The sequence below is a fragment of the Aeromicrobium fastidiosum genome (assembly GCF_017876595.1).
Classification (GTDB): domain Bacteria; phylum Actinomycetota; class Actinomycetes; order Propionibacteriales; family Nocardioidaceae; genus Aeromicrobium; species Aeromicrobium fastidiosum.
Window position 1 is genome coordinate 1,853,993 of sequence record NZ_JAGIOG010000001.1, and the last position, 112,936, is coordinate 1,966,928.

The following is a 112,936-nucleotide window of genomic DNA, read 5'->3' on the forward strand; positions in this document are numbered from 1 at the left end:
TCAGCGGGCAGCGCCTGGTCGAGCCGGAGCCGCTGGTCGTCGGCGACCCGGCCGACTGGTACGCCGGCACGGCCACCGCGCTGCTCGCCGCGTTGCGCGCGGTCGACCCGGCCGAGCCGGTGCCCAACTTCTCGCGCATCGACGAGACGGCGGCGTTCTGGCCTCGCCGGCAGCTGCTCGAGACGACGGTCCACGTCGTCGACCTGCTGCAGGCGCTCGGACGCGACGAGTCGCAGTGGGCCGTCCCTGCCGAGCTCGCCGCCGACGGCATCGACGAGGTGCTGCGGATCTTCTTCCCGCGGATGACCGCAGGGGGCGCACGTCCCCACGTGCGCTCGCGCATCCGTCTGGTCGCCGCCGATCTCGACCGGTCGTGGGTCGTCGCGCCCGCCGAGGAGGAGGCGGGCTCTCCCGTGCAGCTCGACGCGACGGCCGACGCCGATGCCGTGGTCTCCGGGACGGCCTCCGACCTGTACCTCGCCCTGTGGCACCGCGTCCCGCGCGAGCGCCTGCAGTTCGACGGTGACGACGGCATCGCGCTGCTCGACGGCCCGACGACGCCCTGAACGTGCGGTGAACGTCCGGGACCGTGGATGGGTGAATTTGTTTCCGGGTGGGGGTGCCCGGTAGTATTTTCCTCTGTGCCTGAACTCATCAGGCCGATGCACGCATCCTGCCGGAATCCACGGTGGCGAGTGCATCACGACTCATGGCTCGCGCCAGCCAGAAGAAGGAAGTTTGTAGTGCCCACGATCAACCAGCTGGTCCGCAAGGGCCGTCAGCGCAAGGTCGTCAAGACGACGACCCCCGCGCTCAAGGGATCCCCTCAGCGTCGCGGTGTCTGCACCCGCGTCTACACCACCACCCCGAAGAAGCCCAACTCCGCGCTGCGCAAGGTCGCGCGCGTGAAGCTCTCGAGTGGTACCGAGGTCACTGCATACATTCCCGGCGAGGGCCACAACCTGCAGGAGCACTCGATCGTGCTCGTGCGCGGTGGCCGTGTGAAGGACCTTCCCGGCGTTCGCTACAAGATCATCCGTGGCGCCCTCGACACGCAGGCCGTCAAGGGACGCAAGCAGGCTCGCAGCCTGTACGGCGCCAAGAAGGAGAAGAAGTAATGCCTCGTAAGGGTCCCGCGCCCAAGCGCGTCGTCGAGACCGATCCGGTCTACGGCAGCCAGCTGGTCACCTCGCTGATCAACAAGGTCCTGGTCGACGGCAAGAAGCAGGTCGCCCAGCGCATCGTCTACACCGCCCTCGAGGGCACCCGTGAGAAGTCGGGCACCGATCCGGTCATCACGCTCAAGCGCGCGCTCGACAACGTCAAGCCCGCCATCGAGGTCAAGAGCCGCCGCGTCGGCGGCGCGACCTACCAGGTCCCGATCGAGGTCCGCGCGGTCCGCCAGAACACCCTGGCCCTGCGCTGGCTCGTCAGCTACGCCGGCTCGCGCCGCGAGAAGACGATGGCCGAGCGCCTCATGAACGAGCTCCTCGACGCCAGCAACGGCCTCGGCGGCGCCGTCAAGAAGCGCGAGGACACGCACAAGATGGCCGAGGCCAACAAGGCGTTCGCGCACTACCGCTGGTAAGTCAGCACCACCTCCACCTCTCGCCTGCCCCCTGACCGGGGGGCGGGCGGGGCATCCGCATCAAAGGAAGCGATCACACTCGTGGCAACCGACATCACCACCGACCTCAACCGGGTCCGCAACATCGGCATCATGGCTCACATCGATGCCGGCAAGACCACGACGACCGAGCGCATCCTGTTCTACACCGGCATCAACTACAAGATCGGTGAGGTCCACGACGGCGGCGCCACGATGGACTGGATGGAGCAGGAGCAGGAGCGCGGCATCACGATCACGTCGGCCGCGACGACCTGCTGGTGGAAGGACAACCAGATCAACATCATCGACACCCCCGGGCACGTCGACTTCACCGTCGAGGTCGAGCGCAACCTGCGCGTCCTCGACGGTGCTGTCGCCGTCTTCGACGGTGTCGCCGGCGTCGAGCCGCAGTCCGAGACGGTCTGGCGCCAGGCCGACAAGTACGGCGTCCCGCGCATGTGCTTCGTCAACAAGCTCGACCGCACGGGTGCCAGCTTCGACTACTGCGTCAAGACGATCCGCGAGCGCCTCGGCGCCACGGCCCTCGTCCTGCAGGTCCCGATCGGTGCCGAGGGCGACTTCATCGGCGTCGTCGACCTGATCGGCAACCGCGCGCTGGTCTGGCGCGGCGAGACCGCGATCGGCGAGGACTACACGATCGAGGAGATCCCCGCCGATCTCGCCGACGAGGCCGCCGCCGCCCGCACCGAGATGATCGAGACCCTGGCCGACCAGGACGACGAGTTCGCCGAGGCCTACCTCGACGGTGCCGAGATCACCCCCGAGCTGCTCAAGCCGGCCATCCGCCGCGCGACGCTGGCCGCCAAGCTCAACCCCGTGCTGTGCGGCACGGCGTTCAAGAACAAGGGCGTCCAGCCCCTGCTCGACGCCGTCATCGACTTCCTGCCCTCGCCGATCGACGTCGGAGCCATCACGGGCCTCGATCCCCGCGACGAGACCAAGACCGACACCCGCGAGCCCAACGAGAGCGAGCCGTTCGCGGCCCTCGCGTTCAAGATCGCGTCCGACCCGCACCTGGGCAAGCTGACCTACCTGCGCGTCTACTCCGGCCGCCTCGAGTCCGGCTCCACGGTCATCAACGTGACCAAGGGCCGCAAGGAGCGCATCGGCAAGATCTACCAGATGCACGCCAACAAGCGCGCCGAGATCGCATCGGTCGGCGCCGGCCAGATCGTCGCCGTCATGGGTCTGAAGGACACCACGACCGGCGAGACGCTGGCCGACCCGCAGAAGCAGATCGTCCTCGAGTCGATGACGTTCCCCGCGCCGGTCATCCAGGTGGCCATCGAGCCCAAGACCAAGAGCGACCAGGAGAAGCTGGGCACCGCGATCCAGCGCCTCGCCGAGGAGGACCCGACGTTCCAGGTCCACACCGACGAGGAGACCGGCCAGACGATCATCGCCGGCATGGGCGAGCTGCACCTCGACATCCTCGTCGACCGCATGAAGCGCGAGTTCAACGTCGAGGCCAACGTCGGCAAGCCGCAGGTCGCGTACCGCGAGACCATCAAGCGCAAGGTCGAGAACGTCAGCTACACCCACAAGAAGCAGACGGGTGGCTCGGGCCAGTTCGCCAAGGTCATCATCTCGATCGAGCCCACGGGCCCCCTCGCCGGCGGCGAGGGCGGATACGAGTTCGACAATGCCGTCTCCGGTGGCCGCGTGCCCCGCGAGTACATCCCCTCCGTCGACCAGGGTGCGCAGGACGCCATGCAGTTCGGTGTCCTCGCCGGCTACCAGATGGTCGACGTCAAGGTCACCCTGGAGGACGGCGCGTACCACGACGTCGACTCCTCGGAGCTCGCCTTCAAGCTCGCCGGTTCCATGGCGTTCAAGGAAGCGGCTCGCAAGGCCGATCCGGTGATCCTCGAGCCCGTGTTCGCGGTCGAGGTCACCACGCCCGAGGACTACATGGGCGACGTGATCGGCGACCTCAACTCCCGCCGTGGCCAGGTTCAGGCCATGGAGGAAGGAATGGGCGGCGTCAAGATCGTCAAGGCGATCGTCCCCCTTTCCGAGATGTTCGGGTATGTGGGCGACCTGAGGTCGAAGACCTCGGGCCGTGCGTCATACTCGATGCAGTTCGACTCCTACGCGGAGGTTCCCAAGAACGTCGCGGAAGAGATCATCAAAAAGGCCCGCGGCGAGTAACAGCGGACCATCTCATAAGATGGCCTGAGGTACTCGTGCCGCGAGTATCCGACGGCGTTCAACAGCAACCAATTCGAAGAAGGAGCCCCACGTGGCTAAGGCGAAGTTCGAGCGGACCAAGCCGCACATGAACATCGGCACCATCGGTCACATCGACCACGGTAAGACGACTCTTACCGCGGCGATCACCAAGGTGCTGCACGACAAGTACCCCGATCTGAACGAGGCCTCGGCCTTCGATCAGATCGACAAGGCGCCTGAAGAGAAGCAGCGCGGCATCACGATCTCGATCTCGCACGTCGAGTACCAGACCGAGAACCGCCACTACGCGCACGTCGACTGCCCGGGTCACGCCGACTATGTCAAGAACATGATCACCGGCGCGGCTCAGATGGACGGCGCGATCCTCGTGGTCGCCGCGACTGACGGCCCCATGCCCCAGACGCGTGAGCACGTGCTGCTCGCCAAGCAGGTCGGCGTGCCGGCCATGGTCGTCGCGCTCAACAAGTGCGACATGGTCGACGACGAGGAGATCCTGGAGCTCGTCGAGCTCGAGGTCCGTGAGCTCCTGAGCGATCAGGACTTCGACGGCGACAACGTCCCCGTCGTCAAGGTGGCGGCCGTCCCGGCCCTCGCCGGCGACGCCAAGTGGGGCGAGTCGGTCCTCGAGCTCATGCAGGCTGTCGACGACTACATCCCGATGCCCCCGCGTGAGACGGACAAGCCGTTCCTCATGCCGGTCGAGGACGTCTTCACGATCACCGGTCGTGGAACCGTCATCACGGGCCGTATCGAGCGCGGCATCGTCAAGGTGACCGACACCGTCGACATCATCGGCATCCGCGAGACCAAGCAGACCACCACGGTCACCGGTATCGAGATGTTCCGCAAGCTGCTCGACGAGGGTCAGGCCGGCGAGAACGTCGGACTGCTTCTGCGCGGTACCAAGCGCGAGGACGTCGAGCGCGGCATGGTCATCATCGCGCCCGGTTCCACGACTCCCCACACGGAGTTCGAGGGTCAGGTCTACATCCTGTCGAAGGAGGAGGGTGGCCGTCACACGCCGTTCTTCAACAACTACCGTCCGCAGTTCTACTTCCGCACGACGGACGTCACCGGCGTCGTCACGCTGCCCGAGGGCACCGAGATGGTCATGCCCGGCGACAACACCGAGATGAGCGTCGAGCTCATCCAGCCCATCGCCATGGAGGACGGACTCCGGTTCGCCATCCGTGAGGGTGGACGCACGGTCGGTGCAGGCCGCGTCACGAAGATCAACAAGTAAGGTTCTCGGACCTCACTGGCAAGGGCCCCATCCCGCTTCGGCGGGGTGGGGCCCTTCGCTGTTCCGGCACAGGTCCCGTCTACGGACGGTGCACACGCGTCCGCCCGCGTCCTCGGGCGGTGCACCGGCGTCCACGACGGCCGGCAAGCCGGACGCCGGCGCACCGGCTACGCGTCAGGGTGGACGCCGGCGCACCGCCGTCTGTCGGGAGTGGGTCCCAGTCGCGTCCTTTTGGCGGACACGCCGTGGCGGATTACGCAACACATCACTAACCTAATTCGCATGGGACATGATCACTCGCACGGCACTGGTGTGCAGCACCGTGGCCGGCTCGCGCTCGTACTCGCGCTCTCACTCACAGTTCTCGTCGTGGAGGCGGTCGTCGCAGCGCTCACCGGCAGCCTGGCGCTGCTGGCCGACGCGGGCCACATGCTCGGTGACTCCTTCGGACTCGTGATGGCCCTGGCCGCGATCACGGTGGCGCAGCGCGGGGGAGCAGCTGGATCTCGACGCAGCTTCGGCTACCAACGCACCGAGATCCTGGCAGCGGGGCTCAACGGACTCATCCTGCTGGGCCTGGCCGGGTGGATCGCGATCAGCGCGGTTCGCCGATTCGGTGACTCGCCCGAGCTCGATGGCGGGCTCGTGCTGGCCGCAGGTGCCGTTGGCCTGGCCGTCAACATCGTCGGGCTCCTGCTGTTGCGATCCGGCGCGGAGGAGAGCCTGAACGTGCGCGGTGCATACCTCGAGGTGCTGGGCGACGCGCTCGGCTCGGTCGCGGTCCTGGTGTCAGCGACCGTCATCCTGACGCTCCAGTGGTATCCGGCCGATGCAGTCGCCTCCCTCGTGATCGCCGCGATGATCGTGCCCCGGGCCGTGTCGCTGCTGAAGGACGTCGTGGAGGTGCTGCTCGAGTCGACCCCGGACCACGTCGACCTCGACGATCTGCGTGCCCACATCGTCGGCACCCCAGGCGTCAAGGAGGTCCACGACCTGCACGTCTGGACCATCACGTCCGGCATGCCGATCATGAGCGCGCACGTCGTGGTCGATGACGATGTCACCGGCATGGACGAGGCGCACGCCGTGCTCGACCGGCTGCGTGGATGCCTCGCCGAGCACTTCGACGTCGAGCACTCGACCTTCCAGATCGAGCCGGCAGGGCATCTCGACTCCGAGCACCACGTCCACCACTGAGGCGCAGGCGTCCCCGCACATGGCGACGGCCCGCCGCCTGGTGGCGACGGGCCGTGCGTGCAGCAGGTGAGTGAGTGCTCAGGACGTCGGCAGGTCCACCGAGAAGATCTTCTCGGGGATCTCCTTGTCCTGGCCGATGATCTTGGCGGCACCGCGCTTGTACTGGAACTGATAGGCGTCGGCGCGGGTGTTGATCTGGAAGGCGACCCAGCCGGTCGTCTGCTCGCCGGCGCTGGCCTCCTCCCACGGGGTGAAGCCGGCTGCCGACATGTCGTCGTCGATGATGCCGGTCGTCGTGCCGCCGAGCTCTCCGCCGGAGTAGAGAGTGAACCCGCCCTGGATGCCACCGCTGTACTTGTCACCCGCGGTGGTGTCGAGCTGGACGAGCACCCACTCGCCGCCGCCCTCGGGAATGTTGGTCTTGGAGGGCGCCTGGAAGTCGCGCACCAGCTTGGTGATCTTGATGGTGTTGCCAAACTCCTCGTCCGTGATGGTCTGGTCGACCGCGATCTCGGTCTGTGCGGCCGCCGGCGACTCGGTCGTCTCCTCCGGTGTCGGGGACGACGTGGAGGCCGTGGTGTCAGGAGCAGTGGCACCGGAGTCGCCGTCGCTGCTGTCGGAGCCGCCGCAGGCGGACAGGCTGAGCAGCAGTGCTGCTGCGGCAGAGGCGGCCGGGACACGCAAGGATGAGAGACGCATGGAGATCCTTCGTTCGCAGGGCGCACAGGGTCCTTTCCCCGTGCAGGACGTTGACAGACTCTCACCTCGGAGCCCAGCGGGCTCTGCAGGGGGCGGACGCGAGCGCGTCGCTCGTCCATGGTGAGAGCCGATTTGTGTTTACCGCAGGCCGTCTGTCAGAATAGTTCGGTTGCTCCGGCTCGATCGCTGGGGTGCTGTGCGTCCGGCCTCTCACGCCGATCACGATGCTGGCACCGAACCTGAGATCGAGCTTGTCCCGCCCCCTTTCCACGACGGGGAGGTGCGGGTCCAACCACCTAACTCGACACGTGTGTGACGCATGCCTTTTCTACGGCCGCGACACGCCCGACCTCGGGGGTCGGCGGTGGGGAGGAGCCTTTCTCCCTCGATCCGGGGCGAGACTGCGAAGCGAACGAACGTAAAGGACAAGCGAGAGCATGGCGGGACAAAAAATCCGTATCCGGCTCAAGGCCTACGACCACGAGGTCATTGACTCGTCGGCGCGCAAGATCGTCGACACGGTGACGCGCACGGGTGCCAAGGTCGCAGGACCGGTGCCGTTGCCCACCGAGAAGAACGTGTTCTGTGTGATCCGTTCGCCGCACAAGTACAAGGACAGCCGCGAGCACTTCGAGATGCGCACGCACAAGCGCCTCATCGACATCATTGACCCGACGCCGAAGACGGTCGACTCGCTCATGCGACTCGACCTGCCTGCCGGCGTCGACATCGAGATCAAGCTCTGAGGGGAGCCAGCGACCAATGAGCGACACCAGCACTGCAACCACGCGCGGCCTCCTCGGCCGCAAGCTCGGCATGACCCAGGTCTGGGATGCCGACAACAAGTTGATCCCCGTCACGGTCCTTGCTGCCGACACCAACGTCGTCACGCAGATCCGTACGCGTGAGACCGACGGCTACTCCGCCGTCCAGCTCGGCTTCGGCGAGATCGACGGCCGCAAGGTCAACAAGCCCGTCACGGGTCACTTCGACAAGGCCGGCGTCACGCCGCGTCGTCACGTCGTCGAGATCCGCACCGAGGCCATCGCCGACTACACGCTCGGCCAGGAGGTCTCCCCGGAGATCTTCGCCGCCGGAGACGTCGTCGACGTGACCGCCACCAGCAAGGGCAAGGGCTTCGCCGGCGTCATGAAGCGTCACGGCTTCCACGGCGTCGGTGCCTCCCACGGCGCCCACCGCAACCACCGCAAGCCCGGCTCGATCGGTGGCTGCGCCACCCCGGGTCGTGTCTTCAAGGGCATGCGCATGGCCGGCCAGATGGGCTCGGAGCAGGTCACCACCCAGAACCTCAAGGTCCACGCGGTCGACATCGACAAGGGCGTCATCCTGATCAAGGGCGCGGTTCCCGGCCCCAAGGGTGCTCTCGTCGTCATCCGCTCTGCAGTGAAGGGAGCCTGACACCATGGTCAACACCATCGATGCTCAGCTGCCCGTCGACATCTTCGACGTCCAGACCAACATCCCGCTGATCCACCAGGTCGTCGTCGCGCAGCTCGCGGCGGCTCGCCAGGGCACGCACAGCACCAAGTCGCGTGGCGAGGTCTCCGGCGGTGGCAAGAAGCCGTACCGCCAGAAGGGCACCGGTCGCGCCCGTCAGGGCTCGATCCGCGCACCCCAGTACAACGGTGGTGGCATCGTGCACGGCCCCAAGCCGCGCGACTACTCGCAGCGCACCAACAAGAAGATGAAGGCCGCCGCCCTGCGCGGTGCTCTCTCGGACCGCGCTCGCACGGGTCGTCTGCACGTCGTCGACAGCATCGTGGGCGGCGACAAGCCGTCGACGAAGGCTGCTCTCGCGACGCTGCTCGAGCTCACCCCACGCCCCCGCGTGCTGATCGTCGTCGATCGTGACGACACCATCACGGCGCTCAGCCTCCGCAACCACGACAGCGCGAACATCCTGACGTTCGACCAGCTCAACACGTACGACGTGCTGAAGGCCGACGACCTGGTGTTCACGCAGGCCGCGTTCGACGCCTTCGTGGCGGCGCGCTCGACCGAGGGTGCCGAGACGGTCTCGCTGAAGGCGCACGCCACGGACGTGTCGAAGAACGACAAGCCCGCCGGTGCCCCCAAGAAGGCCGCCAAGAAGGCTCCTGCCAAGAAGGCCGCTGCAGCCAAGGCCGTCGAGACCCCGTCAGCCAAGGCCGACGAGGCGCCCGCCGCCAAGGCCGACAAGCCTGCCGGCACGGCCACCCAGCCCTACGGTCCCGGCTCGAAGGCGCCCCTCAAGAGCGGCAACGCTCCCAAGGGACACGAGATCAAGGGCAACGAGGACTCGATGAAGTACCACGAGCCCGACGGCCAGTGGTACGAGTCGACCGTCGCCGAGGTCTGGTTCGACTCCGCCGAGACGGCCGAGGCCGCCGGCTTCACGAAGGCAGGTGCCTGATGAGCACGATCTACAAGGACCACCGCGACGTCCTGATCGCCCCGGTGGTCAGCGAGAAGAGCTACGGCCTCCTCGACGACAACAAGTACACGTTCGTGGTGCACCCCGACGCCAACAAGACGGAGATCAAGATCGCCGTCGAGAAGATCTTCGGCGTCAAGGTCACCGCGGTCAACACGCTCAACCGCAAGGGCAAGACCCGTCGCACCAAGTCGGGTCTTGGCAAGCGCAAGGACACGAAGCGAGCAATCGTGAGTGTCGCTGCCGGTCAGAGCATCGACATCTTCTCGACGCCGAGCGCCTGAGGACTGAGGACACATGGCCATTCGCAAGTACAAGCCGACCACGCCGGGCCGACGAGGCTCCAGCGTCGCCGACTTCGCCGAGATCACCCGCACCACGCCGGAGAAGTCCCTGGTGGAGCCGCTGCCCAAGAAGGGCGGCCGCAACAACCAGGGCCGGATCACGACGCGGCACCAGGGTGGCGGACACAAGCGCGCCTACCGCATCATCGACTTCCGTCGCTACGACAAGGACGGCGTCCCCGCGAAGGTCGCTCACATCGAGTACGACCCCAACCGCACGGCACGCATCGCGCTGCTGCACTACGCGGACGGCGAGAAGCGCTACATCATCGCGCCCGAGGGTCTCAAGCAGGGCATGACCGTCGAGGCCGGCGTCGGCTCCGACATCAAGGTCGGCAACAACCTGCCGCTGCGCAACATCCCCGTCGGAACGCTGCTGCACAACATCGAGCTGCGCCCCGGTGGCGGAGCCAAGATGGGCCGTTCGGCCGGTGTGCGCGTCCAGCTCGTCGCCAAGGAAGGCGCCAAGGCGCAGCTGCGTCTGCCTTCCGGCGAGATGCGCTACGTCGACGTCCGCTGCCGCGCCACGATCGGCGAGGTCGGCAACGCCGAGCAGTCCAACATCAACTGGGGCAAGGCCGGCCGCAACCGCTGGAAGGGCAAGCGCCCGACCGTCCGTGGTGTCGCCATGAACCCGGTCGACCACCCGCACGGTGGTGGTGAGGGCAAGACGTCCGGTGGACGTCACCCCGTCTCGCCGTGGGGCAAGCCGGAGGGCCGTACGCGCAAGCGCAAGGCCAGCGACTCCCAGATCGTCCGCCGCCGCAAGTCCGGCCGCTAAAGAGGATTGGTTCACTAATGCCACGCAGTTTGAAGAAGGGCCCGTTCGTTGACGGGCACCTCGAGAAGAAGGTCGACGCGCAGAACGCGGCCGACACGCACACCGTGATCAAGACCTGGTCGCGTCGCTCGATGATCCTGCCGTCCTTCATCGGACACACGATCGCCGTGCACGACGGCCGCAAGCACGTGCCCGTGTTCATCACGGACTCGATGGTGGGTCACAAGCTGGGCGAGTTCGCCCCGACCCGCACGTTCCGTGGTCACGAGAAGGACGACCGGAAGGCGAAGAGGCGATGAGTGCAGCTACCCGTGAGAGCGTCAGCGCTCGCCGCGAGCGTCTGCTGGGCGACGAGCCCGGTGCCTTCGCCGTGTCGCGCTTCGTGCGCGTCACCGCGCAGAAGTCGCGCCGCATCGGCGACCTGATCCGTGGCGAGTCCGTCGAGAACGCGCTCAACATCCTGCAGTTCGCGCCGCAGGCCGTCGCCGAGGTGTTCTACAAGCTCGTCGACAGCGCTGCTGCGAACGCCGAGAGCACCGAGGGTCTCGACCGCTCGACGCTGATCATCACGACGGTCCACGTCGACGAGGGTCCGACCATGAAGCGTTGGCGTCCGCGCGCCAAGGGTGCGGCCAACCGCATCCTCAAGCGCAGCAGCCACCTGACGGTCGTCGTCCAGCCGGCCGACTTCGTGCAGGCCAAGGCCGAGGCGGCCAACATCAAGAACTCCAAGAAGAAGGGCGGGAACCGATAGTGGGACAGAAGATCAACCCTCACGGGTTCCGACTCGGCATCTCCACCGATCACAAGAGCCGTTGGTACGCCGACAAGCTCTACAAGAGCTACGTCGGTGAGGACGTCCAGATCCGCAGGATGCTCACCAAGGGCATGGACCGTGCCGGCATCAGCCGCGTCGAGATCGAGCGCACGCGTGACCGCGTTCGTGTCGACATCCACACGGCCCGCCCTGGCATCGTCATCGGCCGCCGTGGCGCCGAGGCCGACCGCATCCGCGGCGACCTCGAGAAGCTCACGGGCAAGCAGGTGCAGCTCAACATCCTCGAGGTCAAGAACCCCGAGATGGATGCGCAGCTGGTCGCCCAGGGCGTCGCCGAGCAGCTCTCGGGCCGCGTGCAGTTCCGTCGTGCCATGCGCAAGGCGATGCAGTCCACGATGCGCTCGGGTGCCAAGGGCATCCGGATCCAGTGCTCGGGTCGTCTCGGCGGCGCCGAGATGAGCCGCTCGGAGTTCTACCGCGAGGGCCGCGTGCCCCTGCACACGCTCCGTGCCGACGTCGACTACGGCTTCTACGAGGCCAAGACCACCTTCGGTCGCATCGGCGTCAAGGTCTGGATCTACAAGGGCGAGGTCGCCGGCACCCGTGCCGAGCGCGAGGCGGAGGCCGCCAAGCGCGCCGCCGCTCCCGGCAGCAACCGTCGTCCCGCCCGTGGCGGAGCTCCTACCGGTGGTGCCCGTCGTCCCGAGCGTCCCGCTCGCGATGACGCCGCCCCCGCGACGGACGCCGCCGCTGCACCCACCGAGGCACCCGCCGAGGCGGTCGCCGCTACTCCGGCAGGGGAGGCTTCCTGATGTTGATGCCCCGCAGGGTCAAGTACCGCAAGCAGCACCACCCCGCACGTCGCGGCGCCGCCAAGGGCGGCACCGAGCTGGCGTTCGGCGACTTCGGCATCCAGTGCATCACGCCCGCCTACGTGACCAACCGTCAGATCGAGTCCGCTCGTATCGCCATGACGCGTCACATGAAGCGTGGCGGCAAGGTCTGGATCAACATCTACCCCGACCGTCCGCTCACCAAGAAGCCTGCCGAGACCCGCATGGGTTCCGGTAAGGGTTCGCCCGAGTGGTGGGTCGCCAACGTCAAGCCCGGCCGCGTCATGTTCGAGCTGTCCGGCGTCGACGAGAAGACCGCCCGTGAGGCCACGCGCCTCGCGATCCACAAGCTGCCCATGAAGGCACGCTTCATCTCCCGAGAGACAGGTGAGCTGTGATGGCCGCAGTGACCACCGCCGCAGAACTGCGCGCCGTCAGCTCCGACGACCTGGCGCAGAAGCTGGCCGAGTCCAAGGAAGAGCTGTTCAACCTGCGTTTCCAGAACGCGACCGGACAGCTCGACAACACCGCCCGTCTGCGCGCAGTGCGCAAGGACATCGCCCGCATCTACACCGTCATGCGTGAGCGCGAGCTCGGCATCGTGGAAGAGGTTGAGGCATGAGTGACAAGAAGGCAGAAGTGACCAACGAGCGCACAGCACGCAAGACCCGCGAGGGTCTCGTCGTCAGCGACAAGATGGACAAGACCGTCGTGGTCAACGTCGAGGACCGCGTCAAGCACGCGCTCTACGGCAAGGTGCTGCGTCGCAACATCAAGCTGAAGGCTCACGACGAGTCCAACGCTGCCGGCATCGGCGACCGGGTCCTGATCATGGAGACCCGTCCGCTGTCGGCCACCAAGCGTTGGCGCATCGTCGAGATCCTCGAGAAGGCGAAGTAAGCCATGATCCAGCAGGAGTCCCGACTCAAGGTCGCCGACAACACCGGTGCTAAGGAAATCCTCTGCATCCGTGTCCTCGGTGGTTCAGGCCGTCGTTACGCGGGCATCGGCGACACGATCGTCGCCACCGTGAAGGACGCCATCCCCGGCGGAAACGTCAAGAAGGGTGATGTCGTCAAGGCTGTCGTCGTGCGCACCGTCAAGGAGCGCCGTCGTCCGGATGGCTCGTACATCAAGTTCGACGAGAACGCAGCCGTCATCCTCAAGGCGGACGGAGATCCGCGCGGAACGCGCATCTTCGGCCCCGTCGGCCGTGAGCTTCGCGACAAGAAGTTCATGCGCATCATCTCTCTCGCACCGGAGGTGCTCTGACATGGCCCGCAAAGGCACCGTCAGCATTCGCAAGGGTGACCAGGTCAAGGTCATCGCCGGCAAGGACAAGGGGGTGACCGGTTCGGTCATCGAGGTCCTCGCCGAGCACGACCGCGTCATCGTCGAAGGCGTCAACCGCGTCAAGCGCCACACCAAGCCTTCGCAGGCCGGTGGCGTGGGCTCGGGCGGCATCATCACCAGCGAGGCGCCCATCCACATCTCGAACGTCATGCTGCTCGCCGACAAGGAGCCGACGCGTGTCGGCTACCGGCGTGACGACGTCACGAAGACCCGTCCCGACGGGTCGACGTACGCCGCGCAGCGCAGCGTCCGCATCGCCAAGAAGACCGGAAAGGAGATCTGAGCATGTCTGAAGCAACCACCACTGCACCGCGCCTCAAGACGCGGTACCGCGAGGAGATCCTCCCGGCCCTGCGCGACCAGTTCGAGTACTCGAACGTCATGCAGGTCCCCGGCCTGACCAAGATCGTCGTCAACATGGGTGTCGGCGAGGCCGCGCGCGACGGCAAGCTGATCGAGGGCGCGATCCGCGATCTCACCGCGATCACCGGCCAGAAGCCGCAGGTCACCAAGGCCCGCAAGTCGATCGCCCAGTTCAAGCTGCGTGAGGGCATGCCGATCGGCACGCACGTCACGCTGCGCGGCGACCGCATGTGGGAGTTCCTCGACCGTCTGCTGACGCTCGCGCTGCCCCGCATCCGCGACTTCCGTGGCCTGAGCCCCAAGCAGTTCGATGGTCGCGGCAACTACACCTTCGGTCTGACCGAGCAGGTCATGTTCCACGAGATCGACCAGGACAAGATCGACCGCTCGCGCGGCATGGACATCACGGTCGTCACCACGGCGACCAACGACGACGAGGGGCGCGCGCTGCTCAAGCTGCTCGGCTTCCCCTACAAGGAGAACTGACATGGCGAAGACTGGTCTCAAGGTCAAGGCCGCGCGCAAGCCCAAGTTCGCGGTCCGCGGCTACACCCGCTGCCAGCGGTGCGGCCGTCCGCGCTCGGTCTACAAGAAGTTCGGCCTCTGCCGCATCTGCCTTCGCGAGATGGCACACCGTGGCGAGCTGCCGGGCATCACCAAGAGCTCCTGGTAGTCACTACCTTCATCCCCACCACGTCGTAGGTCCCTTCCTACTCAGCGCGTCAGCGCTCGAAGACGAAGACGAAACCGCGGCGAGAACGGAACACCAGCAATGACAATGACCGATCCGATCGCGGACATGCTCACGCGTGTCCGCAACGGCAACCAGGCGTACCACGACAGCGTGGCGATGCCCTACTCCAAGCTGAAGGCCGGCGTCGCCGAGATCCTGAAGCAGGAGGGCTACATCACGTCGATCGACGTGGCCGAGCCCAAGGAGGGCGAGGTCGGCAAGACGCTGACCATCACCCTCAAGTACGGCCCGCACCGCGAGCGCTCGATCGCCGGCATCCGCCGCATCAGCAAGCCGGGCCTTCGCGTGTACGCGAAGTCGACCGGTCTCCCGAAGGTGCTCGGCGGCCTCGGCGTCGCGATCATCTCGACCAGCCAGGGTCTGCTCACCGACCGCCAGGCCAACCAGAAGGGCGTAGGCGGAGAAGTCCTCGCCTACGTCTGGTGAGAGGGGTCTGACATGTCACGCATCGGCAAGATTCCCGTCACCATCCCGTCCGGCGTCGAGGTCACCATCGAGGGCCAGGACGTTCGCGTCAAGGGCCCCAAGGGCGAGCTCACGCACACCGTCGCAGAGCCCATCACGGTCGCCAAGGCCGAGGACGGCGCACTGTCCGTCGAGCGGCCCAACGACGAGCGCAAGAGCAAGGCGCTCCACGGCCTGTCGCGCACGCTGATCAGCAACATGATCATCGGCGTCAGCCAGGGCTACGAGAAGAAGCTCGAGATCGTCGGCGTCGGTTACCGCGTCGCGCTCAAGGGCCCCACCGAGCTCGAGTTCGCACTCGGCTTCAGCCACCCCGTCGTCGTCAAGGCTCCGGAGGGCATCACCTTCGCCGTCGAGAAGCCCACCGCGTTCTCGGTGATCGGCATCGACAAGCAGGCCGTCGGCGAGGTCGCTGCCAACATCCGCAAGATCCGCAAGCCCGAGCCCTACAAGGGCAAGGGCGTCCGTTACGCCGGCGAGCACGTGCGTCGCAAGGTCGGAAAGGCTGGTAAGTAGTCCATGGCTATCTCGATCAGGCACACCAAGAGCACCAAGGGTCGTACCGCGTCGCGTCTGCGCCGCCAGATCCGTGGTCGCAAGAAGATCCAGGGCTCTGCTGAGCGCCCGCGTCTCGTCGTGACGCGTTCCAGCAAGCACATGGTCGCCCAGATCGTCGACGACCTCGAGGGACACACCCTCGCCTCGGCGTCGACGATGGAAGCGGACCTCCGTTCGTCCACCGACGACAAGACCGCCAAGGCCAAGAAGGTCGGCGCACTCGTCGCCGACCGTGCCAAGGCCGCAGGCGTCGACACGGTCGTGTTCGACCGCGCCGGCAACAAGTACGCGGGACGGGTCGCGGCTGTCGCCGACGGCGCTCGCGAGGGCGGACTGGAGTTCTGATGATGTCTATTAACCAGAGGAGTGCCGCATGAGCGGGCAGCAGCGCCGCGGAGGCGGAGGCGGACGGGGCCGTGACAACGGTCGCGGAGCCGAGAAGTCGCAGTACATCGAGAAGGTCGTCACGATCAACCGTGTCGCCAAGGTCGTCAAGGGTGGTCGTCGCTTCAGCTTCACCGCCCTCGTGATCGTCGGCGACGGCGACGGTCAGGTCGGCATCGGCTACGGCAAGGCCAAGGAAGTTCCCACCGCGATCGCCAAGGGCGTCGAAGAGGCCAAGAAGTCCTTCTTCCGCGTCCCGCGCATCCAGGGCACCATCCCGCACCCGGTGCAGGGCGAGAAGGCGGCTGGCGTCGTCTTCCTGCGTCCCGCATCGCCCGGTACCGGCGTCATCGCCGGTGGCCCGGTGCGCGCCGTGCTCGAGGCTGCAGGCGTCCACGACGTCCTGAGCAAGTCGCTGGGCTCGTCCAACGCGATCAACATCGTCCACGCGACTGTGGCGGCCCTGCGCCTGCTCGAGTCGCCCGAGGACGTCGCATCGCGTCGTGGCCTGACGGTCGAGCAGGTCGCCCCGGCGGCCCTGCTGCGTGCCGGCAAGGAAGGCATCGCCGAGGCCAAGGCCAAGGCTGACGCCGGAGCGGGTGTCTGATGGCCAAGCTCCAGGTGACCCAGACCAAGTCCGGTATCGGACGCAAGCAGAACCAGCGCGACACGCTGCGCTCGCTCGGTCTCAAGAAGATCGGCGACGTGGTCGTCGTTGAGGATCGTCCCGAGCTCCGCGGCATGGCTGAGGCCATCCCGCACCTCGTGGACGTCAAGGAGGTGGACTGATCATGGCGCTCAAGCTGCATCACCTGCGCCCCGCTCCGGGAGCCAAGACCGCCAAGACCCGTGTGGGTCGCGGTGAGGGCTCCAAGGGCAAGACGGCCGGACGCGGAACCAAGGGCACCAAGGCCCGCTACCAGGTTCCTGCCGGCTTCGAGGGTGGACAGGTTCCCATCCACATGCGACTGCCGAAGCTGAAGGGGTTCAAGAACCCGTTCCGCGAGGAGTACCAGGTCGTCAACCTCGACCGCATCGGGGAGCTCTACCCCGATGGCGGCGACATCGACATCGCCTCGCTGGTGGCCAACGGAGCGGTCCGCAAGGGCCGTCCCGTCAAGGTCCTCGGCCAGGGCGACATCACGGTCAAGGTCCAGGTCACGGCGAACAAGTTCTCCGCCTCGGCCAAGAGCAAGATCGAAGCAGCCGGCGGTTCGACCACCGTCGTGTGACCCAGATGCGGCGGGACCCTCCATCGGAGGGTCCCGCCGTTCTCGGTGGCTGTTAGAGTCACACCGCGGGCGAGAGCCCGCTTTTGTCCGTTCTACCCACGCACACATGTGCACGAGGAGGATCACGGTGCTCAGCGCCTTCGTCCACGCCTTCCGGACGCCTGACCTGCGGAAGAAGATCCTCTTCGTCCTGTTCGTCATCGTCCTGTTCCGACTCGGATCGACGATGCCCGCGCCGGGCATCAACGTCGGCAACGTCCGCGACGCCGTCCAGGCCGCGTCCACGGGTGAGAACAGCAGCCTGTTCGCCCTGATCAACGTCTTCTCCGGCGGTGCGCTGCTGCAGCTCACCGTCTTCGCGCTGGGCATCATGCCCTACATCACCGCGAGCATCATCCTGCAGCTGCTCGTCGTGGTCATCCCACGGCTCGAGGCCCTCAAGAAGGAGGGCCAGGCTGGTCAGACCAAGATCACTCAGTACACCCGCTACCTGACGCTGGGTCTGGCGATCCTCCAGGCGACGGGCATCGTGGCCCTGGCCCGCAGCGGCAACCTGTTCGGTGGAGCCGAGCAGGGCCGTCCGCTGCTCTACAACCCCGACAGCATCCTGTCGTTCCTGCTGATCGTCCTGACGATGGTCGCCGGCACGGCCGTGATCATGTGGCTCGGTGAGCTGATCACCGACCGCGGCGTCGGCAACGGCATGTCGATCCTGATCTTCACGCAGGTCGTCGCCACCTTCCCGGGTGCCATGTGGCAGATCAAGCAGACCAAGGGCTGGACGACCTTCGTGGGCGTCATCATCATCGGTCTGATCATCGTCGCGGCGGTCATCTTCATCGAGCAGGCTCAGCGACGCATCCCGGTGCAGTACGCCAAGCGCATGGTCGGGCGCCGCATGTTCGGCGGCTCGTCGACGTACATCCCGCTCAAGGTCAACCAGGCCGGCATCATCCCGGTCATCTTCGCCTCGAGCCTGATGTACCTGCCGGCGCTGATGGCGCAGTTCAACTCCGGCGCGCCGTGGGCCACCTGGATCAACGACAACTTCGTCAAGGGCGACCACCCGCTCTACATGGCCACGTTCTTCCTGCTGATCGTGTTCTTCACGTACTTCTACGTGTCGATCACGTTCAACCCCGAGGAGGTCGCCGACAACATGAAGAAGTACGGCGGCTTCATCCCCGGCATCCGCGCGGGTCGCCCGACGCAGGACTACCTCGGCTACGTGCTGAGCCGCATCACGGCACCCGGTGCGCTCTACCTCGGTCTGATCGCCCTGATCCCGATGATCGCGATCGCGCTGATCGGGGCCAGCCAGAACTTCCCGTTCGGCGGCACGACCCTGCTGATCATCGTCGGCGTGGGTCTCGACACGGTCAAGCAGATCGAGAGCCAGCTGCAGCAGCGGAACTACGAAGGATTCCTCAAGTGAGACTGCTCATCATGGGTCCGCCGGGCGCGGGCAAGGGCACGCAGGCCGTGGGCCTGGCCGAGCGCATCGGCGGCGCGCACATCTCGACCGGCGACATCTTCCGTGCCAACGTGCGCGACCAGACCGAGCTGGGGCAGACGGCGCAGCGCTACATGGACGCCGGCGAGTACGTGCCCGACGAGGTCACCAATGCGATGGTCAAGGACCGCCTGGCCCAGGACGACGCCAAGGACGCCTTCATCCTCGACGGCTACCCGCGCACGGTCGACCAGGTCGCCAAGCTCGACACGATCCTCGCCGAGCTCGGCCAGCAGCTCGACGGCGTCATCGAGCTCGTGGTCGATCCCGAGGAGCTCATCCAGCGGCTGCTGAAGCGTGCCGAGACCAGCGGCCGTGCCGATGACACCGAGGACGTCATCCGGCACCGACAGGAGGTCTACACCGCCGAGACCGCTCCGCTGCTCGAGGTCTACGGATCACGGGGCCTGCTGATCGAGGTCGACGGCGTCGGCGAGGTCGACGAGGTCTCGCGCCGCATCGACGCTGCGCTGCCGTCGTAGGCGTGCGCCGCTGATGTTCGACCGCGGCATCGAGCTCAAGACCCCCGAGCAGATCACCACGATGCGCGCCGCCGGCCTGGTCGTCGGACGGACGCTCGAGCTGCTGCGCCGCGAGGTGCGGGCCGGCATGACGACGGCCGAGCTCGATGCCATGGCGCACGAGCACATCCGCTCGCAGGGTGCCACCTCCAACTTCCTGGGTTACGGGGCGCACGGTCCCGCCGGCGCGGGTGGCTTCGCGGGTGTCATCTGCACGTCGGTCAACGACGAGGTCGTCCACGGCGTTCCGGGCAGCCGGGTGCTGCGCGATGGCGACATCATCTCGATCGACTGCGGCGCGATCGTCGACGGCTGGCACGGTGACGCCGCGATCACCGTCGCGATCGGCGGCGTGCCTCCGGAGGTCTCGGCCCTGTTGGAGGTCACCGAGGACTCCATGTGGGCCGGCATTGCCGCTGCCGCGTTGGGTGGCCGGGTCGGCGACATCAGCCATGCGATCGAGACGGCGGTCGATGCCGCCGGCGACTTCGGCATCGTCGAGGGCTACACGGGACACGGGATCGGTTCGCAGATGCACCAGCCGCCCGACGTGCCCAACTACGGCAAGCCTCGTCGCGGGCCCAAGCTCGTCCAGGGCCTGGCGCTCGCGGTCGAGCCGATGGTGACGCTGGGTTCCGCTGCGACCCGCACGCTGGCCGACGACTGGACCGTCGTCACCAACGACGGGTCGTGGGCAGCCCACTTCGAGAACACCTTCACGCTCACCCCGACCGGAACCTGGGTGCTGACGGCGCTCGACGGTGGCCGTGAGCGACTTGCTGCGCTCGGCGTGCCCTATGGGGGACACTGAGGCGATGAGGCCCCTCGCCACCGTCGTCGTCGCAGGTCTGCTGCTCCTCGGAGCCTGCGGATCGGATGGTGCCGGAGCGACCGACAGTCCGGAGGGTGCTGTGCGTGAGCTGATGGCATCGCTCGAGGCAGGCAGCTGCCCGCGGGTGCAGGCGATCGTCGTGACCCCCGACGCGATCGACTGCGAGATGATCGGCACGCTGCGCGACGGCTATGCCGACGACGGCGTCGATCTCGACGACGCCGATGTCAGTGCGGGAGAGGTCGTCGACGGCAGCACGACCGTGACGGTCGATCTCGGTGCGGGGGAGGCCGACCAGACGTGGCAGGTCGAACGGGTCGGCGGCTCCTGGAAGGTGCTGTTCGACTCGGAGGCGTGATCCTGTGGGCCTGACCCGTGGTCAACGCACCGTGACGGTCTTCTGCTTGACCGACGACCCGATGCCCGACGCTCCGCTGTAGGCGAGACGGTAGGTCTGGCGACCGACCGTCTGACGCGTGAGCGAGAACTTCGCGCGTCCCTTGACGACCTTGACGGTGCGGGAGCGACCCACGCCATACGTGACGGTGATCGTCCCGCCCAGTGCGGTCTTGCGCGGGGCCGAGACCGTGACGACGAACGACAGCTTGCCGCCGCCTGCCGGAGTGGCCGCGACGGAGATCTTGGCGGTCGTGCGGGTCTTCTTGGCCGGGTTCGTCGCGACGGTCAGCGCGGAGTAGCCGGTGGCCTTGTAGGTGACGGTCGCCGAGAGGCGGTGTCCCACGTCGCTCGATGACACCTTGCGGGTGCGACCCGTGGCACCGGAGACGGCCTTGCCGTCGCGCAGCCACTGGTAGCGCACGGAGGCTCCGGCCGGTGCGACGGTGCCGGGGTCGATCGTCAGCAGCGATCCGCGACTCGAATCGCCCGTGACAGTCGGGGCGGTCGTGACCGCGATGCGGCCCGTGCGGACCGCCGAGGTCTCGGCGGAGGTGGCCGACGCGGAGGTGTAGCCCGCTCGACGAGCGACGATCCGCACCTTGATGGCGGCCGTGCGCTCGCGATGGGTCGGGACGAACGTCTGCTGGGTCGCTCCCGCCACGGGCTTGCCCCCGGCATACCACTGGTAGCTGAGGTCGGCCGTGGGCGACCAGGTGCCGGGGGAGGCGGTGAGGCGTGAGCCGACCTGCGGGGTGCCGGCGACGGACGGTGCGCTGCGGGCGGTCAAGGTGCCTGCCGCGACGGCACCGGAGGCGTTGGTCGCGACGGGCGTCGCGAGGTATCCGACGCGCACGGCGGCCACCCGCGCGGTGACCGCCTTGCCGACGTCGACCGACCGGGCGACGTAGCTCGACGCGGTGGCACCCGGGATGGCCGTGTCGCCGGAGTACCACTGGAAGGAGTGCGTGACGTCCTTGCGCGACCAGGTGCCGGTCGTCGCGGTGAGGCGAGAGCCGACCTTGGCGGTGCCGCTGAGCGTCGGACGGGTCACGACGGTCAGTGCTCCCGGGGCCACGGGCGCTGGGTTGGAGACGACGGTCACGGGCGGCACTCCCGATCGGGTGCCGGTGACCTGGACGGTCAGTGAGCGGCCGAGCACCGAGGAGGTCGGTGTGTAGGTCTTGTCGGTGGCCCCCGCGATGGCGCTGCCGTCGACCAGCCACTGGTAGGCGTAGGCCGAGGGGACGGGGTTCCAGCTGCCCACGGACGCCTTGACGGCCGTGCCGACCTTGGGCTCGCCGACGATGGCCGGCTTGGCTGCGTTGGCCGGGGGAGCCGGGCTGAAATGGATGATGCCGTCGGGCCAGCCTGAGCCCGACTTGGTGATGCGCCGCCAGTCGAAGGCCCCGCTCCAGTTGGACTCGGAGACCCAGATCTCGCTGTCGGAGACGACCTTCTCGATGTACGCGACGTGGTTGCCGCCCTTCTTGCCCCACCAGGCGACGGCGCCGACGGCCGGAGTCGAGTTGGTCACCGAGGCCATCGCGGTGCCCCAGTCGCGAGCGTTGCCGACGCCGGGAGCGGGACGCTTGTTGGGCAGCCCGTTGGTCGTGATGAGGCGGTACGCGATGTAGTTGGTGCAGTTGGTGCCCGTGTACATCTTCCAGTAGCTCGTGTTCTTGGCGCTCGCGTAGCCGGAGTGCGAGTAGCCCTTGTCGCTGCAGCTGGTGTAGCCGGTGCACAGGACGGTGTAGGCCGCCTGTGCAGGCGCGGCCGGCACCAGGAGGGCGGCGAAAAATAGCACGACGAGGGCGATCCGAGAGTGCGACACGCCGGACACTCTACGTGACGTGTGGGGCGCGTGTGACTCGATCGACAGGTTGTACCGCCTGACGGGCGTCGGGCAGCGGTCAGCGGTGCAGCTCCATGGTGCAGCACTTGACGCTGCCGCCGGACTTCATGAACTCGCTCAGATCGACCGGCACGGGGGTGTAGCCGCGGCGGCGCACGGCCTCGGCGAGCCCCGTCGCGGCAGAGGGCAGCACCACGTGGTGCCCGTCGCTCACCGCGTTGAGGCCCAGCACGAGCGCATCGTCCTCGGAGCACAGGATCGCGTCGGGGAAGAGATCGCGCAGCGTCCGCCGACTGTGCGGGCTGAAGGCACCGGGGTAGTAGGCGATGTCGGCCGGCGTCTCGCCGTTGCCGTCGTCGAGCACCGCGATGGCGACATCGAGGTGGTAGAAGCGCGGGTCGACGAGCTCGAGCGAGACGACTGGACGGTCGAGGGCGTCGGCCGCCTCGATGTGGGCGTCGAGGGACGTGCGGAACCCCGTGCCGGCCAGGATCATGGCACCGAGGGCCAGGAAGTCGCCCTCGCCCTCGTTGGTGCGAGTGGGCTCGGTGACCCGGTAGCCGTGGGTCGTCAGCCACGCCGCATACGCCCCGCCCTCGGCGGACCGCTCCGCGAACCGGAATCGAGCACCGTAGGCCCGCCCCCCGATGACGAGTCCGCCATTGGCCGCGAACACCATGTCGGGCTGGCCGGGCAGTGGGTCGATGAGGTCGACGCGGTGCCCCAGGCTCAGGTAGGTGTTGCGCAGCACCTCCCACTGCAGGCGGGCCCGCTCGACGTCGACGGGTGTGTCGAGGTCCATCCAGGGGTTGATCGCGTAGGCGATCTCGAAGTGCGACGGCGTGCACATCAGGTAGTGCCGCGGCCGTGCCGCTCGGGGGACGTCGATGCGGGGCGAGGGGCCTGTTGCTGCCCGGGTGTCGATGACGGTCAAGGTACGGCCTCCGGAAGGGCTCGGGCGGTGACTCCGCGCAATGGATCAACCATATGGCTGCGCGTGCTGACACAACGAATCGGAAACCGGCCGTACGCCCGCGGTTTTCTTGTGTACTGATCGCTTGCGCGACGGAATCTTGCAAGAATGGTCAGATGGACGATCTCGACCGCCGGCTCATCGACTGTCTGCTCGACGACGGCCGCGCGACGTACGCGGCGATCGGCGACCGCATCGGCCTGTCGTCGCCGGCGGTCAAGCGTCGGATGGACCGCCTGGTGGGCGACGGCGTGATCTCGGGGTTCACGGCCGTGCTCGACCCGCACCTCGTCGGATGGACGACCGAGGCCTACGTCGAGGTGCACTGCAAGGGCACGATCTCGCCCGACGAGCTGCGCGAGGCCTTCGGGCGGGTGCCGGAGGTGCACGCCGCGGCCACCGTCTCCGGCCAGGCCGACGCGATCCTGCACATCGTGGCCAAGGACGTCCGTGACCTCGAGCGCGCCCTCGAACGTGTGCGGGTCGAGACCGACAGCGTGGACCGCACCGAGACCGCGATCGTCCTGTCGCGGCTGATCGACCGGCACGGTCCCGGCGCGGCGGCCATCAGCATGTCCGAGGGGTGACGGTGCTGGGCGCTCGGGCCGGGGGGTCCGTCGAAAGGACGACTGGACGCCGTCGGGACCGCGACGCCACGATGGGGACTTCCGAGAAGGGCCGTGTGGTCATGGGTGGTTCAGCAGGAGCGACACGAGTGGGCGTCGCCGCGATCGACAACCACCCGATCGTCCTGAAGGGCATCGGCGCCGCCCTCGCGGAGTCGGCCCCCGGACTCGAGCTCGTGGCCGTCGCGGGCTCCGTGCGAGAGCTGCTCGCCGGACCCGGGGCGCAGGCGGCGGTCGTGCTGCTCGACCTCGGCATGCCGCGCGAGGGATCGGTCGAGGACGACATCCACGAGCTCGTCGCCCACGGCATGGTCGTGCTGATCTTCACGTCCGAGGAACGTCCCGCCCCGGTGCGCCGAGCGATCGCCGCGGGGGCGTCCGGGCTGCTGCTCAAGATCGATCCGGTCGAGGCCATCGCCGACGCCATCCGGGGAGCGCTCGACGGTGAGCAGGTGTGCTCCGGGGCCCTGGCACACGCGCTGCTGACCGATGACGAGCTGATGGTGAAGCTGTCGCCGAGACAGATCGAGATCCTGCGGTCGATCTCCGAGGGACTGCCCTACAAGGCCGTGGCGCGGACGATGCACATCTCGGAGTCCACGGTCCGCGAGCACCTCAACAGGGCGGTCGCGACCTACCGGCAGCGTGGTCTCGACCCCGGCAACTCGCACGGTCTCGTGACGATGGCGCGGGGCGAGGGCCACCTGCCCGACTGAGGCGCGGTCATCGTCCGGCGTCGGCGGTCGCTGCCTCTCGTCCGGTCGCCGACGTCGGGACATGGATGTCGAGGCGCGTCCGGTCGTCCATCGACTGCATCACGAGACCGTCGCCGAGCGCGCCGCGGATGGCCTGGGCCCGTGCGTCGCTGATCGCGGGCCGGATCGTGACGGCCAGGCGGGCACCGGAGCCCGAGACGGTGACGACGACCCAGCGGTCGCCGGCGTCGAGCACCGTCGCGAGCACGTCCCGCACCGGCCCGGGATCGCTGGGAGGGTCGTCGTCGACGCGGAACGTGACGCTCCCGCCCGCGGCACGGATCGCGGACAGCAGCTCGCGCAGCCCCGCGTCGACCACGGTGGGAACGATCAGGTCGTCGCGCACCTGTGCCGCGATCACGCGGGCGCGGTGCCGGACGTCGGCCTGCGCCGGTGAGGCAGCGCCTTCGGCAACGGTCGACAGGAAGGGGACGACGGTCTCCTCCAGGTGCGCGAGATCGCGGCTGAGCAGCTCGGCGCGCGCGGTGATCCGCACCTCCTCGACCGCGTGGGAGGAGATGATCCGCTCGGCGACCGCGACCTGCGCGGAGATGCGACGCAGGGCGATCGCCGCTGCCAGGAACGGTCCGGTCGCGACCACGGTGCCGGTGATGGGGGACAGTGCCTCGGCCGGCGAGAGGGCGGGGTCGACGAAGGCCGCGACGAAGACCGTCGCGCACACCATGACGGCAGGCACCATGACCCACCGCGCAGGGGACAGCAGGGCGACGACGACCAGGGGCGCGACCGTCATGCCCTGCACCCAGGAGTCGAACCCCAGCAGTGCCCCCGGGCCGGCGTTCCACAGCCCCAGCGCGACCAGGGCGACCAGGGCGACCGTCAGGACGCTCACACCGCGTGCCGACAGTGGCCCGGCCACGCCGCGACGGGTCAGGCACCAGGTCAGCCACAGCAGGCAGATCGCGACCGCGACGCCCCCCGCGAGGCTGCGGCCCGAGTCGACGTGCCTCACCGCGGCCCACGCCTGGCTCGCGGCGTACGTGTAGACGATCGGGGCCAGCCCGCGCCGCATGTCGGGGACGGCGGCCATGATCGAGCTCCAGGCGCTCGACCAGGGATCGACGCGGCTCGGGGATCGCGGAGCCGGGGGTGACCACCGCAGTCGCACGGTCGTGCCCCGGCCCGGGGACGTCGTGATCGTCGCGGATCCGCCGACCTGGGCCATGCGTCCGATGATCGACACGTCGATGCCGAACCCGTGCGCGTGGGGCGCCGGTGCCCCGTCGCCGTCATCGGAGATCTCGATGTCGAGGCCGCCGTCGTCGGTGGAGCGTGCCGCGACGTGTGCCCGGTCGGTGCCGGCGTGCCGGCGGACGTTGCGCAGCGACTCCATCGTCGCGCCCGCCACGGCGGTCTGCACCGGCACGGGATAGTCGTCGAGGTGGAAGGCCTCGCCGACGTCGAAGGCCACATCGACCGGCAGGTAGGCCACGAAGTGCGCAGGTCCGGTCGGCGCGGCCCATGTCCGCAGTCGGGCGAACCGGTCGACGGCGGCCCGGGCCGCGTCGCGGGCCACGGTGTCGTCGCCGGACGTCGGGGACAGGTCGATCAGCACGAGAGCTGCGATGACGTCGTCGTGCAGGACACGGCGGACCTCGTCGATGCTGTGGCGCCGCGCGTCCTCGCGGGCTCGCGACCGTCCGGCCTCCAGGTCGAGTGCCCGCAGGCGGTCGGCGTTGGCTGCTGCTGCTCGCAGCACCCTCATGAGGATGTGGATCGAGATGCCCGTCGCGCCCAGCACCGCCATCTCGTCGATGCTGACCAGCAGCAGGCCGGGACCCGTCCAGGCGTCGCGGACCACGACGTAGAGCACCGCCGTGACGGGTGCGGCCACGGCCGCGACGCGAGTGGGCGCGAACACGGCCACGCCGACCAGTGCCACGAGCGCGAAGGACAGGGCAGGACCCGCATCGGCGCCGGCGCCGTCGGCCCCCATGAGGCGGTTGCTGCCCAGTGCCAGCACGACGGCGAGGTCGACCAGGACGATGTCGACCAGGCCGGTCCACTGCATGAACAGCCGCACGACGGCGAGGAGCGTGACCGCGAGGGCGCTGATGAGCCACCACGCCGTGTCGGGCGCACGGACGATGCCGGCCAACGCTCCGATCGTGGGGCCGTTGGCCAGCACGACGATGACCCAACCGGTGTAGATCAACCGAGCCCAGCGCTCGACGCCCGTTCCCCACAGGCCGGTCGCCACGTCGGGACGGGGACGAGAGGCGCTGTGCGGCATGGTGGACCGGGCCTCCGGGTGGGATGGGGTCGAATCAGACCCGACCCTAGCGATGACGGGACGGCTGCCGTCCGCGCCGCGCGCGGTGTCGGTCGATCGGGGGACAAGCGCCCACCCGGATGGGCCGATTTGAATCGGCGCCCCCGGCAGGCGTAGAATCGGGAGTCGGCCTTTTCAGGTTCGTTTTCCCATGTCACGACACCCGCCTCGGCGGTGCGTCGGGGTGCGTTCCGGCCGAAGCAGCATCCTGACACCCCCGGCAATGCAACCAAAGAAGAGGTCATGGCGAAAAAAGAAGGCGTCATCGAGATGGAAGGTGCCGTGGTCGAGGCTCTTCCGAACGCGATGTTCCGTGTGGAGCTGGCCAACGGCCACAAGGTCCTCGCGCACATCAGCGGCAAGATGCGTCAGCACTACATCCGCATCCTCCCCGAGGACCGGGTCGTGGTCGAGCTCTCGCCGTACGACCTCTCCCGCGGTCGCATCGTCTACCGCTACAAGTAAGTCCGCAACAACCCAACATCCACGCATCGATCCCCAAGAGAGAGAATCTCGATGAAGGTCAACCCGAGCGTGAAGAAGATGTGTGACAAGTGCAAGGTGATCCGTCGCCACGGCAACGTCATGGTGATCTGCGAGAACCCGCGCCACAAGCAGCGCCAGGGCTGAACAGACACATCGGCTTCACAGCAACAGCAGCACGCAACATCTGATCGCTCCCGCCACAGCACCATCGTGGCGGGTCACCCCCGGAAGCGTAGGCCGGGGCCCGGCTCCAGGACGTCGATGTTCTGGGAGGCAGCCAGGACGCATCAGGTGACCACACCTCGCACAATGGAAGGAACTGCCTAGATGGCACGCCTCGTAGGAGTCGACCTCCCGCGCGAAAAGCGCATCGAGATCGCACTCACGTACGTCTTCGGAATCGGCCGCACCCGCGCCACCGAGACCCTCGCAGCAACCGGCATCAGCCCGGACAAGCGAGTCCACGAGCTCGACGACAACGACCTCGTAGCGCTCCGCGATCACATCGAAGCGAACTACCAGACCGAGGGCGACCTGCGTCGCACGGTCACGGCAGACATTCGCCGCAAGATGGAGATCGGCAGCTACCAGGGCCGTCGCCACCGTGCGCACCTGCCCGTCCGTGGCCAGCGCACCAAGACCAACGCGCGCACCCGCAAGGGCCCCAAGCGCACCGTCGCCGGAAAGAAGAAGTGATAGCGCATGCCTCCTAAGTCAGCTGGCAAGAAGGTCCGCCGCAAGGAAAAGAAGAACGTCGCTGCGGGCGAAGCCCACATCAAGAGCACGTTCAACAACACCCACGTCACGATCACCGACCCCACGGGCGCTGTGATCTCCTGGGCCTCCGGCGGAACCGTCGGTTTCAAGGGCTCCCGCAAGTCGACCCCGTTCGCAGCCGGCATGGCTGCCGAGTCGGCCGGTCGTCAGGCGATGGAGCACGGGATGAAGAAGGTCGACGTCTTCGTGAAGGGCCCCGGATCGGGCCGCGAGACGGCGATCCGGTCGCTGAGCGGAGTCGGCCTCGAGGTCGGCACCATCTCCGACGTGACCCCCAGCCCCCACAACGGCTGCCGTCCCCCCAAGCACCGTCGTCTCTGACGACTGCTTGCCTGAATCCACAGTTCTAGGAGTTATCAACCATGGCCCGTTACACCGGACCTCTCACCAAGAAGTCGCGCCGTCTCGGCATCGACCTCGTCGGTGGTGACGCTGCATTCGAAAAGCGTCCTTACCCTCCCGGCCAGCACGGCCGCGCGCGCGTCAAGGAGTCGGAGTACCGCAACCAGCTGCTCGAGAAGCAGAAGGCGCGCTACACCTACGGAGTGCTCGAGAAGCAGTTCCGCAAGTACTACGAGCTCGCCTCGCGTCGTCCCGGCAAGACCGGCGACAACCTGCTCCAGATCCTGGAGTCGCGTCTCGACAACGTCGTCTACCGTGCCGGGTTCGCCCGCACGCGTCGTCACGCCCGTCAGCTCGTGAACCACGGTCACTTCATCGTCAACGGCGTCAAGACCGACATCCCGTCGTTCCAGGTGAGCAAGCACGACATCATCGACGTCAAGCCCAAGTCGCTGGAAACCACGCCGTTCATCGTCGCGCGTGAGACGCACGACAAGGACACGGTTCCCGGCTGGATGGATGTCGCGCCCGATCGCGGTCGCATCCTCGTCCACGCCCAGCCGATCCGCGAGCAGATCACGGTTCCGATCCAGGAACAGCTGATCGTGGAGTTCTACTCCAAGATCTGATCCCCCCTGCGCCGGCCACCTCCACAGGTGGCCGGCGCGCGACCCGGGCCTTCAAATAGAGGTCGGTCCGGAAAGGAAAGAACACATGCTGATCGCCCAGCGCCCCGCCCTGTCCGAAGAGGTCGTCGACGAGTTCCGTTCGCGGTTCGTCATCGAGCCCCTCGAGCCCGGCTTCGGCTACACCCTCGGCAACTCGCTGCGTCGCACGCTGCTGTCGTCGATCCCGGGTGCGGCCGTCACCTCGATCAAGATCGACGGTGTCCTGCACGAGTTCTCGACCGTCCCCGGCGTGACCGAGGACGTCACCGAGATCATCCTGAACCTGAAGGGTCTGGTCGTCTCCTCCGAGAACGACGAGCCCGTCGTCATGTACCTCCGCAAGGAGGGCGCCGGTGACGTGACCGCCGCCGACATCCAGCCCCCGGCCGGTGTCGAGGTCCACAACCCCGACCTGCACATCGCGACGCTCAACGCCAAGGGCAAGATCGAGATCGAGCTCGTCGTCGAGCGTGGCCGCGGCTACGTCTCGGCCGTGCAGAACAAGTCCGGTGACGAAGAGATCGGCCGCATGCCGGTCGACTCGATCTACTCGCCGGTCCTCAAGGTGACGTACAAGGTCGAGGCCACCCGCGTCGAGCAGCGCACCGACTTCGACAAGCTCGTCATCGATGTCGAGACCAAGAAGTCGATCCTTCCCCGCGACGCCATCGCGTCGGCCGGTTCGACGCTCGTCGAGCTGTTCGGTCTGGCCCGTGAGCTCAACGTCGAGGCCGAGGGCATCGACATCGGCCCCAGCCCGGTCGACGAGCAGCTCGCTGCCGACCTGGCCCTGCCGATCGAGGACCTCAACTTCACGGTGCGCTCCTACAACTGCCTCAAGCGCGAGGGCGTCCACACCGTGGGCGAGCTCATCACGCGCTCGGAGCAGGACCTGCTCGACATCCGCAACTTCGGTTCGAAGTCGATCGACGAGGTCAAGGCCAAGCTCAACGAGATGGGTCTCGCGCTCAAGGACAGCCCGGCCGGGTTCGACCCGACCGCAGCCATCGACGCGTACGACGACGACGCCAGCTTCGCCGAGGACGAGCAGTACTGAGTACTGCTCGATCACGGCTCACCGCCCGATTGATTCTGGAGACACAACATGCCCACCCCCACCAAGGGACCCCGCCTCGGCGGTAGCCCGGCGCACCAGCGCCTGATCCTGGCCAACCTCGCGCAGAACCTGTTCGAGCACGGCAAGATCACGACCACCGAGGCCAAGGCGCGCCGTCTGCGTCCCTACGCCGAGTCGCTGATCACCAAGGCCAAGACCGACACTGTGGCCAACCGCCGCCAGGTCGTCAAGGTCATCCGCGACAAGAGCATCCTGCACACGCTGTTCACCGAGATCGGTCCCGCCATGGCGACCCGTCCCGGCGGCTACACGCGCATCACGAAGGTCGCGCCGCGCAAGGGCGACAACGCCCCCATGGCCGTCATCGAGATCGTCGAGGCCAAGTCGTTCGGTGCCCAGAACCAGACGCCGAAGAAGTCCGCCCCCGCGGCGGCTGCTCCGGCCGTGGTCGAGGACAAGCCTGCCGATGACGTCGCTCCCGGCGACGACCTCGGTACCGACGTCGACGTGGTCGAGGCGTCCGAGGACGCTCCTGCTGCCGCCGAGGCCGTCGAGAGCTCGACCGAGGGCGACGACGCCAAGTAGCACCTGTCGCATCGCGCACGCCCGTCACCATCAGGTGGCGGGCGTTCGTGCGTCCCGGGCTCTCAGGACGTGCGTCGCACCTCGAGCAGGCGGAAGCCCTTCTCGCTGCCGACCCGGGCGGTCGGCCAGCCCTGCTCGACCAGCCAGCGCTGCAGCGAGTCGGCACCGAGGTTCTTTCCGACGACGAGTCGCGCGGAGCCGTCCGGCGCGAGGCGTGGCAGCCAGCGCAGCAGCAGGTCGTGGAGCGCCTGCTTGCCGATGCGGATCGGCGGGTTCGACCAGATGTGGTCGAACACGACTCCGCCCGGCACGTCGTCCGGCAGGGCGGTTCGCACCGTGACGCCGTGCCGCTCGGCATTGACCGCGGTGAGGTCGAGGGCGCGCTGGTTGACGTCGACGGCCCACACCGTGGCACCGGCCGCGGCGACGGTGCACGCGATGGGACCCCACCCGCAGCCGAGGTCGAGGACCACCCCGGACGTCGGGGGTGGGGCAGAGGCCAGCAGCACCGCGGTGGCCTTGTCGAGACCGTCGTGCGAGAACACGCCGCCAGAGGTCGTGAAGACCGACTCGCGTCCACCGATCACGACGGTCACGTCGCGCCGGCGGTCGTCGCCAGAGGGCACGTCGTCGAAGTAGTGGCCGCTCACGACGCCAGTCTTCCAGTGGGTGTTCGCAGAAACTTCGGCGGATAGTCAACGCTGGAGGCTCCGCAGGGGTACACCCTGTGTGGTCGGCATCACGGCCGTCCCTGACAACGGAGGAATCCATGCGCCAGCGCACCCGTCATCTCATCGCCCTCGGAGCCGTCACGGCACTCACGGCAGGCACCGGCCTCGCCGCGATCGGCGCGGCCCAGGCTGCGACCGTCCCCAAGACGGCGCTCGGTCTGTCGTCCAACGGCAAGAACCTCTCGATCTTCGACCTGTCCACCGCCAAGCGCACCAAGGCGCTCGGCCAGGCCAAGGGCCTGACCGGCGACGTGCGGCTCATCGGCATCGACGAGCGTCCGGCCGACCACAAGGCGTACGGCGTCGGCGACAAGGGTGGCGTCTACGTCATCAACCGCGGCAACGGCGACGTCCGCAAGGTCTCGCAGCTGAGCGTGGCGCTCGACGGCACCCACTTCGGCGTCGACTTCAACCCCGCGGCCGACCGCCTGCGCATCATCAGCGATTCGGGCCAGAGCCTGCGCCACGACGTGACGCAGCCCGCTGCGACCACGGCCGTCGACGGCAAGCTCAACTACGACGGCGCTACGGCCACGGGCATCACGGCTGCCGGCTACACCAACAGCGACAACGACCCCCGCTCGGGCACGACGCTGTTCAACCTCGACATGACGCGCGACCAGGTCGTGCAGCAGGTCCCCGCGAACTCGGGCAACCTGCTCGTGTCGGGACCGTTCGGTCCCCGCCAGGGACCCGTGGCCGGCTTCGACATCGTCGGATCCAACCAGGGCACGCGCACGGTCGACAACACCGGCTACGCGTCGATCCGTCCCACCAGCGGTGGCCTGGCGACGCTGTACAGCGTGAATCTGCTGAGCGGGAAGTTCACCAAGGTGGCAAAGTTCGACAAGGACATCGCCGACCTCGCCATCCCGCAGCCCTGAGTCGCAGGGGGCTGCGCCCAGCCGGGTGCGGCCCCCGCACGATGAGTCGCAGGAGCAGCGTTGGTGGCACCGTGGAGGACCTCCCGGGCCGGTGACGATGTCGGCCGTCCCTCGACGCCTGACGCACTGGCCCGGGAGGGCTACGACCGCCACGGTGCCGAGCTCTACCGCTTCGCCCTCGCGCGGCTGTCAGACGATGCCGCGGCCCAGGACGTCGTGCAGGAGACGATCGTCCGGGCGTGGCGTGCCGGCGACAGGTTCGACCCGTCGGTGGCATCCTTGCGCACGTGGCTGTTCGCGATCGCCCGCAATGTCGTCACCGACCACCTGATCGCACGAGGACGCGCGACGTCGCTGTCCGCCGCCGCCGAGGCACACGGAGAGGACCACATGAGTGACCAGAGTGCCGCGGTGGCCGATGCCGACCTGATCACCCGCGCCCTCGAGCTCATCAGCGACGACCACCGCGCCGCGATCGTCGAGACCTACCTGCGCGACCGGTCGTACGAGGACGTCGCGGGCGAGCTGGGCGTGCCTGTCAGCACCCTGCGGAGCCGGGTGTTCCACGGGCTGCGGCAGCTGCGCACCGCGATGGCGACGATGGTGGTCGAGCCGTGAGCCACGAAGAGCTGCGCGAGGCGCTGGGGGCCTACGCCCTCGGTCAGCTCGACGCTGCCGAGCACGAACAGGTGCGCGAGCACCTGGCCGGGTGCGACGCCTGTGCGGCCGACCTCGCCGAGATCCAGCCTGTCGTGGCTGCGCTGCGCGGGATCGATCCCGATGCCGTGCTGCCCGCCGGCATGATGCCGCCGCCCGGACTCGACGACCGGATTCGCCGCGCTCTGCCCCCGGAGTCGATCCGTGACCGCCGATGGCCGGTGGTCGTGGGTGCCGCACTTGCCGCAGCAGCGGCCGCCGCGGTGGTCACGGCGGTGGTCGTGCGGGACACCACGCCCACACCGACCGTCATCGCGGTGCCGCAGGTGCAGGTCGCGCAGGGCGTGACGGCCACCGCGGGACTGGTCGACCACACGTGGGGCGTCGAGATCAAGCTGCAGGCGACGGGGCTCCGGGCGGGTGAGCGGTTCACGATGTGGGTCGTGGCCGACGACGGCAGCCGGCACGAGGCCGGGGAGATCCTCGGCGTCGCCGACACCCGCGTCATCTGCGACATGAGCTCCTCGGTGCTGCTCGACGAGGCCGCGAGCTTCCGCGTCGTCGATGCGGCGGGTGACGAGGTCATCGCCGCCGAGATGCCGTCGTGACGGGTCAGCAGGTGCGGAAGACGTAGCGTTTCGAGTCGCGCGGTGTGACGTCGCGGTCGCGCAGCAGGATCGACGCCCGTCCGGAGCGGGCAGCGCATGCGCGTCTGAAGGAGGCCCGCCCGTTGTCGGAGTACTCGATCTCGATGAGCCGCGTGCCGTACGTGCGCGTGTAGGCACCGCACTCGCGGTAGACCTCGCACTCCTCGGCGACGGCGAAGTCGAAGCCGAGCCCGAGGCGGCTCAGCTGCGGCGTGTTCTTCTGGGCGATCGCGGTGCCCGACGCGTGGGCCTCGCGCACGAGACGTCGTGCGAAGGCGATCGCCTGCTTCTTGGTCAGACGTCCCTTCGACCGGGTCCAGGAGTCGAGGTTGTCGGGCTCGACCGCCGCGAAGCCCTTGCGGTGGCACTGGTCGAACCAGGCACCGTTGAGCCGGCCGAGCTCCTCGCGCTTCGCGGAGGTGCGGATGTCGAGCAGCACCTCGTCGGGCCAGCCGGGGTCGCGGACGAGTTGCCCGTCGCCGTCGCGCAGCAGCAGGGTGGGGTGCTTCGCGCGCCACCACCGCAGCGTGCCGGGCTGGGTCTGGAAGGAGTTGACGTAGCAGATGGAGTAGCGGCCGGGTGCCGGCTGCTCGGACCGGTCGCGCGTCACGATCTGCACGTCCTGAGCCGGCTCATAGGCCCCGCCGAGCTGGTAATCTGCCACCCCCGCGGTGGGTGGCAGCGTCACGGGCGCGGCCGTCAGGGCCAGCACGGCCGCCCAGGACGCGAGCAGGGCGCTCATGCGTCACGCGCCGTGCGCACGGTCGCGGGCGCGACGAGGTACCAGGCCGCGTCGACGAGCTCGAACAGCTCATCGGCGTCCACCGCGTCGAGGTCGACGAGGACGTAGTCGTGGCCGTCGTAGTGAGGGGTCGTGTAGAACGCGGGGTCGGCGCCCTGCACGAGCGCCGCCTTGTCGGTCGCGGAGCAGCGCAGCGCGAATCCGCCGTCGGAGTCGGTGCGCAGCCGGCCCATGAGCTTGCCAGCGACCTTGACCGCGGGAGTTCCGTACGAGGTCGATTCGGCCACCTCGGGCAGGGTCGAGGCGAAGGTGACCACGTCGTCCCAGGTGACCGGCATGACTCGAGTGTCTCAGGTGCGGGAGGTCGCCGGGGGCTCGTCGCGCCGACGCCTGGACGCGACCGCTCGAGCGGCCAGGCCGCCGTCGTCCGGGTAGGTGACCTGCTCGAGCACCAGCCCGTGGGCCGGCATGACCGTGACTCGGGTGTCGCGGACAGCGTGGGCCAGCACCTCGGCCGACCAGGCCGGCTCGAACCGTCCCTCTCCCACCGCGACGAGGGCACCCATGAGTGCCCGCACCATGGAGTGGCAGAACGCGTCGGCGCGGACCGTCGTCTCGACCAGGTCGCCCGACCGGACGGTGCTGAGCTCGAGGAGCGTCCTGATCGTGGTGGCCCCCTCCCGCCGGCGGCAGAAGGCGGCGAAGTCGTGCTCGCCGAGCAGGTGGGCACCGGCGGCGTTCATGGCGTCGACGTCGAGTGGGCGTCGCCAGGCCACGACCGTCCCGCGGACCAAGGGATCGGGGCCGGCCGGAGCGTCGCAGATGCGGTAGACGTAGCGGCGCTCGACAGCGGCGAACCGGGCGTCGAAGCCGGGAGGGGCCACCGACAGCGACCGCAGGGCGATGTCGGACGGCAGGAGTCGTCGCAGGCGACGCTCGAGCGTGGACGGGTCGACGTCGTCGAGGTCGACGTGTGCGACCTGACCGCGGGCATGCACGCCCGCATCGGTGCGTCCCGCGCACGTGAGCTGAGGGGGCGCCTCGAGGCGCAGGACCGTGCCGATCGCCCGCTCGACCTCGCCCTGGACGGTGCGGAGGCCCGGCTGGGTGGCCCAGCCACGGAAGTCGGTCCCGTCGTAGGACAGGTCGAGTCGCAAGCGCACCCGGCCACGCTACCGGTTGCGAGCCGCCTTCCCGGATCACCGGGCCGGGCGCGGCAACCTCCAGTACCGTGAGGTTCTCACCGACCTCAGGAGTCCGCATGCGCCGCCTCGCGTCCAGGTCCGCAGCGCCCGCGATCGCGCTGGTCTTCGGCCTGCTGGTGGCTCCTGCGGCCGGCGCAGACGAGCCGGGACGGCCCACTGGGCCGTCCGTCGCGGTCCTGAGCACGGGCGAAGAGCCGGTGGCGTCCGGTCTGGTCGTCACGACGACGCGCAGCAGCGCGAGCATCGAAGCCGTGACGATGGATCTGTCCGCGGGGTCACTCGCGGTCGACGGCGTCGCGGCTGGCCCGGGACCCACACGGGTCGTCAGCTTCAACGAGCCGGTGCCCGGTGCCGTCGCCACCCGGCTGGCCGCCGAGCTGGAGTTGCGATCCGGGGTGAGCGATGCCGAACCCGACTACGTGCGCACGACGGCCGACGCGCCGCCCGTGGCGGTCAACGACCCGTTCTTCCCGGCGCAGAAGAACCTGTGGGACACGGCACTGCCGGGCGGTGGCTACAGCACGCACGCTCCCGTCTTCTGGCAGCAGACCATGGGCACGCCCGGCGTCCGCGTCGCGGTGCTCGACACAGGGCGAACGTCGCACCCGGACCTGTCGTGGTCGCCTGGGTACGACGCCGTAAACCTCGACAGTGACCCCACCGACCCCGGAGACTTCCACGGCACGCACGTGGCCGGCACCGTCGCAGCGCTGGCCGGCAACCGCAGGGGCGTGGCCGGAGTCGCACCCGGTGTCTCGCTCGTGCCGGTCAGGGTCCTGGACGCCGAAGGATCGGGCAGTGACTCCGTGATCGCCCGAGGCATCCGGTGGGCGTCCGGTTCGCCGCAGACGGGCGTGCCCACCAACGCGAATCCGGTCCAGGTCATCTCGATGTCGTTGGCGGGCCCGGGTCCGTGCACCACGACGCTGGCCAGCGCGATCAGCTCCGCCCGCAGCCGCGGTGTCGTGGTGATCGCCGCAGCTGGCAACGCCGCCAAGGACGCGGCCGGATACTCCCCGGCCAACTGCCCCGGTGTCATCACGGTCGGCGCGACAGATGACTCTGGTGCCCGGGCGTCGTTCTCGAACTTCGGCCCGACGGTCGACATCTCGGCACCGGGAGTCAGGGTGCTCTCGACGTACGCCGAGACCTCCGCCGGGGGCCAAGATCTGTACGCCCGCCTGTCGGGCACCAGCATGGCCACTCCGGCCGTCGCGGGAGCGGCCGCGCTGTTGGCGTCTGTGGGCATGTCAGGAGCCCAGATCGAGGCTGCTCTGCCGGCCATGGTGCAGCCCGCCACGAGCCCGGCGACAGCGGGAGTGCTCGACCTCGGACGCGCTCCGGGCTTGACGTCCCGTGCGGCAGCGCCGCCCGCCGCACCGCGCAAGGTATCGACCTCGGTGTCGGCCAGGACCGCCACCAGCTTCGTGCGCAAGGGCGGACGAGCGGTCGTGCGCGTCACTTTGCGAGCCCCGTCGGGCGCCAGCCGTCCGACAGGACGCATCCGGCTGTTCGACGGGTCGAGAGTCGTCCGCTCGGCCTATGTGTCGGTCGGCCGCAACGGCAGCATCACGGTCAAGACGCCGCGCCTCAAGCGCAAGGGCATCCACCGGCTGCGGGTCATCTATGACGGTGGAGGAGTGTTCCTGGGCAGCAGGTCCGTCGTCCGCTCGGTCAGGGTCAGGTAGCCCGCATACGCCGAGGGCCCCCACCGCGAACGGTGGGAGCCCTCGGCGCGTGTCACCTGGACCAGCGCTCCTCGGCCGACGGGAAGGTCAGCTGGCGGTCACCCGTGTAGATCTGCTTGGGACGGGCGATCTTCTGCTCCTTGTCGTCCACGAGCTCGATCCACTGGGCGAGCCAGCCGGACGTGCGCGGGATCGCGAACAGGACCGTGAACATCTCGGGCGGGAACTGCAGCGCCTCGTAGATCAGGCCCGAGTAGAAGTCGACGTTGGGGTAGAGCTTGCGGCTGACGAAGTAGTCGTCCTCCAGCGCGATGCGCTCCAGCTCCTGGGCGATCTCGAGCAGCGGGTTGACGCCGGTGACCTCGAAGACGTCGTCGACGGCCTTCTTGATGATCGTGGCGCGAGGGTCGAAGTTCTTGTAGACGCGGTGACCGAAGCCCATGAGCTTCTCGTCACCCTTCTTGACGCCCTCGATGAACGCGGGGATGTTCTCGGGCACCTTGATGCGCTTCAGCATCTTGAGCACGGCCTCGTTGGCGCCACCGTGCAGCGGGCCGTAGAGGGCCGCGATGCCGGCGCTGACGGCCGAGTACGGGTCGACCTGGCTCGAGCCGACGGAGCGGACCGCGTTGGTCGAGCAGTTCTGCTCGTGGTCGGCGTGCAGGATGAACAGCACCTCGAGGGCCTTGGCCAGGCGCGGGTCGGGGTTGTACTTCTGCTCGGACATCTTGAACAGCATCGACAGGAAGTTCTCGGTGTAGGTCAGCTCGTTGTCGGGGTAGACGTACGGCTTGCCCTGCGCGTGCCGGAACGACCAGGCACCCAGCGTCGGCATCTTGGCGATGAGGCGGACGACCTGGTCGTGGCGCACCTGCGGGTCGCTGATGTTGCGGGCCTCGGGGTAGAACGTCGACAGCGCGCCGACGCTCGACAGCAGCATGCCCATGGGGTGCGCGTCGTAGCGGAATCCCTGCAGCTGCGACTTGAGGTTCTCGTGCACGAACGTGTGGAACGTGATCTCGTGCACCCACTTGTCGTGCTGCTCGCGGGTCGGCAGCTCGCCGTGGATGAGCAGGTAGGCGACCTCGAGGTAGGTCGACTTCTCGGCCAGCTGCTCGATGGGATAGCCGCGGTACTCCAGGATGCCCTTGTCGCCGTCGATGTAGGTGACGGCACTGCGCGTCGAGGCGGTGTTGGTGAAGCCCGGGTCGTAGACGGCCAGGCCCGGTTCGTCCTCGGTCTTGCCGATCTTGCCGAAGTCGCTGGCGCGGACGGTGCCGTCGGTGATGGGGAGCTCGTACTCCTCACCCGTGCGGTTGTCGCGGACGGTGAGCGTGTGGTTCTCGGTCACGATGGGTCTCCTGTGACGTGAAAGACGGAGCGGCCTTGATGGTGCCGTTCACCATTCAACCTAGACGTGAGGGAAGACTCATCACGAGCGGGGTCGTCCGGAAGGGTGGCGGAGGCCACTGCGGGGGGCTCGTTTTGACCTTCTCGGTCGTGGCCGGTTAACCTAGTGTGTCGATGTGCCCAGCCATTCGCGTCCGGGCACCGACCGCCGCAGAGCTGGATGCAGATTCGCCAGCCACCACCCCCAAGAACGAGAAGGTCACGCCGTGCGCACGTTCAGCCCCAAGCCGTCTGACATCACCCGTCAGTGGCACGTCATCGACGCCCAGGACATCGTCCTCGGCCGTCTCGCCGTCCAGGCTGCGACGCTGCTGCGCGGCAAGCACAAGCCGACCTACGCGCCGCACGTCGACGGTGGCGACTTCGTCATCATCGTCAACGCCGAGAAGGTGGCCCTGTCGGGCAACAAGCGCACCGACAAGCTCGCCTACCGTCACAGCGGCTACCCGGGTGGACTCAAGTCCATCGCGTACGGCGACCTGCTCGACAAGGATGCCCGCAAGGCGATCGAGAAGTCGGTCCGCGGCATGCTCCCCAAGAACCGTCTGGGCGATCAGCTGATCACGAAGCTCAAGGTCTACTCCGGCCCCGAGCACCCGCACAGCGCCCAGAAGCCCCAGCCGTTCGAGATCACGCAGATCTCCCAGTAAGGACGAACATCGTGACCGAGACCGCTACAGAAGACTTCACGCCCAACGCCGACGGCGTCGCGTACACCTCCGAGACCGCTGGTTCCGCGGCTGTCTCCGACAAGCCGGCGACGATCGCTCCCGGTGCTGCGACGGGCCGCCGCAAGGAGGCCATCGCCCGCGTGCGCATCGTCCCCGGCACCGGCGTCTGGACCGTCAACGGCAAGCCGCTCGAGGAGTACCTCCCCAACAAGCTGCACCAGCAGATCGCCAAGGAGGCCTTCGCCGAGACCGGTCTGCAGGACCGCTTCGACGTCATCGCCCGGGTCACCGGCGGCGGCATGACGGGTCAGGCCGGCGCTCTGCGTCTCGGCGTCGCCCGCTCGCTCAACCAGATCGACGAAGAGGCCAACCGCCCGGTCCTCAAGAAGGCCGGACTCCTGACGCGCGACTCGCGCATCAAGGAGCGCAAGAAGGCTGGTCTCAAGAAGGCGCGCAAGGCACCTCAGTACAGCAAGCGCTGATCCCACGTGGGCCGCATCTTTGGCACCGATGGCGTTCGCGGAGTCGCGAATCGTGATCTGACCGCCGAGCTCGCCGTCGACCTCGCGGTCGCCGCGGCCCACGTCCTGGGAGAGGTCGGTGCGTTCGCCGACCAGCGCCCCACAGCAGTCGTGGCCCGCGATCCCCGCGCCTCAGGAGAATTCCTGGAGGCCGCGGTGGTCGCGGGTCTTGCGTCTGCCGGGGTCGACGTGCACCGGCTCGGGGTCGTGCCGACTCCCGGGGCGGCGTATCTGACGTCCCACCTCGCCGCCGACATGGGCGTCATGATCTCGGCGAGCCACAACGCGATGCCCGACAACGGCATCAAGTTCCTGGCCCGTGGCGGGCTCAAGCTCGACGACGACCTCGAGCTGCTCATCGAGCAGCGCCTCGAGGAGCCCTGGGAACGGCCCACCGGTGCTGACGTGGGGCGCATCGGTGACAGCCACGCCGGTGTCGCCGCCTACGTCAAGCACCTCGTGACGTCGACGCCGCGCAGTCTCGAGGGGCTCACGGTCGTCCTCGACTGTGCCAACGGCGCCGCTTTCGAGGTCGGTCCGCAGGTGTTCGAGCAGCTCGGCGCCACGGTCATCTCGATCCACGCCGAGCCCGATGGTCTCAACATCAACGAGAACTGCGGGTCGACGCACCTCGACGACCTGCAGAAGGCCGTCGTCGAGCACGGTGCCGACGTCGGCTTCGCCTTCGACGGCGACGCCGACCGCTGCCTCGCGGTCGACCAGACCGGCGCGATCGTCGACGGCGACCACATCCTGGCGATCCTGGCGCTCGCCGCGCACGACGCCGGGACGCTCGTCGACGACACCGTCGTGGCCACCGTCATGAGCAACCTCGGCTTCGTGCAGGCGCTCTCCGCGGCGGGTCTCACGGTCATCCAGACCGCGGTCGGCGACCGTTACGTGTTGGAGGCGATGCGGGCCGGCGGGTTCAACCTGGGCGGCGAGCAGTCGGGGCACGTCATCATGGGCGACTACGCCACGACCGGTGACGGCGTGCTCACGGCGACGCACCTGGCCGCTCGCATGCGCGAGACGGGTTCGTCGCTGTCGCAGCTGGCCTCGGTCATGACCCGGCTGCCGCAGGTGCTGGTCAACGTCCCCGACGTCGACAAGTCCCGGGCCGACACCGACCCCACGCTGCTCGGCGAGGTCGCGATCGCGACGGCGGGGCTCGGTGACAGCGGCCGGGTGCTGCTGCGGCAGTCGGGCACCGAGCCGCTCGTGCGGGTCATGGTCGAGGCTGCGACGCACGAGGAGGCCTCGTCGGTGGCCCAGCACCTCGCGGGCGTCGTCCGCACGACCCTCGGCCGCTGACCCTCCCCGCGACTGGCGCAGTTCTGCGGTTCTGGGACGGCGTGTCGCGCGAGTATGTGCCACTCGGCAGCCGGTTTGCGCCACTCGCGCTCGTCCTAGACTGAGACCGTGGCCCGGGTGGACGAGATTGACGTCGCCGATCCGTCGGCCTTTGACGAGTTCCACGACGTCTACCTGCGCTCGTCGGGCCGGCCGTTCGATGCTCCGTGGCTGCCGGCCGAGAAGCGCGTCAACCTGACCGATGATGCGTACGCCGCCAAGGTCGCGGTGATCGGTCGTGACGACGCGGGTGCGCCGGTGGCCGCCGGCTGGTGCGTCATGCCGCTGAGCGACAACACGAGGTTCGCGTTCGTCGAGGTGTTCGTGCCGCCGGAGCATCGTCGTCGAGGCCACGGCACGCGACTGCTCGACCGTCTGCTTGCGATGGCCCGCTCCCACGGCCGGACCACGGCGTTCTCGATGCCCGCCTGGGCCGTCGAGGCCGAGGGCGACGCGGGCCGGTGGTTCGCCGAGGCGCACGGGTTCGAGCTCGACATCCTCGACGCGGTCCGCGAGCTCGCGCTCCCGGCGACCCTGCCGCCCCTGCGGCTGGCACCCGGATACACGCTCGGGACGTGGCGCGGGGCGTGCCCCGACGAGCTGGTCGACGAGTACGCCGAGCTGCGTCGCATGCTGACGTCGGAGGCACCGAGTGGCGAGGCCGGGCTGGAGGACGAGCACTGGGACGCCGAGCGCGTCCGCAAGGACGAGGCCGACCTGGTACGAGTCGGTCGCACGATGCAGGTGGTCGTGGCGCGTGCGGCCGGCGGCGGGCTCGCAGGCCACACCCAGCTCGCCTTCGCGGGCGACGGTGTGGACGTCTACCAGTGGGACACGTTGGTGCGACGCGAGCACCGGGGCCACGGTCTGGGGCTGGCGCTCAAGATCCGCGCGATGCAGGCCTCGGCCGACCTGCTCGAGGGGAGGAGGCGCGTCACGACCTTCAACGCCGCGAGCAACCGGCACATGATCGCCGTCAACGAGAAGCTGGGTTTTCGGCAGACGGCGTGGACGGGCGAGTACGTCCGCGCGATCTGAGACCGCGCGAGTGGCGCAAACCGGTCGCCGAGTGGCGCATTCTCGCGGGAAACGCCGTCTCGAAAACACCGAACTGCGCCACTCGCGGAACTTGGGGGGTCAGATCTTGCGGAGGCGGACCCAGTCGACGGCGTGGTCGGAGCCCTTGCGGAGCACGAGCGAGGCGCGGCCCCGGGTCGTCGCAATGTTCTCCTTCAGGTTGGGCCAGTTGATCGAGTCCCACAGCTCGCTGGCCCGCTGCACCGCCTCGTCGTCGGTGAACGCGCTGTAGCGGTGGAAGTACGACTCCGGATCGGCGAAGGCGGTCTTGCGCAGGGCCAGGAACCGGTCGATGTACCAGCGCCGCAGGTCCTTGCCGGAGGCGTCGACGTAGATCGAGAAGTCGAAGAAGTCGCTGACCGCGAGACCGGGGGAGCCGTCGCCGCGCGGACGGGCGGGTGCGAGCACGTTGAGTCCCTCGACGATGACGATGTCGGGCTCCTTGACCGTCACCAGCTCGTCGGTGCGGTCGTACGTCAGGTGGGAGTAGACCGGTGCCGTGACGACCTCGACCCCCGACTTGACCTCCATGACGAACCGCAGCAGCGCCTTGCGGTCGTAGGACTCCGGGAAGCCCTTGCGGTCGAGGATGCCGCGACGCTCCAGCTCGGCATTGGGGAACAGGAAGCCGTCGGTCGTCACGAGCTCGACGACGGGGTGGTCGGGCGACTGCGCCAGCAGCTCGCGCAGCAGCCGGGCCGTCGTCGACTTGCCCGCCGCCACCGACCCGGCGATGCCGATGACGAACGGCGTGCGACGCGACTGCGGTGCGTGCAGGAACTCCTCGGTCGCCTCGTACAGCGCTCCGGCGAGGCGCACGCGCATGCTGATGAGCTGCGTCATCGGCAGGTAGACCTGGCGGACCTCCTCGAGGTCGAGCTCGTCGCCGATGCCCCGGACCCGCTCGACCTCGTCGGGTGCCAGAGGCTGTGGCGCGTCGCCCGCAAGCTCGGCCCACGCGGCCCGTTCGAGCTCGACATACGGGGAGTGCTCGCGCGTCATGATCTCATTCTGGCGGCTCGGCGACGGGCAGCACCACGGGGTACCGGCGGAAGGCCCTGATCGGGAGGCGTGGCGTCCTCGTCGGTCGGCACGTGGTGTCCCCAATTACGAGGACACCGCCCGGTTCTGCCTGCGCGCCACATGAGTGCTCTGCCAGCATCGTCGCGTCATGCCGGCGCGCGCATTCATCGAGAGGTAGGTCGTGTCCCCAGAACCAACAGCGTGCCTGTCCTGGACGCCGAGCGGCGGCGACGCGCTTGCGGTCCGTGCCGCGGCAGGGACCCATGTCGGCCTGGTCCGGGGTCACAACGAGGACGCCTGGTCGATCGATCCGCCGGTCTTCGTCGTCGCCGACGGCATGGGCGGACACGACGCCGGTGACGTCGCAAGTCATCTCGTGATCGAGGCGTTCCGTGAGCTCGCCGGAACCACGCACGTCGCCATGGCTGACATGGATCGCTGTGTCCGCAGCGCGAAGTCGCTCGTGGACGCCCTGTCGCCCGGCGAGCGGGGGGCACCCGGGTCCACGTTGGTCGCCGCGGGCTACACACGGCAGGACGACGTCCCCTTCTGGTTGATCGCGAACGTGGGCGACTCGCGGGCCTACTCGTGGCGAGCCGGCGTGCTGGAGCAGGTCAGCCGTGACCACTCCGTGGTCCAGGAGCTCATCGAGGCCGGCGAGATCGACGACGCAGAGGCGCGCCACCATCCGGACCGACACGTCATCACCCGTGCGATCGGCGCACTGGAGGACGCTGTCGCCGAGTTCGCGATGATTCCCCTGCTGCCGGGAGCCCGGCTGCTGCTCTGCTCGGACGGGCTCAGCAGCGAGATCGACGACGACCAGATCAGTCGGGTGCTGGCCAGCGTCCCCTCGCCGGACGACGCCGTGGAAGCGCTGATCGCTGCCGCCCTCGCCGCAGGCGGGCGGGACAACGTGACGGCTCTGCTGATCGACGCCGTGGGTGTGCAGGCGGTCGACGAGACCACGCTGACCGGTGGAACCAGGCTCGACGAGGACACGTTGAGGTCGGCGCTGTGACCGGGCTCTGCTACGCCCCGGGCACGGCGGCCGCCATCGTGGGACGAGGTGGCGTGGTGCTGACCCACGGTGGCCTGGAGACAGCGGTCGCCCTGTGGGACGTGATGTCGTCGGGGTCGTTCACCGGTGAAGAGATGCTCGAGGTCATGACGGCCGACGGCATCGCCTCGGTCCCCGACTTCTGCGCCGTCCTGCTGAGGGACGGTTCGGCGACCATCCTCACCCGAGGATCGTGCTCGATCTCGGTCACGGACCACAGCGGAACCGAGACCCTCGACGGAAGCTCCGTGTCGACCTGGATCGAGCGCACCATCGCGTGGACCGACACGACGCTCGTCGACCTGCAGGCGGGGCCCGCGACGGAGGAGGCAGCTGTGCCGATCCGCGCAGGTGTCGTCATGGCGAGTCGCGTCGTGGTCGGGACGGCGCCGATCGCGACGGAGCAGGCGGTCGAACCGGAACTGGAACCGGAACCGGAACTGGAACCGGAACCGGAACTGGAACCGGAACCGGAACCCGAACCGGAACCCGAACCCGAGCCGCGACCTGACCCCGAGCCGGAGCCGGAGCCGGAGCCGGACATGCAGCCCGCCGCGACACGGGACGACGATCCCGGTGCCACGATCGCCGAGGTCGGTGACTCGCGCTTCGACGCCATGTTCGGCGTCACCGTGCCCGGCCGGCGGCTCGAGGACGCCGCGGTGCGTGAGTCGCTCCCCGCCGGGGTCGAGCCGCAGCCGGCCTCTCCCGCCTCCGTGCTCGGCGACCACGATGGACGCACGACGACGGCCGTCGAGCGCGCCGCGCTCCTGGCGGGTCGGATCTCGCCGCCCCGGGTGTCCGCAGCGGCCGTGTCGGCACCGACGGCGCGCGCGACCATGACGTTCTCGACAGGCCGCTCGGTCGAGCTGGACCGCCCCGTCGTGGTGGGCAGGTCACCCCGCGCCCACGGTGCCAGCAGCGCCGAGATGCCGCACCTCGTGGTCATCGACAACCCGTACGTCTCCGGGACGCACCTGTCCGCCGCGATCGAGGACGGCGTTGTCGTCGTCACGGACCTGTCGACCAACGGGACGCTGCTGACCGCGCCGGGTGAGGCGAGCCGCCGGCTCGACAAGGGCCTCGGCGTCGTCGTGCCAGATGCGAGCGTCCTCAAGCTGTCGGACGACATCTCCGTGACGATCACGATCACGGCGGGGCACTGACGTGGCCGAGCGCGGCGTGCCCCCGGTCCTGGACGGATTCACGTTCGTCGACCTCATCGGGCAGGGCGGCTTCGCGGACGTGTTCCGCTACCGGCAGCTGATGCCGACCCGCCAGGTGGCGGTCAAGGTCCTGCTCGAGTCGGCACTCGAGGGGCCCTCGCAGCAGCAGTTCCATGCGGAGGCCAACGTCATGGCCCAGCTGTCCGGGCACCCGTCCATCGTGCCGATCTACCAGGTGGGGGTCAGCAAGGACGGCCGCCCCTACCTCGTCATGGAGCTGTGCCCGCCGCCCAGCCTGGCGGGCCGCTTCAGGGCGGAACGGTTCGCCGTGCCCGAGGCGCTCGAGACCATGATCAAGATCGCCGGCGCGGTGGAGACGGCGCACCGCGCGGGCATCCTGCACCGCGACATCAAGCCGCACAACATCCTGACCAGCAGCTACGGCACCCCGATGCTGACCGACTTCGGCATCGCCGGGACGGCCGCCGACGCCCACGACACGTCGTACGGCTTGTCCGTCCCGTGGTCACCGCCCGAGGCCTTCGGCGACGACATGCCGACGGACCCGCGCAGTGACGTCTACTCGTTGGCCGCGACGATGTACTCGCTCCTCGCGGGACGGTCGCCCTTCGAGGTCGACGGTGCGGCCAACGACAACGCGACGCTCATGAGCCGCATCGAGCGGCAGCCCCTGCAGCGGATCAACCGGGGGGACGTGCCGGAGGCCCTCCAGGACGTCCTCGCTCGTGCGATGTCCAAGTCGGTCGGCGAGCGCCATCCGACGGCGATGGCGTTCGCGCGGTCGTTGCAGGACGTCCAGACGAGGCTTCACCTCGGCCAGACGAGGATCGACGTGCTGGATGCGTCACCCGCGGCTGCGTCGGCCCAGGACTCCGAGCACCGCACGCAGGTCCGACCCGTGCAGATCATCGTCCCCGACGACGCGGCCGGCACGCGGGTGCGGCCGGTCGTGATCCAGACCGCGACACCCCCGCCGATCGACGAACGGACAGCGTTGCGCCAGGACGCGGCCCGGCGTGCCGAGCCGGTCCCGGACACGATGGCACGAGGCGGTCCGGCCGTCGCCGACCGGACCGACGGATCGCACTTCCTGGCACCGGCCACATCGCTGGAGGGACCGGCGGCCGAGCAGGACCGCAGTCATTCGCCGTGGGCACTGGCGGTCGGGGCAGGTCTCGCGCTGGTCGTCGCCGGTGCCGTCGGTGTGGCCGTGCTGACGGGGGGCAGCGACGACTCGCCGGGCCCGGCGGCAGCACCCCCGACGACCCGCTCCGCCCCGAGCGGTGACGACGTCATCGGGGCCGCGGTGCTGCCTCCGGTCGGACTCCGGCACACGAGCGGCCAGGACGCCGTGGTCTTCACGTGGTCGCCCGGCGGCGACGGTGGCGACGACGGCTACCTCGTCCGTACCGGCCCCGGCCCCCAGGAGCTCTCGGCGGCGGGTCCACCCGTCACTGATCTGACGGCCAGGGTCGAGACCGCGCCCGGCGACATCGCATGCATCGAGGTCGTTGCGGTGCGCGCCGGCACGGCGTCCGAGCCGCTTGCCGGCTGCGAGGTGAACCGGTGACTGCCACGCGTCCGGCACTCGTGCCGTCCCCCGTACCGACGACTGTCGAGGACCCCCTCATCTCGGCTGGACTGTCCTCCACAGGAGACGGAGGAGCGACGATGACAGGACTGGTCGTCGAGTTCTGCGGCGAGGAGCACCTCCTCGCGGCAGGGACGAGCTTCGCAGCGGGACGCGAGGCCGATCTGGTGATCGACGAGGACAACGTCTTCCTGCACCGCAAGCTCGTCGAGTTCACGCACGACCAGGGATTCTGGTGGATCACGAACGTCGGCTCCCGGCTGTCGATCACCGTGAGCGGAGGGGCCGGCACGCTGCAGTCCTGGATCGGTCCCGGTGTCCGCCTGCCCATCGTGCTGCCCGCGATCTCCGTGCTGTTCACCGCCGGCGACACGACCTACGAGATCGGGGTGAGGACCGACCTCCCGGTGTTCGAGACCGTCGCGGATCCGATGTCGTCCGCGGTGGGAGAGGCGACCCTCGGGGCGGTCGACCTGACCCCGTCCCAGTTCCGGCTCGTCCTGGGGCTGGCCGAGAACACGCTCCGACGTGCAGGCACCGGTGCCAGCGACGTGCCGTCGAACGCCACGATCGCCGCGCGCCTGGGCTGGAGCATCACGACGTTCAACCGCAAGCTCGACAACGTCTGCGACAAGTTCTCGCGTGCCGGGGTCAAGGGCTTGCGCGGCGGATCGGGCCAGCTGGCCACCCAGCGGCGGGCGCGACTCGTCGAGTACGCCGTCGCGGCGCGGCTGGTGCGGCCCGAGCACCTGCCTCTCCTTGACGACACCACAGAGGACTCCGCCTGATGAACCTGCGCTCCCACGCCACGTCGCTCACGACGGGTCTGATCCGCCTGCGGCAGGGGCGGGCCTCGCGTCGTGTCGCGTCCGGCACGGCTCTGACCCTGGTCGCCGGTGTGCTCGTCGTGCTGGCCGTCAACGCCGACGGACTGCCCATCTCGAAGGTCGATCTCAACGACGGCAGCGTGTGGGTCACCAAGGACGGCGCGGGAATCATCGGACGACTCAACTCCCAGGTCAAGGAGCTGGACCTGGGAGTGCTGACGCGGTCCGCGGGCACCGAGCTGCACCAGGAGGCGGCTGACGTCCAGGTCGTCGATCTCGGCGGTGGGGCCAACAAGCGGGTCATGGTCGTCGACGTCGCCGGAGGCACGGCGGGCAAGGCGCTCGAGCTGCCGAAGACCGTGACCGTGTCGGCCGGGCGTCGCACCGTGGCGATCGTCGACACGCAGTCGGGCCTCGGCTGGGTCAAGGCCAGCACCTCGATGAGCGGCTTCACGGTCAAGGACCCGGCGGTCGTCAAGGGACTCGGTCCCAAGAGCGTCGTGAGCGTCGGCGCTGACGGCACCGCCTACTTCCTCGACCGGGCGCACGGGGCCGTCGTCCCGGTGTCCTTGGACGCCAACGGCGCGGCTGTCAAGGGCGCGGCGATCGATCTCGATGCCGAGATCGGTGACGACGCCATGATGACGATCGTCGGAGACCGGCCCGTCGTGCTGGACCGCGGCAGCGCGACCGTCCATCGCGCCGGTGGCGGCGCACTCGAGGTCGAGGGAGGCGCGGAGGCGCAGCTGCAGCAGCCGCAGGGCACGGAGGACGGCCAACCGTCGGACTTCTTCGTCGCGACGCCCACGGCCCTGTACCGGGCAGGTCTGGACGGAGGTGACCTCGAGAAGGTCTCGACCGTGACGGTCCAGGGAGCCCCGGCAGCGCCGGTCGTCGTCGCGGGCTGCACCTACGCAGCCTGGCTCGACCCGGCGGCACCCGCGAGCTTCGAGCAGGTGTGCGGCACAAAGGCGAGCTCCCAGAAGATCCCGCAGCTCAGCGACCAGGCGGAGCTCGTCTTCCGTGTCAACCGCGACGTCGTCGTGCTCAACGACGCGGCTGGTGGCACCTCGTGGATGGTCCAGGCCGGCATGGAGATCGTCGACAACTGGGAGATGATCGACCCCCGCGAGAAGCAGGACAAGGAAGAGGTCGAGGAGCAGAAGCAGCGCGATCCCAACAAGAACGAGCCCCCCACGGCCAAGGCCGACAAGGACTTCGGGGCGCGGCCGGGCACCACGGTCGTGCTGCCCGTCACGGTCAACGACACCGACCCGGACGGTGACATCCTCACGATCTCGCCCACCCTGCAGACCGATGCCCAAGGCGTCCAGCTCAGCGTGGTCGGCAACGGCACCCAGGTCCAGGCCCGCATCGGACCGGAGGTGCGCGGCGACGTCGAGTTCACCTACGCCGTGACCGATGGTCAGCCGGACCATCCCGAGAGCGAGGCGCCGGTGACGCTCGCGGTCGTCGGCTCTGAGAAGGACTCCAAGCCCAAGAAGTTCGAGGAGCGCACCAACGAGCTCGAGGTCGCTCGCGGGTTCGAGGCGCGGACTAACGTCCTGCCGGCCTGGTTCGACCCAGACGGGGACACCGTGGTGCTGACGGCAGCCTCCAGCAAGGGTGGAGACGTGCGCTTCCGTCCGGACGGCACGATCACGTTCGTCGACGACGGTGCTGGCGGAGCGGCCAAGACGATCGACTTCACGCTGCGCGGCGGCGGCGAGTCCATCACATCGAAGGTCGACGTGACGGTCCTCGATCCCGGCAAGGCCGCACCGACCACGGTGCCCGACCGTGTCACAGGCATCGCCGGATCCACGATCCTGCTCGATCCGCTGACCAACGACTCCGATCCGCTCGGAGGGACCATGACCCTCACGAGCCTCAGCGCCCAGGCAGCCAGCAGCGGAGACGTCGAGTACGCCTTCGACGCGACCAAGGGCACCGGGACGGTCCGTGCCCCGAAGGCCGGCTCCTACTACCTCGAGTACGTCGCGACCAACACGGCCGCGTCGTCCGAACCACAGGTCATCCGCGTCGACGCCATCGCCGTCGGTCGCATCAACCACCCTCCTGTCGCGGAGAAGGACACCGCGACCCTGGTCGGTGGCGGCTCGGCACTCGTCGACGTCCTCGCGAACGACTCCGACCCCGACGGTGACGTGCTCGTCGTCCGGGGATTCGGACAGGTGCCCGACGGCATCAAGGCCTCCCTGGTCGACAAGCAGTTCGTCCGCGTCGAGTCGGTCGCCCCGCTCGAGGCGCAGCAGGAGATCACGTACCACCTCTCCGACGGCGAGAACCAGGTCGACGGCTCGATCACCGTCACGGCGAGCGAGGGAGATCGCAACCGGCCGCCCGTCGCTCTGGCCGATCAGTTCCCGGCGCGCGCGGGCACCATCATCACGGTGCCGGTGCTGGCCAACGACGTCGATCCCGACGGCGACAAGCTGAGCGTCTACGGACAGGACCTGACCGATCTGCCTGCCGACGTCCCCGTGATCGCCACCGGTTCGGCCGTCCGGATCATGGTGCCCGACGACGGACGCACCGAGATCGACTTCGGCTACACGACGCACGACCCCGACCAGGCGGGTGCCACGGCACGGGTCGTGCTGAACATCAGCCCCGACGACGCGAAGGGCAACCAGGCACCTCGCCCGGGGCCCATCGAGGACCGGGCCATCGGCGGCAAGAAGGTACGGGTGCCGATCAGTGCCTACAACTCGGACCCGGACGGTGACCCGGTCTCGTTCAGCGCGATCGCCCAGCAGCCAGAGCTCGGGCGGATCGTCCGCACCGGCGTGGACTGGGTCGAGTACGAGCCCGACGAGGACTCGGTCGGGACGGACTCGTTCATGGTCGAGGTCTCCGACCAGTACGGTGCCTCCGGCCGCGTCGAGGTCCGTGTGGGCGTGGCCCCGCGGGAGCCGGTCAACCAGCCACCGACGGCGCTCGACGACGAGGTGACGGTCCGGCCCGGTCGGACGATCCAGTACCCCGTGCGCGACAACGACACCGACCCGGACGGTGACGGCTTCAGCCTGCTCCCCGACGTCAACTCGTCCGCGGGTGGAGACGCGAAGATCGCCGGCGACTTCGTCCAGCTGACCTCGCCGTCGCTGGACGGCCAGTCCGAGCGCATCGCGACGGCCCAGTACGCGGTCACCGACCGGCTGGGCGGCCAGTCGCGTGCCACGCTCTCGGTCACGTCCAGCGATCGCGCTCCGCTCCACGCGCCCATCGCCAACGACGACACCGTCGCGCTGTCGAAGATCGCCGGCAAGAAGCCCGGCGACACGGTGGACGTCGCGGTGCTGTCGAACGACGGTGACATCGACGGGTCGAAGGCCGCGCTGACGTTCGAGCCGCTGGCCGGCGGCACCGTCCTGGGCCGCACGATGCAGGTCACGCTCTCGGACAAGGACCAGGTCGTCGCCTATCGGCTCGTCGACTCCGACGACCAGGCCTCCTTCGGCTTCGTCTACGTCGCCGGCACCGACTCGGTCGCGCCCGTGCTCGACCAGTCGAAGGTTCCGGTCAGGGTCACGGCAGGCGAGGTCAAGCAGATCTCGCTGCGCGACATCATCAACGTGAGGGACGGACACGAACCGCGCATCGCCCGTCGCGACCAGGTGCTCGTCGTCAACGGCGACGGCAAGACCGAGTCGAGCACCGACGACCAGACGCTGTCGTTCCGGTCGCTGAAGCAGTACCACGGGCCCGCGTCGATGCTCCTGGAGGTCACGGACGGCGCCGACCTGAACGACCCCGAGGGACTCGTCTCGCAGATCACCGTCCCGATCGACGTCAAGCCCCTCGGCAACGTCGCACCCGTCGTGCGATCGACCAGCGTGACCGTCGCGGGGGGCGGCGAGCCGGCAGAGATCGACCTCACGCGGCTGGCCGAGGACGCCAACGACGACGACCTGACGTTCGAGGTCAAGGACGGCACCAAGGGGGTCGCCGGGCAGGTCGACGGCGACGTCCTGAAGGTCAGCGCCACCAAGGACGCCACGGTCGGTGACACCGTCGAGCTCACGGTCCTCGTGAGCGACGGCAAGGTCGCGAATCCGTCGACCGGCACCGTGCAGGTACGTGTCGTCGACTCCACCAAGCCGCTGATGACGTTGGTCAGCCCGATCTCCCTCGAGGGGACGGCCGGCGAGCCGAGCGAGGTCGACGTCCTCGACCAGATCGTGACCGATCCCTTCCCCGACGACAAGAAGTCGCTGTCGTCCCCGACGGTGCTGTCGGGCAGGGGCACTGTCGCCGCGCGTGGCACGACCCTGGTCGTCACGCCGGCCAAGGGGTTCGACGGCGTGGTCGCGGCCGGCTTCCGGATGGACGACGGCTCAGGACTCGCCTCGCGCAGCATCTCCGGACGGGTGGAGGTCACGGTGTCCGACAAGCCCGACGCCCCGGGCCGTCCCACGGCTGATCCGTCAGGACCGGACGCCGTCCGTGTCAGCTGGTCGGCCCCGGACGACAACGGCAAGCAGATCACCGAGTACCGGGTCACCTGGAACGGCGGAACCAGGTCGTGCACCGGGACGCAGTGCGTCATCGACGGTCTCGACCCCGGCACGGAGTACGTCTTCACCGTCGCCGCCTCCAACGAGAAGGGCTGGAGCAAGGAGAGCTCGAAGTCGTCTCCCGTCACGCCGGACGACGCGCCGGATCAGATGGTGGCCCCGACGATCGATCCGACGACGACCTTCCCGGCACGCGATCGCAAGCTCGCGGTGACGTGGGTCGTGCCGCAGAACGCCGGATCGGCGATCACCGGGTACGAGGTGCAGCAGTCGCCCGGTGACGTCACGACCTTCGGTGGCGGCGTGCTGACGAGCTCATTCGGATCGCTGCAGAACGGCACGGCCTACAAGTTCCGTGCCCGGGCGGTCAACGCCAAGGGCGAGAGCCCGTGGTCGAACTGGTCGGAGACCGCGGTGCCGTTCACCAAGCCGGGACCCGTGGCTCCGTTCGAGATCACGGCCGATCCGCCGGACGGCAACGGCAGCGGCCACGTCAACGTCGCCTGGAACGCACCCGCCGACGTCGGCGGCGACCCCGACCGCATCCAGATCTACCAGGTCGAGGTGCTCGGCGACGGCGTCGTGGCGGCCTCCAAGCAGACCGCGGACCTCGCGACCGACTTCACGGTGGCCAACGGCAAGCAGTACACGGCGCGGATCAAGGCCGTCAACAAGGCCGGCGTCGCGGACGAGTGGGTCACCTCGAGCAACACCGTGACGGTGTACGACCTCGCGAAGGCGCCGACGAACCTGCAGCAGAGCGGGGAGGACGGTGACAAGTCGGGCAAGCTGTCGTTCACGACCCCCTCGGACAGCGGAGGGTTCCCGGTCACGAAGTACCTCGTGCAGACGCAGGACGGCAACAGCTTCACGGCACCGGCCAAGAGCTCAGGCGAGGGTGTCTCCGCGACGATCGACGTCACCTTCAACGGCAATCACAACGATGGTCAGTGGGTCCGGATCACGCCCGTCACCGAGCCGACGGGCCAGGGCGACAAGCAAGGTGCCAGCGCGCAGTCGGGCTCGGTGTTCAGGCCGTTCGGCGATCCCGGCGCACCCGGGTCGAACGGTTCGTCCCAGGGCTACAGGTCGACCACGATCAGCTGGACCGGTGGCACGCCCAACGGTCGCCCGATCGAGAAGACCGAGTTCAAGGGCGACGCCACGGGCGACGCGGGCGGCAATGGCGGAAGCACGACGATCGCCACGAACCAGGGTGGTGAGCAGCGATGCGTCCAGGCTCGTGCGATGGCCGGCGGCAGGTGGTCCAGCTGGAGCGGCAACCTGTGCGGGACGGCGCAGGCCAGGACTGTCAGCGTCTCGAAGGGGCCAGCCCAGAGCATCTCTGGCTGCAGCAACAACTGCTACTTCGTCGACATCAACGTGGCCGGGTTCGTCAGCAACTCCGGCCAGTCCGCCGACATCTCGATGAACGGCAACTCGAACTGGTGCGAGGGCGCAAGTGGCTGCGTCGACCCGAAGGGCTTCACCGTCAACGGCGATGGCCGCGGGCTCCTGCGCTACTACGTCAACGGAACGCCAGGGACGGTCTCGGTCAACGTCGGTGGGATCACCGGATCGATCCAGTGGTGACCGTGACGACCTGACGGCACATCGCGCCCCGCAGCACAGACCCACATCCAACGGATTCAAGGACGCTCATGACACTCACACCCGACCAGACCGCGTGGTTCTCCACGACCTTCGGCCAGCTCGTCGCCAACGTCGAGCGGGCCGTCGTGGGCAAGACCCACGTCATCCAGCTCGCGATGACGTGCCTGATCGCCGAGGGCCACATGCTGCTCGAGGACTACCCGGGCACGGGCAAGACGTCTCTCGCCCGGGCCATGGCGCAGACGCTGCACGGCAAGCAGAACCGCATCCAGTTCACGCCGGACCTGCTGCCGTCCGACGTCACCGGCGTCACGATCTTCGACCAGGCCTCGCAGAAGTTCGAGTTCCACCAGGGACCCATCTTCGCCAACATCGTCCTGGCTGACGAGATCAACCGCGCCTCTCCCAAGACACAGTCGGCGCTGCTGGAGGTCATGGAGGAGTCGCAGGTCACCGTCGACGGCGTGACCCACCTCGTCGGACGGCCGTTCATGGTCATCGCGACCCAGAACCCCATCGAGCAGGCCGGCACCTACCGCCTGCCCGAGGCGCAGCTCGACCGGTTCTTGATGAAGTCGTCGATCGGCTACCCCGACCACGCGAGCACCGTGCAGATCCTGGCGCAGGCACCCCAGGGGCGGGGCGGGCTGGTGCTCGATCCGATCATCAGCACCGAGCACGTCGCCACGATGATCGACCTCGCGGCCCAGGTGCACGTCGAGCCGGCCCTGCTGGAGTACATCTCGACGCTCGGCGAGGAGACCCGCAACGCGCACGACGTCCTGCTGGGCTGCAGCGTGCGGGCGGGGCTCGCGCTCGTGCGGGCGTCCAAGGTGTGGGCCGCCGCGTCTGGGCGCAACTACGTCCTCCCAGACGACGTCAAGTCGCTGGCCCAGCCGGTCATGGCGCACCGCATGGTGCTCGACCCGGAGGAGGAGTTCCGGGGCAACACGGCCGAGAAGGTCCTCGACCGGATCCTGGGCCAGGTCTCGACGCCGCAGGAGCGAGCGACGGCATGACGACGACAGCTGGGGTGGACCACCGCCCGGTGACCCTGCGCGTCACTGCGGCGCGTCGACGACTCGTGGGCCTGGTGCTCGACGGCGCGGCATGGGTCGAGAGCCGCACGGAGCGACCGCGCGCTGCGGTGCGTCCCGTGACCTCGGTGGTGACCACCACAGCCTGGACCGTCGGGGCGCTGGCCGTGACGGCGGCGATCTCCGCGACGCGCCTGGACTGGGTCGAGCTGCGCGTGGCGGCACTGTTCGTCCTCGCGCTGCTGGCCGTGTGTGCCGTGTTCGTCCTCGGGAGCCACCAGCTCGTCGCCCGGCTCGACCTGACCCGTGACCGCGTCGTGGTGGGGGAGCGGGCCAACGGCCGCCTGGTGCTGACGAACGAGTCGGCGCGACGGAGCCTGCCGATGACGATCGAGCTGCCGGTCGGCCCGGCCAAGGCGGCATTCGACCTGCCGTCACTGGGCAGCAAGGTCGAGCACGAGGACCTGTTCGCCATCCCGACGTCCCGGCGAGCCGTGCTGACGGTCGGACCGGTGCGCACCGTGCGGGCCGACCCGTTGGCGCTGCTGCGCCGCGAGCAGGACCTGACCGATCAGCAGCTGCTCTACGTGCACCCTCGCACCGTCCGTATCCAGGGGTCCGCGGCCGGCTTCATCCGCGACCTCGAGGGCCAGACGATCCGCAAGCTGACCGACAGCGACGTCGCGTTCCACGCGCTGCGTGCCTACGTGCCCGGCGACGACCGTCGCTACATCCACTGGAAGACGACTGCGCGCACGGGCACCATGATGGTCCGCCAGTTCGAGGAGACCCGCCGGTCCCACCTGCTGGTCGCGTTGAGCACCCGGCTCGACGACTACGCCTCCGACGAGGAGTTCGAGCTCGCGGTGTCAGCGGCCGGCTCGCTCGGCGTCCAGGCGTTCGCCGATGACCAGCAGATCTCGGCAGCGACGTCGGGCCGCCACCTGCGAGCACCTCACGCGAAGGCGTTGCTGGACGAGCTGTCAGGCGTCGACTACGAGCGCAACGCCGCGCGGCTGTCCGACGTCGCACGCCGCCTCGGGCGCGAGGTGCAGGGTGCCAGCGTGGCCGTGGTGCTGTGCGGATCGGTCGTCGATCCCGCCGAGCTGCGTCGCGTGCGGCGGTTCCTGCCGTTGGACGTCCGCACCATCGTGGTGCGTGCCGACGTCGGCGGCGAGCCCAGCATCCGGTCGATCGGCGATGTCGACATCAGCACCATCGCCGACCTCGACGATCTCGGGACGGCCATGCGAAGGCTTGCGGCATGACCGAGAAGGAGCCCCTCGGCCCCCGCCTGGTCCTGACCGACGCGGCGTTGCTCGCGGCGCTGTCGCTGGCAGCGATGTCCCCGCTCGCGGACGCCTTCGACGGCCTCCGTTGGGTCGTGGCGGCGTTCGGGGGCATCGTGATCGGCCTGGCGGGGACGCTGCTGGCACGCCGTCTGCGATGGGGCGCGGTACTCACGGCGCTCCTGCTCGCGGTCGCCTACTGCCTCGTCGGACCGGCGCTCGCTGCACCTGACCGGGCACTCGGCGGGATCATCCCGACGGCACGTGCCGAACGGGACCTGCTGACGGGGACGGTCGACGGCTGGCGCAATGCGTTGACCCTGCCCGTCCCGTTGACGGACAGCTTCCAGGTGCTCGTCGTGCCACTGGTCGTCGGTCTCCTGGGCGCGACCCTGGCAGCGACGTTCCTCTGGCGGAGCAGATGGCCGTCGGTGGCCGGGCTCGGCGTCGTCGCGATGTTCGCGGTCGCGGCGACGTTCGGCACGCGTGGTACCGAGCTGCCGGTCGTGCGCGGACTCGCACTGACGATCGTGCTGCTGGTGTGGATCCGCTGGCGTGCCCTCCGATCGGTCCGCACCTCCTGGCCGCGGCGGATCCTGCTGACCACGTCGGTCGTGGCCGTCGCCGCGATTGCCGGGTGGGGCGTCAACGCCGCCACCGCCGGCGATGCGACCCGGGAGGTGCTGCGCGACCACGTCGATCCGCCCCTGGAGCAGCTCGACTTCAAGAGCCCTTTGTCGAAGTACCGCAGCTACTACCTGACCCAGGACGACAAGGACCTGTTCCGCATCGACGGACTGCCGGACGGAGCGCGGGTCCGCCTCGCCACGATGGACGAGTTCGACGGCATCGTCTGGAACGTCTCGACGCTCGACCGATCGAGCGGCTCGAGCGCCTTCGACCGGGCCGCTCCCGCGCAGTCGTCCACCACGGTCACGATCACGATCGACGACTACGCCGGCCCGTGGGTCCCGACGATCGGTGGGGCGTCCGGGGTCTCGCTCACCAGCAACGGCGACCCGGATGCCGCCAGACAGCTCCTGCGCAACGACAGCACGGGGGCGATCGCGCAGATCGGCGGCGTCGCGGCGGGCGACGTCTACACCGTCGACTGGTCGCCGACCCCGGCTGCCGGGTCAGCACCGTCGGATGCGGCCGCCGACCGCTCCGTGGCGTTCGATCGTCCGGCACGTCAGCTGCCGCAGCTCGACAAGCTCGCCCAGACCTGGATCGCGCAGGCAGGTGCCTCGAGTGACGCGGAGATCGCGGCGGCCGTGGCACAGGGCTTCAGCACGAAAGGCTTCTACAGCGACGGAAGGCGCGACGAGGCGTTCGCGACCGCCTCCGGGCACGGTGCCAAGCGGCTTGCCGATCTGGTCGCCGACCCGTCCCGCATGATCGGCAATGACGAGCAGTACGCCTCTGCCATGGCGTTCGAGCTGCAGTCGCTCGGCATGCCGGCGCGCGTCGTCCTCGGACTCGAGGCAGACAAGGGACCCGACTTCGTGGGAGGCGACATCGCTGCGTGGGTCGAGGTCAGGTTCGTCGGCACCGGATGGGTCGCCTTCGACCCGACGCCACCTGAGGACCAGCAGCCCGCAGTCCTCCAGGAGGACCCGAACCCTGTGCCGCAGCCCAACGTCGTGCAACCCCCGATCCTGCCGAAGGAACCGGCCACGGCGGAGGGCGCTGCCCCCGAGGGAGCGGGCAAGAGCCTCTCGGGCCAGGCGTGGGAGCTGTTGCTGAAGATCCTCGGGTACGTGATCGTCGCCGGCAAGATCCTCCTGCTGCTGTCGCCGTTGTGGGCCCTCGCCCTGATCAAGCGCATCCGGCGGCTGCGTCGCCGCCGCGATCCCGACCTGCTCGTCCGGATGTCCGGAGGGTGGCGCGAGGTCGCCGACCGCGCTCGCGACCTCGGCACGACACTGCCGCGGAGCCAGACCCGCGTCGAGAGCAGCATGGTGCTGGCGGGACGGTATCCGCGAGCCGACCTGCCGCCTCTCGCGACGGTGGCGGACCGGCACGTGTTCGGCCCCGTCGATCCGAGCGCGGACGAGGTCGACGCGTACTGGGCCGACGTCCGGACGGCTCTCAAGCGCATGCGCAAGGACGCGCCGTGGTGGCGCCGGCCACTGGCCTGGCTCTCCCCGGCCTCGATCCCGTGGAGGTCGGTGGGCCGGTCCAGCGTCGCGAGAGCCCGCACGGCCGGCATCCGGGTCGCGTCGTCGCGCCTCGGCCGCCGGGTGGCGGGCGCCGGCGCGACCGCGCGCAGTGCAGTGACCTCAGCAGCTCGACGAAAGGGACGACGATGAGCACGACCCAGACGACGGTGGGCCCCACCGACTACGCGACCATCGGCCAGCGAGTCGGTGCCTACCTGCTGGACGGGGCCATCGTCGCGGTGCTCCTCGTGGTCACCGGCCTGCTGGCCGGCGGCGTGTCCCTGGGAGCCGGCCTCGTGGGCTATCTCGGCATCTTCGTCTACGGGATCGTGGTGCTCTCGTCGACTGCGACGAAGGGATACTCGCCCGGCAAGAAGATCGTCGGTCTGCGACTCGTCGACGCGGACACCCTCCGGCCGATCGGGTGGGGACGCGCGATCGCCCGCGGACTGGTGCTCAGCGCGATCAGTGGCTTCACGTGCGGGATCGGGCTCTTGGTGGACGCACTGGTGGCGAACGGGCACCCGCGCCGCCAGGGCTGGCACGACCTCGCCGTGAGGTCGGTCGTGGTCCTCGCCGAGGCAGTCGACCGCCCCGCCCCGGCGGCACCCGTCGCAGCAGCCGAGGGCGTCCTCCCGGTCACGCTCCCTCCCGTCGCCACGGCGACCCCTCCAGCAGTCGCGGCACCGCATCGCCCGAGCGTCCCGCCGGTCGCGAAGGTCCCGCCGGTGCACGTCGGCCCCCCGGTGCCCCCGGTGCTACCCGCGTCTGTCCCGGGCGTCGTCTCGGCCCCGCCGGTCATGGTGTCGCCCCCACCCGGCGTCGCGCCGCCCCCGGTCGTCGCTCCGGCTCCTGCGGCCGTGCCGACACCGGCCCTCTCGCCTGCCCCCGTCGACGAGTCGACACGGCTCGCGACCCGGCACTCCCCGGCGACCGTCACGTGGTCGTTGGCACCGTCGATCGGCAGCCCGCTGGTCCTGGCTGGCGCGACGGTCGTCGGGCGTGATCCCGAGTCCGCGCTGGTGCCCGGCTCGTCGGCTTGGTCGGTCGACGATCCCGAGCGCACCGTCTCCAAGACGCACGCGGTCGTCGGCGTCGAGGCGGGCCACCCGTGGATCGAGGACTGGAACTCCACCAACGGCGTCCTGGTCCGGCGAGGCGCGGAGGCCATCGACGTCAAGACGGGCGAGCGGACGACGCTCGAAGCCGACGACGTCGTGCTGCTGGGCGACTTCGAGCTGACCGTCCGGACCAGCTCGTGAAGCTCAAGCTCTCGATCGGAGGACTCGGCGCCGACGAGGACGTCATGATCACGGCCGACGCGGCGGCGACCGTCGGCGACCTGGCCGCCGAGATCGCCGCCCGGGTGGAGGTGGCGTCGGCGCTCGACGGCGACGTGACGATTCGCGTCCACGGTCTGCCGACCGAGTCGGCATCGTCCTCGCCCGTCCTGCTCGATCCCCACGCGCCGATCGGCGAGTCCGCCCTGCCCTCGGGCACACGGGTCACTCTCGCCTCGGCGGCCGAGCTCTTCGACGCAGCGGGTCACCGGCGCGGCGATGCCAAGGCGCTCCTGAGGATCCACAGCGGTCCGGACGCCGGCCGGGAGTTCAACCTTCCCTCCGGGAGCACCCAGGTGGGCAGGGACGTGTCGTCGGACGTGCAGCTGAGCGACTCCTTCGTCTCCAAGCGTCACATCCGCATCAGCGTGACCGACATGATCGAGGTCATCGATCTCGGATCGGCCAATGGGACGACGATCGCGGGCGAGCAGGTCCAGCGCGCGGAGGTCCGGCCGGACGAGCTGGTCGAGATCGGCGACACGGTCCTCACGATCGCCCCGCTCAGCCGGCTCAAGGGCGGCGGCCACGCGACGGTCGGCTTCAACCGGTCGCCCGTCGTCCAACGCATCTTCGGTGCCCGGGAGATCGACGCGCCTGAACCACCCGGACCCGTCCGGCCGTCACGGTTCCCGATCATCGCCATGGCCGGCCCGCTGCTCGTCGCCGGGGCGATGTTCTTCGTGACCAAGCTGGCCAAGCAGAACGTCTCGCCCGTCATGTTCGTGATGCTGGCGCTCAGCCCACTGCTCATGGTGGGCGCCTTCGTGGATCAAAGACGCCAGGCGCGGTCCGAGGCCAAGGAGGCCGATGCTCAGTTCGCCGACTCGGTCGCCGGAATGCGGGCCGAGCTCGAGCGGCTCGGCGAGGAGGAACGGCTGTCGCGGTACGCCGAGGCACCCTCGGCTGTCGACAGCCTCACGGCAACCGAGGAGCTGGGCCGCCTGCTGTGGTCGCGACGGGTCGATCGTCCCGGCTTCCTCGACGTCCGCCTCGGGATCGGCCGGGTCACGTCCCGCACCACGATCAAGCTGCCGCACAGCCGGCGGTCCAAGGCCGCCGACTGGGAGCGGCTGGTCGAGCTGCAGCGGGACTTCTCCACGATCGACGCGGTCCCGGTCGTGGCCTCCTTGACCGATGCCGGTGGCCTGGGCATCGCCGGACCGGTCGACGTCATGTCGGACGTCGCCCGCGGCCTGGTCGCGCAGATCGCGTGCCTGCACTCGCCGTCCGAGGTCGCGATCGCGGCGGTCGGCAGCACCCTGACCGTCAGCGGATGGGACTGGCTCAAGTGGCTCCCGCACGTGGGGTCGCCGCACTCGCCGTTGAAGGACCTGTCGCTGGCCGACAGCGCGACGACCGCCGCGAAGCTCGTCGCACAGCTCGAGGAGCTGTGCGCCGAGCGGGCCGAAGGACTCTCGGCCGGCGGCGCGGCACCGGCCCCCCTTCCCCGGATCGTCCTGATCGTCATGGACGACGCCCCGATCGACCGTTCACGGCTCGTCAGCCTCGCCGAGACGGGCCCGCAGGTCGGCGTCCACGTCCTCTGGTGTGCCGGGTCGGTCTCACAGGTCCCTGCGGCATGTCGGTCCTTCGTCGAGCTCGACGAGGCGGGCCGTGCCGAGTCCGGCCAGGTGCACCTCTCCGAGATCGTCGACCCGATCCGTTGCGAGTCGCTCGCACTGGACGTGGCCGGGCACCTGGCTCGCCGACTGGCCCCCGTCGTGGACGCCGGGGCCCGGGTCGAGGACGACAGCGACCTGCCGCGCACGGTGTCTTTCCTGGCGTCGATGGGAACCGACCTGGGGAGGAGTCCGCAGTCCGTCACGGAGCGGTGGACCGCCAACGACCCGACCCTGGTGGGCGGGGCGGTGCCCAAGGGCGGCTACTCGCTGCGCGCCGTCGTGGGGCAGTCCGCCGGTGACGCCTTCGCTCTCGACCTCCGCACGCACGGGCCGCACGCCCTCGTCGGCGGGACCACAGGCTCGGGCAAGAGCGAGTTCCTCCAGTCGTGGGTCCTCGCTCTCGCTGCATCGCAGAGTCCGCAACGCGTCACGTTCCTGTTCGTCGACTACAAGGGCGGATCCGCGTTCGCGCGGTGCACCGAGCTGCCCCACTGCGTCGGACTGGTCACCGACCTCGACCAGCACCTGGTGCGGCGTGCGCTCACGTCCCTGCGCGCCGAGCTCACGTACCGCGAAGAGGTGCTGGCCACCCACCGGGCCAAGGACATCATCGATCTGGAGAAGAAGCCGGACGCTCCACAGCTGCCCAGCCTGCTGATCGTGGTCGATGAGTTCGCGGCCCTCGCGCAGGAGATCCCGGAGTTCGTCGACGGTGTCATCGATGTCGCCCAGCGCGGTCGTTCGCTGGGTTTGCACCTGATCCTCGCGACCCAGCGGCCGTCGGGAGTCATCAAGGGCAACCTCCGGGCGAACACCAACCTGCGCGTCGCCCTGCGCATGGCCGACTCCGACGACTCCGTCGACGTCCTGGGCGATGCCATGTCGGCGGGGTTCGACCCGGCGATCCCGGGCCGGGCCGCGGCGAAGACGGGCCCGGGCCGCATCACGGTCTTCCAGTCGCTGTACGTCGGTGGGAGCACGCCGGACGTGGCACCGCGTCCGGCACTCGACGTGGAGACGCTGTCATTCGGTGTGCCGCGCCTGCTCGCCGCGGCGGCTGACGAATCCCCCGAGGCCGCCGGTCCTGAGCCCGAGACCGATCTCAACCGGACCGTCGACCAGATCATCTCGGCCGCGCGGGTGCTGGAGCTGGCGTCCCCGCGCAAGCCGTGGCTCCCGGTGCTGGCACCGGTCTACGACCTGACGCAGATCCCGCAGCGGACCGACACCGAGCTGGTCCTGGGCATGCAGGACGTCCCGCACGAGCAGAGCAACCGGCTCGTGCACTTCCGCCCCGACACCGACGGCAACATGGCCGTGATCGGCACCGGCGGCTCCGGCAAGAGCACGGTGCTCCGCACGCTGGGCGTCGCGGCAGCGGGCACCATGCGGGGTGGACCGTGCGACGTGTACGCCCTCGATTTCGGCTCGCGGGGGCTCAGCATGCTGGCGGACCTTCCTCACGTGGGTGCTGTCATCAGCGGCAGCGACCACGAACGTGTCGGACGGCTGCTGCGGTGGTTGAGGGACGAGGTCGACGGGCGTGCCCGGCGCTACGCCGCGGCCAGTGCGTCCACCGTGACCGAGTTCCGCGAGCGCACCGGCGAGCACGACGAGCGACGCATCCTGGTGCTGCTCGACGGCCTTCCCGCGTTCCGTCAGGAGTACGAGCTCGGCCCGCGCAGCGCCTACTACACGCTGTTCGGACAGCTCGCCGCTGACGGGCGCGCGGTCGGCATCCACTTCATCGTCACCGCCGACCGTCCGGGAGCGATCCCCGCCTCGCTCGCGGCAACGATCCAGCGCCGCCTGATCCTGCGCCTGTCCGACCAGAACGACTACGCGTTGGCGGGTGTCCCGTCGGACGTCCTGTCGGCCGAGTCGCCTCCAGGTCGCGGGATCATCGACGGTCTCGAGACCCAGATCGCGGTCCTCGGGGCGTCTGCCAGCCTGCCACGGCAGGCCGAGGAGACGGCGCAGCTCGCGCAGGCGTTGACCGCTCGGGGGCGGGTCCGCGCACGGCCCATCGAGCGGCTCGCCGAGCGGATCACGCTGTCCGAGCTGCCGGCGCAGCGTGGGGGACGGGTCGTCGTCGGCATCAGCGACGAGGACCTCGAGCCGTTCGCCGTGGCACCACACGGCTCGTTCCTCGTGGTCGGACCCCCCGGCAGCGGCAGGACGACCGCGCTGGCGACGCTCGTGCGCGCCTGCCGGCGCAGCTCGCCGCAGGCCCAGACGTTCTTGTTCGGCACCCGTCGGACGGTCCTGCGCAACGTCGACGCCTGGGGCGATGTGGCCCTCGGTGACGACGAGATCGGCGTTCTCGCCATGGATCTTGGCGGGAGGCTGCAGTCCGGAGCTCTTGCCGCGTCCGACGCGCGGCCGGTCGTGATCGTGATCGAGGGGATCGACGCGTTGGCGAGCACCCCGTCGGAGGCGTCGCTCGAGGGCTTGGTCAAGACGGCACTCGACCACGGTGCCTTCGTGGTGGGGGAGTCGGAGGTCTCGGCGCTCGGCAACGCCTACATGCTCGGCAACGCCTTCAAGGCCGGTCGGCGCGGCATGGCACTGCAGCCCGACGACATGGACGGGCAGACGGCGTTCAAGCAGCAGTTCCCGCGGACCAACCGCTCGGAGTTCCCGCCCGGACGCGGCATGGTCGTCGACGCCGGACGGGCGGAGCGGGTGCAGCTGTGCCTGCCCGAGTGAGGGGACTGATCCCCATCGACCAGGTGCCGGGACGCCCATAGATTTCTGGTGATCGCAGCAGCGATCACCAGAACAGCACAGCATCGCGGTCACGGTGGCCTCGGTGGGAACGAAAGGAGATCAACATGGCCGGCATGGTCGGAATGAACGTCGAAGAGGTGCGCAACCTCTCTCGCCACATGGACAGCGTCGCCACGCAGATCGAGCAGGCTGCTCGCCAGATCACGTCACTGATGAGCTCGACGACATGGGTCGGCAACGACCGCACCGCGTTCGAGGGTGACTGGACGGGGCAGCACATGACCGCCATCAGCCACGTCGTGACCGCGGTCCGCCAGGCCGGTCAAGTCGCGGGTCGCAACGCGGACGACCAGGAGCAAGTCGCGAACGGTTGACCCCGTCTGGGGCGCGGCATGGACGGGGCCGGCCGCGCCCCCAGCGACACCGACTACGTCAAGGAGCACCGCCATGAACCAGATGTTCGGCATGAACATCGAGCAGATCCGCGCACTCTCAGGACAGCTGGACGCCGCGGGTCACGAGGTCGAGCAGATCCTGGCATCGCTGACCAAGGGCCTGAGTGTCACCCCGTGGAAGGGCAACGACCGCACCCGCTTCGAGCACGAGTGGCAGACCGCGCACACGGCCGGCCTGCGCAACGCCGCTGCAGCACTCCACCAGGCCGCCCGCGGAGCCAAGCAGAGCGCCGACGAGCAGCACCGAGCGTCGGAGCACTGACATGGCGGACATGATCGGCGCGGACGTCGAGGCGCTGCGACGTCTGGCGCTGCAGTTCGAGCAGTCGGCGCAGCGCCTGCGGGCCGTCTCCGGGAGCGTGTCGAACAGCGTCCGCGCCTCCGCATGGGTCGGCCCGGTCTCGGTCCGCTTTCGCACCTCGTGGGACTCCGACCACAGCGTCCGCCTGAAGACTGTCGCGACGACGCTGGAGGGCAACGCCCGCATCCTTCGGCAGAACGCTGCCGCGCAGGAGGCCGCGAGCGCGAGCCTCGCGGGGGTCGGCTCACGACCTGCCACCGGTACTGGTGTCGACTCTTTGGACCCCGAGCAGGTCCGCGCGATCGAGAAGTTGATGCGGACCTGGGCGCTCGAGAACCCGGGTCTCGCACTGGAGGTCACGAAGGTCCTGAAGGAGGGCGGCTACCCGAATGCCGACCGTCTGCTCCCCAGGCTCAGGGACGTCAAGGGCATGCTCAACGGACTTGAGCTCGCCGGCCCGATCAGCGGTCTCGCGAAGTCGTTGAAGACGCCGGGCGGCGTGCTCGGCTTCCTCTCCGCGGGGTTCTCGGCCAAGGATCTGGGTGAGGCGCTGGGCGTCGGCGATGAGCCCGCCGCGTGGCGTGCCGGGACGGACATGGCGGCGTACGTCCTGACGGCCGGAGTGCCAGGTGGAGGGGTTGCCTGGTGGTTCGGGACCAAGGTCGGCGAGGCCGGCTACGCCGCCGCAGACCAGGCATTCAACGTCACTGACGCGAATTTCGCGAGCGGTGTGCGCACTGTCTTCGGTTCTGGAGTCGATCCGAACAACCTGACGGTGGAGCAGGCCGATGCGATGGTGCGTCGGTACGACGGCCCCATGGGCATCGTCAACTCGATCGGCGACGCGGGCATGGCCCCGATCTACGGAGCAGGGGACGCGGTCGGCAATGCCGTCTACGACGCGAGCGAGGCCGCGGGTCGAGTGGCTCACGACACCGGCGAGGCAGTCGGCCGGGCGGTGGACGACACGGGCAAGAAGATCGGCGGAGTGATCGACTCGGTCAAGAAGGTGAAGTGGCCATGGCAATGATGCTGATGACGATTCCTGAACTGGCCGCCGTGATCGATTCTGTCGATCAATTGACGGCGTGCGTCAGTGAGTGCCTCGGAGGCGCGGTGATCACGTCGGAAGGCCTTCGGGAGACGGGGCATGCCGCGCTGGGGGTCAGGTTCCTCGCGCTGAGCGAGGCCGACCAGGTCGAGTTCCTCGCGACCGTGGCGGAGCTGCGTGCCGCGGCTGCTCGTCACTTGGTGGATGGGTGCGACATCATCAGGCTCGCGGCAGTGGACGCAGCCGGTCGGATGCACGTGGCATTGGTGTTCGACCAATTCTTCGTCGTCACGATCAGCGGCGGTTGGTGCGGTGTGATGAACGTCGAGGCACCCTTGACGCGAGAGGACCTTGTCGAGCTCCTCCCAGTCGTCGTCGAGGACTCGAGAGTCCTGACGGTCCAGCGGTACGAGAGCTCAGGATGGGCGGCCGTGAGGTTGCTGCCTGCCACGGAATCGAGCGGAGCCGTCGAGGGGGCGATCGCCGACGAGTGGTCGAGGATGGTCTGCGAGATGGCCGGTCTGGGTTCTCGATGATGATCGGCGCAGATGTCGAGGCGCTCGAGCGCCTGGCCGGGCAGTTCGAGCAGGCCGCCAGCCGGCTGCGGCACCAGGCGGAATCGGTGTCGTCCGGGGTCAAGCTCTCGGCGTGGGTGGGTCCGGTCGCGATCCGCTTCCGGCACGACTGGGACTCGACCCACAGTGCACGCCTGCGGCAGACCGCGGCAACCCTCGACGACAGTGCACGCATCCTGCGGCAGAACGCAGCGGAGCAGCGTCGCGCGAGCGGAGCCTCGACAGGATCCGCGCAGTCGCCGAAGGGTGCAGGTTCGTCAGATTCTCGGCTCGGGCCGTCGTCCGGACTGGGGGACGACTTCGAGACGTACTCCGACATGAAGCCGGACGAGCACGGCGTCCGCCTCGTGAAGGTCACGGGAGACGACGGGGTCGAGCGGTACGTCGTCTACGTGGGCGGGACCGGCTCGGACGGCGATGCGCTGAATCCGGGGCGCGCGCACTCGGCCTACGACGCCATCAGCGCGACCGGCGGGATCGACACGGTCACCGCCGAGTACGTCCGACGGCGGATGGCGTCGATCCCCGAAGGTGCTGAGGTGATGATGGTGGGCTACAGCCAGGGCGGGGTCCATGCGATGGACTTCGCCGGGACCGGCAAGTACAACATCACGGATGTCGTGACCTTCGGGGCACCGATCAACGCCAGTCCCAACGCGCGCCTTCACGGCGTGAACGTGCTGAGCGTGGAGCAGGCGGGGGACCGTGTCCCGAACCTTGGTGCTGCGAGGACCTTGGACGTGTTCAACCCCGTCATGGCCTACGACAACGTTCGGCTCCTGTTCAGCAGTGACACGGCGGGCCAGTCGGCCACCTATCGCGGCGACGCAGGCGTGGGGGGACTCTCGGGCGGGCACGGGAACCCGGACACCTATCGAATACTTGGCGAGCGCTTCGACCAGTCGTCGGAGGGCCAGGTCTTCAAGGAGAGCCAGGAGCGCTACCGGCAGGGCAAGGCCAGCGTCGTGGCACCCTGAGGCGGGGAAAGAGCAGTGGGTGCCCAAGCCCGGAGCGTCGATCCGGTCAGGCAACTCCCCGAGACGCGATCGGCGCTGCCGGCCCCGTACCTGACGCCGGTAGGCTGGGCCCCATGTGCGGAATTGTCGGATATGTCGGTCAGCGCTCCGCCCTCGACGTCGTCATGGGCGGTCTGAGGCGCCTGGAGTACCGCGGCTACGACTCCGGCGGCGTCGCCCTCGTCGCCGACGGCGTGATCCACTCGTCCAAGAAGGCCGGCAAGCTGCTCAACCTCGACGCCGAGCTGGCCGCCCACCCGCTGCCCACGGCGCACACCGGCATCGGCCACACCCGCTGGGCGACGCACGGCGCTCCCAACGACGTCAACGCGCACCCGCACCTCGACGAGACGGGGCGCGTCGCCGTCGTGCACAACGGCATCATCGAGAACTTCGCGGTGCTCCGCACCGAGCTCGAGGCAGCCGGCCACGAGCTGCTGTCCGAGACCGACACCGAGGTCGTCGCCCACCTCCTGCACGACGAGCTGGCCCGCACCCCCGACCTGTCCGACGCGGTGCGCGCGGTCTGCCAGCGGCTCGAGGGTGCCTTCACCCTGGTCATCTGCGACGCCGACCAGCCCGATGTCGTCGTCGGTGCGCGGCGCAACTCCCCGCTCGTGGTCGGGCGCGGCGACGGTGAGAACTTCCTCGGGTCCGACGTCGCGGCGTTCATCGAGTTCACCCGCGACGCCGTCGAGCTCGGCCAGGACCAGGTCGTCACGATCACGCCCGACGCGATCGTGGTGACCGACTTCTTCGGGGCCCCCGCCGAGACCACCGAGTACCACGTCGACTGGGACGTGTCCGCCGCCGAGAAGGGCGGCTACGACTGGTTCATGCTGAAAGAGATGGACGAGCAGCCGCAGGCCGTCGCCGACACCCTGCTGGGCCGTCACTCGACCGCCGGGCAGCTGCAGCTCGACGAGATGCGCCTCAGCGACGACGAGCTGCGCGAGGTCGACCGCATCGTCATCATCGCCTGCGGGACGGCCTCGTACGCGGGCCTCGTCGCCAAGTACGCGATCGAGCACTGGACCCGCATCCCGTGCGAGGTCGAGCTCGCGTCGGAGTTCCGCTACCGCGACCCCATCCTCGACAAGAGCACGCTGGTTGTGGCGATCAGCCAGTCGGGCGAGACGATGGACACCCTGATGGCCATCCGCTACGCCCGCCAGCAGAAGGCGCGGGTGCTGTCGATCTGCAACACCAACGGCTCGACGATCCCGCGCGAGTCCGATGCGGTGATCTACACGCACGCGGGCCCCGAGGTCGCGGTCGCGTCGACCAAGGGCTTCTTGTCGCAGGTCGTCGCGTGCTACCTGCTGGCGCTGTACCTCGCCCAGGTCAAGGGCACCAAGTACGGCGACGAGATCGCCAGCATCCTGGCCGAGATCGACAAGGTTCCGGCAGGCATCCAGCGCCTGCTCGACGAGGGCGACCAGGTGCGCAAGCTCGCCGCCGAGCTGTCGGGGTCGCGGTCGATCCTGTTCCTCGGCCGCCACGTCGGCTACCCCGTGGCCCTCGAGGGTGCCCTCAAGCTCAAGGAGCTCGCCTACATCCACGCCGAGGGCTTCGCAGCCGGCGAGCTCAAGCACGGCCCCATCGCGCTGGTCGAGGAGGGCCTGCCGGTGTTCGTGGTCGTGCCGCCCAAGGGCCGCGACCAGCTGCAGGAGAAGACCGTCAGCAGCATCCAGGAGATCCGGGCCCGCGGTGCGCTCACGATCGTGCTGGCCGAGGACGGCGACGACGACGTCATCCCGTACGCCGATCACCTGATCCGCCTGCCGAAGGTGCCGACGCTCCTGCAGCCGCTGGTCGCGACGGTGCCGCTGCAGATCTTCGCCACCGAGTTCGCGAGCCTGCTCGGCCACGACGTCGACCAGCCCCGCAACCTGGCCAAGTCGGTCACGGTCGAATAGGCCGTACGGCTCCTGCGTCGCCGCTCCAGCGCTTCGTACCTCAGCGCTGCCGTGCTTCGCACGGACGGCTGCCTTCGCTCGCTGCGCTCGCTCGGCCAGTGGTCGGGGCGACGATAGGCTGAGCGGCATGGCAATCGTCGGGATCGGGGTGGATGTGGTGGACCTCTCGCGGTTTGCGGCGTCGCTCGAGCGCACCCCTACGCTGCGGCAACGGCTGTTCACGCCCGCCGAGGCCGAGCTGCCGCTGGAGTCGCTGGCGGGACGCTTCGCGGCCAAGGAGGCGCTCGCCAAGGCGATGGGCGCGCCGTCCGGCCTCTCGTGGCAGGACTTCGAGGTCGTCCACGACGGGCAGGGGGCCCCGCGCTTCGAGCTGCACGGTGCCGCGCCCGAACGGGTCGCGGCGCTCGGCATCGAGACGATCCACCTGTCGATCTCGCACGACACGATAGTGGCGACCGCATTCGTGGTGGCCGAGTGCTGACCGCCCACACGGTCGCCGATGTCCGGGCGGCCGAGGAGTCGCTCGCGGCGGGCCTTCCGGCCGGCGAGCTCATGCGCCGCGCCGCACGCGGCCTGGCCGACGCACTCGACCACGTCCCGGCAGGCGAGGTCCTGCTCGTGCTGGTGGGCCCGGGCAACAACGGCGGCGACGCGCTGTTCGCGGCGGCCCACCTGCTCGACCGCGGGGTGCGCGTCGACCTGTGCTTGCTCGACCCGCACCGGGTGCACGGCGACGGGCTGGCGGCCGCGGTGCTCGCCGGGGCGCAGATCGTCGACGGGCCCTCGCAGCAGCGCCACTGCCTCGACGCGATGTTCGGCATCGGCGCGAGGTCGGGCCTCGTCGGTCGTGCGGCCGAGTGGTCGGAGTGGATCGCCGGCACCCGGCCCCGCACCGTGGCCGTCGACGTGCCGTCCGGCGTCGACGTCGACGGGGCGACGCTGCCCGCCACGGCGCACGTCATGGCCGATGCGACCGTCACGTTCGGCACCTACAAGAACTGCCTGCTGGTCAGCCCGGCCGCCGGCGCCGCCGGCTGGGCCGACACCGCGATCGCCCGGCTCGTCGACATCGGCCTGGCCCCGCACCTCCCCGCCCCGAGCATCGAGGCGATCGAGCCGTCCGACGGGCACCTGCTGGTCGAGACGTTCGACTGGCTGCGGGCCCCCACGAGTCACAAGTACTCCCGCGGCGTCGTCGGCATCGCGGCGGGATCGTCGCAGTACGCGGGCGCGGCCCACCTGTGCGTGTCGGGAGCGCTCACGGGGATGGCCGGCATGGTGCGCTTCGTCGGCGACCCCGAGCTCAGCCGCCGGGTCGTCGACCGGGCCCCCGAGGTCGTCGCCGGCACGGGACGTGTCCAGGCCTGGGTCGTCGGCCCCGGCAGCGGCGACGACGCCGGCGACCAGCTCGCCACCGCGCTCGACGACGGGGTCGCGCTGGTCGTCGACGCCAGTGCGCTGCAGCACCTGCCCGACTCGTTCGACGTCCCGGTGCTGCTGACGCCCCATGCCGGAGAGCTGGCCGAGATGCTCGACGTGCGCCGCGACGAGGTCGAGGCCGAGCCGCTCGTCCACGTCGCCGAGGCGGCGCGACGGTGGCGCTGCACGGTGCTGCTCAAGGGATCCCGCACGCTCGTCGCGACGCCCGGCCGCACCACCCGCGTCAACCTGACGGGGTCGCCGTGGCTTGGCACGGCCGGCTCCGGCGACGTCCTGGCCGGGCTCGCGGGGTCGCTGCTGGCCTCGGGTGCCGATCCGCACGACGCGGGATCGCTCGCGGCCTTCCTGCACGGTGCCGCCAGCGTGCGGGCCAACCGCGGGGGACCCGTGACGGCGTCCGCGGTCGCCGAGGCGCTGCCCGGCACGCTGGCGGCGTTCCACGACGGACAGCTCGGCGACGTCCGCGACTGGAGGGGCTGAGGTGACCTCACCCCCGCAGATCGAGGCCGTCATCGACCTCGAGGCCTTCGCCGCGAACATCGCCGCGCTGGCCGCGTGCGCGCCCACCTCGGCGCTCATGACGGTCCTCAAGGCCAATGCGTACGGGCACGGCATGATCCCGATGGCGCGGGCCGCGCGGGCAGCCGGGTCGCCGTGGCTGGGAGTCGCGACGGTCGACGAGGCGCTCGAGCTGCGGGCGGCCGGCGACACAGGCGCGCTGCTGTGCTGGCTCGCGAGCCCCGGCGCGTCGTTCGGCGCGGCGGTCGAGGCAGGGGTCGAGCTGACGGCGTCGTCGGCCGAGCAGCTGCGCGAGATCGCCGACGCCAGCCGCGGTGCCTCCGATCGCCCGCGGGTGCAGCTCAAGGTCGACACGGGGCTGTCGCGCAACGGTGCGCGCGGCCCCCAGTGGACCGAGCTGGTCGCCGCCGCCGCGGCGGAGCAGGCGGCCGGTCACGTCGAGATCACCGGCACCTGGTCGCACTTCGCATGCGCCGACGAGCCGAACCATCCGGCCAACGACGCCCAGCAGGACGTCTTCCGCGACGCCGTCGACGAGCTCTCGGCGGCAGGCGTGCACCCGGGGTTGCGGCACCTGGCCAACTCGGCCGCGACGCTCACGCGTCCGTCGTCACACCTCGACCTCGTGCGGGTCGGCATCGCGGCCTACGGCATCCGGCCCGATCCCACGCTGACGTACGAGACGGTCCTGACACCGGTCATGACGCTGCGGGCGCGGATCGCGCAGGTCAAGCGCGTCCCCGCCGGCGCAGGTGTCTCGTACGGCCACCAGTGGACCGCCGGTCGCGCGACGACCCTGGCCCTGGTGCCGACGGGCTACGGCGACGGCATCGCGATCGCGGCGTCCAACCGGGCCGAGCTGCAGGTGCGCGGTGAGCGGGTTCCGCTCGTCGGACGGGTGTGCATGGACCAGCTCGTCGTCGACCTCGGAGACGGCACCGCGACGCGGGGCGACGTAGCAACGCTGTTCGGCCCGGGTCACGACGGCGAGCCCACTGCGCAAGACTGGGCGACGGCATCGGGCACGATCGCCTACGAGGTGGTCACCCGGGTGGGTGGCCGCACCGTGCGGACGTACAAGGGATTGGCGTGACATGAGCAAGAGCGCGAGGATCGTGACGACCGCGGGGGCGTTCGTCGCCGCCGGCACCGTGGCGACGCTGCTCAACGGTCGTGTCCGCAGCGGTCGCAGGCGGCGGCGCGGCGAGGACGTCGAGTTCGGCTCGGTGCGCAGCGACGGCGTCACGGTCGTCGCCGGCGACGGGGTGCCGCTGCACGTCGAGGTCGACGAGGCCGACCGCAAGACCCCCACGATCGTGTTCCTGCACGGCTGGGTCGAGAACATCGACGTCTGGCACTACCAGCGGTTGGCCCTGCGGGGCACCGTGCGGATGGTGTTCGTCGACCTGCGCTCGCACGGGCGGTCTGGTCGGGCGTCGTCCAAGCGGTCGACCTTCGCCGATCTCGCCGACGACACCGTGTCGGTCACCGAGCAGCTGGTCCCACGCGGCCCGATCATCCTGGTCGGCCACTCGATGGGCGGCATGGCGATCATGCAGCTCGCCGGCACGCGGCCGGAGCTCTTCGGCGGACGCGTCAAGGGCGTCGTGCTGCTCGGCACCAGCTCGGGACGACTCATGCGGAGCAGCCCAGGCCTGCGCTACCTGATCCCGCTGCTGCGGGCGGGCACCCCGTTGCTCGACTGGGGACGCCGGTTCAACAGCTACTCGGTGATCCGGCGGTGGGGTCTCGGGCCGGGTGCCGCCGAGCGTCACGTCGACATGGCCAACGAGATGATCCTCGAGGCGCCCACGTACGTCCTGATGGACTTCTACCCCAACTTCGTCGGGCTCGACCTGGCGGCCGGGCTCGAGGCGATCGGGCGGGCCCGCACGACGGTCGTCGGCGGCACGGCCGACCTGCTGACACCCGTCAAGCACGCCCGTCGCCTGGCCACGGCGATCCCCGGTGCCGAGCTGGTCGTGCTCGACGACGTCGGGCACATGCTGATGTTCGAGGAGCACGAGGCCGTCACGAAGGTCATCGAGGACGTCGTCGACGGTGTGCGGGAGGAGATGGCATGACGTCCAACGCACTCAACGTCATCAACGCCGGACCGGAGCACGCGGCGGTCATCGTCGACATCATCCACCGCTCGTTCGGCGCGCGGCCCGTGCTCGACCCGCCGACCACGGCGCTCGACGAGACCGTCGAGTCGGTCGCCGAGACGCTCCGCACGGCCGGTGGGCTGCTGGTCGAGCGCCGCGGCCTTCCGATGGGGGCGATGCTGTTCGACGAGTCGCGCCCGGGCCAGCTGGGCCTGCGACGGGTGTGCGTCGACCCCGACATCCAGGCCCGTGGCGTCGCCTCGGCGATGGTCGGTGTCGCCGAGGACACCGCCGAGGAACGGGGCAAGGACGGCATCTGGCTCGACGTGCGCGAGGAGCTGCCCGACACCGTGCAGTTCTGGTCGCGCCGCCTGTACGAGCCAGTCGGGCGCGACGGGGCATTCATCGAGTTCGGCAAGACGCTGTGGCTGGCCCGCGAGGTGCCCACGCCCGAGGAGATGCAGGCCTTGGCAACGCGCCTGGCCCCGTTACTGCGCGCCGGAGACCTGCTGGTGCTGTCGGGCGACCTGGGCGCCGGCAAGACGACGTTCACGCAGGGGCTCGGCGAGGCGCTGGGCGTGCGGGGGCCGATCACGTCCCCGACGTTCGTGCTGGCCCGCACGCACCCCTCGCTGGTCGGCGGCACCCCGCTGGTGCACGTCGACGCCTACCGGCTCGGCCACCTCGGCGAGATCGACGACCTCGACCTCGACTCCACGACCGACTCCGCCGTGACGGTCGTGGAGTGGGGCGACGGCATGGCCGAGCAGCTCAGCGACAGCTGGCTGCACCTGCGCATCGAGGTGCGCGGGCCCCGGCCCGTCGACCCCCTGGGCACCCCCCACGACGGCGAGGTCGGCGACGTGCCCGACGAGGTCGATCCCCGCGTCGTGACGATCAAGCCGCACGGTCCCCGCTGGGTCGGCGTCCCTCTCCGGTCGACTCTCTTGGGGTCGTCGGGGCACGACTCGTAGGCTGCGTCCGTGCTCCTGCTCGCGTTCGACACCGCCACGCCCGTCATCACCGTCGCCGTCCACGACGGGGGGCGGGTCGTCGGCGAGGCGTCGGGCGAAGGCGCCATGGCCCACGGCGAGCTGCTGGCACCTGCGATCCGCGACGCCATGGCGCAGGCCGGGGCGGCCATGGCCGACCTCACCGACGTCGCGGTCGGCGTGGGCCCGGGACCCTTCACGGGGCTACGCGTCGGCGTCGTCACGGCCCTGACCCTGGGGTCGACGCTCGGGATCGCGACGCACGGCGTGTGCTCCCTCGACATCGTTGCCGCTGACGTGCAGGTCGAGGGCGAGTTCCTCGTCGCGACCGACGCGCGCCGCAAGGAGGTCTACTGGGCGCGCTACGGCGCCGACGGCGTCCGTCTCGACGGACCGCACGTGCTCAAGCCCGCCGATCTCGCGGCCCAGCATCCCGACCTGCCGGCCTTCGGCCAGGGCGCGCACCTCTACGACGGCGTGCTGCGCGCGGCGGGGGCCGTTGGCGCGCCGCGGGCGTCGTCGCTGGCCCGGCTCGTGGTCTCGGGCAGGGCCGCCGAGCTGCCGCTCGAGCCGCTCTACCTGCGCCGTCCCGACGCCGTCCCGCAGGTCTCGTCGAAGCGCGCATGAGCCGCCGCGCGACGCTCGACGACATCGATGCCATCGCGGCCATCGAGACGGCGTGCTTCGGTTCGTCGGCGTGGAGCGCGTCGCTCGTGGCCGACGAGGTACGGGGCGAGCGCCATGTCGTGCTCGTCGCCGACGACGTCGTGGCGTACGGCGCGATCTCGGTGGCCGGCGACGTGGCAGACCTCGACCGCATCGCGGTGCTGCCGGGCTCGCGCGGGCAGGGCCTCGCCGCGGGGCTGCTGGTCGACCTGGTCGACCTGGCACGCGATCTCGACGCCGAGCGGATGCTGCTCGAGGTGGCCGCCGACAACGTCCCCGCGATCGGCCTCTACGAGGCTCACGGCTTCGACACGATCGCGACCCGCCGCGGCTACTACGCCGGTGGCGTCGACGCGCTCGTCATGCAGCTCGACATCCAGGAGTGGCGGTGACGACGCCCGCCGTGCGTCTCGGTGACGGCGTGCGAGGCTGGAAGCATGACCGAGACACCTGACACCTTCCCCGAGGACGATCAAGGCCCCGACCAGGACGCGATCTTCGACGACCCCGACGCGACGCTCGACTCGGGCTACTCCCCGCCGGAGAGCTACCGCGGCGAGGGCTTCGGCACGACGGCCGAGGAGGCGCTCCAGGGCGAGTCGCTCGACGAGCGCCTGCGCCAGGAGGAGCCGGAGCCCGACCCGTACGCACCCGAGGACGAGGTGCTCGACGACGGCGAGGTCGGCGCGCAGCGGGCCGGCCGGCTGGTCGACCCCGACGGCGGCATCGGCGAGGACACCGAGAAGGACCTCGTCGGCGAGGACGTCGGCATCGACGGTGCCGCGGCCAGCGCCGAGGAGGCTGCGGTCCACATCGTCGAGGACGAGTAGACGTGCCCGTGCCCTAGTCTGGCCGGATGCGCGACTACACCTATCCGGCCACGATCGTCACCGCCAAGACCCTCTTCAAGGTCCTGGGGATGTCGTTCCAGACCTCGGGCACCGAGCACGTCCCGCGCGAGGGTGGGGCCATCCTGGCCGCCAACCACATCAGCTACGTCGACTTCATCTTCGACGGGCTCGCGGCCCAGCCGAGCGGCCGCCTGGTGCGGTTCATGGCCAAGAAGGACGCCTTCGACCACCGCATCTCCGGGCCCATCATGCGCTCGTTCCACCACATCTCCGTCGACCGCGACAACGGTCAGCAGTCGTACGACGACGCGGTGCGGTACGCCCGCGACGGCGAGATCGTCGGCATCTTCCCGGAGGCCACGATCAGCCGGTCGTTCGAGATCAAGGAGCTCAAGACGGGCGCGGTCCGGATGGCCGCCGAGGCCGGCGTGCCGCTCATCCCGATGGTCACGTGGGGCACGCAGCTGCTCAAGACCAAGGACCACGAGTCCGATCTGAAGGGCCGTGGCAAGACGATCGGCCTGCACGTCGGTGCGCCGATCGCGGTGACGGGTGACGACCCCGTCGCCGAGACGGTCGTGCTGCGCGATGCGATGTCGGCGCTGCTCGACCACGCGATCGCGGAGTACCCGATCCGTCCCGAGGGCCAGTGGTGGGCCCCGGCGCGGCACGGCGGCACCGCGCCGACATTGGCGGAGGCTGCCAGACTCGACGAAGAGGAATATGCGGCCCGCGCCGCCCGGCGCGCCGCGAAGAAGGAGAAGCCGTGAAGGCAGTCATCGGATCCACCGTCGTCGCCGAGGCGTCCACCGACGAGCTCGTCACGATCGAGGGCAACTACTACTTCCCGCCGTCGAGCCTGGTCGAGGGGGCCTTCGAGAAGAGCCCCACCGCGTACCACTGCCCCTGGAAGGGCGATGCGCAGTACTTCCACGTCGGCACCGGCGACGACGTCGCCAAGGACGGCGGCTGGTCGTACCCCGAGCCCATCCCGTCGTCATTCGACCGGGTCGGCCAGGACTACAGCGGCTACGTCGCGTTCGACAAGAGCCAGGTCACCCTCTCGGAGTAGCGGGCCCGCGATCTGTGACGCTCACGGCCTCGCGGCCGTCGGATGACGCCTTGGGCGTCACAGATCGCGCAGGGGTCTAGTCGCCCTTCGTGCCGTCGGCCAGCTCGCGCAGGATGTCGAGGTGGCCGTTGTGGCGTGCGGTCTCCTCGACGAGATGGACCAGGATCCACCGGGCCGTCACCGGCTGCGGACGCATCTCGTTGCGGCGCACCATGTCGAGGTCGACCTCGGCGAAGACCGCTCGTGTGCGGGCGGTCTGCTCCTCGTACAGCGCGACGACCTCGTCGAACGGCAGCGTCGAGCCCTCCTCCATCTCGCCGTCCGGGTGCTCCGCGGTCCATGGGGCCTCGTCCGGTCCGCCGAACAGATCGGTGTCGACCCACGATCGCTCGACCCAGCGCAGGTGGTTGAGGATGTTGGCCGGGCTCATCAGCGGTGAGGTCTCGAGGGGTGCCCTGCGGGCCAGCTCCTGGCTGAGCCCGCTGACCTTCATGACCGCGGTGTCCTGCGCGTAGTGCAGCATCTGCAGCAGCACGCTCCGCTCGTCGTAGGCCTCGGGGATGTCGTCCGTGCGTGCCATGCCGACCACGATGGCACAATGACGACGTGAGTGAACCGCTGGTGATGGGCATCGAGTCGTCCTGCGACGAGACCGGTGTCGGCATCGTCCGGGGCACCGAGCTGCTGGCGCACGCGCTCAGCTCGAGCATGGAGCAGCACGTCCGTTTCGGCGGCGTCGTGCCCGAGGTCGCCAGCCGCGCGCACCTCGAGGCGATGGTGCCGACGCTCGAGCAGGCGTACGCCGAGTCGGGCATCCGCGTGCAGGACGTCGACGCGATCGCCGTGACCAGCGGTCCCGGGCTCACCGGCGCGCTGCTGGTCGGCGTCGCCGCCGCCAAGGCCCTCGCGCTGGCCCACGACAAGCCGCTCTACGGCGTCAACCACCTCGCGGCGCACGTCGCGGTCGACCAGCTCGAGCACGGACGCTTCGGCGAGCGCGTCGCCGCGCTGCTGGTCAGCGGAGGCCACACCGAGCTGCTGCTGGTCGACGACATCGTCACCGACATCACGCTGCTCGGCCAGACGATCGACGACGCCGCGGGCGAGGCCTTCGACAAGGTCGCCCGCCTGCTCGACCTGCCCTACCCGGGCGGTCCCCACATCGACCGGGTGGCCCGCGACGGCGACCCGTCGGCGATCGCGTTCCCGCGCGGACTCACGACAGGGCGCGACGTCGAGAAGCACCGCTACGACTTCTCCTTCTCGGGGCTCAAGAGCGCCGTGGCGCGTCACGTGCAGCACGAGCAGCGCATGGGGCGCACGTTCGACGTCGCCGACGTGGCCGCGTCGTTCCAGGACGCCGTGTGCGACGTGCTGACCAAGAAGGCCATCGCCGCGTGCCGCGACCACGACGTCGACACCCTGATCATCGGGGGAGGGGTGGCCGCCAACGCGCGACTGCGCCACTTCGCCATGGAGCGGGCGGCCAAGGCCGGCATCGAGGTGCGCATCCCCCGACTCGGGCTGTGCACCGACAACGGGGCGATGGTCGCCGCGCTGGGGGCCGAGGTCGTCCGCCGCGGCGTCGCGCCGTCGTCGCTCGACCTGCCCGCCGACTCCGGCATGCCCGTGACGCAGGTCGTGGCCGCGTAGTCATGGCCCGCACGCAGCATCGATCCCGATCCCGATCGCGCACCGCCGCGACCGCCGTCCTCACCGTGCTCGTGCTCGTGGGTGCCGCTGGCTGGTGGACCCGTCTCGCTCCTGACGGCGACGGTGCGGGTACCCCGTCCGCGGCAGACCGCAGCACGACCTCGCGGGCCGAGGCGAAGGAGCCGAGCGGGTGGGGGCCCACCAAGTCCGAGCGCACCCAGGCGGCGGTGCTGGCCGATGCCCTCCCGCTCGAGGACCTCGCAGGGCAGCTGATCATCGCCCGCAGCTTCTCGAACGAGCAGTCGCTGGCTCTCGTGCGCGACAAGCACTTCGCCGGCGTCATGGTCACGGGACAGCAGATCCTCGACGTCACGACCGACGACCCGCTCACCGACGTCAAGGCGTTCAACCAGCAGCTGCAGGAGGCCGGCGGCGATCGCGGCTTCCCGGTCATGGTGCCGATCGACCAGGAGGGCGGGCTCGTCGCCCGGCTCACCGACCCCCTGACGACGTTCCCGACGTTCATGTCGGCGGGTGCCGCGATCGCCGGCCACGGCGACGAGGGCGCTGCCGCGGTCACGGCGGCCACCAAGGCGTCAGGGGCCGAGCTCCGGACGGCCGGTTACAACACGGTCTTCGCGCCCGACGGCGACATCACGATCGGTCCGGCCGATCCCATCATCGGCAGCCGGTCGGCCAGCTCGGACGCCGACATCGTCGCGCAGGCCGTCGTCGCCGCGATCGACGGCTACTCCCAGGCGGGTCTGATCTCGGCGGTCAAGCACTTCCCGGGACACAACGTCTCGACCGACAGCCACAAGGGCCTGCCGGTGCTCGACAGCGACCGGGAGCGGCTGCGTTCGCACGACCTCTTGCCCTTCGAGGCCGCGATCGCCGACTCGGCACCCGGCATCATGACGGGCCACCTCGACGTCTCCGCGATCGACAAGGGCGTCCCGGCGTCGATGTCGCGCAAGGTCATCACGACGGGGCTGCGCAAGAACCTCGGCTATGACGGCCTGGTCATCAGCGACTCGCTCGGCATGGGCGCGGTGATGCAGCGCTACCCGGGCGGTGACTCGACGGTCGAGGCGATCAAGGCCGGCAGCGACCTCGCGCTGATGCCGGCCGACAACGACCAGGCGTACGACGCGGTGCTCGCAGCGCTCAAGTCCGGCGAGATCCCCGAGCAGCAGGCGCGCGACTCGGCGGCGCGCACGATCGCCTACCTGCTGCACTCCGAGGCATCCCGCGAGCTGCCCGGCGACCCCGGCAGCCACACCGAGCAGTCGCAGCAGCTCAGCGCGATGGCCGCGACGGTCGTCGCGCACCCGTGCCCCGTGCCGCGCATCACCTCGGTCAGCCCGACGGGCTCGTCGGACGCCGTCGCCGCGTTCCGCACCGCCGCACAGGAGGCGGGCCTGCCGCTCGGCGGCGGGACGTCGGTGGCGCTGCTGGGGCCGGGTGTCCCCGCCGCGAGCGCGGACGTCGTCGTCTCGACCGACACGCCGTACGGGCTGGCCCGCAGCTCCGCGCCCACCAAGGTCGCGCTGTACGGCAGCGACGTCCCGGCCATGCGGGCGCTCGTCGCCGTCCTGATGGGCAAGGCCCGCGCGCTCGGCAAGCTGCCGGTCGACATCGGCCTCCCGCCGCCCACCCGCTGTTGACCCCGCCCCCGCGGGCTCGCGAGTGGCGCAGTCTCGCGTTTCTGGGACGGCGTGTTGCGCGAATCTGCGCCCCTCGGGTACCGGTTTGCGCCACTCGCGTCGCGGCAGGACGAGGTCAGGTGCGCCGGTGCAGCCGCACGGAGTCGCCGGGCCGCACCTGGGCCAGCCGGTCGGTGTGGGAGTCGACGACGACCGCGATGACGGGATAGCCCCCCGTCACGGGATGGTCGGGCCCGAAGACGACGGGCTGGCCCGCCGGCGTGACCTGGATGCCGCCGCGCACGACCGGTTCGCTGGGCAGCTCGACGACGACGCTCCGTTCGAGCGCGGGGCCGTCGAGCCGCAGGCCGATGCGGTCGGACGCGGCCGACAGCGTCCAGGCCGTGTCGAGCAGCCGACGGACGGACTCGTCGGTGAACCAGTCGTCGCGGGGACCCAGCACCACGTCGACGTCGACGCCGCCGGTCCGGATGAGCGGCGGGATGTCGTCGAGCGCCGGGATCGCGCGGCCGGCACCCGTCATCACGCTCTGGCCGACGGCAAGTGGAGGTGGGCCCAGCCCGCTGAGCGTGTCGGACGACAGCGACCCCAGCTCGGCGCGCGCGGCGAACCCGCCTGAAACGCCGAGGTAGACGCGCATGCCTGTCGTGGCCAGTCCGATCGCGAGCCGCTGACCTGCCGCGATCGGCACGGCTCGCCCATGGGGCACCGATCGCCCGTCGATCGTCACGGTGCCGACGCCACCGGTCACGGCGATGACGTGCGGTGCCCCGGCCAGCAGCGTCAGGTCGCCGTAGGTCTCGACCGCCGCATCGCCGGGCGCATTGCCCAGCAGCGCGTTGACCTGCCGGAGCGCATCGCGGTCGAACGCCCCCGACGGGCCGACGCCGAGGTGGCCGCTGCCGGGACGTCCGCGGTCCTGCAGGCTCGAACCGATACCGGCCCGCTCGACGATGAAGGTCATCGGGCCACGAACCGGACGGTGGTGCCGGCGACGAGCAGCGCCGGTGGCTCGCGGTCGACGTCCCACATCCGCAGGGTCGTCCGACCGATGAGCTGCCAACCTCCCGGCGACTCGCGCGGGTAGACGCCGCTGAACTCTCCCGCGAGGCCCACCGACCCGGCCGGAACACGGGTCCGCGGCGACGACCGACGAGGCACGTGCAGGCGCGGGTCGCCGCCGACGAGATAGGCGAAGCCGGGCGCGAACCCGCCGAACGCGACGGTCCACGCGGTGCCGGTGTGGGCCTCCACGACGCCGTCGGCCGTCAGCCCCGTGAGGTCGGCCACCTCGGCGAGATCGGCACCGTCGTACGTCACGGAGATCTCGACGACGTGGCCGGTGTCGACCGGCGACGCGGACGGATCGGTGCGGTCGATCAGCTCGCGGGAGGCTCGCAGGTCGCCGCGCACGAGAACCGTGCGCGCACCGAGCACGACCTCGGCGTGCTCGCGCAGCGCGGCGAACCACGTCTGCGCCTCGTGCAGGGTGTCGCACTCGATCAGCACGGCGCGGTCGCCGCACGGGAGGATGTTCACGACGCGCTCGTCAGCGTCGCGCCTGCGCGCTCGAGCGCGGACCGCACGGCCCGGGCCAGCGCGAGGGCCCCGGGGGAGTCGCTGTGGACGCAGATCGACCCGACCGTGCCCAGCAGGCTCACCGCCTGTGCTGCGACGTGGTCGGGCCCGGACAGGACGGCACCGGGCTCGCTGCGTGGCACGAGCCGTCCGTCGGCGGTGTACGCGCGGTCGGCGAATCCTTCGCGGACGACCGGCAGTCCCGCCGCCGTTGCGAGCTCGAGCACCCGGGAACCGGGCAGGCCGAGCAGTGGCAACGGCCGGTCGAGCGCCAGCACGGCGTCGACGACGGCCGCGGCCTGCTGCTCGTGGTCGACGATCGCGTTGTAGAGCGCCCCGTGCGGCTTGACGTACGTGACGGTCGCGCCGACCGACGCGGCGACCTCGTCGAGCAGCTCGACCTGGCGGACGACCTCACGGGTGAGGTCGGCGGGTGCCATGTCGACGAACATCCGGCCGAACCCCTCCCGATCGGGGTAGCCCACCTGTGCGCCGATCGCGGTGCCGCGCCCGACCGCAGCCGCGCAGGTCTCGCGCATCAGGTCGATGTCGCCCGCATAGGCACCGCAGCAGACGTTGGCCGACGTCACGACGTCGAGCAGCAGCCGGTCGTCGCCCGAGCGCCAGCCGTCCCACGACTCCCCGAGGTCGGCGTTGAGGTCGATGCGCACCGGTCCAGCCTAGGGAGGCCGGCGCTCGAATGGTGCGTTCAGGGGTGCGAGCGGTGCACAGTGGACAGACGCGCCGTCTCAGAACGTCCAGAACCCAGCACTCGCGGATCCGCCGGCGGGTGGCGGGTCAGAGGCGCTCCACGAGGAAGGCCCGCCCCTGGCCCTGCACCCGGGTCATGACGATCAGCGCCTTCTGCGGGCCCTTGAGCTTCATGCGTCGCACGAGCTCCTCGGGCACGATGTCGACCCCGCGCTTCTTGATCGTCACCGTGCCGACGCGCCGCACCTGCAGCGCGGCCTTGAGCGGCTTCTCGCGGAACGGCAGCTCGTCGACGACGCGGAACCCCCGCGCCAGCGGTGTCGTCTCGGCCCGGTAGGAGCTGATGTAGGCGATGTGGGAGTCGGGTAGCCAGCCGCCCATCGTGGTCGCGAGCTCGCTGACGAGCCCGGCCCGGATGACCGCGTCGTCGGGCTCGTAGAGGTAGGTGCCGACGTCAGCCACGGCCACGGCCGCCGGGGTGTCGTCGGCGGACAGCCCGGCCCCGGACGGGAGCGCCGTGGCGCGCCGGCGGGTCGAGGCGAAGGGTGCCCCCCACAGGCACGCCTCGACGAGGTCGCCGCCGTCGCTGACCCACTCGGCCTCGACGCCACCGGGCACCGCGTCATGTGCCAGGCCGGGCATGACCTTGGCGACCGCGCGCCCCGCGAGCAGGTGGCGGACCCACTCCCACGGTGGCTGCAGGTCGGCCGTCGAGAACGTTCGCCCCCGGGCGTCGCGGCGTGCCGGGTCGATGAAGGCGACCTCGTCGCGTCCGATCTCGACCTGCTGGGCGTCGGCGCACTGCACCTCGCCGCCCAGGCCGAGCGCGCGCAGGTTGGCCGACGCGATCGCCGCCCGGACGGGATCGCGCTCGACCCCGCGGACGTCGAGGCCGGCGCGGGCCAGTGCCACGAGGTCGCCGCCGATGCCGCAGCCGAGGTCGACGACGGACGTCGATCCGGTCGCGGCGAGGCGCTCGGCGCGGTGGGCCGCGACGCGCAGGCGCGTGGACTGCTCGAGCGCGTCGTGCGTGAAGTACATCTTCGGCGCGTCGGCACCGAACTTGGCGGCGGCCTTGCCGCGCAGGTGGTTCTGGGTCACGGCTGCCGCAACCAGGTCGGGCGCGTGCTTCTTGCGCAGTCGCGTGCCGAGCCCGAGGTCGCTCTCGACGCCCGCCCGGGCGGCCACCTCGGACAGCAGCTCCTGCCCCTCGGGTGCCAACAGTCGCTCGAACGTCGCCAGGTCCATGGGGAGAAGTGTGCCGTGTCGGTCGCAGGTCGTTCGCCGAGCGCGAAAACCTCTGGCACTCCCTTGGGTCGAGTGCCAGCCTCGTGCTACGTTTCGTATTGGCACTCTCCTCCTGAGAGTGCTAAAGATCCGGTGAGAACGACCCCCGCGACGGCGTCCTCACCACCGTCCAACGTTCACCCGTTGAAAGGGGAGGTCGACACGTGTCGGTCACCATCAAGCCGCTCGAAGACCGCCTGGTCATCCAGGTCGTCGAAGCAGAGCAGACCACCGCATCCGGACTCGTCATCCCGGACACCGCCAAGGAGAAGCCGCAGGAAGGCATCGTCGTGTCAGTGGGCCCCGGTCGGGTCGACGACAACGGCAACCGCGTCCCGCTGGACGTCGCCGAGGGCGACAAGGTCATCTTCAGCAAGTACGGCGGCACCGAGGTCAAGTACGCGGGCGAGGAGTACCTCATCCTCTCCGCGCGCGACGTCCTCGCTGTCGTTTCGTGATCTGACGCCCCGGCACCCCTCTCGTGGGGGTGCCGGGGCTCTCACGCTCCCCCCCCCAGTCGCACCCCATTAGATTTTTTGAAAGAGGCTGACATGCCCAAGATTCTCGAATTCGACGAGGACGCGCGCCGCTCGCTCGAGCGCGGCGTCGACAAGCTCGCCAACACCGTCAAGGTGACGCTCGGCCCCAAGGGTCGCTACGTCGTCCTCGACAAGAAGTGGGGCGCTCCCACGATCACCAACGACGGCGTGACCGTCGCGCGCGAGATCGAGCTCGACGACCCGTTCGAGAACCTCGGCGCCCAGCTGGCCAAGGAAGTCGCCACCAAGACCAACGACGTCGCCGGTGACGGCACGACGACCGCGACGGTGCTGGCCCAGGCCATGGTCCACGAGGGCCTGCGCGCCGTCGCCGCCGGTGCCAACCCGGTCGGCCTCAAGAAGGGCATCGAGGCCGCCGTCAAGGCCGTCGTCGAGCAGCTGCACTCCGTCGCCCGCGAGGTCGACGACATCAAGGACATGACCGACGTCGCCACGGTGTCGTCGCGTGACGCCCACATCGGCGAGCTCATCGCCGAGGCCTTCGACAAGGTCGGCAAGGACGGCGTGATCACGGTCGAGGAGTCCAACACCATGGGCACCGAGCTCGAGTTCACCGAGGGCATGCAGTTCGACAAGGGCTACCTGTCGCCGTACATGGTGACCGACACCGAGCGCATGGAGGTCGTCCTCGACGATCCCTACATCCTGGTCAACCAGGGCAAGATCTCGTCGGTCAGCGACCTGCTCCCGATCCTCGAGAAGGTCGTCCAGGCCGGCAAGCCGCTGTTCATCATCGCCGAGGACGTCGAGGGCGAGGCGCTCTCGACCCTGGTCGTCAACAAGATCAAGGGCACGTTCACCTCGGCCGCCGTCAAGGCTCCCGCCTTCGGTGACCGTCGCAAGGCCATGCTGCAGGACATCGCGACCCTCACGGGCGCCGAGGTCGTGACGCCCGACGTCGGTCTCAAGCTCGACACGATCGGCCTCGAGGCGCTCGGCACGGCTCGCCGCATCGTCATCACCAAGGACGACACGACGATCATCGAGGGCGGCGGCGACAAGGCCGGCGTCGACGGTCGCGTCGCGCAGATCAAGGCCGAGATCGAGAACACCGACTCCGACTGGGACCGCGAGAAGCTGCAGGAGCGGCTGGCCAAGCTGGCCGGCGGCGTCTGCGTCATCCAGGTCGGCGCGGCCACCGAGGTCGAGCTCAAGGAGAAGAAGCACCGCATCGAGGACGCCGTCTCGGCGACCCGCGCGGCCATCGAGGAGGGCATCGTCGCCGGCGGCGGCTCGGCCCTCGTCCACGCCGTCTCGGTGCTCGAGGGCAACCTCGGCCTGACCGGTGACGAGGCCGTCGGTGTCCGCATCGTCCGCCTCGGCGCCGACGCCCCGCTCGAGTGGATCGCCCGCAACGGCGGCGTCTCCGGCGAGGTCGTCGTCAACAAGGTCCGCGAGAGCGGCGAGGGCTACAACGCGGCCACGGGCGAGTACGGCGACCTGGTCGCCCAGGGCGTCCTCGACCCGGTCAAGGTGACGCGTTCCGCGCTCGCCAACGCCGCGTCGATCACCGCGATGCTGCTCACGACCGAGACGCTGATCGTCGAGAAGCCGGCCGAAGAGGCCGATGACGCGCACGCGGGTCACAACCACTGATCCCGACCCAGCAGTGAAGTGAGACGGATGGCTCCGGTGAGCCATCCGTCTCGCTCGTTGGTGCGGGCTCGCGTACCGAGTGCGAGTACTGGGCCCCGGGGTACCGTCACGACGTGCCCCACGACTTCTCCGCCCTGCGCGCCGAGCTCGACCTGCCGCCCGCAGCTGCGTCCGACCGCTTCGGAGCCGATGTGCTCGCCGAGGCAGTCGTGATCGCGGAGCTCGGACTGCCCGCGATCGAGGACGCCACCGCGATCCCGTTCGTGACGATCGACCCGCCGGGCTCGCGCGACCTCGACCAGGCGCTGCTCATCGAGCGCGTCGGGGACGGCTTCCGCGTGCACTACGCGATCGCCGACCTGGGCTCGGTCATCCCGCCGGGAGGCGCGATCGACGCCGAGGCGCGTCGTCGCGGGCAGACGATCTACCTGCCCGACGGCCGCGTCCCGCTGCACCCGCCGGTGCTCTCGGAGGACGCACTGAGCCTCCTGCCCGACCAGGTGCGGCGCGCGGCCCTCTGGACGATCGAGGTCGACGCCGCAGGAGTCGCGGGCCGTGCGACGGTGCGCCGCGCGCTGGTGCGATCGGTGGCCAGGCTCGACTACGAGGGCGTCCAGGCATCCGTCGACGCCGGATCGCCCCATCCGTCCGTCGAGGCGCTGGGTGATCTCGGCCGACTGCGACGGGCGTTGCGGGTCTCGCTGGGTGCCATCGAGCTCGCCTTGCCCGAGCAGGAGGTCGTGCGCGACGAGACACGTGATGACTGGGTCGTGCGCATGCACGGGCGCACCGAGGTCGACGCGTGGAACACCGAGGTGTCGCTGCTGACCGGGATGGGAGCGGCGCAGCTGATGCTCGAGGCCGGTGTCGGGCTCCTGCGCACCCTGCCGCCTGCCGAGCCGCAGGCCCTCGCGGCCTTCCTGCGCACTGCTCGCACCCTCGGCATCGCCGTCCCGGACGGTGCCACACCCGCGGAGGTGCTGGCTGGGCTCGACGTCGACGATCCTGCCGCGATCGCCCTCATGCGCGAGGCGACCGGCCTGCTGCGTGGGGCCGGTTACGAGTCCTTCGACGGGGCGCCGCCCGCGCAGCCCCTCCACGCCGGCATCGGCGCGCCGTACGCCCACGTGACCGCACCGCTGCGCCGGCTGGCCGACCGCTTCGGCACCGAGGTGTGCCTCGCGATCTGCGCCGGCGTTCCGGTGCCCGCGTGGACGCGTGAAGGGCTGCCAACCCTGGGCGAGATCATGCACGCGTCCGACCGGCGGGCTTCGGCCGCCGACAGGGCGGCGGTCGACCTCGCCGAGGTGTGGGAGCTGGCCGGCCGCGTCGGCGAGTCGTTCGAGGCGATCGTGGTGAGGGCCGACGACGACGGGGGAGAGGTCATGCTCCTCGAGCCGCCGGTCGTGGCGCGGTGCACGGGTCTCGGGTTGCCGGAGGGTGAGCGGGTCACGGTCACGCTCGCCGAGGTCGACGCCGATCGCCGCCGGGTCGCCTTCGCGTATGACGAGGGCCACGTATCAGGGTAGGCAACCCTAGGTTAGGCTCACCTTCGTATCAGTGACCTGACCTCTGGAGAAGAATTCTGTGAACCGTCGTATCGGTGCAGCCCTCGTGGCCGCCGTCGCCCTGCTGATCCCCGCCGCCTGCGGCTCGTCCGACTCGGACGGGGCCTCCGCCGACAAGCAGGCGTTCTCGTTCACCGACGACCTCGGCACCAAGATCCAGCTCGACGAGATGCCCGACCGCCTGGTCGTCCAGTCGTCGATGGCCGCGGCGCTGTCCGACCTCGGCCTCGGCGACAAGATCGTCGGCGTGTTCGGCCCGCTCAAGGGCGATGGCGACGCCGCACAGGTCGCGGGCCTCGACATCGACTCGGTCGAGGACGTCACGGGCGGCGGCGAGTACGGCGACGTCGACGTCGAGAAGGTCGCGGCCCTGAAGCCCGACCTCGTCATCACGAGCCAGTACCTCGCGCCCGATCTCTGGTACGTCAACGAGGCTTCGGCCACCGCGATCAAGAAGCTCGCGCCGATCCTGGTCGTCGACTTCGACGGCAAGACCCTGCCCGAGCTGCTCGACGGCACGGAGCGCGCCGCCACTGCGCTGGGTGCCGATCTCGACTCGGCGAAGGTCAAGGCCTCGCACGAGGCGTTCGACGCGGCGGGCGAGCGGGTCAAGGCGACCGCACAGAAGCTCGGCGACCGCACGATCCTGGCCGGCTCGGGATCCACCGACCTGTTCTACGTCTCCAACCCCAAGGTGAGCCCCGACCTGTCGTACTGGGTCGACGAGCTGGGCCTGCCGATCACGATCCCCGACAACCCCGACGAGGGCGGCTACTTCGAGAGCCTCAGCTGGGAGAAGGCCGACAAGTACCCGGCCGACATCTTCCTGTACGACGACCGCGTCGGTGCTGCGGGTCTCAAGCAGCTTGACAACGAGAAGGTCTTCGGCACGCTCGAGGCCGCCAAGAACAAGGCGTACGTCCCGTGGTCGTCGGTCGCCCCGCCGAGCTACCAGGCCTACGCCGACCTGATGAACCGTCTGGCCGACGATCTCAACGCGTTCGTCTGACCCATGGGCCGCACGCTGGGGATCATCGCCGACCGGGTGGACGCACAGTCCATCCCGGCGGTGGTGGTCGGGCACGAGCCGCTGGGCACCCATCTCACGCGGCTCGTGCTCTCGAGCCCCCGGTTCGCGGACGCGACGACTAATCCGTGCGACGTCACGGCGTTCCGGGTGTCGCGCACCGACTTCCGGCACTACACCCCGGCGGTGCTCGACCCCGAGCGGCGAGAGCTGACGATCATCGTCCACCGGCACGGCAGCGGGCTGGGCGAGGAGCTCGTCGCGGGCTGGTCGGTCGGCGACGACGTCAAGGTGTGCCAGTGGTCGTCGACGCGCAGCTTCCGCTGGCCCGACTGCCCCGATCCGGTCGTGCTGCTGGGCGACGCCACCGTCATCAGCCTCGCGATGGCGTTCGCCGACAGGGCAGCCCGCGAGTCGCGGGACGTCGTGACGGTGCTCGAGGTCGACGCCGGCGACGTCGACGTCACCCGTGAGCTGGTGCCGGGTGCCGTCGTCGTCGCGGCCGGCCCCGAGCCGGGTGCCGCCCTCGATGCCTGGCTGCGCGAGCACCCCGACGTCGTCGCGACGCCCGACACCCCGCTGGTCTACCTCGCGGGTCACGGCCAGTCGATCCAACGGCAGCGCGCATTCCTGCGCGAGGCGTGCGGGATCGACCGACGGCGCATCAGCACGCAGCCCTACTGGGCCACGGGCAAGTCGGGCCTGTAGCGGTGAGCGGGTCGGCTAGACCGTCTCGATGCGGCGCGACGCGAGGCCGGCGATGACGATCTCGAGCTTGCGGTCGTACATGCCGCGTCCGCTCCACACCTCGTCGTTGTCGTAGGCCTTGAGCACCGGCAGATCGCTGCGGTCCAGCGTCCCGCGCTCCATCCGCGCCATGCGAGCCATCTGCGCCGAGCAGTCGATCGCCAGGGAGATGACGAACTCGACGGCCACGGCGGCATCCTCGACGAGGAAGTGCTGATCGCGCAGAGCGGTGACCCAGGCGTCCATCTTCGCGAGAAGTGCGGGGGAGGCGTTCGACGCCATCTGCGAGGCGCGGTCGAGACCCGGGTGGGCGTCGCACGCCCGCCAGACCGAGTCGCCGATCGCGACCAGCAGGTCGTCCCACGGCGCGTCGCCGCTCGGCCACGTGGTCGAGAGGAAGGCCATGTCGAGGGCTTGGACGAGGAGGTCGTCACGGTCCGTGACGTAGCGGTAGAGCCCGGAGTGGGCGACGCCGAGGCGCCGCGCGACCGAGGGCATGCTGAAGGTGGCGATCCCGTCATCGAGCGCCGCAGCGGCGATGACGTCGACCGTGAGGGCTCGGGGGCGCCCTGGCTTACGTTCCATGCCCGAATCGTACTCCCGGCACGCCTGTCTCACAGGACGAATGGGTGCCCGGTCCACTGTGACATCGGTGCCGAGGGGCCTTCGGCCGGGCGATAGCATGGCGGCATGGACCAGCCGGGCATCCCAGACAAGTTCGCCTCTCTCGGGCTCACCTACGACGACGTCCTGCTGCTGCCGGGATACTCCGACCTCAACCCCAGCGAGATCGACACGACGTCGCGGCTCACGCGCGAGATCTCGCTGAAGGTCCCGCTCGTCAGCGCCGCGATGGACACCGTCACCGAGTCGCGCATGGCGATCGCGATGGCGCGCCAAGGCGGGCTCGGGGTGCTGCACCGCAACCTGTCGCTGGAGGACCAGGCCTACCAGGTCGACCTGGTCAAGCGCACCCAGACGGGCATCATCTCCAACCCCGTGACGATCGGTCCCGACGCGACGCTCGAGGACCTCGACCGCATCTGCGGCGAGTACCGCGTCTCGGGTCTCCCGGTCGTCGACACCGACAACCGGCTGCTCGGCATCATCACCAACCGCGACCTGCGGTTCACGCCGCTCGCGGAGTGGGCGACGACCAAGGTCGACGAGATGATGACGCCCATGCCGCTCATCACGGGCGACGTCGGCATCTCCCGCGAGGACGCGACGCTGCTGCTGCGCAAGCACAAGCGCGAGCGCCTGCCGCTCGTCGACGGCTCGGGTCGTCTCGCCGGACTCATCACGGTCAAGGACTTCGTCAAGGGAGAGCAGTTCCCCGATGCGTCCTACGACGCCGACGGACGCCTCATGGTCGGTGCGGCGATCGGCTACTTCGGCGACGCGTGGGAGCGGGCCACGACGCTGATCGAGGCCGGTGTCGACGTGCTCGTCGCCGACACGGCCCACGGTCACGTCCGGATGCTGCTCGACGTCGTGCAGAAGCTCAAGACCGATCCGGCGACCCGTCATGTGCAGGTCATCGGCGGCAACGTCGCGACGCGCGCGGGCGCGCAGGCCTTCGTCGACGCAGGTGCCGACGCGGTCAAGGTGGGCTTCGGCCCCGGCTCGATCTGCACCACTCGCGTCGTCACGGGCTGCGGCGTCCCGCAGATCACCGCGGTGTACGAGGCGTCCCTGGCGTGCGCGCCAGCGGGCGTCCCGGTCATCGCCGACGGCGGGCTGCAGCAGTCGGGCGACATCGCCAAGGCGCTCGTCGCGGGGGCCGAGACCGTCATGATCGGCTCGATGCTCGCCGGCGTCGAGGAGTCGCCGGGCGAGGTCATCTTCGTCAACGGCAAGCAGTTCAAGGCCTATCGGGGCATGGGGTCGCTGGGCGCCATGAGCAGCCGCGGCAAGAAGTCGTACTCCAAGGACCGCTACTTCCAGGCCGAGGTCACGAGCGACGACAAGATCGTCCCCGAGGGCGTCGAGGGCCAGGTGGCCTACCGCGGGCCCCTGTCGGCGGTCGCCCACCAGCTGATCGGTGGCCTGCAGCAGTCGATGTTCTACGTCGGCGCGCGCACGATCCCCGAGCTGCAGGCCGAGGGTCGTTTCGTGCGCATCACGTCGGCCTCGCTCAAGGAGAGCCACCCGCACGACATCCAGATGACCGCCGAGGCCCCCAACTATTCGAGCCGCTGAGCCGCCGAGGTGACGTGACACCTGCGCCGCGACTACCGTTGCTCCGGTGACCAATCGCAACGTGGCCGTGTTCATCGACGCCGAGAACCTCTTCAAGGGGTACGGCAAGCTCGAGATCCCCGACATCTCGATGGAGCAGATCCTCGAGCAGCTCGAGGCAGCGGCGGCCCGCGAGGCCGGGGCCGGCAGCATCGCCCTGGCCCGGGCCTACGCCGACTGGGGTGCCCTCGGCCTCGAGGACTACCGCCGCGACGTCGAGCGTGCCGGCGTCGAGACCGTGCAGGTCTTCAGCGTCAGCAAGGCCGAGAAGAACGCCGCCGACATCGTGCTCGTGGTCGACTGCCTGCGCGCCGCGGGCGACCTCGACCAGCTCGAGGTGTTCGTGGTCGTCTCGGCCGACGGCGACTTCGTGCCGCTGGTGCGCCGCCTGCACGAGCTCGACAAATACGTCATCGGTGCCACGCTCGCCGATCACCCCGTCAACAACGTCCTCGAGCGCGAGGTCGACCAGTACGTGCCGCTCAAGGTCAAGCAGGTCCCGCCCGCGGCCGCGCTCCAGCCGCTGTTCTCGGGCGATCCGTCGTCCGTCCCGGCGACGCTGCCGCGCACGCCGGCACGCGTGGCACCCGTCGAGCCGCGCGCCGACAAGAAGGTCGAGAAGCAGTCCGACGCCCCCAAGGCGGAGAGGCGTGCCGACAAGAAGGCAGAGCCCAAGAAGTCGCCCAAGCGTCAGGACACGCCGCGCAAGACCAAGACCTCGTGGCACGACCTGGCCAAGGAGATCGAGGTCGTCCACGCCGGTGCTGCCTCCTCGCCGTCGGAGTACAAGGAGGTCGTCGAGAAGGTGCTCGCCGACGACCGGGTGCGCAGCTTCAGCGACCAGCTGGCCAACCAGGGCGGCCCCCTGCCGATGCTCGCGATGGCCCTCAAGGCCGCGGCCCCGCAGCTCAGCCCGTCGGACGCGCGGGTGAGCTCGCTGTCGCGCGCGCTGCGGTTCGCGCTCGCCGACACGCCCTACGCGCTGGCCCGCGAGAGCGACGACGTCCAGCCGGTGCTGGTGCGCCGATCGACCGATCCGGCGGGCATGCTGCCCGACCTGTCGCTCGACGACATCCAGCGCGGGGTGCAGTAGGTCTCCTGCTGTCCGGGGCTCGCACTAGGCTGTACGGCATGGCAGACATCGAGATCGGCACGGCCAAGCGCGGACGCCGGGCGTACTCCTTCGACGACATCGCGATCGTCCCGAGCCGTCGCACGCGCGACCCCGAGGAGGTGTCGACCGCCTGGCAGATCGACGCCTACCGCTTCGACCTGCCGGTGCTGGCCGCACCCATGGACTCCGTCATGAGCCCCGACACCGCGATCGCGCTCGGCCGTCATGGCGGGCTCGGCGTGCTCGACCTCGAGGGCCTCTGGACGCGCTACGAGCACCCCGAGAAGCTCCTCGACGAGGTCGCGGGCGTCGAGGGACCCATGGCCACCAAGCGCCTGCAGGAGATCTACTCCGAGCCGATCAAGGCCGAGCTCATCACGGCGCGCCTCAAGCAGGTGCGCGAGGCCGGCGTCACGGTCGCCGGCGCGCTGTCGCCGCAGCGCACCAAGGAGTTCGCCGACGCCGTCGTCGACGCGGGCGTCGACCTGTTCGTCATCCGCGGCACGACGGTCTCGGCCGAGCACGTCTCGGGCCAGACCGAGCCGCTCAACCTCAAGGAGTTCATCTACGAGCTCGACGTGCCCGTCATCGTCGGTGGGTGCGCCACCTACCAGGCGGCGCTCCACCTCATGCGCACCGGTGCGGCGGGCGTTCTCGTCGGCTTCGGTGGCGGGGCCGCGCACACGACCCGTTCGGTGCTCGGCATCGCGGTGCCGATGGCGTCCGCAGTGGCCGACGTGGCCGCTGCACGCCGCGACTACCTCGACGAGTCGGGCGGCCGCTACGTGCACGTCATCGCCGACGGCTCGATCGGCCGCAGCGGCGACATCGCCAAGGCCATCGCGTGCGGTGCCGACGCCGTCATGATCGGCTCCCCGTTCGCCCGCGCCGTCGAGGCCCCGGGCCGCGGCTTCCACTGGGGTGCCGAGGCGTGGCACGCCGACCTGCCGCGCGGCGAGCGCGTCGACATCGGCACGGTCGGCGACCTCGAGTCGGTGCTGTTCGGCCCCTCGTCGGTGCCCGACGGCACGATGAACCTGATCGGTGCCCTGCGCCGGGCCATGGCCACGACGGGCTACACCGACCTCAAGGAGTTCCAGCGGGTCGAGGTCGTCGTCGGTTGAGCCCGCTGCGGCTCGAGCGCGTGCCGTTCGACCATCCGGACGCGGTGCTGCTCCGCGACCGGATGGTCGCCGAGGTCCAGGGCGTGTACGGCGGGCAACGCGACCGCGGCACGAGCGGGATGCCGACGGGAGTCGACGCCAGCAGCGTCATCGTCACCCTGGTGGCCTACGCGGGCGACCAGCCCGTCGCCCACGCCCTGCTGCGCCGTCTGCGCGACGACGTCGAGATCAAGCGGATGTTCGTCGACCCCGCGGCCCGGGGCACGGGTGCCGCGCACGTCCTCATGGACGCCCTGGAGGCCGAGGCCCGGGCAGTCGGCGCCACCCGCATCGTCCTGCACACGGGCGACCGCCAGCTCGCGGCGGTGCGCACGTACGAGCGGCACGGCTACACGCCCATCCCGGTCTACGAGCCCTACGTCGGCATGCCGGCGTCGCTGTGCTTCGAGAAGATCTTGTGACGCGGGTGACCGCGCTCCGGGTCCACCCGGTCAAGGCGACGGCTCCCGTGACTGTCGACGAGGCGATCGTCGAGCTGTCCGGGCTGCGCGACGACCGTCGATGGGCGGTCATCGATGTCGACGGACGGCGCCTGAACGCGACGACCCACGATCGCCTCCTGACGGTCACCGCGACGCCGGACGCGTCGGGCGCGCTGACCCTGACCCGGCCCGGCGACGACGCGCTGACCGTCCCACGTCCGATCGGTGGACGGACGATCGCGGTCGACGTCTCACGGCTGGCGTCGATGGTCGACGCGGGCGATCTCGCCGCGACCTGGTTCAGCCGCGTCCTCGATCAGCCGGTGCGTCTGGCCTGGCAGGACGACCCGAGTCGTCGAGTCATCTCACCCGACCACGGTGGAACAGGCGACGACCCGCTGTCGCTGGCCGACACCGGCCCGATCCTGCTGACGACGAGGGCGTCGCTCGACCAGCTGAACAGCTGGATCGCCGAGGAGCAGGCCGAGTCCGCGATGTCGATGCAGCGCTTCCGGCCCAACGTCGTGGTCGACGGCGACTTGGACGCGTTCGTGGAGGACGCCTGGAGGACCATCCGCATCGGCGAGGTTGGCTATCGCTTCGCCGAGCACTGCGACCGGTGCGTCGTCACGACGATAGATCCCGTGACGCTGGTCCGTGGCCGGGAGCCGATTCGCACCCTGGCGCGTCATCGCCGTTGGGACGGCAAGACGTGGTTCGGCATCCGCATCGTCCCGATGACGACCGGCACGATCGCGGTGGGCGACGAGGTCCTCGGCACATGTCACACCTGACAGCTGTGCCTGTGAGCGCAGGCATGCCTTAGCATGGTGAGGCTAGCCTCATGCCGGGCCGGCTTCGACGCAAAGGACGACCATGACCAAGCTTCTCGCCTCGATCGGCATCGCCGCGCTCGCCACCGTGAGCCTCGCCGCGTGCGCCTCCGACCCGTCCGACACCAAGACGTCCGGCGGTGCCCTCACGGTCAAGGCCACCGACTCGCAGTGCACCGTGTCGGGGACGAAGCTGAAGGCCGGCCCCTCGACGTTCAAGGTCACCAACGCCGGCTCGAAGGTCACCGAGTTCTACGTCTACGCCGACGGCGACCGCATCATGGGCGAGGTCGAGAACGTCGGCCCCGGCTTGACCCGCAACCTGATCGTCGACCTGCCCAAGGGCACGTACGAGGGCGCGTGCAAGCCCGGCATGATCGGCGACGGCATCCGCCAGACGCTCACCGTGACGGGCGAGGCCGCCGCGCCGCTGTCCGACTCCGAGGAGCTCACGGCCGCGGCCACGAGCTACGAGCGCTACGTCAAGTCGCAGTCCGACACCCTGATCGTCAAGACCACCGAGTTCGTCGACGCGGTCAAGGCCGGCAACGTCGACGAGGCCAAGAAGCTCTTCCCGATCGCGCGCACCTACTGGGAGCGCATCGAGCCCGTCGCCGAGAAGTTCGGCGATCTCGATCCCATCACCGACGGCCGCGAGCCCGACGCCAAGGCCGAGGGCGTCGACTTCACCGGCTGGCACCGCATCGAGAAGCAGCTGTGGGTCGAGAACAACACCGAGGGCATGGACCCGTACGCCGACCAGCTGCTGTCGAACGTCAAGAAGATCGTGGCGCTCGGCCAGGACGCCCCGCTGACGGCGCTCGAGCTGGCGCAGGGCTCCAAGGGTCTGCTCGACGAGGTCGCGACGGGCAAGATCACGGGCGAGGAGGACGAGTTCAGCCACACCGACCTGTGGGACTTCAAGGCCAACATCGAGGGCTCGCAGGCCGCCATCTCGGCGCTCCGTCCCGTCCTGGTCGAGCAGGACCCCGCGCTCGTCAAGGACCTCGACGCCAAGTTCGCCGCCGTCGACACCGAGCTCAACCAGTACCAGGACAAGACCACCGGTGACTGGACGTTCTACGACAAGCTCACCGATCAGCAGATCAAGCAGCTGTCCGATGCTGTCGCGGCGCTGAGCGAGCCCATCAGCAAGGTCGCCGCAGTCGTCGCCCAGTCGGCATGACGGCATGACCGACCACGACGCCGCGCCACCGGCCGGCCTCTCCCGCCGCAAGCTGCTGGGGGCCGCCGGTGTCGGCGCGCTCGCAGCCGGCGCGCTCGGCGCGGGCGCGGGCTACGCAGCCGGCGACAAGCCCGTCCCGGTCGTGCCCGACAAGGACGCGCTGCCCATCGACTTCGACGGGCGACACCAGGCCGGCATCGTCACGCCTGCCCAGGACCGACTGCACTTCGCTGCCTTCGACATGACCAGCGAGGAGCGCGACGACCTCGTCTCGCTGCTCAAGGACTGGACCAAGGCCGCACGGCAGATGGCCCAGGGCAACGACATCGGCGACTTCGGCGCCGTCGCCGGTGCGCCGTACTCGCCGCCCGAGGACACCGGCGAGGCCCAGGGCCTGCCGCCCTCGGGGCTCACGATCACGATCGGGTTCGGCCGGAGCCTGTTCGTCGACGCCAAGGGCGACCCGCGTTTCGGTCTCGACGGCCAGCTGCCCGAGCGGCTCATCGAGATGCCGGGCTTCTCGGGCGACCGGCTCGACCCGGCGATCAGCGGCGGCGACATCGCGATCCAGGCCTGCGCCAACGACCCGCAGATCGCGGTGCACGCGATCCGCAACCTGGCGCGCATCGCGTTCGGCCGAGCCTCGGTCCGCTACTCGCAGATGGGCTTCGGCCGCACCTCGTCGACGTCGACGGCCCAGGTGACGCCCCGCAACCTGTTCGGGTTCAAGGATGGCACCGCCAACATCAAGGTCGAGGACGAGAAGGACGTCGAGGCGTTCGTCTGGGCCCAGGACGGCGACGGTCCGGCGTGGATGACGGGCGGCTCCTACCTCGTCTCGCGCAAGATCGACATGCGCATCGAGACGTGGGACCGCGAGCCGCTCAACGGCCAGGAGGCCATCATCGGCCGGGCCAAGGGCTCGGGCGGTCCGATGTCGGGCGGCGACGAGTTCGCGCCGATCGACTTCGACGCCAAGGACGATGCGGGACAGCCGCTGATCGACCTGAAGTCGCACGTGCGCCTGGCGCACCCCGACTTCAACAACGGTGCCAAGCTGCTGCGCCGCGGCTACAACTTCGTCGACGGCTCCAACGGGCTGGGGCAGCTCTCGGCCGGGCTGTTCTTCCTGGCCTACCAGCGCGACCCGACGACCCAGTTCGTCCCGATCCAGCGCTCGCTCGCGGGCCTGCAGAACGATCTGATGAACGAGTACCTCGTCCACGTCAGCTCGGGCCTGTTCGCGTGCCCGCCGGGCGTCGACGCGAAGGGCTTCTGGGGCGAGGGCCTGTTCGCCTGAGGTGCTGACGTGTCGGTGAACACTCTCGTTACTCACCAGTAGCCATGTGACATCGCCAGTGTCATACTCGAGGAATGACCACGCTCGACGCCCCCGCAGTCGTCCGCGGATCGCTCGGACCCGAACGGTTGGCCCGGCTCGTGGCGCTGGTCCGGTCCACCTCTGGCGAGACCCGCACGACGCACTCGCCCCTCGACGGCCAGCTCGTCGCCGAGGTGCCGGTCTCGAGCATCGACGACGTCGACGAGTCCTTCGCCGCCGCACGCGCGGCGCAGGTCGCCTGGGCACAGACCTCGTACCGCGCCCGCCGCAAAGCACTGCTGCGGCTGCACGACCTCGTGCTCGAGCACCAGGACGAGCTGCTCGACCTGATCCAGATCGAGTCGGGCAAGAGCCGTCAGCACGCCTACGACGAGGTCGCGCACGTCGCCTTGACCGCCCGCTTCTACGCCCGGCGGCTCGCCAAGCAGCTCAAGCCGCGTCGCCGCAACGGCGTCCTGCCGACCCTCACGTCGGTGACGGTCAACCAGGTGCCCAAGGGCGTCGTCGGCATCATCGCGCCCTGGAACTACCCCCTCACGATGGCCCTGTCGGACGGGCTCCCGGCGATCGCCGCCGGCAACGCCGTCGTCCTCAAGCCCGACAGCCAGACCCCGCTCGTGGCCCTCGCCGGCGTCGAGCTGCTGCGCCGTGCGGGCATCCCCGCCGACGTGTGGCAGGTCGTGAGCGGGGCCGGCTCGGTCGTGGGCACCGCGATCATCCAGCGTGCCGACTACGTGTGCTTCACGGGCTCGACCGCGACGGGCAAGATCGTCGCGCAGCAGGCCTCGGAGCGGCTCATCAGCGCCTCGCTCGAGCTCGGCGGCAAGAACCCGATGGTGGTGCTGCCGGGTGCCGACCTCGACAAGGCCGCCGCCGGTGCGGTGCAGGCGTGCTTCTCGTCGGCGGGACAGCTGTGCGTCTCGATCGAGCGCATCTACGTGCCGCGTGAGCACCTCCACGAGTTCTCGACGGCGTTCGTGTCGCGGGTCGAGCGGCTCTCGCTCGGTGCGTCGCTCGACTGGGACGCCGAGGTCGGGTCGCTGATCTCGCAGGGCCAGCTCGACACCGTCACGTCGCACGTGGCCGACGCCGTCGCCAAGGGTGCCACGGTGCTGACCGGCGGCACCGCACGTCCTGATCTCGGTCCGTACTTCTACGAGCCCACCGTGCTGACCGACGTCCCGGTCGAGGCCGAGTGCTTCGCCGACGAGACCTTCGGCCCGCTGGTCTCGCTCTACCCCTACGACACCGTCGAGGAGGCCGTCGACCTGGCCAACGCCGGCGACTACGGCCTCAACGCGAGCGTGTGGGGCAAGCCGCGGCACGCACGCACCGTCGCGGCGCGCATCAAGGCCGGCACGGTCAACATCAACGAGGGCTTCGGTGCCACCTTCGGCAGTGTCGACGCCCCCATGGGCGGCATGCGCCAGTCGGGTCTCGGACGTCGACAGGGTGCCGAGGGCATCCTGCGCTACACCGAGCCTCAGTCGGTCGGCGTCCAGCGGCTCGTGCCCGTCGCCGGCCCCGCCTTCATCCGTCCCGAGACGTACGCCAAGCTGCTGACCCTCGGTCTCAAGGTCCTGAGGAGGACACCCCGTGCCTGACACGACATTCGACTACGACGTCCTGATCATCGGCTCCGGGTTCGGTGGCAGCGTGTCCGCGCTGCGGCTGACCGAGAAGGGCTACAAGGTGGCCGTGCTCGAGGCCGGCAAGCGCTTCGAGGACAAGGACTTCGCCAAGAGCTCGTGGCGGCTCCGCAAGTTCCTGTGGATGCCGCAGCTGGGCTGCTACGGCATCCAGCGCATCGACAAGCTCAAGGACGTCCTGATCCTGTCGGGCGCGGGCGTCGGCGGCGGTTCGCTGGTCTACGCCAACACGCTGTACGAGCCGCTCGACCCGTTCTACAAGGATCCCGCGTGGGGCCACATCACCGACTGGCGCAGCGAGCTCGCGCCCTACTACGACCAAGCCAAGCGGATGCTGGGCGTCACGGTCTACCCGCACGTCACCCCCGCCGACACCGTGATGCGCGAGGTCGCCGAGAAGATGGGCGTGGGCGGCACGTTCCACCACACGCCCGTCGGTGTGTTCTTCGGCGCGGAGCCCGGCGAGAGCAAGGCCGATCCCTACTTCGGCGGGGCCGGCCCGGAGCGCTCGGGCTGCACCAACTGCGGCGAGTGCATGACGGGCTGCCGGCACAATGCCAAGAACACCTTGGTCAAGAACTACCTCTACCTCGCGGAGTCGGCGGGTGCCGAGGTGCACGCCATGACGACCGTGACCGACGTCCGTCCCCGCGAGGGCGGCGGCTACGAGATCGAGACACGGCGCACCAACAAGCGCTTCCGTCCGCACCGCACGATCACCGCCGAGCAGGTCATCTTCTCGGCCAGCACGATGGGCACCCAGAAGCTGCTGCACCGCATGCGCGATCACGGCACCCTGCCGAACGTCTCGCAGCGTCTCGGCCTGCTGACCCGCACCAACTCCGAGGCGCTGCTGGGCTCGATCGCCGACGGCAAGGACGTCGACTACAGCGAGGGCGTCGCGATCACGTCGTCGTTCCACCCCGACGAGCACACCCACATCGAGCCGTGCCGCTACGGCAAGGGCTCCAACGCGATGTCGCTGATGCAGACCGTGCTCACCGACGGCAGCACCGACAAGGCCCGCTGGAAGGTGTGGCTCAAGCAGATGTGGGCCCAGAAGGGCAACATGTTCAAGCTCTACGACCTGCGGCACTGGTCGGAGCGCACGATCATCGCGCTGGTCATGCAGACGCACGACAACTCGATCACGACCTACACCAAGCGCGGTCTGACCGGACGGCGCAGGTTGACGTCCCGCCAGGGTCACGGTGCGCCCAACCCGTCGTTCATCGAGCCCGGTCACCGCGCCGTTCAGCTCATGGCCGACGAGATGAAGGGCACGCCCGGCGGCACGATCGGCGAGCCGTTCAACGTCCCGCTGACGGCGCACTTCATGGGTGGCTGCGCGATCGGCGACTCGCCCGAGACGGGCGTCGTCGACCCCTATCAGCGCCTCTACGGCCACCCGGGCCTGCACGTGGCCGATGGCTCGACCATCACCGCCAACCTGGGCGTCAACCCCTCGCTGACCATCACGGCCCAGACCGAGCGCGCGATGTCGTACTGGCCCAACAAGGGCGAGACCGACCTGCGTCCGTCGATCGACGAGCCGTACCGCCGCATGGAGCCCATCGCACCGAAGAGCCCCGTCGTCCCCGACGACGCCCCGGCCGCCCTGCGCCTTCCCATCGTCGGCGTGTCGTAACGGGTCGCTTCGCTCCCCGTCCGGCGGGATCGTTCCTCACCCGCCACCAGGCTTCGCCTGGACGACTGCCTCGCTCGCTGGCGCTCGCTCGGCCTATGGCCGGGAAGCGGGGCCCGCGCGAGCCTGAAGGCTTGCGCAACGCACAGGACCCGACCGGGAGGGAGTCCACGGGTCGGGTCCTGTTGTGCCACGAGGAGCAGCACAGGATCTAACGGGAGGGAGTGTTGTTAGATCCATCGAGTAAAACGACGGTCGTCACAGGGGGTTACGACCTTCCTGGACTAATTTTTTCGGTGGGTGCGTGGGCCGATAGGGTGGCACCCGTGACCCCCGATCATGACCTTGTCCTCGTCGTCGACTTCGGGGCGCAGTACGCCCAGCTCATCGCCCGTCGGGTGAGGGAGGCTCGGGTCTACTCCGAGATCGTCCCGCACACGATGCCGGTCGACGAGATGCTCGCCAAGAACCCCGCCGCGATCATCCTGTCGGGTGGTCCGTCGTCGGTCTACGAGACCGGCGCGCCCCAGCTCGACGCCGCGCTGTTCGACGCGCAGACCCCTGTCTTCGGCATCTGCTACGGCTTCATGGCGATGGCGCAGGCCCTCGGCGGCACGGTCGCGCACACGGGCCAGCGCGAGTACGGACGCACCGCGGTCAGCGTGCTCGACCCGGGCACCCTGCTCGCCGATCTGCCCGAGACGCTGACGTCGTGGATGTCGCACGGCGACGAGGTCGTGGCCGCACCCGAGGGATTCGTCGTCAACGCCCGGTCGCCGCGCGCCACCGTCGCAGCGTTCGAGCACACCGATCGCCGCCTCGCCGGAGTGCAGTGGCACCCCGAGGTGCTGCACAGCGAGCACGGTCAGCGAGTTCTCGAGACGTTCCTCGTCGAGATCGCCGGATGCCGCCAGACGTGGACGAGCAGCAACATCGTCGAGGAGCAGGTCGAGCTGATCCGCGCCCAGGTCGGTGACGCCCGCGTCATCTCGGCGCTGTCGGGCGGCGTCGACTCGGCGGTCTCGACGGCGCTCGTGCAGCGCGCGATCGGCGACCAGCTGACGGCGGTGTTCGTCGACCACGGCCTGCTGCGTCAGGGCGAGGCCGAGCAGGTCGAGAAGGACTACGTCGAGGCCACGGGCGTCGATCTCAAGGTCGTGGACGCCAAGGAGCAGTTCCTGGGCTTCCTCGCCGGGGTGTCCGACCCCGAGGAGAAGCGCAAGATCATCGGCCGTGAGTTCATCCGCGTGTTCGAGGCGGCCGAGCGCGAGGTGCTGGCCACCCCCGGCCCGCCGGTCAAGTTCCTGGTGCAGGGCACGCTCTACCCCGACGTCGTCGAGTCGGGCGGGGGAGCGGGCACGTCCAACATCAAGAGCCACCACAACGTCGGCGGCCTGCCCGAAGACCTCGAGTTCAGCCTGATCGAGCCGCTGCGCACGCTGTTCAAGGACGAGGTGCGCGACGTCGGCCGGCAGCTCGGCATCCCCGAGGCGATCGTCGGACGGCACCCGTTCCCCGGCCCCGGCCTGGCGATCCGCATCGTCGGTGCGGTCGACGAGGAGCGCCTGACCATTCTCCGCGAAGCCGACGCGATCGTCCGCGAGGAGACCACCGCAGCCGGCCTCGACGGCGAGATCTGGCAGTTCCCGGTCGTGCTGCTGGCGGACGTCCGCTCGGTCGGCGTGCAGGGTGACGGCCGTACCTACGGCCACCCCATCGTGCTGCGTCCGGTCTCGAGCGAGGACGCCATGACGGCCGACTGGAGCCGCCTGCCGTACGAGGTGCTCGAGCGCATCTCGACCCGCATCACCAACGAGGTCGACGAGGTCAACCGCGTCGTCCTCGACATCACGAGCAAGCCCCCGGGAACCATCGAGTGGGAGTGACTCAGACCGCCTGAGTCAGGGCTGTCGCGATGGTCTTGATCTGCGCGAGGACGGCCTTGACGGTCGCGCGCTCGAGCGTCTCCGGGCGGGCCAGGCAGTCGATGTGGCGGCCGAGGCCGGGGTGTGACAGCGGGCGGAGCACGAGGTCGGGGTGCTCGCGCAGGTCGGATGTGTAACGGGGCATCAGCGCGATGCAGCCGCTCGCCGAGACGACGGCCGCGGCGACGCGGAACTCGTTGATGCGGTGGATGACGTCCGCCTCGCCCCCGCCGATGCCGGCGATGACGGTGACGGCCTGCTCGAGCGGAAATCCCTCGTGCACCGCGACCCACCGGGCCTCGCGAAGGTCCGCGGGCTCGATCGATGCCTTGGCCGCGAGGGGGTGGTCGCGTCGGACGGCAATGTCGAGGGGCTCGAACAGCAGAGGTTCGGGCCGGACGGTCGCCGGCCACGTCGGGCTGCCGACGAGCCGGTGCGCGAGGACGAGGTCGTGGTCGGCGGTGAGCGCCGGGAAGTGTTCCTGCGCGACGTCGAAGTCGCTCAGGTGGACGTGGGGGTTCCCGGGCCCGGACAGGCCAGCGATGAGCGGACCGAACACCGCCAGGCCCGCGCTGTGGAACGCCGCGACTGACACGGGCCCCGACGGCTCGTCCTGGAAGCTCGTGACGGCCTGACGGGCGCGCTCCAGTGCGACGTCGACGTCGATCGCGGCTGCGGCGAGCGCGCGACCGGCATCGGTCAGGGCGGTACGTCGTCCGTCCTTGAACGTCAGGGGCACGGGCGACTGTCGCTGCAAGGCGCTGATCTGCTGGGAGACCGAGGAGGGCGTGACGTGCATCGCGGCTGCGACGGCGGCGATGCTGCCGCGTTCGCCCAGTGCCCTGAGGGCGCGCAGCTGTCCGAGTTCCATCAGGTCAAACTAATGCATCAGGCATGAAATCTCTGTCTTGTCTTATGTGAACGATGCCCGAACGATGGATCCCGTGACCGACACCCTGAGCCGCTTCCGCGTCGACCTGCTGCTGTTCCTCGTGGCGGTGTCGTGGGGCTCGACGTATCTCGTCGCCAAGGAGCTCGTCACCCCGGAGTCCGTCGTGGCGCTGCTCGCTGTTCGGATGCTGCTGGCCGCGGGCGTGATGGCTGCCGTCGTGGCGGCGCGCCGCAGCCGGGTGTCGGCCGCCGAGCTGCGGGTCGGCGTGACGGTGGGTCTGCTGCTGGCCGCGGTGTTCGTGTTCGAGACGTTCGGGATCGCCCACACGTCGGCGACCAATGCGGGTCTCATCATCAGCCTCACGATCGTGCTCACCCCGATGCTCGACTCGGCCGTCACCGGCCGACGGCTGCCTGGCCGCTTCTTCGTCGCTGCCGTGACCGCGGTCGCCGGCGTGGCGCTCCTCGCCGGCAACGGCGCGCTCGCTGCGCCGAACCTCGGAGACGGGTTGATCCTCATCGCCGCGATCGCCCGCGCCGTCCACGTCACGTCGATGCACCGGCTGACGGACGGCAAGCCGATGGACTCGCTGCACCTCACGACGGTGCAGCTGGCGACGTGCGCGGTGGTGTTCTCGGTGGCCTCGCTGGTGCACGGTGAGTCGGTGCCGTCCTACGTGGGTCGGTTCGACGGCACCGACGCGATGCTGCTGCTGTACCTCGTGCTGGTCTGCACGGTGTTCGCGTTCTTCGTGCAGATCTGGGCTGTCCGGCGCACGTCACCGTCGCGGGTCAGCCTCCTGCTCGGCACCGAGCCGGTGTGGGCGGCCGTCATCGGTGTGGCGGTCGCCCACGACAGCATCGCCGTGACCGGGTTGTGCGGCATCGCCCTGATCCTCGCCGGCACAGCCTGGGGCCGCGCGATCGAACAGAAGGACCGCCTGTCCAAGCCGGAGCGCCAACTGGTTACCGCCCCTTAAGCTTGTCGAAAGCGCACCCCACCCCGCCCCGTGAGCAAGCCGCTGCGCCCCTTGAGCTTGTCGAAAGGGGAACGAGAGTGGATCAGGCTGCCGGGCTCGCCGGCTGAGGTCTGGTGCTCCAATGCAGGAGTCCATGTCCCTTGTACGTGTGGTGTCTTCGACACAGTGGCCCGAGATTGTCACCCGTGGTGGGTCCTTCGGGCCAAGGTTCTCGATGATCCATGTCGCAACGTTCAGCCGGCACCATGCACCCGGGCCCCTGACACGTCCCGTAGAGGAACCGAAGCGCGATGTTGAGAACGTCAGGCGCGAACCGACCGACGTATTCGTGCGCGAGGACGTCGTCACTGACCGGATCGACAACGATTCGGTGCCAGAACGTCGACCCGGACGCGATCACCGCTGCGATCCACGCAGCCGGAACACCCCAAGTGCCGTCGGTGGACTCCGCAAACCCGGGATTCGCCCCAGCCAGCACGTCCGCGTCGATGGTCACGCCGATGTTCGCGTCGACCACGGTTTCGGCGGCATCCGATCCCAAGAGCCACGCGACCACCAGATCAGCCTCGCGCTGCGCGACAGTCCGCTCATCACCAGGAGCGGCGGGACGACGGGCTTCCTTGCGGAGCCGGTCGGCGATCGCAGCGAGCTCGTGCGACGCCAGGTACGCGTTGAGGTATCCCATCGAGTCGTCACCGTGCTGGACCGAGACGTGCCGCTTGGCCCGCTCGTCCTCAGCGCGTTCTGTGGCCAGGTCTGCCTCGACCCGTCGGACGAACCGCTTGAGCCAGGCCCGCAGCTCGGCGACGGTGTGGGTCTCGGCGTACTCGACGACGCGGGTGTCGAGACGGTGCACGGACTCGGCCCGCTTGAGCTGGCTGATCGTGTGCCCGATCTCCCGCACCCTCGCCAGATCGACACGCCCCTGGCCGAAGGCGTCCCACGTGGTGGGCGACTGGTCGCGGACGGTGTCGGCGAACGACAACCGGTGCTGCACCTGCCCCTCGCTGAAACCCATCGCCTCACCGATCGCCAGAGCAATCGCGCCACGCTCGACGAACCGCTTCATGGGCGACTCGGCCTCCGCCTCGATCCGCTCGAGCTCACGATCACGGAACTCCAGCATCACCGCCAGCTCACGAAACTCACCCCGCGCACGCTCACGCGCGACGTCAGTCAAGACGTCGATCGCAACAGCTGCAGTGGTGGCCATACATCCAACCTAAACGCCACCACCGACACCCCCTTTTGGCTGCGATACCAGCCTGTGCACAACACTTCGGGAGGCGGTTCGACCATCGTGTTCGGTCCCTGACTGCGCAGCTCGCCGGCGACCACGCACGAGCCGCGCCCGCCAGCATGGGACACAATCGTGCCCATGCATCCGTGTCCCTGCCGCGGCTATCGAACCTTGCCTGGCCAGGGCGACTACGACCTCTGCCCTGTGTACTGGTGGGAGGACGAAGGCCTCGAGACGAAACGGGCGATGTGCTTCCAGCCCGCACCGCGGTCATCTGCCCAGCAGGACGTCGGCACAAGAGTCCTCCGACAAAGGCGTCACTCACCGTCTTCATTGCTGGCCTGGCGGCCGAACCCGTAAAGTCGGTCGTCCAACGCGGCGATGATGTTGTACCACCACGGCCTGTCCTGATCGTCGTAGCGATTCAACAACTCTTCAAGTTGCGTATCGTTCCAACGCGACATCAACTGATCCAGCGCAGCCATCCGGAGGTGCTGGCTGTCTAGGTACAGAGACTCCTCTAGGTCTGTGTCTGACATCTCGGGCTGACGAAGCTCCCATGCTCCGCTCGCTTCGCGCAGTGCTTGGATCTCGCTACTGCGCCATACAGGCGCGACCATTCCCGCCAACGGGCTGTCCAGAACGAGGCCCGTGTCGTCCGAGAACCTGAAGCTATCAAGCATTGAGAGGTCGCCGAGATTCGGCACGGTACGGTCAGGATCCGCGTCCAGCCGCGAAACCATCGCCACTAGTGCCCGGAGAGCAGAGATGCGGGACACGTAGGAGTCGCGCCGAAGCTCCGTGACGACACGCTCAACATCTGCCTCGGTGACTTCGGCGGCTTGCGACAGCACGGTACATGCCGCGCCTCTCGCCGTTGCAGTTGTGCTGTGGGCGATCGCCGCGTATTTCTCCATCAGCGGTGCATTGCGCTCGTTTAGCCAGTCAGAGGTGTCGTCCAAAACGTTGCGCGCTGATTCGAGGTAACTCTCTGGATCCTGGATCGTCAGGGCGACCCAGGTCGTTGCGCTGAGCGTCTCGTCGCGATTCTTGCGTTCCAAGGCTTCTCGTGGCTGGGTCGCTGCCAGGATGCGACTAACCAAGTCCGCCGACCCGTATCTATCGAGCTCGGTTAGTTCCTGAATTTGCGAGACGCTCCAGTTGGGGTCACGCCTCGATCGCTCAACGATGGCTCGCTCAACGTCGGCAGATCCAAGCTCGAAGATCGTCTTCAACTGCTGTGGTGAAACGTCTTCGCGGCTAACGATCTGCAGGGCCGCCGCACGAGCGATCGTGCGATGACTTGCTGTCAACAAGCCATCACACTGCTCAGCCGATAACTGAGGGATTGAGTTGACGACAAGGTCGCGGACCGCAGTTGTGTCGTTGCCGCTGTATCTAGACGGTGTGATCTCGGCAACCGATGACAAGTCGCCAGTCATCGCACCGATGGCGACCCGAATCAGAGTCCGGGTTCGGTCATCGATCGTGTCCGATTCGGCCACACTCGTGAGAAGTTCTGCGTCCTCAGGACGCGCGACCGCGACCATGTAGTTGAGCGCCGAGTCGATACCTGGGAACCTCTCGAATAACACGCCCCACCGAGCTGGCATGTGCTCCGACGTCTGCGACTCGACCAAGGCATCTTCGGCGTCGGAGTCTGAGTCGGCGTCCGTGCCGGGTGAGCTTGACTGCCAGAACGACTCCGGGCGAACCTGTTGTTCAGTCATGAACCGCAAGACTCCTCGCACGACATTCTGGTCGTCGTCGGACGTTAAGGCGCCCAAGTCGGTGACCAATCGGTCGCCCAACCGGTCAGGCTTGGCCACACCCCAGATCGGAATGATGCGGTAGTCACGCTCAACCGCGCCGTAATTCTGGAAGAACGTTCGGTACCAGATCTCAATTTCGCCGACCGTCAAATCAAGTTTGTCGCGATTACTGAATAGCCGATTAACATGATGCGACCCGAGAGTCCCGACGTCTTTTGCAAACGCCGACGCGGCCAACGTCACTCGATCGCGCGCATTCGGGTCAAACGGGACGCGATTCGAGAACGCGCTCGAGAATGAGGTCAGCGCGGACACGATCTGACGCTGAGCCGAGTCCAACTCATCGGGCGTGTCGTCCGAGTCGTCATCGCTCTTGGCCTCGCCCGCCTCCAGAGCCTTGGGTCCATCGTCCGCAGGCGTCGATCCCGATGAGCCTTCACGCTGATCCGCCGCGCCGGGTGACACCTCGTCGGCCAACCGCAACACGTGCGGCAGTAGGAAGTTCATTACCTCCAGAGTGAGGTGATCGGCGTTACTGAATGGCTTATGCAGGACCAGCCGCTCTGCCTCGACACGCTCCTTAAACGCAAGCACCGCCTCGAGCTGCGGTCCCGTATCCCGCAGGCGGTCTGGGTCGATGTCGCGGAAGTACATACCGATCGCCGGCGCAGTCCCGTTCTCCGTCCGGCGTCTCAGAGCGATGTTGAACTCCTCGGAGAACCCGGACGACTCGTTGTCGGTAGGGGTGCCCCAGCGCATGTTCAATAGACCGACGAACACGTCGCAGTCGTGGACTAAGGGGTTGATCAATTCCTGGGGAGCGCCCGCGTCCGGCTGCACCTCTTCCCAGCCCTCGATCGAGACTCGGACGCCTCTCGCGCGAAACATCGCATTCAATCGGCGCTCAAGATCACGGAGCGCGTCACGCTCGTCCGTCAGGTCCCCAGGAGAGCCCATGAAAACGCGCAACTCGCGCAATTCCTTCTCCACCATCGCTCCTGACCACAGGACCCGACCCTCAGGTTCGTCTACGAATCAGATTAGTGGCCACCACTCCACGGGTATGACATATGGGGCGGGCTTCGTCGAACTGGTCAACGGCCGCGATGTGGTGCGAGCCGGGAATTAGCCGGACCGCCTGCTTCGCCGAAACATGGCCGAGTGAATCAAATATGGTCCTCGTTGGTCGCAGACCCCACCGTGTCAATCTGGGCGGAATGACGCACCGCGCATGACTCGGGTGCAGCTGGGGCGACCTCGGTCGCGCACGACTACCCCCTCACCCCACCGGCTCCTCCCACAGCTCGATCGCATTGCCCTCGGGATCGTGGACGCGCGCGAAGCGTCCGGTCTCGGGGGAGTCCCATTCGTCCTTGGTGATGATGTCGACGCCCGCGGCGCGCAGGGATGCGAGCATGCCGTCGAGGTCGCTGACGCGCAGGTTGAGCATGAACTGCTTGCTCTCGTGCCAGTAGTCGGTGTCGGCACCGAACGGCGCGAACACGATCGGGCCGCCCTGCACTTGCCACGACCACTCGTCGGGCGGTCCGGAGTCGGGAGCGACGCAGCCGGCACCGACGCCGAGGTGCTCGCGGTACCAGGCGCTGAGGGCGTCCGGGTCGTTCGCGCGGAAGAAGATCCCGCCCACTCCGAGCACTGGCATGACGGTCTCCTCCGGGTCGCGGGCCTCCATGCTAAGACCGCGGCAGGGCGGTTGTTAGGCTCGAAGGACGTCGATCGGGAGGCACCACCGTGAGTCAGTCCGCATTTCCGCGGAACAAGTTCGTCGCCATCGCCATGATCGTGCTGGTCGTGGCGGGCATCATCGCGGTCGCCGTGGTGCGCCTCGGCGGGGACGACGACGCCGAGCCGCGCTCGGCCGTCACGCAGACGACGGCGACGGCGAGCCCGACGCCGGAGCAGACGACGGAGAGCCCGACGCCGAGCCCCACCCCGACGCCGACCCCCACGGCCAGCCCGTCGTGCGAGGGCCCGACGACCCTCTTCAACGAGGAAGGCGCCGAGCAGGACAGCCTGCTGCCCGACTGTGGCGTCGCGCCCGTCACGGCACCCGAGCAGGAGAAGAAGGGCCTGAGCCTCGCGTGCGGCGGCACGTACCCCGTGATCCTCTACAAGACCACGACGTCGGGCGCGAAGACGTCGATCTGCGGCGTCGACAGCTCGGGCGTCGACTTCCGCTTCGTCACTCAGCCCAAGGGCGGCGACACCGTCGACCTCAAGGGCACCTACGACGGCCAGCTCGACGCGTTCATCGCCAAGGACGGCTCCACGACCTACACCGTCCAGGCCTACGACGGCACCCTGCTGGTCGACAAGGACGGCAAGAAGTCGACACAGAAGTCGTCCGACTGGATCTCCCTCGACAACGAGCCCGACACCGACTGAATCGCCGCCCGAGGGGTACCCCGAAGGGGTTCCCCATCGAAAGGCACATCGTGGATCTCGGCATCTCCGGACGCACCGCCCTCGTCACCGGCGGTGACTCCGGCATCGGCTGGCACACCGCACGTCTCCTGCTCGAGGAGGGCGCGACGGTCGTCCTCTCCGACGTCGACCAGGAGTCGCTCGACGCGGCGGCCGCCAAGCTCAAGGCCCCCAAGAAGCGCCTGCACGCGATCGCCGCCGACCTCGACTCGATCGAGTCGATCCTCGCGCTGCGTGACGCGACGGCCGAGGCGGTCGGCGACATCGACATCCTCGTGCAGTCCGCCGGAGTCACGGGCGCGCAGGGACTCTTCCACGAGATCGACGACGCGGGCTGGGTCGACACCCTCACGACCGACCTGCTCGCCCCGATCCGCCTCACCCGGGCGTTCCTGCCCGCGCTGCGCTCCGGCGGGTGGGGTCGCATCGTCTACCTCGCGTCCGAGGACGCCGTGCAGCCCTACGACGACGAGCTGCCCTACTGCGCTGCCAAAGCCGGCGTGCTGGCCTTCGCCAAGGGACTGTCGCGGACGTACGCGAGCGAGGGACTGCTGGTCAACTGCGTGTCGCCCGCGTTCATCTCGACGCCGATGACCGACGCGATGATGGAGAAGCGCGCCAAGGAGCTCGGCACCGACACCGACCAGGCCATCGAGAGCTTCCTCGACGAGGAGCGCCCCTACATGGAGCTCGGCCGCCGCGGCGAGCCCGAGGAGGTCGCCTCCGTCGTCGCGTTCCTGTGCTCCGACCGGGCGAGCTTCGTCAACGGCTCGAACTACCGGGTCGACTCCGGCTCCGTCGCGACGATCTGACCCGGTGCTCCACCACCACGACCACGGCGGCACCGGCCCCGCCGTCGTCCTGCTGCATGCCTTTCCACTCGACTCCGGGACGTTCGACCGGCTCGTCCCGCTGCTGGCGGGACGAGCGCGGGTCGTGACGATCGACCTGCCGGGTCTGGGCCGCAGCGCGGTGCCCACCGAGAACCCCACGATGGAGGCTGCCGCGACCGCGGTGCTGGACGTGATGGACGCCCTCGGCCTGGGCAGGTCGGTCGTCCTCGGCATCTCGACCGGCGGCTACGCGGCGCTCCAGCTCGCTGCCCAGGCACCAGAACGGCTCGCGGGCCTCGTGCTGGGCAGCACGACACCGCATCGCGTCGAGCCCGACGTGCCGGACGAACGACTGGCCGTTGCGGACGAGATCGAGTCGTCGGGGTCGACCGAAGCCGTCGCCGACAGCGCCGACGAGGGGCTCGGGAGCACCGCCCATCGAGAGCAGCCCGAGCTGGTCGACCAGTTGCGGCGCACGATCGCGGCGGCTGACCCCGCCGGCGTCGCCTGGATGGCGCGGGCGATCGCGGCACGGCACGACACCGCAGACGTCCTCGCAACGTTCGAGGCTCCCGTCGTGCTGCTGTTCGGCGACGAGGACGAGGCCACCCCGCCGGCACGTGGCGATGAGATGCGCGCCCTGCGAGGCGGCCTGCCGACGCGGCTCGTCGTGCTGCCCGAGACGGGCCATCTGACGGCGCTGGAGTCGCCGCAGGAGGTCGCCGACGTGATCGACGACCTCCTGCGCGAGCTCGGCGGAGGCTAGATCAGGTCGGTGAACGAGTCGGGCACGGTGTGCGCGGCCAGCACCTTCTTGGCCGGCTCGACGCCGTCGCCGACCTTCCACATCAGCACGCCCACGACCTCGTCGTCATCGACGTAGTAGACGACCTTGCCCCCGTCCTGCTTGTCGACAACCTCGGTGCGCAGGCTCGCGTCGAGCGTGCCGACCGCCTCGTACCAGGCGTCGAACAGGTCGGAGTAGAACATCGGCGTGTGGTCGTAGACCTCGTCCGACCCGGCCAGGATGCGGCCGGCGGCCGCGCCCATCTCATTGGCGTTGTCCACGTGCTCGACGCGACGGCGACCCAGGATCGCATCGGGGTACTCCGCGACGTCTCCGGCCGCGAACACGTCGGGATCGGCCGTGCTGAGCCGCTCGTCGACGACGATGCCGCCGTCCGACGACGTCTCGAGGCCCGCGCGCCGCGCGAGGGTGCCGGAGGGCTCGATGCCCAAGCCGATCACTGCGAGGTCGGCGAGCACCGTCGTGCCGTCGCTCAGCTCGAGCCGGACGCCCTGCGGCGACGACGTTCCGCCCT

General features: G+C 69.4%; 117 protein-coding genes (2 of these 117 cut by a window edge). 96 read left to right on the top strand and 21 right to left on the bottom strand.

What is annotated here, in order from left to right; translation table 11 throughout:
• The 6 genes from JOF40_RS09185 to JOF40_RS09210 all read left to right on the top strand — a co-directional run.
• Positions 1-566: the 3' portion of a maleylpyruvate isomerase family mycothiol-dependent enzyme gene (locus JOF40_RS09185; RefSeq protein ID WP_129185606.1), read on the top strand. 178 nt of this gene lie to the left of the window's left edge; only the last 566 of its 744 coding nucleotides appear in the window; its start codon lies beyond the left edge, outside the window; the stop codon is at positions 564-566.
• 177 nt (positions 567-743) lie between these two features.
• Complete coding sequence (gene rpsL / locus JOF40_RS09190) at positions 744-1,118, top strand: 30S ribosomal protein S12 (protein ID WP_056606137.1); 375 nt, start codon at positions 744-746, stop codon at positions 1,116-1,118.
• Positions 1,118-1,588 carry a 30S ribosomal protein S7 gene (rpsG, locus tag JOF40_RS09195; RefSeq protein ID WP_119702522.1) on the top strand — a complete coding sequence of 157 codons (471 nt, stop codon included), beginning with the start codon at positions 1,118-1,120 and terminating at the stop codon, positions 1,586-1,588. Before rpsL ends, rpsG begins: the two co-directional genes overlap by 1 nt.
• A gap of 81 nt (positions 1,589-1,669) precedes the next feature.
• On the top strand, positions 1,670-3,781 hold the full coding sequence (gene fusA, locus JOF40_RS09200; RefSeq protein WP_129185607.1) for an elongation factor G: 2,112 nt from the start codon (positions 1,670-1,672) through the stop codon (positions 3,779-3,781).
• 91 nt (positions 3,782-3,872) lie between these two features.
• Positions 3,873-5,066 (top strand): elongation factor Tu, encoded by a 1,194-nt coding sequence (gene tuf, locus JOF40_RS09205; RefSeq protein ID WP_129185609.1) that lies wholly within the window; start codon positions 3,873-3,875, stop codon positions 5,064-5,066.
• 282 nt (positions 5,067-5,348) lie between these two features.
• Complete coding sequence (locus tag JOF40_RS09210; RefSeq protein ID WP_129185611.1) at positions 5,349-6,263, top strand: cation diffusion facilitator family transporter; 915 nt, start codon at positions 5,349-5,351, stop codon at positions 6,261-6,263.
• A gap of 78 nt (positions 6,264-6,341) precedes the next feature.
• Here the strand turns inward: JOF40_RS09210 and JOF40_RS09215 are convergent, their stop codons facing one another.
• Positions 6,342-6,962 carry a hypothetical protein gene (locus JOF40_RS09215; protein ID WP_129185612.1) on the bottom strand — a complete coding sequence of 207 codons (621 nt, stop codon included), beginning with the start codon at positions 6,960-6,962 and terminating at the stop codon, positions 6,342-6,344.
• Between the two features lie 437 nt (positions 6,963-7,399).
• Here JOF40_RS09215 and rpsJ point away from each other — a divergent pair, with 437 nt between their 5' ends.
• The 25 genes from rpsJ (at position 7,400) to JOF40_RS09340 (ending at position 20,465) form a co-directional block, all read left to right on the top strand.
• Complete coding sequence (gene rpsJ / locus JOF40_RS09220; RefSeq protein WP_012923688.1) at positions 7,400-7,708, top strand: 30S ribosomal protein S10; 309 nt, start codon at positions 7,400-7,402, stop codon at positions 7,706-7,708.
• A gap of 16 nt (positions 7,709-7,724) precedes the next feature.
• Positions 7,725-8,381 carry a 50S ribosomal protein L3 gene (gene rplC, locus JOF40_RS09225; protein ID WP_129185614.1) on the top strand — a complete coding sequence of 219 codons (657 nt, stop codon included), beginning with the start codon at positions 7,725-7,727 and terminating at the stop codon, positions 8,379-8,381.
• A gap of 4 nt (positions 8,382-8,385) precedes the next feature.
• The gene (gene rplD, locus JOF40_RS09230) at positions 8,386-9,375 is read left to right on the top strand and encodes a 50S ribosomal protein L4, sunset domain variant (RefSeq protein WP_129185616.1); all 990 of its coding nucleotides are present in this window, start codon (positions 8,386-8,388) and stop codon (positions 9,373-9,375) included.
• Positions 9,375-9,680 carry a 50S ribosomal protein L23 gene (rplW, locus tag JOF40_RS09235; protein ID WP_056606167.1) on the top strand — a complete coding sequence of 102 codons (306 nt, stop codon included), beginning with the start codon at positions 9,375-9,377 and terminating at the stop codon, positions 9,678-9,680. The genes rplD and rplW overlap by 1 nt, the downstream gene beginning before the upstream one ends.
• 13 nt (positions 9,681-9,693) lie before the next feature.
• Positions 9,694-10,521 carry a 50S ribosomal protein L2 gene (gene rplB, locus JOF40_RS09240; RefSeq protein ID WP_056606170.1) on the top strand — a complete coding sequence of 276 codons (828 nt, stop codon included), beginning with the start codon at positions 9,694-9,696 and terminating at the stop codon, positions 10,519-10,521.
• Between the two features lie 17 nt (positions 10,522-10,538).
• Positions 10,539-10,820 carry a 30S ribosomal protein S19 gene (gene rpsS / locus JOF40_RS09245; protein ID WP_056209436.1) on the top strand — a complete coding sequence of 94 codons (282 nt, stop codon included), beginning with the start codon at positions 10,539-10,541 and terminating at the stop codon, positions 10,818-10,820.
• Positions 10,817-11,275: a 50S ribosomal protein L22 gene (gene rplV / locus JOF40_RS09250; protein ID WP_129185617.1), complete on the top strand. Its 459-nt coding sequence runs from the start codon at positions 10,817-10,819 to the stop codon at positions 11,273-11,275. Before rpsS ends, rplV begins: the two co-directional genes overlap by 4 nt.
• Positions 11,275-12,111 carry a 30S ribosomal protein S3 gene (gene rpsC / locus JOF40_RS09255; protein ID WP_129185618.1) on the top strand — a complete coding sequence of 279 codons (837 nt, stop codon included), beginning with the start codon at positions 11,275-11,277 and terminating at the stop codon, positions 12,109-12,111. The genes rplV and rpsC overlap by 1 nt, the downstream gene beginning before the upstream one ends.
• Positions 12,111-12,530, top strand: coding sequence for a 50S ribosomal protein L16 (gene rplP, locus JOF40_RS09260; RefSeq protein ID WP_129185619.1), 420 nt, complete (start codon positions 12,111-12,113; stop codon positions 12,528-12,530). Before rpsC ends, rplP begins: the two co-directional genes overlap by 1 nt.
• Positions 12,530-12,754 (top strand): 50S ribosomal protein L29, encoded by a 225-nt coding sequence (gene rpmC / locus JOF40_RS09265; RefSeq protein ID WP_129185621.1) that lies wholly within the window; start codon positions 12,530-12,532, stop codon positions 12,752-12,754. The genes rplP and rpmC overlap by 1 nt, the downstream gene beginning before the upstream one ends.
• Positions 12,751-13,032 carry a 30S ribosomal protein S17 gene (gene rpsQ, locus JOF40_RS09270; protein WP_129185623.1) on the top strand — a complete coding sequence of 94 codons (282 nt, stop codon included), beginning with the start codon at positions 12,751-12,753 and terminating at the stop codon, positions 13,030-13,032. The genes rpmC and rpsQ overlap by 4 nt, the downstream gene beginning before the upstream one ends.
• A 3-nt stretch (positions 13,033-13,035) precedes the next feature.
• Positions 13,036-13,404, top strand: coding sequence for a 50S ribosomal protein L14 (gene rplN, locus JOF40_RS09275; protein WP_056209423.1), 369 nt, complete (start codon positions 13,036-13,038; stop codon positions 13,402-13,404).
• A 1-nt stretch (position 13,405) separates the two neighbouring features.
• Entirely contained in the window at positions 13,406-13,768 is a 363-nt protein-coding gene (rplX, locus tag JOF40_RS09280) for a 50S ribosomal protein L24 (RefSeq protein ID WP_129185625.1), read from the top strand.
• A gap of 2 nt (positions 13,769-13,770) precedes the next feature.
• The gene (rplE, locus tag JOF40_RS09285; protein WP_129185627.1) at positions 13,771-14,334 is read left to right on the top strand and encodes a 50S ribosomal protein L5; all 564 of its coding nucleotides are present in this window, start codon (positions 13,771-13,773) and stop codon (positions 14,332-14,334) included.
• A gap of 1 nt (position 14,335) precedes the next feature.
• Positions 14,336-14,521, top strand: coding sequence for a type Z 30S ribosomal protein S14 (locus tag JOF40_RS09290; protein ID WP_056209415.1), 186 nt, complete (start codon positions 14,336-14,338; stop codon positions 14,519-14,521).
• A 99-nt stretch (positions 14,522-14,620) separates the two neighbouring features.
• Entirely contained in the window at positions 14,621-15,028 is a 408-nt protein-coding gene (gene rpsH, locus JOF40_RS09295) for a 30S ribosomal protein S8 (RefSeq protein ID WP_119702508.1), read from the top strand.
• 12 nt (positions 15,029-15,040) lie between these two features.
• Positions 15,041-15,583 (top strand): 50S ribosomal protein L6, encoded by a 543-nt coding sequence (gene rplF, locus JOF40_RS09300; RefSeq protein WP_129185629.1) that lies wholly within the window; start codon positions 15,041-15,043, stop codon positions 15,581-15,583.
• A 3-nt stretch (positions 15,584-15,586) separates the two neighbouring features.
• Entirely contained in the window at positions 15,587-15,970 is a 384-nt protein-coding gene (gene rplR / locus JOF40_RS09305; RefSeq protein WP_129185630.1) for a 50S ribosomal protein L18, read from the top strand.
• 28 nt (positions 15,971-15,998) lie between these two features.
• Positions 15,999-16,616, top strand: coding sequence for a 30S ribosomal protein S5 (rpsE, locus tag JOF40_RS09310; protein ID WP_119702506.1), 618 nt, complete (start codon positions 15,999-16,001; stop codon positions 16,614-16,616).
• Positions 16,616-16,798 (top strand): 50S ribosomal protein L30, encoded by a 183-nt coding sequence (gene rpmD, locus JOF40_RS09315; RefSeq protein WP_129185632.1) that lies wholly within the window; start codon positions 16,616-16,618, stop codon positions 16,796-16,798. The genes rpsE and rpmD overlap by 1 nt, the downstream gene beginning before the upstream one ends.
• A gap of 2 nt (positions 16,799-16,800) precedes the next feature.
• Positions 16,801-17,241: a 50S ribosomal protein L15 gene (gene rplO / locus JOF40_RS09320; protein WP_129185633.1), complete on the top strand. Its 441-nt coding sequence runs from the start codon at positions 16,801-16,803 to the stop codon at positions 17,239-17,241.
• 127 nt (positions 17,242-17,368) lie between these two features.
• A complete protein-coding gene (gene secY, locus JOF40_RS09325; protein WP_129185822.1) occupies positions 17,369-18,676 on the top strand; it encodes a preprotein translocase subunit SecY in 1,308 nt (435 codons plus the stop codon).
• A complete protein-coding gene (locus JOF40_RS09330; RefSeq protein ID WP_129185635.1) occupies positions 18,673-19,236 on the top strand; it encodes an adenylate kinase in 564 nt (187 codons plus the stop codon). The genes secY and JOF40_RS09330 overlap by 4 nt, the downstream gene beginning before the upstream one ends.
• A gap of 13 nt (positions 19,237-19,249) precedes the next feature.
• The gene (gene map / locus JOF40_RS09335) at positions 19,250-20,086 is read left to right on the top strand and encodes a type I methionyl aminopeptidase (protein ID WP_188111877.1); all 837 of its coding nucleotides are present in this window, start codon (positions 19,250-19,252) and stop codon (positions 20,084-20,086) included.
• A 4-nt stretch (positions 20,087-20,090) separates the two neighbouring features.
• Positions 20,091-20,465 carry a hypothetical protein gene (locus JOF40_RS09340; RefSeq protein WP_129185637.1) on the top strand — a complete coding sequence of 125 codons (375 nt, stop codon included), beginning with the start codon at positions 20,091-20,093 and terminating at the stop codon, positions 20,463-20,465.
• Between the two features lie 21 nt (positions 20,466-20,486).
• Here the strand turns inward: JOF40_RS09340 and JOF40_RS09345 are convergent, their stop codons facing one another.
• Together JOF40_RS09345 and ddaH are read right to left on the bottom strand one after the other, a co-directional pair.
• Positions 20,487-22,337, bottom strand: a complete 1,851-nt coding sequence (locus tag JOF40_RS09345) for a CHAP domain-containing protein (RefSeq protein ID WP_129185638.1) — start codon at positions 22,335-22,337, stop codon at positions 20,487-20,489.
• Positions 22,338-22,416: 79 nt separating this feature from the next.
• A complete protein-coding gene (gene ddaH, locus JOF40_RS09350; protein ID WP_245343112.1) occupies positions 22,417-23,292 on the bottom strand; it encodes a dimethylargininase in 876 nt (291 codons plus the stop codon).
• Positions 23,293-23,447: 155 nt separating this feature from the next.
• On the opposite strand from ddaH, the gene JOF40_RS09355 reads away from it, so the two are divergent.
• Both JOF40_RS09355 and JOF40_RS09360 read left to right on the top strand, forming a co-directional pair.
• Positions 23,448-23,918 carry an Lrp/AsnC family transcriptional regulator gene (locus tag JOF40_RS09355; RefSeq protein ID WP_129185639.1) on the top strand — a complete coding sequence of 157 codons (471 nt, stop codon included), beginning with the start codon at positions 23,448-23,450 and terminating at the stop codon, positions 23,916-23,918.
• Positions 23,919-24,019: 101 nt separating this feature from the next.
• Complete coding sequence (locus tag JOF40_RS09360) at positions 24,020-24,673, top strand: LuxR C-terminal-related transcriptional regulator (RefSeq protein ID WP_209674480.1); 654 nt, start codon at positions 24,020-24,022, stop codon at positions 24,671-24,673.
• A gap of 7 nt (positions 24,674-24,680) precedes the next feature.
• Here the strand turns inward: JOF40_RS09360 and JOF40_RS09365 are convergent, their stop codons facing one another.
• Complete coding sequence (locus JOF40_RS09365; protein ID WP_129185641.1) at positions 24,681-26,966, bottom strand: sensor histidine kinase; 2,286 nt, start codon at positions 26,964-26,966, stop codon at positions 24,681-24,683.
• A gap of 282 nt (positions 26,967-27,248) precedes the next feature.
• Between JOF40_RS09365 and infA the strand changes: the two genes are divergently transcribed.
• The 7 genes from infA (at position 27,249) to rplQ (ending at position 30,941) form a co-directional block, all read left to right on the top strand.
• Entirely contained in the window at positions 27,249-27,470 is a 222-nt protein-coding gene (gene infA / locus JOF40_RS09370) for a translation initiation factor IF-1 (protein ID WP_007078610.1), read from the top strand.
• Positions 27,471-27,521: 51 nt separating this feature from the next.
• Positions 27,522-27,635 carry a 50S ribosomal protein L36 gene (gene rpmJ / locus JOF40_RS09375; protein WP_129185642.1) on the top strand — a complete coding sequence of 38 codons (114 nt, stop codon included), beginning with the start codon at positions 27,522-27,524 and terminating at the stop codon, positions 27,633-27,635.
• A 183-nt stretch (positions 27,636-27,818) separates the two neighbouring features.
• The gene (gene rpsM / locus JOF40_RS09380; protein WP_056606237.1) at positions 27,819-28,187 is read left to right on the top strand and encodes a 30S ribosomal protein S13; all 369 of its coding nucleotides are present in this window, start codon (positions 27,819-27,821) and stop codon (positions 28,185-28,187) included.
• A 6-nt stretch (positions 28,188-28,193) separates the two neighbouring features.
• A complete protein-coding gene (gene rpsK / locus JOF40_RS09385) occupies positions 28,194-28,589 on the top strand; it encodes a 30S ribosomal protein S11 (RefSeq protein ID WP_056606241.1) in 396 nt (131 codons plus the stop codon).
• 41 nt (positions 28,590-28,630) lie between these two features.
• Entirely contained in the window at positions 28,631-29,239 is a 609-nt protein-coding gene (gene rpsD / locus JOF40_RS09390; RefSeq protein ID WP_129185643.1) for a 30S ribosomal protein S4, read from the top strand.
• Between the two features lie 85 nt (positions 29,240-29,324).
• Positions 29,325-30,335: a DNA-directed RNA polymerase subunit alpha gene (locus JOF40_RS09395; protein WP_129185644.1), complete on the top strand. Its 1,011-nt coding sequence runs from the start codon at positions 29,325-29,327 to the stop codon at positions 30,333-30,335.
• A gap of 48 nt (positions 30,336-30,383) precedes the next feature.
• Positions 30,384-30,941: a 50S ribosomal protein L17 gene (rplQ, locus tag JOF40_RS09400; protein WP_129185645.1), complete on the top strand. Its 558-nt coding sequence runs from the start codon at positions 30,384-30,386 to the stop codon at positions 30,939-30,941.
• A 62-nt stretch (positions 30,942-31,003) separates the two neighbouring features.
• Here the strand turns inward: rplQ and JOF40_RS09405 are convergent, their stop codons facing one another.
• A complete protein-coding gene (locus tag JOF40_RS09405; protein WP_129185646.1) occupies positions 31,004-31,591 on the bottom strand; it encodes a class I SAM-dependent methyltransferase in 588 nt (195 codons plus the stop codon).
• Positions 31,592-31,710: 119 nt separating this feature from the next.
• Here JOF40_RS09405 and JOF40_RS09410 point away from each other — a divergent pair, with 119 nt between their 5' ends.
• From JOF40_RS09410 to JOF40_RS09420, 3 genes are all read left to right on the top strand, one after another.
• Complete coding sequence (locus JOF40_RS09410) at positions 31,711-32,556, top strand: DUF4394 domain-containing protein (RefSeq protein ID WP_129185647.1); 846 nt, start codon at positions 31,711-31,713, stop codon at positions 32,554-32,556.
• A 63-nt stretch (positions 32,557-32,619) separates the two neighbouring features.
• Entirely contained in the window at positions 32,620-33,174 is a 555-nt protein-coding gene (locus tag JOF40_RS09415; protein ID WP_246152890.1) for an RNA polymerase sigma factor, read from the top strand.
• Entirely contained in the window at positions 33,171-33,821 is a 651-nt protein-coding gene (locus JOF40_RS09420) for an anti-sigma factor family protein (protein WP_129185648.1), read from the top strand. The genes JOF40_RS09415 and JOF40_RS09420 overlap by 4 nt, the downstream gene beginning before the upstream one ends.
• 4 nt (positions 33,822-33,825) lie before the next feature.
• Here the strand turns inward: JOF40_RS09420 and JOF40_RS09425 are convergent, their stop codons facing one another.
• The 3 genes from JOF40_RS09425 to truA are packed head-to-tail and all read right to left on the bottom strand — an operon-like array spanning position 33,826 to position 35,765.
• On the bottom strand, positions 33,826-34,602 hold the full coding sequence (locus JOF40_RS09425) for an endo alpha-1,4 polygalactosaminidase (RefSeq protein WP_129185649.1): 777 nt from the start codon (positions 34,600-34,602) through the stop codon (positions 33,826-33,828).
• Positions 34,599-34,940 carry an MmcQ/YjbR family DNA-binding protein gene (locus JOF40_RS09430; protein ID WP_129185650.1) on the bottom strand — a complete coding sequence of 114 codons (342 nt, stop codon included), beginning with the start codon at positions 34,938-34,940 and terminating at the stop codon, positions 34,599-34,601. Before JOF40_RS09430 ends, JOF40_RS09425 begins: the two co-directional genes overlap by 4 nt.
• A gap of 12 nt (positions 34,941-34,952) precedes the next feature.
• Positions 34,953-35,765 carry a tRNA pseudouridine(38-40) synthase TruA gene (truA, locus tag JOF40_RS09435; RefSeq protein ID WP_129185652.1) on the bottom strand — a complete coding sequence of 271 codons (813 nt, stop codon included), beginning with the start codon at positions 35,763-35,765 and terminating at the stop codon, positions 34,953-34,955.
• 98 nt (positions 35,766-35,863) lie between these two features.
• Here truA and JOF40_RS09440 point away from each other — a divergent pair, with 98 nt between their 5' ends.
• The gene (locus tag JOF40_RS09440; RefSeq protein WP_129185654.1) at positions 35,864-37,495 is read left to right on the top strand and encodes a S8 family serine peptidase; all 1,632 of its coding nucleotides are present in this window, start codon (positions 35,864-35,866) and stop codon (positions 37,493-37,495) included.
• Positions 37,496-37,547: 52 nt separating this feature from the next.
• Here JOF40_RS09440 and JOF40_RS09445 read toward each other — a convergent pair whose 3' ends face one another.
• Complete coding sequence (locus JOF40_RS09445; protein ID WP_129185656.1) at positions 37,548-38,846, bottom strand: citrate synthase; 1,299 nt, start codon at positions 38,844-38,846, stop codon at positions 37,548-37,550.
• Positions 38,847-39,111: 265 nt separating this feature from the next.
• Between JOF40_RS09445 and rplM the strand changes: the two genes are divergently transcribed.
• The 4 genes from rplM (at position 39,112) to JOF40_RS09465 (ending at position 42,488) form a co-directional block, all read left to right on the top strand.
• Entirely contained in the window at positions 39,112-39,555 is a 444-nt protein-coding gene (rplM, locus tag JOF40_RS09450) for a 50S ribosomal protein L13 (protein ID WP_129185658.1), read from the top strand.
• An 11-nt stretch (positions 39,556-39,566) separates the two neighbouring features.
• Positions 39,567-40,058, top strand: a complete 492-nt coding sequence (rpsI, locus tag JOF40_RS09455; protein WP_129185659.1) for a 30S ribosomal protein S9 — start codon at positions 39,567-39,569, stop codon at positions 40,056-40,058.
• Positions 40,059-40,064: 6 nt separating this feature from the next.
• Complete coding sequence (gene glmM, locus JOF40_RS09460; RefSeq protein ID WP_129185661.1) at positions 40,065-41,411, top strand: phosphoglucosamine mutase; 1,347 nt, start codon at positions 40,065-40,067, stop codon at positions 41,409-41,411.
• A 117-nt stretch (positions 41,412-41,528) separates the two neighbouring features.
• The gene (locus JOF40_RS09465; protein WP_209674482.1) at positions 41,529-42,488 is read left to right on the top strand and encodes a GNAT family N-acetyltransferase; all 960 of its coding nucleotides are present in this window, start codon (positions 41,529-41,531) and stop codon (positions 42,486-42,488) included.
• A gap of 99 nt (positions 42,489-42,587) precedes the next feature.
• On the opposite strand, the gene coaA is transcribed toward JOF40_RS09465, so the two are convergent.
• Complete coding sequence (gene coaA, locus JOF40_RS09470; RefSeq protein ID WP_129185665.1) at positions 42,588-43,529, bottom strand: type I pantothenate kinase; 942 nt, start codon at positions 43,527-43,529, stop codon at positions 42,588-42,590.
• A gap of 202 nt (positions 43,530-43,731) precedes the next feature.
• Between coaA and JOF40_RS09475 the strand changes: the two genes are divergently transcribed.
• The 26 genes from JOF40_RS09475 to JOF40_RS09600 all read left to right on the top strand — a co-directional run bounded on the left by JOF40_RS09475 (position 43,732) and on the right by JOF40_RS09600 (position 77,518).
• Positions 43,732-44,571: a PP2C family protein-serine/threonine phosphatase gene (locus JOF40_RS09475; protein ID WP_129185667.1), complete on the top strand. Its 840-nt coding sequence runs from the start codon at positions 43,732-43,734 to the stop codon at positions 44,569-44,571.
• Positions 44,568-45,776, top strand: coding sequence for an FHA domain-containing protein (locus JOF40_RS09480; RefSeq protein ID WP_188111874.1), 1,209 nt, complete (start codon positions 44,568-44,570; stop codon positions 45,774-45,776). Before JOF40_RS09475 ends, JOF40_RS09480 begins: the two co-directional genes overlap by 4 nt.
• Before the next feature lies 1 nt (position 45,777).
• On the top strand, positions 45,778-47,367 hold the full coding sequence (locus tag JOF40_RS09485) for a serine/threonine-protein kinase (protein ID WP_129185672.1): 1,590 nt from the start codon (positions 45,778-45,780) through the stop codon (positions 47,365-47,367).
• A gap of 101 nt (positions 47,368-47,468) precedes the next feature.
• On the top strand, positions 47,469-48,176 hold the full coding sequence (locus JOF40_RS09490; protein ID WP_129185674.1) for an FHA domain-containing protein: 708 nt from the start codon (positions 47,469-47,471) through the stop codon (positions 48,174-48,176).
• Positions 48,176-54,349 carry an Ig-like domain-containing protein gene (locus JOF40_RS09495; RefSeq protein ID WP_129185676.1) on the top strand — a complete coding sequence of 2,058 codons (6,174 nt, stop codon included), beginning with the start codon at positions 48,176-48,178 and terminating at the stop codon, positions 54,347-54,349. The genes JOF40_RS09490 and JOF40_RS09495 overlap by 1 nt, the downstream gene beginning before the upstream one ends.
• Positions 54,350-54,417: 68 nt before the next feature.
• Positions 54,418-55,389, top strand: coding sequence for an AAA family ATPase (locus JOF40_RS09500; protein WP_129185678.1), 972 nt, complete (start codon positions 54,418-54,420; stop codon positions 55,387-55,389).
• Entirely contained in the window at positions 55,386-56,675 is a 1,290-nt protein-coding gene (locus JOF40_RS09505) for a DUF58 domain-containing protein (RefSeq protein WP_129185680.1), read from the top strand. Before JOF40_RS09500 ends, JOF40_RS09505 begins: the two co-directional genes overlap by 4 nt.
• Positions 56,672-59,008, top strand: a complete 2,337-nt coding sequence (locus JOF40_RS09510; protein WP_129185682.1) for a transglutaminase TgpA family protein — start codon at positions 56,672-56,674, stop codon at positions 59,006-59,008. Before JOF40_RS09505 ends, JOF40_RS09510 begins: the two co-directional genes overlap by 4 nt.
• On the top strand, positions 59,005-60,120 hold the full coding sequence (locus tag JOF40_RS19995; protein ID WP_129185684.1) for an RDD family protein: 1,116 nt from the start codon (positions 59,005-59,007) through the stop codon (positions 60,118-60,120). The genes JOF40_RS09510 and JOF40_RS19995 overlap by 4 nt, the downstream gene beginning before the upstream one ends.
• Entirely contained in the window at positions 60,117-64,532 is a 4,416-nt protein-coding gene (locus JOF40_RS09520; RefSeq protein WP_129185685.1) for a type VII secretion EssC family protein, read from the top strand. The genes JOF40_RS19995 and JOF40_RS09520 overlap by 4 nt, the downstream gene beginning before the upstream one ends.
• A gap of 125 nt (positions 64,533-64,657) precedes the next feature.
• Positions 64,658-64,927, top strand: a complete 270-nt coding sequence (locus tag JOF40_RS09525; RefSeq protein ID WP_129185686.1) for a hypothetical protein — start codon at positions 64,658-64,660, stop codon at positions 64,925-64,927.
• Positions 64,928-65,000: 73 nt separating this feature from the next.
• Positions 65,001-65,270, top strand: a complete 270-nt coding sequence (locus JOF40_RS09530; protein WP_129185687.1) for a hypothetical protein — start codon at positions 65,001-65,003, stop codon at positions 65,268-65,270.
• A 1-nt stretch (position 65,271) separates the two neighbouring features.
• A complete protein-coding gene (locus JOF40_RS09535) occupies positions 65,272-66,339 on the top strand; it encodes a WXG100 family type VII secretion target (RefSeq protein WP_129185688.1) in 1,068 nt (355 codons plus the stop codon).
• The gene (locus tag JOF40_RS09540) at positions 66,330-66,896 is read left to right on the top strand and encodes a hypothetical protein (RefSeq protein ID WP_129185689.1); all 567 of its coding nucleotides are present in this window, start codon (positions 66,330-66,332) and stop codon (positions 66,894-66,896) included. The genes JOF40_RS09535 and JOF40_RS09540 overlap by 10 nt, the downstream gene beginning before the upstream one ends.
• Complete coding sequence (locus JOF40_RS09545; protein WP_149712872.1) at positions 66,896-67,912, top strand: WXG100 family type VII secretion target; 1,017 nt, start codon at positions 66,896-66,898, stop codon at positions 67,910-67,912. The genes JOF40_RS09540 and JOF40_RS09545 overlap by 1 nt, the downstream gene beginning before the upstream one ends.
• Positions 67,913-68,025: 113 nt before the next feature.
• Entirely contained in the window at positions 68,026-69,870 is a 1,845-nt protein-coding gene (glmS, locus tag JOF40_RS09550) for a glutamine--fructose-6-phosphate transaminase (isomerizing) (RefSeq protein WP_129185691.1), read from the top strand.
• A gap of 127 nt (positions 69,871-69,997) precedes the next feature.
• Positions 69,998-70,351: a holo-ACP synthase gene (locus JOF40_RS09555; protein WP_129185692.1), complete on the top strand. Its 354-nt coding sequence runs from the start codon at positions 69,998-70,000 to the stop codon at positions 70,349-70,351.
• Positions 70,345-71,790, top strand: a complete 1,446-nt coding sequence (locus JOF40_RS09560) for a bifunctional ADP-dependent NAD(P)H-hydrate dehydratase/NAD(P)H-hydrate epimerase (protein ID WP_129185693.1) — start codon at positions 70,345-70,347, stop codon at positions 71,788-71,790. The genes JOF40_RS09555 and JOF40_RS09560 overlap by 7 nt, the downstream gene beginning before the upstream one ends.
• Before the next feature lies 1 nt (position 71,791).
• Positions 71,792-72,922 (top strand): alanine racemase, encoded by a 1,131-nt coding sequence (gene alr / locus JOF40_RS09565; protein WP_129185694.1) that lies wholly within the window; start codon positions 71,792-71,794, stop codon positions 72,920-72,922.
• A gap of 1 nt (position 72,923) precedes the next feature.
• Positions 72,924-73,913: an alpha/beta fold hydrolase gene (locus JOF40_RS09570; protein WP_129185695.1), complete on the top strand. Its 990-nt coding sequence runs from the start codon at positions 72,924-72,926 to the stop codon at positions 73,911-73,913.
• Complete coding sequence (gene tsaE, locus JOF40_RS09575) at positions 73,910-74,911, top strand: tRNA (adenosine(37)-N6)-threonylcarbamoyltransferase complex ATPase subunit type 1 TsaE (protein WP_129185696.1); 1,002 nt, start codon at positions 73,910-73,912, stop codon at positions 74,909-74,911. Before JOF40_RS09570 ends, tsaE begins: the two co-directional genes overlap by 4 nt.
• A 9-nt stretch (positions 74,912-74,920) precedes the next feature.
• Positions 74,921-75,556: a tRNA (adenosine(37)-N6)-threonylcarbamoyltransferase complex dimerization subunit type 1 TsaB gene (gene tsaB, locus JOF40_RS09580; protein ID WP_129185697.1), complete on the top strand. Its 636-nt coding sequence runs from the start codon at positions 74,921-74,923 to the stop codon at positions 75,554-75,556.
• Complete coding sequence (locus tag JOF40_RS09585; RefSeq protein ID WP_129185698.1) at positions 75,553-75,987, top strand: GNAT family N-acetyltransferase; 435 nt, start codon at positions 75,553-75,555, stop codon at positions 75,985-75,987. The genes tsaB and JOF40_RS09585 overlap by 4 nt, the downstream gene beginning before the upstream one ends.
• Positions 75,988-76,032: 45 nt before the next feature.
• Positions 76,033-76,425, top strand: coding sequence for a DUF5709 domain-containing protein (locus JOF40_RS09590; protein ID WP_129185699.1), 393 nt, complete (start codon positions 76,033-76,035; stop codon positions 76,423-76,425).
• Between the two features lie 26 nt (positions 76,426-76,451).
• Positions 76,452-77,216, top strand: coding sequence for a lysophospholipid acyltransferase family protein (locus JOF40_RS09595; RefSeq protein WP_129185700.1), 765 nt, complete (start codon positions 76,452-76,454; stop codon positions 77,214-77,216).
• The gene (locus JOF40_RS09600; protein WP_129185701.1) at positions 77,213-77,518 is read left to right on the top strand and encodes a DUF427 domain-containing protein; all 306 of its coding nucleotides are present in this window, start codon (positions 77,213-77,215) and stop codon (positions 77,516-77,518) included. The genes JOF40_RS09595 and JOF40_RS09600 overlap by 4 nt, the downstream gene beginning before the upstream one ends.
• A 76-nt stretch (positions 77,519-77,594) precedes the next feature.
• On the opposite strand, the gene JOF40_RS09605 is transcribed toward JOF40_RS09600, so the two are convergent.
• Positions 77,595-78,098 carry a DinB family protein gene (locus JOF40_RS09605; protein ID WP_129185702.1) on the bottom strand — a complete coding sequence of 168 codons (504 nt, stop codon included), beginning with the start codon at positions 78,096-78,098 and terminating at the stop codon, positions 77,595-77,597.
• Between the two features lie 26 nt (positions 78,099-78,124).
• Here JOF40_RS09605 and tsaD point away from each other — a divergent pair, with 26 nt between their 5' ends.
• Both tsaD and JOF40_RS09615 read left to right on the top strand, forming a co-directional pair.
• Positions 78,125-79,171 (top strand): tRNA (adenosine(37)-N6)-threonylcarbamoyltransferase complex transferase subunit TsaD, encoded by a 1,047-nt coding sequence (gene tsaD, locus JOF40_RS09610; protein WP_246152888.1) that lies wholly within the window; start codon positions 78,125-78,127, stop codon positions 79,169-79,171.
• Positions 79,172-79,173: 2 nt separating this feature from the next.
• Complete coding sequence (locus JOF40_RS09615; RefSeq protein ID WP_129185703.1) at positions 79,174-80,838, top strand: glycoside hydrolase family 3 protein; 1,665 nt, start codon at positions 79,174-79,176, stop codon at positions 80,836-80,838.
• A gap of 115 nt (positions 80,839-80,953) precedes the next feature.
• Here the strand turns inward: JOF40_RS09615 and JOF40_RS09620 are convergent, their stop codons facing one another.
• The 4 genes from JOF40_RS09620 to JOF40_RS09635 all read right to left on the bottom strand — a co-directional run bounded on the left by JOF40_RS09620 (position 80,954) and on the right by JOF40_RS09635 (position 84,375).
• Positions 80,954-81,802 carry a 5-oxoprolinase subunit C family protein gene (locus JOF40_RS09620; RefSeq protein WP_129185704.1) on the bottom strand — a complete coding sequence of 283 codons (849 nt, stop codon included), beginning with the start codon at positions 81,800-81,802 and terminating at the stop codon, positions 80,954-80,956.
• Entirely contained in the window at positions 81,799-82,377 is a 579-nt protein-coding gene (locus JOF40_RS09625) for a 5-oxoprolinase subunit B family protein (protein WP_129185705.1), read from the bottom strand. The genes JOF40_RS09620 and JOF40_RS09625 overlap by 4 nt, the downstream gene beginning before the upstream one ends.
• Complete coding sequence (locus tag JOF40_RS09630) at positions 82,374-83,087, bottom strand: LamB/YcsF family protein (RefSeq protein ID WP_129185706.1); 714 nt, start codon at positions 83,085-83,087, stop codon at positions 82,374-82,376. Before JOF40_RS09630 ends, JOF40_RS09625 begins: the two co-directional genes overlap by 4 nt.
• A 127-nt stretch (positions 83,088-83,214) precedes the next feature.
• The gene (locus JOF40_RS09635; protein WP_129185707.1) at positions 83,215-84,375 is read right to left on the bottom strand and encodes a class I SAM-dependent methyltransferase; all 1,161 of its coding nucleotides are present in this window, start codon (positions 84,373-84,375) and stop codon (positions 83,215-83,217) included.
• A gap of 203 nt (positions 84,376-84,578) precedes the next feature.
• Between JOF40_RS09635 and groES the strand changes: the two genes are divergently transcribed.
• From groES to JOF40_RS09660, 5 genes are all read left to right on the top strand, one after another.
• Positions 84,579-84,872, top strand: a complete 294-nt coding sequence (gene groES / locus JOF40_RS09640; protein WP_056606353.1) for a co-chaperone GroES — start codon at positions 84,579-84,581, stop codon at positions 84,870-84,872.
• A 93-nt stretch (positions 84,873-84,965) separates the two neighbouring features.
• Positions 84,966-86,570: a chaperonin GroEL gene (gene groL / locus JOF40_RS09645; protein WP_129185708.1), complete on the top strand. Its 1,605-nt coding sequence runs from the start codon at positions 84,966-84,968 to the stop codon at positions 86,568-86,570.
• A gap of 113 nt (positions 86,571-86,683) precedes the next feature.
• Positions 86,684-88,099: an RNB domain-containing ribonuclease gene (locus JOF40_RS09650; protein WP_129185709.1), complete on the top strand. Its 1,416-nt coding sequence runs from the start codon at positions 86,684-86,686 to the stop codon at positions 88,097-88,099.
• 58 nt (positions 88,100-88,157) lie between these two features.
• Positions 88,158-89,147 (top strand): ABC transporter substrate-binding protein, encoded by a 990-nt coding sequence (locus JOF40_RS09655; RefSeq protein ID WP_129185710.1) that lies wholly within the window; start codon positions 88,158-88,160, stop codon positions 89,145-89,147.
• Between the two features lie 3 nt (positions 89,148-89,150).
• On the top strand, positions 89,151-89,873 hold the full coding sequence (locus tag JOF40_RS09660; protein WP_129185711.1) for a siderophore-interacting protein: 723 nt from the start codon (positions 89,151-89,153) through the stop codon (positions 89,871-89,873).
• Positions 89,874-89,888: 15 nt separating this feature from the next.
• Here the strand turns inward: JOF40_RS09660 and JOF40_RS09665 are convergent, their stop codons facing one another.
• Positions 89,889-90,497, bottom strand: a complete 609-nt coding sequence (locus tag JOF40_RS09665) for a TetR/AcrR family transcriptional regulator (protein ID WP_129185712.1) — start codon at positions 90,495-90,497, stop codon at positions 89,889-89,891.
• Between the two features lie 105 nt (positions 90,498-90,602).
• Between JOF40_RS09665 and guaB the strand changes: the two genes are divergently transcribed.
• The 10 genes from guaB (at position 90,603) to guaA (ending at position 103,414) form a co-directional block, all read left to right on the top strand.
• Positions 90,603-92,114 (top strand): IMP dehydrogenase, encoded by a 1,512-nt coding sequence (gene guaB, locus JOF40_RS09670; RefSeq protein ID WP_129185713.1) that lies wholly within the window; start codon positions 90,603-90,605, stop codon positions 92,112-92,114.
• 46 nt (positions 92,115-92,160) lie between these two features.
• Positions 92,161-93,246: an NYN domain-containing protein gene (locus JOF40_RS09675; RefSeq protein WP_129185714.1), complete on the top strand. Its 1,086-nt coding sequence runs from the start codon at positions 92,161-92,163 to the stop codon at positions 93,244-93,246.
• 38 nt (positions 93,247-93,284) lie between these two features.
• Positions 93,285-94,391, top strand: coding sequence for a GuaB3 family IMP dehydrogenase-related protein (locus JOF40_RS09680; RefSeq protein ID WP_129185715.1), 1,107 nt, complete (start codon positions 93,285-93,287; stop codon positions 94,389-94,391).
• Positions 94,388-94,852: a GNAT family N-acetyltransferase gene (locus JOF40_RS09685; protein ID WP_209674484.1), complete on the top strand. Its 465-nt coding sequence runs from the start codon at positions 94,388-94,390 to the stop codon at positions 94,850-94,852. The genes JOF40_RS09680 and JOF40_RS09685 overlap by 4 nt, the downstream gene beginning before the upstream one ends.
• Positions 94,849-95,667, top strand: a complete 819-nt coding sequence (locus JOF40_RS20245; RefSeq protein ID WP_129185716.1) for an MOSC domain-containing protein — start codon at positions 94,849-94,851, stop codon at positions 95,665-95,667. The genes JOF40_RS09685 and JOF40_RS20245 overlap by 4 nt, the downstream gene beginning before the upstream one ends.
• A gap of 82 nt (positions 95,668-95,749) precedes the next feature.
• Positions 95,750-96,892: an iron uptake system protein EfeO gene (gene efeO, locus JOF40_RS09695; protein WP_129185717.1), complete on the top strand. Its 1,143-nt coding sequence runs from the start codon at positions 95,750-95,752 to the stop codon at positions 96,890-96,892.
• Between the two features lie 4 nt (positions 96,893-96,896).
• Positions 96,897-98,192 carry an iron uptake transporter deferrochelatase/peroxidase subunit gene (gene efeB, locus JOF40_RS09700; protein WP_129185718.1) on the top strand — a complete coding sequence of 432 codons (1,296 nt, stop codon included), beginning with the start codon at positions 96,897-96,899 and terminating at the stop codon, positions 98,190-98,192.
• Between the two features lie 74 nt (positions 98,193-98,266).
• The gene (locus JOF40_RS09705; RefSeq protein WP_129185719.1) at positions 98,267-99,838 is read left to right on the top strand and encodes a succinic semialdehyde dehydrogenase; all 1,572 of its coding nucleotides are present in this window, start codon (positions 98,267-98,269) and stop codon (positions 99,836-99,838) included.
• Positions 99,831-101,531, top strand: a complete 1,701-nt coding sequence (locus tag JOF40_RS09710; RefSeq protein WP_129185720.1) for a GMC oxidoreductase — start codon at positions 99,831-99,833, stop codon at positions 101,529-101,531. Before JOF40_RS09705 ends, JOF40_RS09710 begins: the two co-directional genes overlap by 8 nt.
• Before the next feature lie 323 nt (positions 101,532-101,854).
• The gene (guaA, locus tag JOF40_RS09715) at positions 101,855-103,414 is read left to right on the top strand and encodes a glutamine-hydrolyzing GMP synthase (RefSeq protein WP_129185721.1); all 1,560 of its coding nucleotides are present in this window, start codon (positions 101,855-101,857) and stop codon (positions 103,412-103,414) included.
• Between the two features lies 1 nt (position 103,415).
• On the opposite strand, the gene JOF40_RS09720 is transcribed toward guaA, so the two are convergent.
• Positions 103,416-104,324, bottom strand: a complete 909-nt coding sequence (locus tag JOF40_RS09720) for a LysR family transcriptional regulator (RefSeq protein ID WP_129185722.1) — start codon at positions 104,322-104,324, stop codon at positions 103,416-103,418.
• A 73-nt stretch (positions 104,325-104,397) separates the two neighbouring features.
• Between JOF40_RS09720 and JOF40_RS09725 the strand changes: the two genes are divergently transcribed.
• The gene (locus tag JOF40_RS09725; RefSeq protein ID WP_209674486.1) at positions 104,398-105,324 is read left to right on the top strand and encodes a DMT family transporter; all 927 of its coding nucleotides are present in this window, start codon (positions 104,398-104,400) and stop codon (positions 105,322-105,324) included.
• 82 nt (positions 105,325-105,406) lie between these two features.
• Here the strand turns inward: JOF40_RS09725 and JOF40_RS20350 are convergent, their stop codons facing one another.
• On the bottom strand, positions 105,407-106,537 hold the full coding sequence (locus tag JOF40_RS20350) for an HNH endonuclease signature motif containing protein (RefSeq protein WP_129185724.1): 1,131 nt from the start codon (positions 106,535-106,537) through the stop codon (positions 105,407-105,409).
• A gap of 165 nt (positions 106,538-106,702) precedes the next feature.
• Here JOF40_RS20350 and JOF40_RS20355 point away from each other — a divergent pair, with 165 nt between their 5' ends.
• Complete coding sequence (locus JOF40_RS20355; protein ID WP_129185725.1) at positions 106,703-106,924, top strand: CPCC family cysteine-rich protein; 222 nt, start codon at positions 106,703-106,705, stop codon at positions 106,922-106,924.
• On the opposite strand, the gene JOF40_RS09740 is transcribed toward JOF40_RS20355, so the two are convergent.
• Positions 106,882-109,326 carry a DUF4062 domain-containing protein gene (locus JOF40_RS09740; RefSeq protein ID WP_188111873.1) on the bottom strand — a complete coding sequence of 815 codons (2,445 nt, stop codon included), beginning with the start codon at positions 109,324-109,326 and terminating at the stop codon, positions 106,882-106,884. The two genes, JOF40_RS20355 and JOF40_RS09740, sit on opposite strands and share 43 nt — an antisense overlap.
• 289 nt (positions 109,327-109,615) lie before the next feature.
• Positions 109,616-109,999: a VOC family protein gene (locus JOF40_RS09745; RefSeq protein WP_129185727.1), complete on the bottom strand. Its 384-nt coding sequence runs from the start codon at positions 109,997-109,999 to the stop codon at positions 109,616-109,618.
• Positions 110,000-110,088: 89 nt separating this feature from the next.
• Here JOF40_RS09745 and JOF40_RS09750 point away from each other — a divergent pair, with 89 nt between their 5' ends.
• From JOF40_RS09750 to JOF40_RS09760, 3 genes are read left to right on the top strand one after another with little or no spacing between them, the layout of a single operon-like run.
• Entirely contained in the window at positions 110,089-110,742 is a 654-nt protein-coding gene (locus JOF40_RS09750) for a hypothetical protein (protein WP_129185728.1), read from the top strand.
• 50 nt (positions 110,743-110,792) lie between these two features.
• Complete coding sequence (locus JOF40_RS09755; protein ID WP_129185729.1) at positions 110,793-111,593, top strand: SDR family NAD(P)-dependent oxidoreductase; 801 nt, start codon at positions 110,793-110,795, stop codon at positions 111,591-111,593.
• Between the two features lie 4 nt (positions 111,594-111,597).
• Positions 111,598-112,380: an alpha/beta fold hydrolase gene (locus JOF40_RS09760; protein ID WP_129185730.1), complete on the top strand. Its 783-nt coding sequence runs from the start codon at positions 111,598-111,600 to the stop codon at positions 112,378-112,380.
• Here the strand turns inward: JOF40_RS09760 and JOF40_RS09765 are convergent.
• On the bottom strand, positions 112,377-112,936 hold the end of the coding sequence (locus tag JOF40_RS09765) for an NAD(P)/FAD-dependent oxidoreductase (protein ID WP_129185731.1). 625 nt of this gene lie beyond the right edge of the window; 560 of the gene's 1,185 nt are visible here — the last part of the coding sequence; the start codon falls outside the window, past its right edge — the gene reads right to left on this strand; its stop codon occupies positions 112,377-112,379. The two genes, JOF40_RS09760 and JOF40_RS09765, sit on opposite strands and share 4 nt — an antisense overlap.

Bases quoted from the DNA above. Each gene is read 5' to 3' on its own strand.
- rpsG (WP_119702522.1), top strand. From the start codon at position 1,118: ATGCCTCGTAAGGGTCCCGCGCCCAAGCGCGTCGTCGAGACCGATCCG.
- JOF40_RS09210 (WP_129185611.1), top strand. From the start codon at position 5,349: ATGGGACATGATCACTCGCACGGCACTGGTGTGCAGCACCGTGGCCGG.
- JOF40_RS09215 (WP_129185612.1), bottom strand. From the start codon at position 6,962: ATGCGTCTCTCATCCTTGCGTGTCCCGGCCGCCTCTGCCGCAGCAGCA.
- rpsJ (WP_012923688.1), top strand. From the start codon at position 7,400: ATGGCGGGACAAAAAATCCGTATCCGGCTCAAGGCCTACGACCACGAG.
- rplC (WP_129185614.1), top strand. From the start codon at position 7,725: ATGAGCGACACCAGCACTGCAACCACGCGCGGCCTCCTCGGCCGCAAG.
- rplD (WP_129185616.1), top strand. From the start codon at position 8,386: ATGGTCAACACCATCGATGCTCAGCTGCCCGTCGACATCTTCGACGTC.
- rplW (WP_056606167.1), top strand. From the start codon at position 9,375: ATGAGCACGATCTACAAGGACCACCGCGACGTCCTGATCGCCCCGGTG.
- rplB (WP_056606170.1), top strand. From the start codon at position 9,694: ATGGCCATTCGCAAGTACAAGCCGACCACGCCGGGCCGACGAGGCTCC.
- rpsS (WP_056209436.1), top strand. From the start codon at position 10,539: ATGCCACGCAGTTTGAAGAAGGGCCCGTTCGTTGACGGGCACCTCGAG.
- rplV (WP_129185617.1), top strand. From the start codon at position 10,817: ATGAGTGCAGCTACCCGTGAGAGCGTCAGCGCTCGCCGCGAGCGTCTG.
- rplP (WP_129185619.1), top strand. From the start codon at position 12,111: ATGTTGATGCCCCGCAGGGTCAAGTACCGCAAGCAGCACCACCCCGCA.
- rpmC (WP_129185621.1), top strand. From the start codon at position 12,530: ATGGCCGCAGTGACCACCGCCGCAGAACTGCGCGCCGTCAGCTCCGAC.
- rpsQ (WP_129185623.1), top strand. From the start codon at position 12,751: ATGAGTGACAAGAAGGCAGAAGTGACCAACGAGCGCACAGCACGCAAG.
- rplN (WP_056209423.1), top strand. From the start codon at position 13,036: ATGATCCAGCAGGAGTCCCGACTCAAGGTCGCCGACAACACCGGTGCT.
- rplX (WP_129185625.1), top strand. From the start codon at position 13,406: ATGGCCCGCAAAGGCACCGTCAGCATTCGCAAGGGTGACCAGGTCAAG.
- rplE (WP_129185627.1), top strand. From the start codon at position 13,771: ATGTCTGAAGCAACCACCACTGCACCGCGCCTCAAGACGCGGTACCGC.
- JOF40_RS09290 (WP_056209415.1), top strand. From the start codon at position 14,336: ATGGCGAAGACTGGTCTCAAGGTCAAGGCCGCGCGCAAGCCCAAGTTC.
- rpsH (WP_119702508.1), top strand. From the start codon at position 14,621: ATGACAATGACCGATCCGATCGCGGACATGCTCACGCGTGTCCGCAAC.
- rplF (WP_129185629.1), top strand. From the start codon at position 15,041: ATGTCACGCATCGGCAAGATTCCCGTCACCATCCCGTCCGGCGTCGAG.
- rplR (WP_129185630.1), top strand. From the start codon at position 15,587: ATGGCTATCTCGATCAGGCACACCAAGAGCACCAAGGGTCGTACCGCG.
- rpsE (WP_119702506.1), top strand. From the start codon at position 15,999: ATGAGCGGGCAGCAGCGCCGCGGAGGCGGAGGCGGACGGGGCCGTGAC.
- rpmD (WP_129185632.1), top strand. From the start codon at position 16,616: ATGGCCAAGCTCCAGGTGACCCAGACCAAGTCCGGTATCGGACGCAAG.
- rplO (WP_129185633.1), top strand. From the start codon at position 16,801: ATGGCGCTCAAGCTGCATCACCTGCGCCCCGCTCCGGGAGCCAAGACC.
- map (WP_188111877.1), top strand. From the start codon at position 19,250: ATGTTCGACCGCGGCATCGAGCTCAAGACCCCCGAGCAGATCACCACG.
- JOF40_RS09340 (WP_129185637.1), top strand. From the start codon at position 20,091: ATGAGGCCCCTCGCCACCGTCGTCGTCGCAGGTCTGCTGCTCCTCGGA.
- JOF40_RS09355 (WP_129185639.1), top strand. From the start codon at position 23,448: ATGGACGATCTCGACCGCCGGCTCATCGACTGTCTGCTCGACGACGGC.
- JOF40_RS09360 (WP_209674480.1), top strand. From the start codon at position 24,020: ATGGGTGGTTCAGCAGGAGCGACACGAGTGGGCGTCGCCGCGATCGAC.
- JOF40_RS09365 (WP_129185641.1), bottom strand. From the start codon at position 26,966: ATGCCGCACAGCGCCTCTCGTCCCCGTCCCGACGTGGCGACCGGCCTG.
- infA (WP_007078610.1), top strand. From the start codon at position 27,249: ATGGCGAAAAAAGAAGGCGTCATCGAGATGGAAGGTGCCGTGGTCGAG.
- rpmJ (WP_129185642.1), top strand. From the start codon at position 27,522: ATGAAGGTCAACCCGAGCGTGAAGAAGATGTGTGACAAGTGCAAGGTG.
- rpsM (WP_056606237.1), top strand. From the start codon at position 27,819: ATGGCACGCCTCGTAGGAGTCGACCTCCCGCGCGAAAAGCGCATCGAG.
- rpsK (WP_056606241.1), top strand. From the start codon at position 28,194: ATGCCTCCTAAGTCAGCTGGCAAGAAGGTCCGCCGCAAGGAAAAGAAG.
- rpsD (WP_129185643.1), top strand. From the start codon at position 28,631: ATGGCCCGTTACACCGGACCTCTCACCAAGAAGTCGCGCCGTCTCGGC.
- JOF40_RS09395 (WP_129185644.1), top strand. From the start codon at position 29,325: ATGCTGATCGCCCAGCGCCCCGCCCTGTCCGAAGAGGTCGTCGACGAG.
- rplQ (WP_129185645.1), top strand. From the start codon at position 30,384: ATGCCCACCCCCACCAAGGGACCCCGCCTCGGCGGTAGCCCGGCGCAC.
- JOF40_RS09410 (WP_129185647.1), top strand. From the start codon at position 31,711: ATGCGCCAGCGCACCCGTCATCTCATCGCCCTCGGAGCCGTCACGGCA.
- JOF40_RS09425 (WP_129185649.1), bottom strand. From the start codon at position 34,602: ATGAGCGCCCTGCTCGCGTCCTGGGCGGCCGTGCTGGCCCTGACGGCC.
- JOF40_RS09430 (WP_129185650.1), bottom strand. From the start codon at position 34,940: ATGCCGGTCACCTGGGACGACGTGGTCACCTTCGCCTCGACCCTGCCC.
- JOF40_RS09440 (WP_129185654.1), top strand. From the start codon at position 35,864: ATGCGCCGCCTCGCGTCCAGGTCCGCAGCGCCCGCGATCGCGCTGGTC.
- coaA (WP_129185665.1), bottom strand. From the start codon at position 43,529: ATGACGCGCGAGCACTCCCCGTATGTCGAGCTCGAACGGGCCGCGTGG.
- JOF40_RS09490 (WP_129185674.1), top strand. From the start codon at position 47,469: ATGACAGGACTGGTCGTCGAGTTCTGCGGCGAGGAGCACCTCCTCGCG.
- JOF40_RS09495 (WP_129185676.1), top strand. From the start codon at position 48,176: ATGAACCTGCGCTCCCACGCCACGTCGCTCACGACGGGTCTGATCCGC.
- JOF40_RS09500 (WP_129185678.1), top strand. From the start codon at position 54,418: ATGACACTCACACCCGACCAGACCGCGTGGTTCTCCACGACCTTCGGC.
- JOF40_RS09505 (WP_129185680.1), top strand. From the start codon at position 55,386: ATGACGACGACAGCTGGGGTGGACCACCGCCCGGTGACCCTGCGCGTC.
- JOF40_RS09510 (WP_129185682.1), top strand. From the start codon at position 56,672: ATGACCGAGAAGGAGCCCCTCGGCCCCCGCCTGGTCCTGACCGACGCG.
- JOF40_RS19995 (WP_129185684.1), top strand. From the start codon at position 59,005: ATGAGCACGACCCAGACGACGGTGGGCCCCACCGACTACGCGACCATC.
- JOF40_RS09525 (WP_129185686.1), top strand. From the start codon at position 64,658: ATGGCCGGCATGGTCGGAATGAACGTCGAAGAGGTGCGCAACCTCTCT.
- JOF40_RS09530 (WP_129185687.1), top strand. From the start codon at position 65,001: ATGAACCAGATGTTCGGCATGAACATCGAGCAGATCCGCGCACTCTCA.
- JOF40_RS09535 (WP_129185688.1), top strand. From the start codon at position 65,272: ATGGCGGACATGATCGGCGCGGACGTCGAGGCGCTGCGACGTCTGGCG.
- JOF40_RS09540 (WP_129185689.1), top strand. From the start codon at position 66,330: ATGGCAATGATGCTGATGACGATTCCTGAACTGGCCGCCGTGATCGAT.
- JOF40_RS09545 (WP_149712872.1), top strand. From the start codon at position 66,896: ATGATCGGCGCAGATGTCGAGGCGCTCGAGCGCCTGGCCGGGCAGTTC.
- glmS (WP_129185691.1), top strand. From the start codon at position 68,026: ATGTGCGGAATTGTCGGATATGTCGGTCAGCGCTCCGCCCTCGACGTC.
- JOF40_RS09555 (WP_129185692.1), top strand. From the start codon at position 69,998: ATGGCAATCGTCGGGATCGGGGTGGATGTGGTGGACCTCTCGCGGTTT.
- JOF40_RS09570 (WP_129185695.1), top strand. From the start codon at position 72,924: ATGAGCAAGAGCGCGAGGATCGTGACGACCGCGGGGGCGTTCGTCGCC.
- tsaE (WP_129185696.1), top strand. From the start codon at position 73,910: ATGACGTCCAACGCACTCAACGTCATCAACGCCGGACCGGAGCACGCG.
- JOF40_RS09585 (WP_129185698.1), top strand. From the start codon at position 75,553: ATGAGCCGCCGCGCGACGCTCGACGACATCGATGCCATCGCGGCCATC.
- JOF40_RS09590 (WP_129185699.1), top strand. From the start codon at position 76,033: ATGACCGAGACACCTGACACCTTCCCCGAGGACGATCAAGGCCCCGAC.
- JOF40_RS09595 (WP_129185700.1), top strand. From the start codon at position 76,452: ATGCGCGACTACACCTATCCGGCCACGATCGTCACCGCCAAGACCCTC.
- JOF40_RS09605 (WP_129185702.1), bottom strand. From the start codon at position 78,098: ATGGCACGCACGGACGACATCCCCGAGGCCTACGACGAGCGGAGCGTG.
- JOF40_RS09615 (WP_129185703.1), top strand. From the start codon at position 79,174: ATGGCCCGCACGCAGCATCGATCCCGATCCCGATCGCGCACCGCCGCG.
- JOF40_RS09620 (WP_129185704.1), bottom strand. From the start codon at position 81,802: ATGACCTTCATCGTCGAGCGGGCCGGTATCGGTTCGAGCCTGCAGGAC.
- JOF40_RS09635 (WP_129185707.1), bottom strand. From the start codon at position 84,375: ATGGACCTGGCGACGTTCGAGCGACTGTTGGCACCCGAGGGGCAGGAG.
- groL (WP_129185708.1), top strand. From the start codon at position 84,966: ATGCCCAAGATTCTCGAATTCGACGAGGACGCGCGCCGCTCGCTCGAG.
- JOF40_RS09660 (WP_129185711.1), top strand. From the start codon at position 89,151: ATGGGCCGCACGCTGGGGATCATCGCCGACCGGGTGGACGCACAGTCC.
- JOF40_RS09665 (WP_129185712.1), bottom strand. From the start codon at position 90,497: ATGGAACGTAAGCCAGGGCGCCCCCGAGCCCTCACGGTCGACGTCATC.
- guaB (WP_129185713.1), top strand. From the start codon at position 90,603: ATGGACCAGCCGGGCATCCCAGACAAGTTCGCCTCTCTCGGGCTCACC.
- JOF40_RS09680 (WP_129185715.1), top strand. From the start codon at position 93,285: ATGGCAGACATCGAGATCGGCACGGCCAAGCGCGGACGCCGGGCGTAC.
- efeO (WP_129185717.1), top strand. From the start codon at position 95,750: ATGACCAAGCTTCTCGCCTCGATCGGCATCGCCGCGCTCGCCACCGTG.
- efeB (WP_129185718.1), top strand. From the start codon at position 96,897: ATGACCGACCACGACGCCGCGCCACCGGCCGGCCTCTCCCGCCGCAAG.
- JOF40_RS09705 (WP_129185719.1), top strand. From the start codon at position 98,267: ATGACCACGCTCGACGCCCCCGCAGTCGTCCGCGGATCGCTCGGACCC.
- JOF40_RS09720 (WP_129185722.1), bottom strand. From the start codon at position 104,324: ATGGAACTCGGACAGCTGCGCGCCCTCAGGGCACTGGGCGAACGCGGC.
- JOF40_RS20350 (WP_129185724.1), bottom strand. From the start codon at position 106,537: ATGGCCACCACTGCAGCTGTTGCGATCGACGTCTTGACTGACGTCGCG.
- JOF40_RS20355 (WP_129185725.1), top strand. From the start codon at position 106,703: ATGCATCCGTGTCCCTGCCGCGGCTATCGAACCTTGCCTGGCCAGGGC.
- JOF40_RS09745 (WP_129185727.1), bottom strand. From the start codon at position 109,999: ATGCCAGTGCTCGGAGTGGGCGGGATCTTCTTCCGCGCGAACGACCCG.